At 64.9% G+C, this 115,343-nt stretch carries 99 protein-coding genes, 1 tRNA gene and 1 pseudogene (2 of these 101 cut by a window edge); 66 read left to right on the top strand and 35 right to left on the bottom strand.

Annotated features, from left to right (window positions below; all coding sequences use genetic code 11):
• The 8 genes from V9L17_RS02795 to V9L17_RS02760 form a co-directional block, all read left to right on the top strand.
• Positions 1-592: the 3' portion of an NlpC/P60 family protein gene (locus V9L17_RS02795; RefSeq protein WP_337350382.1), read on the top strand. 164 nt of this gene lie to the left of the window's left edge; only the last 592 of its 756 coding nucleotides appear in the window; the start codon falls outside the window, past its left edge; its stop codon occupies positions 590-592.
• A 237-nt stretch (positions 593-829) separates the two neighbouring features.
• Complete coding sequence (locus V9L17_RS02790) at positions 830-1,330, top strand: HNH endonuclease (protein ID WP_066286886.1); 501 nt, start codon at positions 830-832, stop codon at positions 1,328-1,330.
• 45 nt (positions 1,331-1,375) lie between these two features.
• Complete coding sequence (mobA, locus tag V9L17_RS02785) at positions 1,376-1,987, top strand: molybdenum cofactor guanylyltransferase (RefSeq protein ID WP_337350381.1); 612 nt, start codon at positions 1,376-1,378, stop codon at positions 1,985-1,987.
• 42 nt (positions 1,988-2,029) lie between these two features.
• Positions 2,030-2,323, top strand: coding sequence for a DUF6457 domain-containing protein (locus tag V9L17_RS02780; protein WP_337346343.1), 294 nt, complete (start codon positions 2,030-2,032; stop codon positions 2,321-2,323).
• Positions 2,320-3,711, top strand: coding sequence for a molybdopterin molybdotransferase MoeA (locus V9L17_RS02775; protein ID WP_337350380.1), 1,392 nt, complete (start codon positions 2,320-2,322; stop codon positions 3,709-3,711). Before V9L17_RS02780 ends, V9L17_RS02775 begins: the two co-directional genes overlap by 4 nt.
• Positions 3,712-3,835: 124 nt before the next feature.
• On the top strand, positions 3,836-4,726 hold the full coding sequence (fdhD, locus tag V9L17_RS02770; protein ID WP_337350379.1) for a formate dehydrogenase accessory sulfurtransferase FdhD: 891 nt from the start codon (positions 3,836-3,838) through the stop codon (positions 4,724-4,726).
• Positions 4,727-4,840: 114 nt separating this feature from the next.
• Positions 4,841-7,873, top strand: a complete 3,033-nt coding sequence (locus V9L17_RS02765; protein WP_337350378.1) for an alpha-mannosidase — start codon at positions 4,841-4,843, stop codon at positions 7,871-7,873.
• Positions 7,874-7,970: 97 nt separating this feature from the next.
• Positions 7,971-9,074, top strand: coding sequence for an LLM class flavin-dependent oxidoreductase (locus V9L17_RS02760; RefSeq protein ID WP_337350377.1), 1,104 nt, complete (start codon positions 7,971-7,973; stop codon positions 9,072-9,074).
• 174 nt (positions 9,075-9,248) lie between these two features.
• Here V9L17_RS02760 and V9L17_RS02755 read toward each other — a convergent pair whose 3' ends face one another.
• Together V9L17_RS02755 and V9L17_RS02750 are read right to left on the bottom strand one after the other, a co-directional pair.
• Positions 9,249-9,986: a hypothetical protein gene (locus V9L17_RS02755; protein WP_337350376.1), complete on the bottom strand. Its 738-nt coding sequence runs from the start codon at positions 9,984-9,986 to the stop codon at positions 9,249-9,251.
• On the bottom strand, positions 9,983-10,717 hold the full coding sequence (locus V9L17_RS02750) for a hypothetical protein (protein ID WP_337346349.1): 735 nt from the start codon (positions 10,715-10,717) through the stop codon (positions 9,983-9,985). The genes V9L17_RS02755 and V9L17_RS02750 overlap by 4 nt, the downstream gene beginning before the upstream one ends.
• Positions 10,718-11,002: 285 nt before the next feature.
• On the opposite strand from V9L17_RS02750, the gene V9L17_RS02745 reads away from it, so the two are divergent.
• Both V9L17_RS02745 and V9L17_RS02740 read left to right on the top strand, forming a co-directional pair.
• Positions 11,003-12,667 (top strand): ABC-F family ATP-binding cassette domain-containing protein, encoded by a 1,665-nt coding sequence (locus V9L17_RS02745; protein WP_337350375.1) that lies wholly within the window; start codon positions 11,003-11,005, stop codon positions 12,665-12,667.
• Positions 12,664-14,577, top strand: coding sequence for an ABC transporter ATP-binding protein (locus V9L17_RS02740; RefSeq protein ID WP_337350374.1), 1,914 nt, complete (start codon positions 12,664-12,666; stop codon positions 14,575-14,577). The genes V9L17_RS02745 and V9L17_RS02740 overlap by 4 nt, the downstream gene beginning before the upstream one ends.
• Before the next feature lie 61 nt (positions 14,578-14,638).
• Here the strand turns inward: V9L17_RS02740 and V9L17_RS02735 are convergent, their stop codons facing one another.
• The 3 genes from V9L17_RS02735 to V9L17_RS02725 form a co-directional block, all read right to left on the bottom strand.
• The gene (locus tag V9L17_RS02735; protein ID WP_337346352.1) at positions 14,639-15,070 is read right to left on the bottom strand and encodes an NUDIX hydrolase; all 432 of its coding nucleotides are present in this window, start codon (positions 15,068-15,070) and stop codon (positions 14,639-14,641) included.
• Positions 15,067-15,558: a DUF6314 family protein gene (locus V9L17_RS02730; protein ID WP_337350373.1), complete on the bottom strand. Its 492-nt coding sequence runs from the start codon at positions 15,556-15,558 to the stop codon at positions 15,067-15,069. Before V9L17_RS02730 ends, V9L17_RS02735 begins: the two co-directional genes overlap by 4 nt.
• Before the next feature lies 1 nt (position 15,559).
• Positions 15,560-15,632: transfer RNA gene (locus V9L17_RS02725), tRNA-Arg, on the bottom strand.
• Between the two features lie 83 nt (positions 15,633-15,715).
• Here V9L17_RS02725 and V9L17_RS02720 point away from each other — a divergent pair.
• A complete protein-coding gene (locus V9L17_RS02720) occupies positions 15,716-16,477 on the top strand; it encodes a DUF998 domain-containing protein (protein WP_337346354.1) in 762 nt (253 codons plus the stop codon).
• A 28-nt stretch (positions 16,478-16,505) separates the two neighbouring features.
• Here V9L17_RS02720 and V9L17_RS02715 read toward each other — a convergent pair whose 3' ends face one another.
• On the bottom strand, positions 16,506-17,153 hold the full coding sequence (locus V9L17_RS02715) for a hypothetical protein (protein ID WP_337350372.1): 648 nt from the start codon (positions 17,151-17,153) through the stop codon (positions 16,506-16,508).
• Positions 17,154-17,185: 32 nt separating this feature from the next.
• Between V9L17_RS02715 and V9L17_RS02710 the strand changes: the two genes are divergently transcribed.
• The 6 genes from V9L17_RS02710 to sucD all read left to right on the top strand — a co-directional run bounded on the left by V9L17_RS02710 (position 17,186) and on the right by sucD (position 25,056).
• Positions 17,186-18,016, top strand: coding sequence for an inositol monophosphatase family protein (locus tag V9L17_RS02710; RefSeq protein WP_337350371.1), 831 nt, complete (start codon positions 17,186-17,188; stop codon positions 18,014-18,016).
• 107 nt (positions 18,017-18,123) lie between these two features.
• Positions 18,124-20,616 (top strand): DNA helicase PcrA, encoded by a 2,493-nt coding sequence (gene pcrA / locus V9L17_RS02705; protein WP_376045526.1) that lies wholly within the window; start codon positions 18,124-18,126, stop codon positions 20,614-20,616.
• A 109-nt stretch (positions 20,617-20,725) separates the two neighbouring features.
• Positions 20,726-22,024 carry a glycosyltransferase gene (locus V9L17_RS02700; RefSeq protein WP_337350369.1) on the top strand — a complete coding sequence of 433 codons (1,299 nt, stop codon included), beginning with the start codon at positions 20,726-20,728 and terminating at the stop codon, positions 22,022-22,024.
• An 18-nt stretch (positions 22,025-22,042) separates the two neighbouring features.
• Entirely contained in the window at positions 22,043-22,750 is a 708-nt protein-coding gene (locus V9L17_RS02695; protein WP_337350368.1) for a hypothetical protein, read from the top strand.
• Between the two features lie 222 nt (positions 22,751-22,972).
• Positions 22,973-24,142 (top strand): ADP-forming succinate--CoA ligase subunit beta, encoded by a 1,170-nt coding sequence (sucC, locus tag V9L17_RS02690; RefSeq protein WP_337350367.1) that lies wholly within the window; start codon positions 22,973-22,975, stop codon positions 24,140-24,142.
• 11 nt (positions 24,143-24,153) lie between these two features.
• Entirely contained in the window at positions 24,154-25,056 is a 903-nt protein-coding gene (sucD, locus tag V9L17_RS02685; RefSeq protein WP_337346361.1) for a succinate--CoA ligase subunit alpha, read from the top strand.
• 149 nt (positions 25,057-25,205) lie between these two features.
• Here sucD and V9L17_RS02680 read toward each other — a convergent pair whose 3' ends face one another.
• The 3 genes from V9L17_RS02680 to V9L17_RS02670 all read right to left on the bottom strand — a co-directional run bounded on the left by V9L17_RS02680 (position 25,206) and on the right by V9L17_RS02670 (position 26,669).
• Positions 25,206-25,688, bottom strand: coding sequence for an SRPBCC family protein (locus V9L17_RS02680; RefSeq protein ID WP_337350366.1), 483 nt, complete (start codon positions 25,686-25,688; stop codon positions 25,206-25,208).
• On the bottom strand, positions 25,685-26,050 hold the full coding sequence (locus V9L17_RS02675; RefSeq protein ID WP_337350365.1) for an ArsR/SmtB family transcription factor: 366 nt from the start codon (positions 26,048-26,050) through the stop codon (positions 25,685-25,687). Before V9L17_RS02675 ends, V9L17_RS02680 begins: the two co-directional genes overlap by 4 nt.
• A gap of 169 nt (positions 26,051-26,219) precedes the next feature.
• On the bottom strand, positions 26,220-26,669 hold the full coding sequence (locus V9L17_RS02670; protein ID WP_337346364.1) for a MarR family winged helix-turn-helix transcriptional regulator: 450 nt from the start codon (positions 26,667-26,669) through the stop codon (positions 26,220-26,222).
• Between the two features lie 169 nt (positions 26,670-26,838).
• Between V9L17_RS02670 and V9L17_RS02665 the strand changes: the two genes are divergently transcribed.
• The 10 genes from V9L17_RS02665 to V9L17_RS02620 all read left to right on the top strand — a co-directional run bounded on the left by V9L17_RS02665 (position 26,839) and on the right by V9L17_RS02620 (position 38,929).
• Entirely contained in the window at positions 26,839-28,050 is a 1,212-nt protein-coding gene (locus V9L17_RS02665; RefSeq protein ID WP_337350364.1) for an MFS transporter, read from the top strand.
• A 371-nt stretch (positions 28,051-28,421) separates the two neighbouring features.
• A complete protein-coding gene (locus V9L17_RS02660; RefSeq protein ID WP_337350363.1) occupies positions 28,422-28,826 on the top strand; it encodes a tautomerase family protein in 405 nt (134 codons plus the stop codon).
• Between the two features lie 202 nt (positions 28,827-29,028).
• Positions 29,029-30,030, top strand: a complete 1,002-nt coding sequence (iolC, locus tag V9L17_RS02655; RefSeq protein ID WP_337350362.1) for a 5-dehydro-2-deoxygluconokinase — start codon at positions 29,029-29,031, stop codon at positions 30,028-30,030.
• Complete coding sequence (locus tag V9L17_RS02650) at positions 30,027-30,968, top strand: Cgl0159 family (beta/alpha)8-fold protein (RefSeq protein WP_337346368.1); 942 nt, start codon at positions 30,027-30,029, stop codon at positions 30,966-30,968. The genes iolC and V9L17_RS02650 overlap by 4 nt, the downstream gene beginning before the upstream one ends.
• Positions 30,969-31,007: 39 nt before the next feature.
• Complete coding sequence (iolD, locus tag V9L17_RS02645; RefSeq protein WP_337350361.1) at positions 31,008-32,936, top strand: 3D-(3,5/4)-trihydroxycyclohexane-1,2-dione acylhydrolase (decyclizing); 1,929 nt, start codon at positions 31,008-31,010, stop codon at positions 32,934-32,936.
• Positions 32,937-32,982: 46 nt separating this feature from the next.
• Entirely contained in the window at positions 32,983-34,494 is a 1,512-nt protein-coding gene (locus tag V9L17_RS02640; RefSeq protein WP_337350360.1) for a CoA-acylating methylmalonate-semialdehyde dehydrogenase, read from the top strand.
• Between the two features lie 98 nt (positions 34,495-34,592).
• Positions 34,593-35,504, top strand: a complete 912-nt coding sequence (locus tag V9L17_RS02635; protein WP_337350359.1) for a sugar phosphate isomerase/epimerase family protein — start codon at positions 34,593-34,595, stop codon at positions 35,502-35,504.
• 34 nt (positions 35,505-35,538) lie between these two features.
• A complete protein-coding gene (locus V9L17_RS02630) occupies positions 35,539-36,552 on the top strand; it encodes a Gfo/Idh/MocA family protein (RefSeq protein WP_337350358.1) in 1,014 nt (337 codons plus the stop codon).
• Positions 36,553-36,587: 35 nt separating this feature from the next.
• A complete protein-coding gene (locus V9L17_RS02625) occupies positions 36,588-37,460 on the top strand; it encodes a sugar phosphate isomerase/epimerase family protein (protein ID WP_337346373.1) in 873 nt (290 codons plus the stop codon).
• 29 nt (positions 37,461-37,489) lie between these two features.
• Positions 37,490-38,929, top strand: a complete 1,440-nt coding sequence (locus V9L17_RS02620) for a sugar porter family MFS transporter (RefSeq protein ID WP_337350357.1) — start codon at positions 37,490-37,492, stop codon at positions 38,927-38,929.
• A 99-nt stretch (positions 38,930-39,028) separates the two neighbouring features.
• Here V9L17_RS02620 and V9L17_RS02615 read toward each other — a convergent pair whose 3' ends face one another.
• From V9L17_RS02615 to V9L17_RS02605, 3 genes are all read right to left on the bottom strand, one after another.
• Positions 39,029-40,051 (bottom strand): Gfo/Idh/MocA family oxidoreductase, encoded by a 1,023-nt coding sequence (locus tag V9L17_RS02615; RefSeq protein ID WP_337350356.1) that lies wholly within the window; start codon positions 40,049-40,051, stop codon positions 39,029-39,031.
• Positions 40,052-40,201: 150 nt separating this feature from the next.
• The gene (locus V9L17_RS02610) at positions 40,202-41,221 is read right to left on the bottom strand and encodes a sugar phosphate isomerase/epimerase family protein (protein WP_337346376.1); all 1,020 of its coding nucleotides are present in this window, start codon (positions 41,219-41,221) and stop codon (positions 40,202-40,204) included.
• Complete coding sequence (locus tag V9L17_RS02605; RefSeq protein WP_337350355.1) at positions 41,218-42,396, bottom strand: Gfo/Idh/MocA family protein; 1,179 nt, start codon at positions 42,394-42,396, stop codon at positions 41,218-41,220. Before V9L17_RS02605 ends, V9L17_RS02610 begins: the two co-directional genes overlap by 4 nt.
• A gap of 152 nt (positions 42,397-42,548) precedes the next feature.
• Between V9L17_RS02605 and V9L17_RS02600 the strand changes: the two genes are divergently transcribed.
• The 9 genes from V9L17_RS02600 (at position 42,549) to V9L17_RS02560 (ending at position 51,887) form a co-directional block, all read left to right on the top strand.
• A complete protein-coding gene (locus tag V9L17_RS02600; RefSeq protein ID WP_337350354.1) occupies positions 42,549-43,568 on the top strand; it encodes a LacI family DNA-binding transcriptional regulator in 1,020 nt (339 codons plus the stop codon).
• Between the two features lie 140 nt (positions 43,569-43,708).
• Positions 43,709-44,704 carry a substrate-binding domain-containing protein gene (locus V9L17_RS02595; RefSeq protein ID WP_337350353.1) on the top strand — a complete coding sequence of 332 codons (996 nt, stop codon included), beginning with the start codon at positions 43,709-43,711 and terminating at the stop codon, positions 44,702-44,704.
• A 52-nt stretch (positions 44,705-44,756) separates the two neighbouring features.
• Entirely contained in the window at positions 44,757-45,812 is a 1,056-nt protein-coding gene (locus tag V9L17_RS02590) for an ABC transporter permease (RefSeq protein ID WP_337346380.1), read from the top strand.
• A gap of 11 nt (positions 45,813-45,823) precedes the next feature.
• Positions 45,824-46,750, top strand: a complete 927-nt coding sequence (locus V9L17_RS02585; protein WP_337346381.1) for an ATP-binding cassette domain-containing protein — start codon at positions 45,824-45,826, stop codon at positions 46,748-46,750.
• A gap of 107 nt (positions 46,751-46,857) precedes the next feature.
• Entirely contained in the window at positions 46,858-47,856 is a 999-nt protein-coding gene (locus V9L17_RS02580; RefSeq protein ID WP_337350352.1) for a Gfo/Idh/MocA family oxidoreductase, read from the top strand.
• Complete coding sequence (locus tag V9L17_RS02575; RefSeq protein ID WP_337350351.1) at positions 47,853-48,902, top strand: Gfo/Idh/MocA family protein; 1,050 nt, start codon at positions 47,853-47,855, stop codon at positions 48,900-48,902. The genes V9L17_RS02580 and V9L17_RS02575 overlap by 4 nt, the downstream gene beginning before the upstream one ends.
• 80 nt (positions 48,903-48,982) lie before the next feature.
• Positions 48,983-50,071 (top strand): Gfo/Idh/MocA family oxidoreductase, encoded by a 1,089-nt coding sequence (locus V9L17_RS02570; protein WP_337350350.1) that lies wholly within the window; start codon positions 48,983-48,985, stop codon positions 50,069-50,071.
• Positions 50,071-50,856, top strand: a complete 786-nt coding sequence (locus V9L17_RS02565) for a TIM barrel protein (RefSeq protein WP_337350349.1) — start codon at positions 50,071-50,073, stop codon at positions 50,854-50,856. Before V9L17_RS02570 ends, V9L17_RS02565 begins: the two co-directional genes overlap by 1 nt.
• A complete protein-coding gene (locus tag V9L17_RS02560) occupies positions 50,853-51,887 on the top strand; it encodes a Gfo/Idh/MocA family protein (protein ID WP_337350348.1) in 1,035 nt (344 codons plus the stop codon). Before V9L17_RS02565 ends, V9L17_RS02560 begins: the two co-directional genes overlap by 4 nt.
• A gap of 63 nt (positions 51,888-51,950) precedes the next feature.
• Here V9L17_RS02560 and iolB read toward each other — a convergent pair whose 3' ends face one another.
• Complete coding sequence (gene iolB / locus V9L17_RS02555; RefSeq protein ID WP_337346387.1) at positions 51,951-52,844, bottom strand: 5-deoxy-glucuronate isomerase; 894 nt, start codon at positions 52,842-52,844, stop codon at positions 51,951-51,953.
• Positions 52,845-52,862: 18 nt separating this feature from the next.
• Positions 52,863-53,603, bottom strand: coding sequence for a GntR family transcriptional regulator (locus V9L17_RS02550; protein ID WP_337346388.1), 741 nt, complete (start codon positions 53,601-53,603; stop codon positions 52,863-52,865).
• 218 nt (positions 53,604-53,821) lie between these two features.
• On the opposite strand from V9L17_RS02550, the gene V9L17_RS02545 reads away from it, so the two are divergent.
• A complete protein-coding gene (locus V9L17_RS02545) occupies positions 53,822-54,955 on the top strand; it encodes an LOG family protein (protein WP_337350347.1) in 1,134 nt (377 codons plus the stop codon).
• A gap of 39 nt (positions 54,956-54,994) precedes the next feature.
• Here V9L17_RS02545 and V9L17_RS02540 read toward each other — a convergent pair whose 3' ends face one another.
• A complete protein-coding gene (locus tag V9L17_RS02540; protein WP_337350346.1) occupies positions 54,995-55,891 on the bottom strand; it encodes a matrixin family metalloprotease in 897 nt (298 codons plus the stop codon).
• On the bottom strand, positions 55,891-57,150 hold the full coding sequence (locus V9L17_RS02535) for a VIT1/CCC1 transporter family protein (RefSeq protein ID WP_337350345.1): 1,260 nt from the start codon (positions 57,148-57,150) through the stop codon (positions 55,891-55,893). The genes V9L17_RS02540 and V9L17_RS02535 overlap by 1 nt, the downstream gene beginning before the upstream one ends.
• 257 nt (positions 57,151-57,407) lie before the next feature.
• Here V9L17_RS02535 and V9L17_RS02530 point away from each other — a divergent pair, with 257 nt between their 5' ends.
• Complete coding sequence (locus V9L17_RS02530; RefSeq protein ID WP_337350344.1) at positions 57,408-57,638, top strand: hypothetical protein; 231 nt, start codon at positions 57,408-57,410, stop codon at positions 57,636-57,638.
• Positions 57,639-57,749: 111 nt separating this feature from the next.
• Here V9L17_RS02530 and V9L17_RS02525 read toward each other — a convergent pair whose 3' ends face one another.
• The gene (locus V9L17_RS02525) at positions 57,750-59,264 is read right to left on the bottom strand and encodes a sodium:solute symporter (RefSeq protein ID WP_337346392.1); all 1,515 of its coding nucleotides are present in this window, start codon (positions 59,262-59,264) and stop codon (positions 57,750-57,752) included.
• 298 nt (positions 59,265-59,562) lie between these two features.
• Between V9L17_RS02525 and V9L17_RS02520 the strand changes: the two genes are divergently transcribed.
• Positions 59,563-60,138, top strand: coding sequence for a helix-turn-helix domain-containing protein (locus V9L17_RS02520; RefSeq protein WP_337346393.1), 576 nt, complete (start codon positions 59,563-59,565; stop codon positions 60,136-60,138).
• A 221-nt stretch (positions 60,139-60,359) separates the two neighbouring features.
• On the opposite strand, the pseudogene V9L17_RS02515 reads toward V9L17_RS02520, so the two are convergent.
• A pseudogene (locus V9L17_RS02515) lies at positions 60,360-60,494 on the bottom strand (hypothetical protein); the annotation flags it as partial.
• On the opposite strand from V9L17_RS02515, the gene V9L17_RS02510 reads away from it, so the two are divergent.
• The 11 genes from V9L17_RS02510 to V9L17_RS02460 all read left to right on the top strand — a co-directional run bounded on the left by V9L17_RS02510 (position 60,438) and on the right by V9L17_RS02460 (position 75,353).
• Positions 60,438-60,659 carry a hypothetical protein gene (locus V9L17_RS02510; RefSeq protein WP_337350431.1) on the top strand — a complete coding sequence of 74 codons (222 nt, stop codon included), beginning with the start codon at positions 60,438-60,440 and terminating at the stop codon, positions 60,657-60,659. The pseudogene V9L17_RS02515 and the gene V9L17_RS02510 overlap by 57 nt on opposite strands.
• Before the next feature lie 745 nt (positions 60,660-61,404).
• Positions 61,405-62,481 (top strand): agmatinase, encoded by a 1,077-nt coding sequence (gene speB / locus V9L17_RS02505; protein ID WP_337350343.1) that lies wholly within the window; start codon positions 61,405-61,407, stop codon positions 62,479-62,481.
• A 5-nt stretch (positions 62,482-62,486) separates the two neighbouring features.
• Positions 62,487-64,181 carry a thiamine pyrophosphate-binding protein gene (locus tag V9L17_RS02500; protein WP_337350342.1) on the top strand — a complete coding sequence of 565 codons (1,695 nt, stop codon included), beginning with the start codon at positions 62,487-62,489 and terminating at the stop codon, positions 64,179-64,181.
• 150 nt (positions 64,182-64,331) lie between these two features.
• Positions 64,332-64,805, top strand: a complete 474-nt coding sequence (locus V9L17_RS02495) for a MarR family winged helix-turn-helix transcriptional regulator (protein WP_337350341.1) — start codon at positions 64,332-64,334, stop codon at positions 64,803-64,805.
• A gap of 10 nt (positions 64,806-64,815) precedes the next feature.
• Complete coding sequence (locus V9L17_RS02490; RefSeq protein ID WP_443197997.1) at positions 64,816-66,852, top strand: MDR family MFS transporter; 2,037 nt, start codon at positions 64,816-64,818, stop codon at positions 66,850-66,852.
• 124 nt (positions 66,853-66,976) lie between these two features.
• Positions 66,977-68,710 carry an ABC transporter ATP-binding protein gene (locus V9L17_RS02485; RefSeq protein WP_337346397.1) on the top strand — a complete coding sequence of 578 codons (1,734 nt, stop codon included), beginning with the start codon at positions 66,977-66,979 and terminating at the stop codon, positions 68,708-68,710.
• Complete coding sequence (locus tag V9L17_RS02480; RefSeq protein WP_337350340.1) at positions 68,707-70,767, top strand: ABC transporter ATP-binding protein; 2,061 nt, start codon at positions 68,707-68,709, stop codon at positions 70,765-70,767. The genes V9L17_RS02485 and V9L17_RS02480 overlap by 4 nt, the downstream gene beginning before the upstream one ends.
• A 146-nt stretch (positions 70,768-70,913) precedes the next feature.
• The gene (locus V9L17_RS02475) at positions 70,914-71,330 is read left to right on the top strand and encodes an acyl-CoA thioesterase (RefSeq protein ID WP_337346399.1); all 417 of its coding nucleotides are present in this window, start codon (positions 70,914-70,916) and stop codon (positions 71,328-71,330) included.
• A gap of 76 nt (positions 71,331-71,406) precedes the next feature.
• The gene (locus V9L17_RS02470; RefSeq protein WP_337346400.1) at positions 71,407-71,646 is read left to right on the top strand and encodes a PLDc N-terminal domain-containing protein; all 240 of its coding nucleotides are present in this window, start codon (positions 71,407-71,409) and stop codon (positions 71,644-71,646) included.
• Positions 71,647-71,716: 70 nt separating this feature from the next.
• A complete protein-coding gene (locus V9L17_RS02465; RefSeq protein WP_337350339.1) occupies positions 71,717-73,942 on the top strand; it encodes an McrB family protein in 2,226 nt (741 codons plus the stop codon).
• 214 nt (positions 73,943-74,156) lie between these two features.
• A complete protein-coding gene (locus V9L17_RS02460; protein WP_337350428.1) occupies positions 74,157-75,353 on the top strand; it encodes an McrC family protein in 1,197 nt (398 codons plus the stop codon).
• 26 nt (positions 75,354-75,379) lie between these two features.
• Here V9L17_RS02460 and V9L17_RS02455 read toward each other — a convergent pair whose 3' ends face one another.
• Positions 75,380-77,035: a sensor histidine kinase gene (locus V9L17_RS02455; protein WP_337350338.1), complete on the bottom strand. Its 1,656-nt coding sequence runs from the start codon at positions 77,033-77,035 to the stop codon at positions 75,380-75,382.
• A gap of 102 nt (positions 77,036-77,137) precedes the next feature.
• Between V9L17_RS02455 and V9L17_RS02450 the strand changes: the two genes are divergently transcribed.
• Positions 77,138-77,911, top strand: a complete 774-nt coding sequence (locus tag V9L17_RS02450) for a response regulator transcription factor (protein WP_337346403.1) — start codon at positions 77,138-77,140, stop codon at positions 77,909-77,911.
• Here V9L17_RS02450 and V9L17_RS02445 read toward each other — a convergent pair.
• The 3 genes from V9L17_RS02445 to V9L17_RS02435 form a co-directional block, all read right to left on the bottom strand.
• Positions 77,884-78,294 carry an Hpt domain-containing protein gene (locus V9L17_RS02445; protein WP_337346404.1) on the bottom strand — a complete coding sequence of 137 codons (411 nt, stop codon included), beginning with the start codon at positions 78,292-78,294 and terminating at the stop codon, positions 77,884-77,886. The genes V9L17_RS02450 and V9L17_RS02445 overlap by 28 nt on opposite strands.
• Before the next feature lie 580 nt (positions 78,295-78,874).
• The gene (locus V9L17_RS02440) at positions 78,875-79,348 is read right to left on the bottom strand and encodes a very short patch repair endonuclease (RefSeq protein ID WP_337350337.1); all 474 of its coding nucleotides are present in this window, start codon (positions 79,346-79,348) and stop codon (positions 78,875-78,877) included.
• Between the two features lie 20 nt (positions 79,349-79,368).
• Positions 79,369-79,803, bottom strand: a complete 435-nt coding sequence (locus V9L17_RS02435; RefSeq protein ID WP_337346406.1) for a pyridoxamine 5'-phosphate oxidase family protein — start codon at positions 79,801-79,803, stop codon at positions 79,369-79,371.
• Positions 79,804-80,022: 219 nt separating this feature from the next.
• Between V9L17_RS02435 and V9L17_RS02430 the strand changes: the two genes are divergently transcribed.
• Together V9L17_RS02430 and V9L17_RS02425 are read left to right on the top strand one after the other, a co-directional pair.
• Positions 80,023-81,750, top strand: coding sequence for a purine-cytosine permease family protein (locus V9L17_RS02430; RefSeq protein WP_337346407.1), 1,728 nt, complete (start codon positions 80,023-80,025; stop codon positions 81,748-81,750).
• 137 nt (positions 81,751-81,887) lie between these two features.
• On the top strand, positions 81,888-82,958 hold the full coding sequence (locus V9L17_RS02425; protein ID WP_337346408.1) for an alkene reductase: 1,071 nt from the start codon (positions 81,888-81,890) through the stop codon (positions 82,956-82,958).
• 197 nt (positions 82,959-83,155) lie between these two features.
• Here the strand turns inward: V9L17_RS02425 and V9L17_RS02420 are convergent, their stop codons facing one another.
• Positions 83,156-83,473, bottom strand: coding sequence for a hypothetical protein (locus tag V9L17_RS02420; RefSeq protein ID WP_337350427.1), 318 nt, complete (start codon positions 83,471-83,473; stop codon positions 83,156-83,158).
• Positions 83,474-83,596: 123 nt separating this feature from the next.
• Here V9L17_RS02420 and V9L17_RS02415 point away from each other — a divergent pair, with 123 nt between their 5' ends.
• Positions 83,597-86,044: a Tex family protein gene (locus V9L17_RS02415; protein ID WP_337350336.1), complete on the top strand. Its 2,448-nt coding sequence runs from the start codon at positions 83,597-83,599 to the stop codon at positions 86,042-86,044.
• A 57-nt stretch (positions 86,045-86,101) separates the two neighbouring features.
• Here the strand turns inward: V9L17_RS02415 and V9L17_RS02410 are convergent, their stop codons facing one another.
• The gene (locus V9L17_RS02410; protein ID WP_337350335.1) at positions 86,102-86,893 is read right to left on the bottom strand and encodes a ZIP family metal transporter; all 792 of its coding nucleotides are present in this window, start codon (positions 86,891-86,893) and stop codon (positions 86,102-86,104) included.
• Between the two features lie 93 nt (positions 86,894-86,986).
• Between V9L17_RS02410 and V9L17_RS02405 the strand changes: the two genes are divergently transcribed.
• On the top strand, positions 86,987-87,307 hold the full coding sequence (locus tag V9L17_RS02405) for a hypothetical protein (RefSeq protein WP_337350334.1): 321 nt from the start codon (positions 86,987-86,989) through the stop codon (positions 87,305-87,307).
• A gap of 82 nt (positions 87,308-87,389) precedes the next feature.
• Here V9L17_RS02405 and V9L17_RS02400 read toward each other — a convergent pair whose 3' ends face one another.
• The 4 genes from V9L17_RS02400 to V9L17_RS02385 form a co-directional block, all read right to left on the bottom strand.
• A complete protein-coding gene (locus V9L17_RS02400) occupies positions 87,390-89,279 on the bottom strand; it encodes an HNH endonuclease signature motif containing protein (RefSeq protein ID WP_337350333.1) in 1,890 nt (629 codons plus the stop codon).
• 125 nt (positions 89,280-89,404) lie between these two features.
• Positions 89,405-89,800 carry a DUF1622 domain-containing protein gene (locus tag V9L17_RS02395; RefSeq protein WP_337350332.1) on the bottom strand — a complete coding sequence of 132 codons (396 nt, stop codon included), beginning with the start codon at positions 89,798-89,800 and terminating at the stop codon, positions 89,405-89,407.
• Positions 89,801-89,894: 94 nt separating this feature from the next.
• The gene (locus V9L17_RS02390) at positions 89,895-90,755 is read right to left on the bottom strand and encodes an SDR family oxidoreductase (protein ID WP_337350331.1); all 861 of its coding nucleotides are present in this window, start codon (positions 90,753-90,755) and stop codon (positions 89,895-89,897) included.
• A 4-nt stretch (positions 90,756-90,759) separates the two neighbouring features.
• Entirely contained in the window at positions 90,760-91,665 is a 906-nt protein-coding gene (locus tag V9L17_RS02385) for an MSMEG_6728 family protein (protein WP_337350330.1), read from the bottom strand.
• 219 nt (positions 91,666-91,884) lie between these two features.
• Between V9L17_RS02385 and V9L17_RS02380 the strand changes: the two genes are divergently transcribed.
• The gene (locus V9L17_RS02380; RefSeq protein WP_443197965.1) at positions 91,885-92,412 is read left to right on the top strand and encodes a hypothetical protein; all 528 of its coding nucleotides are present in this window, start codon (positions 91,885-91,887) and stop codon (positions 92,410-92,412) included.
• A 109-nt stretch (positions 92,413-92,521) separates the two neighbouring features.
• On the opposite strand, the gene V9L17_RS02375 is transcribed toward V9L17_RS02380, so the two are convergent.
• The gene (locus V9L17_RS02375) at positions 92,522-93,193 is read right to left on the bottom strand and encodes a transglycosylase family protein (protein ID WP_337350328.1); all 672 of its coding nucleotides are present in this window, start codon (positions 93,191-93,193) and stop codon (positions 92,522-92,524) included.
• Positions 93,194-93,384: 191 nt separating this feature from the next.
• Positions 93,385-96,036: an excinuclease ABC subunit UvrA gene (locus tag V9L17_RS02370; RefSeq protein WP_337350327.1), complete on the bottom strand. Its 2,652-nt coding sequence runs from the start codon at positions 96,034-96,036 to the stop codon at positions 93,385-93,387.
• A 48-nt stretch (positions 96,037-96,084) separates the two neighbouring features.
• Between V9L17_RS02370 and V9L17_RS02365 the strand changes: the two genes are divergently transcribed.
• The 4 genes from V9L17_RS02365 to V9L17_RS02350 all read left to right on the top strand — a co-directional run bounded on the left by V9L17_RS02365 (position 96,085) and on the right by V9L17_RS02350 (position 99,501).
• Positions 96,085-97,164: an adenosine deaminase gene (locus tag V9L17_RS02365; RefSeq protein WP_337350326.1), complete on the top strand. Its 1,080-nt coding sequence runs from the start codon at positions 96,085-96,087 to the stop codon at positions 97,162-97,164.
• Positions 97,165-97,420: 256 nt separating this feature from the next.
• On the top strand, positions 97,421-98,383 hold the full coding sequence (locus V9L17_RS02360) for a pullulanase X25 domain-containing protein (RefSeq protein WP_337350325.1): 963 nt from the start codon (positions 97,421-97,423) through the stop codon (positions 98,381-98,383).
• A gap of 211 nt (positions 98,384-98,594) precedes the next feature.
• A complete protein-coding gene (locus V9L17_RS02355) occupies positions 98,595-99,140 on the top strand; it encodes a YceI family protein (RefSeq protein ID WP_337350324.1) in 546 nt (181 codons plus the stop codon).
• Between the two features lie 4 nt (positions 99,141-99,144).
• Positions 99,145-99,501 (top strand): acylphosphatase, encoded by a 357-nt coding sequence (locus V9L17_RS02350; RefSeq protein ID WP_337350323.1) that lies wholly within the window; start codon positions 99,145-99,147, stop codon positions 99,499-99,501.
• Positions 99,502-99,528: 27 nt separating this feature from the next.
• Here V9L17_RS02350 and V9L17_RS02345 read toward each other — a convergent pair whose 3' ends face one another.
• The 3 genes from V9L17_RS02345 to V9L17_RS02335 all read right to left on the bottom strand — a co-directional run bounded on the left by V9L17_RS02345 (position 99,529) and on the right by V9L17_RS02335 (position 106,263).
• Positions 99,529-103,203 (bottom strand): TM0106 family RecB-like putative nuclease, encoded by a 3,675-nt coding sequence (locus tag V9L17_RS02345; RefSeq protein WP_337350322.1) that lies wholly within the window; start codon positions 103,201-103,203, stop codon positions 99,529-99,531.
• Positions 103,204-103,322: 119 nt separating this feature from the next.
• The gene (locus tag V9L17_RS02340) at positions 103,323-104,522 is read right to left on the bottom strand and encodes a TerC family protein (RefSeq protein ID WP_337346424.1); all 1,200 of its coding nucleotides are present in this window, start codon (positions 104,520-104,522) and stop codon (positions 103,323-103,325) included.
• 37 nt (positions 104,523-104,559) lie between these two features.
• Positions 104,560-106,263, bottom strand: coding sequence for a RecQ family ATP-dependent DNA helicase (locus V9L17_RS02335; RefSeq protein WP_337350321.1), 1,704 nt, complete (start codon positions 106,261-106,263; stop codon positions 104,560-104,562).
• 230 nt (positions 106,264-106,493) lie between these two features.
• Between V9L17_RS02335 and V9L17_RS02330 the strand changes: the two genes are divergently transcribed.
• Positions 106,494-108,821: an FdhF/YdeP family oxidoreductase gene (locus V9L17_RS02330; RefSeq protein WP_337350320.1), complete on the top strand. Its 2,328-nt coding sequence runs from the start codon at positions 106,494-106,496 to the stop codon at positions 108,819-108,821.
• 81 nt (positions 108,822-108,902) lie between these two features.
• Here the strand turns inward: V9L17_RS02330 and V9L17_RS02325 are convergent, their stop codons facing one another.
• Positions 108,903-109,232 carry a DUF6457 domain-containing protein gene (locus V9L17_RS02325; protein WP_337350319.1) on the bottom strand — a complete coding sequence of 110 codons (330 nt, stop codon included), beginning with the start codon at positions 109,230-109,232 and terminating at the stop codon, positions 108,903-108,905.
• Positions 109,233-109,450: 218 nt separating this feature from the next.
• Between V9L17_RS02325 and V9L17_RS02320 the strand changes: the two genes are divergently transcribed.
• Together V9L17_RS02320 and V9L17_RS02315 are read left to right on the top strand one after the other, a co-directional pair.
• On the top strand, positions 109,451-110,647 hold the full coding sequence (locus tag V9L17_RS02320) for a serine hydrolase domain-containing protein (RefSeq protein ID WP_337350318.1): 1,197 nt from the start codon (positions 109,451-109,453) through the stop codon (positions 110,645-110,647).
• A gap of 69 nt (positions 110,648-110,716) precedes the next feature.
• Positions 110,717-111,070, top strand: a complete 354-nt coding sequence (locus V9L17_RS02315; RefSeq protein WP_337350317.1) for a GNAT family N-acetyltransferase — start codon at positions 110,717-110,719, stop codon at positions 111,068-111,070.
• 105 nt (positions 111,071-111,175) lie between these two features.
• Here V9L17_RS02315 and V9L17_RS02310 read toward each other — a convergent pair whose 3' ends face one another.
• Entirely contained in the window at positions 111,176-112,324 is a 1,149-nt protein-coding gene (locus tag V9L17_RS02310) for an ROK family transcriptional regulator (RefSeq protein ID WP_337350316.1), read from the bottom strand.
• A 299-nt stretch (positions 112,325-112,623) separates the two neighbouring features.
• On the opposite strand from V9L17_RS02310, the gene V9L17_RS02305 reads away from it, so the two are divergent.
• The 3 genes in view from V9L17_RS02305 to V9L17_RS02295 are tightly spaced (each overlapping or abutting the next) and all read left to right on the top strand, a layout consistent with a single transcriptional unit that may run on beyond the window.
• Entirely contained in the window at positions 112,624-114,039 is a 1,416-nt protein-coding gene (locus tag V9L17_RS02305; protein ID WP_337350315.1) for an ABC transporter substrate-binding protein, read from the top strand.
• Positions 114,036-115,037 carry a carbohydrate ABC transporter permease gene (locus V9L17_RS02300; RefSeq protein ID WP_337346432.1) on the top strand — a complete coding sequence of 334 codons (1,002 nt, stop codon included), beginning with the start codon at positions 114,036-114,038 and terminating at the stop codon, positions 115,035-115,037. The genes V9L17_RS02305 and V9L17_RS02300 overlap by 4 nt, the downstream gene beginning before the upstream one ends.
• Positions 115,037-115,343, top strand: partial view of a carbohydrate ABC transporter permease gene (locus V9L17_RS02295; RefSeq protein WP_337346433.1) — the start only. It continues 623 nt past the right edge of the window; the window shows 307 of its 930 coding nt (coding positions 1-307); its start codon is at positions 115,037-115,039; the stop codon falls past the right edge of the window. Before V9L17_RS02300 ends, V9L17_RS02295 begins: the two co-directional genes overlap by 1 nt.

Here is a 115,343-nt window from a genome sequence, read left to right as displayed (position 1 = left end):
CAACGCTGCAGACACCAACGTTCAGCGCGAATCGGCTTCCGCTTCCAACGTTGAGGTTGAGGTTGCCGCTCCCGCGGTCATTTCGGCCGCTTCCACCATTGCCATTTCCTACGAGAAGCCCGCGGTGACCACCACGCCGGCTCCCGTGGTTGAAGCGCCGGAACCTGAGCCTGAGGTTGAGGTTGAGGCTCCCGCACCCGCCGCTCAGGCTGTTTCCACCGTCAAGGTAGCGGCTGCAGCTCCGAAGGCACCTGTGGCCGCCAGCAGCAAGGGCCAGGCCATCCTGTCGGCAGCCTACGCCCAGCTGGGCGTCAACCAGGACTGCACCATGCTGGTCACCAACTCCCTGGCCGCTGTGGGCATCAACTTCCACGACTGGCCTGCAGGTTACCTGTCCCTGGGCCAGACCGTAAGTGCCGCCGAGGCCCAGCCCGGCGACCTGATCTACTACGCCGATGGCGGTGCGGGCGTTGCCCACGTAGCTGTCTACGCCGGCAACGGCCAGGCCGTACACGGTGGCTACAACGGCAACCAGACCGTTGTTTTCAGCGCCAACGTTGGCTCCGGCCCGGTTTTCATCCGCGTCAGCTAATTTCCGTAGCAACGCTTGGCAAGGACCCCCGCCCTACGGCGGGGGTCCTTGCGCTTTAACGGCGCAGCCGGGCCCAGACCCGGTAAGAGGCGATCGACACGGGCGCACCCCGAAACCATGGATTAGTTGATCCCGGGTTTCTTTGTTTACTCTTGTGGTGTCGATCCATAGCCCGGACATGCCGAGGGCAGCCGGCCCTCGCGCCCCTGACGGGTGCGGCCGTGAAGAGGTACGTGCATGCGCACTCTCGTTCTGAATGCTGGATATGAACCGCTGGCGGTAATCACCTTCCGCCGGGCGCTGGTCCTTGTGCTCACGGGGAAGGCAAGCGTTGTAGCCGAAGGCGAGGACCCTGTAGTGGGGCCACAGGAGATTCTGGGCCGCCCGTCCGTGATCCTCCTGAACCGCTACATCCGCCCCCGGTACAACCAGACCACCGCCGTGAGCCGCCGTGGCGTGCTGCGCCGGGACGGACACCGGTGCGCCTACTGCGGAAAAGCAGCCCACACCATTGACCACGTCCAGCCCAAGTCCCGCGGCGGTGCAGATTCCTGGGAAAACCTCGTGGCCGCCTGCCTGCGCTGCAACAACGTCAAAGGCGACCACACGCCGGGGGAGATGGGGTGGAAGCTCCGGTTCACCCCGGAACCACCGCATGGGACCATCTGGCAAATCAAGGAGCTGGAGAAACCCACACCGGCGTGGGATCCGTTCCTGTTGCCTGAACGGGCTGCCTGACCCGGCTGAAAGCACGGACAACACCCGCCCCGCTAGGCTGGAGTGGTGGCTCCTGATGCATACGAATTTGACGCGGTAATCCTTGCGGGCGGCCGTTCGTCCCGTCTGGGTGGCGTCCCCAAGCAGTCATTGATTTACGACGGCGCCACCCTCCTGCAGCGGTCCCTCGCAGCAGCCGGGGGTGCCCGGAGGGTCGTGGTGGTCGGCCCGGACCCGGGCCCCCTGCCCGAGGGGGTCCTCAGGTGCCGGGAAGAACCGCCGTTTGCCGGTCCGGCGTCGGCCATTGCAGCAGGCTTGGCCGCGCTCGATGGAACCGCGGGGCCGCGTCCTCCCTTCACGCTCTTGCTGGCCTGCGACATGCCCAGGGTGGGCCAGGCCATTGATGCCCTTCGGCGGTCGCTTGGTCCTGGCGACGGCGCCATGGCCATCTCGCCGGATGGCCACCGCCAACCCCTGGTGGGCTTTTACAGCACTCCCGCACTCCACCGTTCAGTACAGGACCTTGACTCCCGCGGGGCCTTAATGAACGGTTCAGTATCCGCTCTCCTTGCTAGGCTGGACGTGCAGCTTGTCACCGTCCCGGCGGGCTCTACGGATGACGTAGACACCTGGGATGATGCCGCCGCGCTTGGAGTGGCCGGCCGGGAACCACGATGAGGTACCGGACCTGCATGGCCGCAGTTGAATGGGAGGCATACAGTGAAGAGCCAGGATGAGACGCTGGAAGAATGGTGCAGGGCGCTCCTTCAGGCCTACGAACTCGAAGACGTCCAGATAGACGTCAATGCCATCCTCTCGCTCGCCGGAGTGGCTGCACATTCGGTAGTGCGGCCCGCAGCGCCCCTGACCACCTTTATCGCAGGCTTCGCCGCCGGCCTGGCCTCAGGCTCGGGGAAGGCGCCGGACACCGCGTCAATGTCCGCTGCCATGGACGTGGCACGGTCCCTGGCCGTGGACTACGATTCTGAATCCGCCGGGACTCCGCGCGAATGACGGCTGCCCCCGGCGACAACGACGACGCACCCAGGCAGGACACTCACGACGAAAAAACCAGGCATCTGGCCCACACCTGGGAAGAGGCCCGACAGGCTGCGTTCGATTGCGCCGTGCCGATACCCCCGGGACGTGTTCCGTTGCAGCAGGCCCTTGGCCGGACGCTTGCCGAGGACATCACAGCCCTCCAGGAGATGCCGCACTACGCCTCGTCCGCCATGGATGGCTGGGCGGTCAACGGCAGCGGCCCCTGGATCCTGGCCGAGGCCGGGCAGCGGCTGGCGCCGCACCAGGCCAGCCCCATTGTCACAGGTGGCCTGATCCCGGCCGGTGCCAAGGCCGTGCTCCGCAGCGAAAGCGCAGTGCTGGGCACTGACGACGACGGCCTCCCGGTCCTGATGGTTGGCGGCGGCGCCCGCCCCGGCGAACCGAAGAACGGCCAGCACATCAGGAAAGCCGGGGAGGAAGCGGCCGTGGGTGACGTGCTTGTCAAGGCAGGAGTTACCCTCAATCCCGCCCACCTTGCCGTGGCGGCCCTTTCCGGCCATGACGACCTCCTGGTGCAAGGCAAGCCGGTGGTCAAACTCCTGCTGACCGGCTCCGAAGTGGTGACCCATGGACTGCCGGCGCCCGGGCAGGTCCGTGACACATTTGGCCCCCAGCTGGCTGCAGTCGTGGAAATGCTGGGGGGCATTCCCGCCGGGCAGGAAAAGATCGGCGACTCCTACGAAGACTGGCTCACTGCCTTGGAAGACGTCGCCGAGCCCGGCGGTGAGGTTCCCGCCGTCGTGCCTGCCGACGTCGTCATCACCACCGGCGGTACCGGCAGATCGGGAACCGACCACCTGCGCCAGGCCGTCGCCGAGCTGGGTGGACGGCTAGTCATCGACGGGATCGCCATGCGGCCCGGCCATCCCGCTGTCCTCGCGGAGCTGCCCGACGGACGGTTTGTCCTCGGGCTGCCCGGAAACCCCCTGGCCGCCATGATGGCATTGTCCACCGTAGGCGCGCCGTTGCTCGCGGCACTTGGTCACGGGTCCATGCCGGAAATACAGGAAGTCCCCTCCGGAACCACCATCGAGCCTGATCCCGGCCGTACCCGGCTGATGCCGTTCCGGCTGCTGTACGGCATGGCGTCGCCGGCCCAGCACACCGGCCCCGGCATGATGCGGGGGTTGGCGTCCGCCCACGGTGTTATGGTGGTGCCGCCCCACGGGGTGCAGCTCGGTGAAGCAGTCCCGGCGTTCGCGCTGCCGTGGGGGCCGCCGCTCGCCACCGGAGAAAAACCCGGAACCAAGGCCAAGACGCCTGCACGGGCTGCCCGGAAGGTCGGCTCCAAGCCCGCGGCACCGGCAGGCCCGGTGGACTGGAGCGCGCTGCTGGGCTGACCGTGGCGCCGCTGGCTTAGTGCCCTTGCCCTTGCAATGATGGAGTCATGAACAGGCACCCTGGCCATCGACGGCAGCAACGGGACATACTGCAGGGCCTCCGCCGGCAGGACGGGGCACAGCTATGGGCCGTGTGACGCAGCGCCGCAAGGTCCACCGGTACGTGCTGGACGGGTCCCCCCAGGCCCTCGAGTTCCCCATACGGCACAGGGAAGACACCCTGGCCGTCGAGGAACCCTTGGAGATCCGGTTGGGCTCCCTGTCCTTCTCGGTCACGATGCGCACTCCAGGCGACGACTTTGACCTCGTTGCCGGGTTCCTGGTGTCCGAGGGGATCATCTGGACTCCTGAGCAGCTGGTGTCGTTGCGGTTCTGTGCCGGGGAGGACGAAAACGGCGTGCAGACGTTCAATGTCGTGGAGGCACAGCTGCGTCCGGACGTGGACGTCCCGACGATCGGCCGTAACGTCTATACGTCCAGTTCGTGCGGCATCTGCGGCACCGATTCGATCGAAGCCGTGCGGAAGTCATCGCACTACAGCCCTGCCGCGGACCCGGTCTCGGTGCCCGCGGAAGTCCTCGCGTCGCTGCCGGACCGTCTCCGCGAGGCGCAGGCGGTGTTCGACGTCACCGGGGGAGTGCACGCCGCCGGGCTGTTCAGGGTAGAGGACGACGGCGGGGTGCAGCTTTTGTGCCTGCGCGAGGATGTTGGCCGGCACAACGCCGTGGATAAGGTGGTGGGCTGGGCGTTGCGGGAACGGATGCTTCCGCTGTCCGGACTGGTGCTCCAGGTCTCCGGGCGGGCGTCCTTCGAGCTCGTCCAGAAGGCGGCCCTGGCTGGCATCCCGGTGCTGGCTGCCGTGAGCGCCCCCTCCAGCCTGGCGGTAGAACTCGCCGAGGCGTCCGGAATGACGTTGGCGGGGTTCAGCCGGGGGACAAGCCTGAACGTTTACGCCGGGCAGCACAGGATCACCGTCCCTGTTCCGGCCGAGGATCCGGCGGAACTTCGAGGATAAGCAACTGGCACGCAGCGGGACCCGCGGAGGCTTGGTTATTAAGCTACGACGCAGTAGATTTTATCCATCGAATGGACACTTTGATCCAGTTTCAAGCGTTAAAGAGGGCTTACATTGCATGACGACCGCCGGATCACGGAAGTCCGCCTGGACCGTTTCGTGCGCGAACGGATCATCCCCGCTGTCTACACACGCACCGTCCCACTGAACCTCAGCACCTGGGACGTGCCGGACGAGCCCGTGACCGTGATGGAGGCGCTGCGGCACGACTTCGTGCCCCAGGAGCCGGGTGCCGCGTGGGGCAAACCTTGGGGGACGAAGTGGCTGAGGCTGCAGGGCGACGTCCCGCAATCCTGGGGAACCGATCCTGACACCACAGTGGAAATCGTGGTGGACCTTGGTTTCACCACCGAGGCGCCAGGCTTCCAGTGTGAGGGGATCGCTTGGCGCCCGGATGGCACCATCATCAAGGCCATCTCGCCGCGGAACCAGTACATCCCGCTCAAACTTCTTGGCAGCGGCATGGCCGTGGACTTCTACGTTGAGGCTGCGGCCAACCCCGACGTCGCGCAGGGCTGGACCTTCGCGGCCACTCCTTACGGAGACAAGGCGACAGCAGGCACTGCGCCGCAGTACCGCCTTGGCCACATCGCCATCGCGGAACTCAACCAGACGGTGTGGGAGCTCCAGCAGGACATCTGGACCCTTTCAGGGCTGATGCATGAGCTGCCCATGGAGCAGCCGAGGCGCCACGAAATCCTCCGTGCGCTCGAGCGGATGATGGATGCCATGGACCCGGACAACATTGCCGGAACGGCCGCAGCCGGGCGCCAGGTGCTCGTAGAGGTGCTTTCCAGGCCGGCCTATGCCTCGGCGCACCAGCTGGTGGCCACCGGACACGCCCACATCGACTCCGCCTGGCTCTGGCCCGTGCGGGAAACCATCCGCAAATGTGCCCGGACATTTTCCAACGTCGTGGCGCTGATGGACGAGGACCCGGACTTTGTGTTCTCCTGCTCCTCAGCCCAGCAGCTTGCCTGGATGAAAGAGTTTTACCCGGAGCTGTTTGGCCGCATCCGGGAGAAGGTCAAGGCCGGCCAGTTCGTGCCGGTGGGCGGAATGTGGGTGGAATCGGATACCAATATGCCCGGCGGCGAAGCCATGGCCCGGCAGTTCGTCGAAGGCAAGAGCTTCTTCCTCAACGAGTTCGGAATTGAATGCCGTGAGGCCTGGCTGCCCGATTCCTTCGGCTACTCAGCCGCGCTGCCGCAGATCGTCAAGTCGGCAGGCAGCCGTTGGTTCCTCACGCAAAAGATCTCCTGGAACCAGATCAACCGGATGCCGCACCACACGTTCAACTGGGAAGGGATCGACGGGACGCGGCTCTTTACGCACTTCCCGCCAGTGGACACCTACAACTCCGAGCTCAGCGCACGGGATTTGGCGCATGCCGAACGCAACTACCGCGACCACGGGCGCGGCACCACTTCCCTTGTTCCGTTCGGCTATGGCGACGGCGGCGGCGGACCTACGCGCGAGATGCTGGCCGCCGCCCACCGCACCGCTGACCTTGAAGGATCGCCCAAGGTCCGGGTGGGCTCCGCCGAAAGCTTCTTTGCCAAGGCCGAGGAGGAGTACAGCGCCCTTCCCGTGTGGGTGGGAGAAATGTACCTTGAACTCCACCGCGGCACGTACACCAGTCAGGCCCAGACCAAGCGCGGCAACCGCCGCAGCGAGCACCTGCTTCGCGAGGCCGAACTCTGGTGCGCTACCGCAACCGTCCGCACGGGCGGGTCATTCACCTACCCGGCAGCGGAACTCAAGCGGCTCTGGCGCCTGGTGCTGCTCCAGCAGTTCCACGACATCCTGCCCGGCAGCTCCATCGCCTGGGTCCACCAGGATGCCGAAAGGAACTATGCTGCCATCAGCGCCGGCCTCGAAGCCCTGATCGCGGAGGCAGCGGCCGCCTTGCTGGGCGAAGGCCCCCATGATTTCCTGCTCAACGCCGCCCCCCACGCCCGTGACGGCGTCCCCGCGCTGGGTGCCGCCGAGCGGCTGGCAGCCGGACAACCAGCGACGGTATCGGAGCAGGACGGCGGGTACGTGCTGGACAACGGCGTCATCCGCGCAGTCCTGGATGCTGACGGCCTGATCGCGTCCCTCTCGGATTATGCCAGCGGACGGGAAGCCATAGCGCCCGGCCAGCGCGGCAACTTGCTGGAACTGCACCGGGACACCCCCAACGAGTGGGACGCGTGGGACATCGACGCGTTCTACCGGCGTAACGTCACGCGGCTGGACCAGGCCCAGGCTGTTCGGGTGGAGACCCACGGCCAGTCCGCCGTCGTCGTGGTGGAGCGTGTCGCCGGGTCCTCGCCGGTCACCCAGCGGATTGTTCTGGCACCAGGCAGCGATTCACTGGAAATCACTACAGCCGTCGATTGGCAGGAGAGCGAGAAGCTCCTCAAGCTCGGATTCGCACTGGATATTCGGGCGGACCGCTCGGCCTCCGAAACGCAGTTCGGCCACGTCTTCCGGCCCACGCACGTGAATACCTCGTGGGAAGCTGCCAAGTTCGAGATCTGCGCCCACCGATGGATCCATGTGGCTGAGCCGGGCTACGGCGTGGCGGTGTCCAACTCGTCCACCTATGGGCATGACGTCACCAGGAACATCAGGGAGGACGACGGCGGGACCACCACTACCGTCCGGCTATCACTCCTGCGGGCCCCCAAGTTTCCCGATCCCGCTGCTGACCGCGGACGTCACGAACTGACGGTCACCATCCGCCCGGGTGCCGGTATCGCCGAGGCCGTGGAGGAAGGGTATCGAACTAACCTGGCACCGCGGATGGTGCGCGGCGCCAAACCGGCGGAACCGCTGTTCACCGTGGGCAACGCCGCGCTGGTTATCGAGGCCGTGAAGCTGGCCGAGGACGGCTCGGGGGATGTCATCGTCCGGCTTTACGAGTCCCTGGGCCAGCGTTCGGCCGGGCTACTTACGGCGAATTTCCCGGTCGCCAAGGCGTATGCCACTGACCTGCTGGAACGGCCCGTCGAAGCGCCAGGCGTGGCACCGGCCGGGGAGGGCGGCGTCACGCTGGCCCTGCGCCCCTTCCAACTGGTCACGTTGAGGTTCGTCCGTTGACGCCACCAGCCGGCTTTACGCCCGCTCCTGGCTGAGGATCCGTCCCCCTGATTCCGCCTGCGGGAATATGCAAATGCATCTATTGCTTGGATAAGGCATGGAACTAGGAATCTTCACCTTCGGCGATATCCACCGCGATCCCGTACGCGGCACTGTGGTCTCTCCTGAACAGAACACCCAGGATCTCCTGGAGAGGGCCCGCCTCGCCGACGAGGTAGGACTTCACTACTTTGGGGTCGGGGAGCACCACCGCGCCGACTACTCCGTCACGTCGCCGTCCACGGTGCTGGCGGCCGTTGCGGCGCAGACCCGGCAAATCAAAGTGGGAAGCGCAGTCACGGTCCTCAGTACCGAGGACCCGGTGCGGGTTTTTCAGCAGTTCGCCACGATCGACCTGATCAGCCAGGGCCGTGCGGAACTTACGGCGGGCCGCGGCAGCTTCATCGAGTCGTATCCACTGTTCGGGGCGCGCCTGGAGGACTATGACGCCCTCTACGAGGAGAAGTTGGAGTTGCTGCTCCGGCTCAATGCGCAGGAGCGGATTACCTGGAGCGGCAAGTTCCGTTCCGGCCTGCATGAGGCGCAGATCCTGCCGCGCCCCTTCCCGGCGGAGGACGGCCGCCGTGAGCTGGACATCTGGATCGCCACTGGTGGAACACCTCAGTCGACAGTGCGTGCCGCAGCCCTGGGCAAGAACGTGATGTACGCCTTGTTGGGTGGATCGGTACGGAACTTCGAGCGCCATGCGGCGCTCTACCGGCAGACCGCCGTCGAGCATGGACATGGAGCCGCCGGACTCAAGGTGGGCGTCGGTGCCCCCGGGCTGGTGCTGCGGGACACACCAGCTGCAACAGGCAGGGCCAAGGAGGCCTTCCGGCCGTACTGGATGGACACCATGCGCCGGATCTCGGCAGAACGGGGATTTCCCACCCCCAGCGGAGTCACCTACAACATGGAGACGGCGCCCGGCGGCGCATTGTTCGTAGGTAACCCGGAGCAGGTGGCCGAAAAAATCGTCAGGATGCACGGCCATCTGCAGCACGACCGGCAGATCTTCCAACTGGACCTGTCCTCAGTCCCGCAGGCAACCGTGCTCGAAGCGATCGAATTGCTGGGTACCGAGGTACTTCCACTGGTGCAGCGTGAACTGGGGCGGGCTGCCGGGACCGGAGGGCAGGCCGTGAGCCACGCCGCGCCTTAAATAGGCTGAGTGGGGGCGGTCCCCAACGGCCGCCACCACTCATCCCCCCAATGCGCGTGAAGACATCCGAGGCGCAACGTCTAAGAATTTATCCCCGTTCGTAAACGCCCTGCGCCTCGCCTTCACACATTCATGATTGTTTCATATTCTAATGATTTTGTGAATTTGTCGAGGTTACTTTTCAGTAAAAGTCCTCTGTTTTGCCGCGTTGCGACCATAACCGACCTTGGCCGCCCAGATGATCGCCAGTCCCACAACGAAGCACAGCACTGCCGTGTAGTTGATCATGAATTTGGCCGGCCCCCAGCCGGACGGCATAAGAGGGAAGAACAGCGTTAAGGCGATGGCCACTGCTCCGACGGCCAGCAGGAAGGCCGCGGTGCGGATGGGTAGCGGCAGCGAACCGCGGACTGCCCGCACCATTGCAGGCAACAGCACCAGGGACACGTACGTGGGGTACGCCCTGCCAGCCGCACCGTAGTATTCCACCAGCACGGCATCCGGACCGCCCTTGCGCGAGATTCCGGCCAACCCCGCGGACGAACCCTGTGAGTCGATCATGATGAACGAACCAATAACGGCCAGCGACACCAGGGCCAGCGCCATCATTCCGACAGGGCCGGTCAACAGCCGGTAGCCATCGGTGGCGCCGAAACCCCGGGTGACACGGATGCCCACGCAGAGGATGGCGGCGAAGATGACAAAGCGCAGGATGAGGTTTGCCACATTGAATCCGCCCAGCGCCTGGTCTATGGCCACGTAGGGCGCCTCGATGCTGAGGATGATGGCCAGGGTCATGAGCGCAAAGATCCAGAACAGCGTCCGGTTTTCACCTCTCAGCATGCTTGGAACTCTGGCGATGGCAACCAGGGCGCAGATGGCCAGGGTGGACCACTGAAGGATCTCGATCATCCGAGGTTCTCCCAGATCTTGTCGGTTTGTTGTTGGTCGTGTTCCTGGCGCTTCAAGGTTTTGCCCAAGGCCTGCAGCCGGTCGCCGGCCAACGTGGTCAGTTCGCCGTCGGGCAGGCTGTCCAAGGCGGCCTGGCGGGCGTCCGCCGACCAGCCAGCTTCTGCCTCGGTGATCAGGCCCGTGGCCACCAGCCCGCCTGCCGCGCCCACGCTTGCGGCGACGGAAGTTGCGATGGCCAGCTCGGGGGAGAGCCGGTTCGCGCTCAGTTGGGCCGAGTAGTTTTGGGGTGCGACGCCGGTGGCGGCCGAGACGCGGTGCCTCAGCTCGCCGTCGTCGATTGCCTCAACCCAGTTCTTGACGGAGGTGGCATGCGGTGCCGGGCTCAGCGGGGGCGGCTCGGCCGAGGTCTGGCCGGCTGGATCCACCGCCGAGCGGGCCAGCACTGCGCGCAGGAGGTCAGGCGTGGAGATCTGGCTGACCAGTTCACACCTCGTGGGTGGGACTGTCGCAGCCAGGTCGCGGTAGGCATCGAAGCCGGCGAGGGCCGAGACCGGATTGACGCCATAGGCGCGGCTGATGCTCACCACGGTGGCCTCGGCGACCTTGCCGCGGACCAACTGCTGGGCCAAAGTGGTCCGTTTGATCCCGGAGATCCGGCAGACATCGGCCGTGCTGGCGTTGGGCGCAATGCCTTGCAGCCAGCGCTGGAACGCCTTGGCGGGGAGGGGCATGAAGTGCTCTCTTCAGAACGGACGGATGCCTCAATTTTAGCCTGCAGAACCCTTGGCGATTTTACGCGGAGTGTCGATTCGACTATGCTCGATGGTCGAGCCCGTTGGTCCGTACACCCCCCAAGTCCGGACCAGCGGGTTCTTTTATGCCCCCGTCACGAGCAGGGCGGTAGCACCCGGATTTCCCGCGGTTTCCCGCGGTTTTCTGGCGGAGTCCCGGGCGTCATTCCGCGCCAGCGCCCCAGCGGGGTCCCGCCGTCCGGCAGCATCGAGAGGATCGACCCCATGACTGCAACCCTGGTTGCCAAAGACCTTTCCGGCGGCCACGACCACCGGACGCTCTTCTCCAAGCTTTCCCTGACCGTATCCCCTGGTGACGTTGTGGGGGTAGTGGGAGCCAACGGCGCCGGTAAGTCCACCCTGCTGCGGCTGCTGGCTGGAGTTGACCAGCCGCAGGGCGGATCCGTCAGCCTGGCCCCTGCCGATGCCTTCGTGGGATGGCTGCCGCAGGAGCACGAACGCCTGGCGGGCGAAACGGTTGCAGCCTACATCGCACGCCGGACCGGGTGCGCCCAGGCGACGGCGGAGATGGAATCCACCGCCGAGGCCCTGGGTTCCGGTGCCGTCGGGGCCGACGACGCCTACTCCCTGGCCTTTGACCGCTGGATGGCCTCCGGGGCAGCCGATCTGGACGAGCGCATCCCCCCAGTGCTTGCAGACCTTGGGCTGGAGACCGGCACTGACGCTCCCATGACAGGCCTCTCCGGCGGCCAGGCCGCCCGTGTTGCCCTTGCCGCCCTGCTGCTCAGCCGCTTCGACATTGTGCTGTTGGACGAGCCCACCAACGACCTTGACCTCGCGGGCCTGGCGAAACTCGAGGCTTTTGTGCAAGGACTGCGGGGCGGTGTGGTGCTGGTGTCCCACGACCGCGAATTCCTGGCCCGCTGCGTCACCACCATTGTGGAACTGGATCTGGCCCAGAACTCGGTGGCGGTCTACGACGGCGGTTACGAGGCCTTCCTGGAGGAACGGGCCGTGGCCCGCCGCCACGCACGGGAACGCTTCGAGGAATTCGCCTCCACGAAGGCGGATCTCGTCTCGCGCGCCCGGACACAGCGTGAGTGGAGTTCCCAGGGTGTGCGGAACGCCATGAAGAAAAGCCCCGACAACGACAAGATCCGCCGGGCCGCGAGCACCGAGTCCTCCGAGAAGCAGGCCCAGAAGGTCCGGCAGATGGAGTCCCGCATCGCCCGGCTGGACGTGGTGGAGGAACCGCGGAAGGAATGGCAGTTGCAATTCACCATCGGCCAGGCGCCCCGCTCCAGCGCTGTGGTGGCAACGCTGCGGGACGCAGTGGTCACGCAGGGCGACTTCACGCTGGGCCCGGTCAACCTCCAGCTCAACGCAGGGGAGCGGATCGGCATCACCGGACCCAATGGAGCGGGCAAGTCGACGTTGCTGCGGCTGCTCCTGGGCGTCCAGGCACCCGACTCCGGCAACGCAGCCATGGGTGCCTCGGTGGCCATCGGAGAAATTGACCAGGCCCGCGGACTTTTGGCTGGCCACCTCACCCTGGCAGACGCCGTCGAGGCCGTCCTCACGAACCTGACGGCGGCGGAGGTCCGCACACTGCTGGCCAAATTCGGGCTGAAGGCGGACCATACGGCCCGCCCCGTGAATTCCCTCTCACCCGGGGAACGGACGAGGGCCGCACTGGCCCTGCTGCAGGCCCGCGGCGTCAACCTGCTGGTACTGGACGAGCCCACCAACCACCTTGACCTCCCGGCCATCGAACAGTTGGAGGAGGCCCTGGGAAGTTATGAGGGCGCTTTGTTGTTGGTAACCCATGACCGGAGGCTGCTCGAAAACGTTCAGCTCGACGTCCGGTGGAATGTGGAAGATGGAATGGTAACTGAATTGATGACCGGCGCGACGGGGCAGCAGCTATGAGCATGGATGGCGCCGCCTGGCACACCTTGTACAGCATCACCCGCGCAAAGAGCGGCTCCAAGCCCTTCTCCAAGGAAACCCTGAAACGGGTTCTGGGCTTTGCCCGCCCGCACCGCGGAAAGCTGATCGCCTTCGTGACGCTTTCGGTTGTGATGGCCTTCCTGGCAGTAGCCACGCCTGTCCTGGCTGGCCAGGTGGTTGACGCCATCGTGGCCCAGGCAGGCACGGACCAAGTCATCCGGCTGGCCGTGCTGATCGCCGTCGTGGCCGTGGCCGAAGCCGGCCTGGGGCTGGTCAGCCGCTGGCTGTCCTCCACGATCGGCGAAGGCGTCATTGTTGACCTGCGCACCAAGGTCTTCGACCACGTGCAGAAGATGCCCATTGCGTTCTTCACCCGCACCCGGACCGGCGCCCTGGTCAGCCGCCTCAATAACGACGTCATCGGCGCGCAGTCCGCCTTCGCCGGGACCCTGTCCGGGGTGGTCAGCAACGTCGTGGCGCTGGTCCTGACGCTGATCGTTATGCTCGGCACGTCCTGGCAGGTCACCGTGCTGGCCATGGTCCTGCTGCCGATCTTCCTGATCCCCGCACGCCGCATGGGTTCCCGCCTTGCTGACCTCCGCCGCGAAGCCGCCGAACATAACGCCGCCATGGGCACCCAGATGACAGAGCGCTTCTCCGCCCCTGGCGCCACGCTGGTCAAGCTGTTCGGCCGGCCGGACGAGGAATCACATGAGTTCGCGGTCCGGGCCGGCCGGGTCCGTGACATCGGCGTCCGCACGGCCATGCTGCAGTTCACCTTCGTCACGGCGCTGACCCTGGTTTCGGCCCTCGCCCTTGCCCTCGTCTACGGACTGGGCGGTGTGCTGGCCATATCCGGCCAGCTTGCTCCGGGCGACGTGGTGGTGCTCGCGCTGCTGCTGACGCGCCTGTACGCACCGCTGACTGCGCTGTCCAATGCCCGGGTGGAAATCATGAGTGCCCTGGTCAGCTTCGAGCGGGTCTTCGAAATCCTGGACCTGAAGCCACTGATCCAGCAGAAGCCCGACGCCGTCGAGGTACCGAAGGGACCCGTCTCCGTGGAATTCCACGACGTCCGTTTCGCCTACCCTTCGGCGGACAAGGTGTCACTGGCCTCCCTCGAAGAAGTGTCCACCCTTGACACGCGCGGCGGCGAAGAGGTGTTGCACGGCGTCAGCTTCAGGGTGGAACCGGGGCAGACCGTGGCCCTAGTGGGCTCCTCCGGTGCTGGAAAGTCCACCATTGCCCAGCTGCTTTCAAGGCTGTACGACGTCGACTCCGGCGCCGTGCGGCTCGGCGGCACCATTCCGGGGACGGGGCTGGACGTCCGCGACGCCACCTTCGATTCCCTGCGTGACACCCTGGGCATGGTGACCCAGGACGGGCACCTCTTCCACGAGAGCATCGCCTCCAACCTCCGGCTCGCCAAGCCGGACGCCACCGACGACGACATGTGGGAAGCCATCCGGCAGGCCCGCCTCGAGACGATGATCCGGTCCCTTCCCGACGGCCTGGACACCGTGGTGGGGGAGCGGGGATACCGTCTTTCCGGCGGTGAACGCCAGCGGCTCACCATCGCCCGGCTGCTCATTTCCCAGCCCAGGGTGGTCATCCTCGATGAGGCGACTGCCGCACTCGATTCCACCAACGAAGCTGCCGTACAGGCGGCCTTGAGTGCGGCGCTCGAGGGGCGCACCGCCGTCGTGATTGCCCACAGGCTGTCCACCATCCGCGCTGCCGACGTGATCCTGGTAGTCGAGGACGGCCAGATCGTGGAGCGCGGAACGCACACGGAGCTGCTGGCGGCCGAGGGTCGCTATGCGGAGCTGTACCGGACGCAGTTCGCGGAGGCCACTGCGGTGGCCGCGGAAGCCGTTCCGGAGTTCTAGCGGCGTTGCCCAACTAGGTAGCAGCAGATGTCGTTTTGAGCCGTCAAAAAGACACTTACTGCTACCTACTTGGGCCGGGGCGCAGTGTGGCCAGTTCTGGCAGGATGTGGTCCGTCAGGAGCGGCGCGAGGTCCGTGGGCAGCCGGGCACCCTGATCCAAGGCAGCCAGGTCTAGCCAGCGGATCTCGTCGATCTCGGCCGAGGGGTGCGCCGTCCACGTCCCCGGAGCGGTGAACACGGTTGCCTCAATGTCGGTGGAGGCCTCGTTGGCGGCGTCCGCGATCCACACGCCCATCAGCTGTAGCTGGTCCGGATCCACGATGATCCCCACTTCCTCCTGGAGCTCCCGGGATGCAGCGTGGGCGGCGGTTTCGCCCGGTTCGGGCTTGCCGCCGGGGTGCATGAACATGCTGGTGCCGCGTTTGCGGACGGTCAGGAGCCGCCCGGCGGCGTCGAAGACACAGACGGCGGACACAACGATGCGGGCTTTCACGGTTTCGAGCCTAGCCGGTTCAACGTGGACGATAGCAGCAGGTCCTTGCTGGGCCCGCGGACGTCCCAGGTGTAGCTAAACCGGTCCGGGCCCTCCAGGGCATAGGCCACCCGGTAGGTGTCGGGATCGCACCAGTGGTTGTCCAGGTTCGCTTCCGGCGTGAAGCTCATCCGGTGGAAGGGCCGCCCGTCGGCGAAAAACACGTCCATCGCATCACGCTGTTCAGCGGGCTTGAGAAGGTACTCGCGGGAGGCCGGGCCCGTGAAGGTAGGCCAGCGCATGGTGCCCTCTTCGCGAAGGTGCAAACCGCCGTCGTCCGTGGAGGAAAAAAGTACGACGCCGGAAAAGGTTCCGCGGGTGCCTGCCGTCCGGTCCAGCAGCTGCCGTTCAACGGCCCAGCGTTCAGCCTGCGACGGACCGAGCAGGTAGGCGCGGAGGTCAAAATCCGCCCCCCTCTGCCCGGGAGCCTGGGGTTCAGGAAGGTTCAAGTGCCCTCGATTGGAATCGAACCAACGACACCGGCTTTAGGAGAGCCGTGCTCTATCCACTGAGCTACGAGGGCGCGCATCCGCTGTACCGGCAGGGCCGGTCCGTCCGGACACGGATATAAGCATACAAGGTGGGAGGCCGTACTACGCTCTTGGCATGAGATCAGGCCCGACGTCCGCTCCAGCCGCCGTTTACATCCCGGACACGGCCTCCACCCGCCAGTACGTCGGTGCCTGGTCCGTCCTGAGCGTCCTGCAGTATTTTGCCGCGGAAACAGCGGTGATCGGGGCGTGGGCCGGACCGCAGCCCTATGACCGACGGACTGGCTACATCAGTGACCTGGGCGCGGTTCATTGTGGGATCTACGACGGCCGGGACGTGTGCTCGCCGCTGCATTGGCTCATGAACGCCTCGTTCGTCGTCCAGGGGCTGGGCATGCTCCTCGGGGCGCTGCTGCTGAGCTCCGGGCTGTTGTGCATCGCCGCCCGGGCGGGTGTGCGCGTCCATCCGGGGCGCAGGAAACCCTGGTTGGCGGCCCTCTGGATGCGGGCACTGACCGGGATCGCGGGAGCAGGCACGGTCATCGTGGGGCTGGTTCCCGAGGACGTGGGCTCAGCCTGGCATTTTGCCGGTGCAGTGATGTATTTCATCGCCGGGGCCGCGGCACTGCTTGTGCTGGGCATACTGTGGCTGAACCAGACACCGTTGGGATGGTTCATCCTGGCGTGCGGCGTGGTGTCCGCCGCCGCGCTGGTTACTGGTGGACTGACAAGGATGGACGTTCCCGAACCCGGCACCCTGGAGCGGCTGATGGGCTATCCCGTCACCGTGGGAATGGCGGCCGCCGGGCTGGTGGTCGCGCAACGGGTGCACAGGCACCGGCAGGAGCGCCGCCTTCACCCATCCGTTGCTCCGTAAACGCCGTTTAGGGAGCTCAAAAGGGCTGTTACGGAGCAGTCGATGGGGAGTTGGCTTTCTGCCGCGGCCGCTTGCCCAGGAACACTGCCGCCGCCCCGGCCAGCAGGCTGAGGACGAACAGCACCCACCCCGCGACGGTGAGGCTGGAAGCCAAGGCGACCTGGCCGGCGTCGGGCGTTCCTGCGGCCAGCGCCGTGTCGATGGCGACGTTGCCCCACAACCGGACTACCACGAACAGCAGCGGGACTGCCCAGAGGGCCCACCGGAGGGCCTTCCTGGCCACGTTCGTGCCGATCAACAAGAGCCAGGTGAAACCAAAAATGAGCGGGAACAGGGTGCCCGCGGTTTTGTGCACGTAGTTGAGCTGGCCGCGGGCGTCGTCGTTCATGGCAGTATGCAGCTCGCCGACGTAAGCGGTGTCGAAGCCACCTACCAGCGAATCCGGCATAGCCAGCCCGCTGGCGAGCTGCCGCAGCTGGTCCAGGGTCAGCAGGTGGACGTACCAGAACAGGAACAGGCTGGCCACGACCCCGGCAATGACGATCAGGTTGCTGTTGTTCCGGGCTGTCTGCGGGGACCGGTCAGTGGTGGGATTGATCACCGGCGGGAGGTGGTGCTGCGGAACAGCCGCCTTGGAGCCGTGCTTCTTGATCCGCTGCGCAGGTGTCTTGGCCATGCCACCATTATCCCGCCCCATAAACTGGGTGCATGACCATAGGCCGGCATAGCGCTGTTGAACTTGACCCCTCACTGGACGACTACCAGCTGGCATCCGCGCTGGTCCGGGAGGCGGGGCAGTTGGCGCTGCTGATGCGTATGGCCGGCCTCCAGTCCCAGCAGAAAACCTCGGTTTCTGACGTGGTAACGGCCGCGGACCATGCGGCTGAGGCGTACGTCCTCGAACAGCTCCGCCGCTGCCGCCCCGAGGACGGCATCCTGGGTGAAGAAGGCGCCTCGGTGCGGGGAACCAGCGGGCGGACCTGGGTCATCGACCCCGTGGACGGCACGTACAACTTCCTGCACGGCTCCACCTACTGGTGCTCGGCCATCGCGCTTAAGGACTCATCGGACGTGCTGCTCGGAGCTATTTTCCAGCCGGAAGAGGACAAGCTCTGGCTGGGCGGCAGCACGCGGCAGGCGACCCTGAACGGCGAGAGCCTTGGGGTCTTCCGCGACAATAACGGATCCCGCAACGGCACCCCGGTGGCGGAGCTCGGCGCCGCAACGTATATCCACCCCACGTGGCTGATGGATCCGCTGTGCGCCATGCCCTGGCACGCCGCCGCAACCTCCGCAGCAGCTCTGCGCATGCTCGGCTCCGGGTCCTGCGACCTGGGGCGGGTGGCCGACGGCCAGCTGGGGTGCTGGTTCCAGCACAGCTGCCCCGAGTGGGACTGGCTCCCCGGCAAGGCGATCGTCCGCGCCGCCGGCGGTGCCACGGACACGGTCCGGATCAACGGCCTGGAATGGTTCATGGCTGGAGGCACGACGGCGGTACGCGAGTTGCGTGCGGCCCTTGAGTCCGGCTCGGTGGCCTGAGCCCCGCTGCCCTGGGAGATGTTGGTGTCGCGCGGGCTTGCTCGCAGTAATCCACAGGCCGGAAGTGAGTGTCGGCCCCACCGCCTAGACTTGTAGGCACCATGGATATGTTGTTTGACCCGTACTCTGACGGACCGTTCAAGGCCGCCCCGGCGGCCGCTGCCCGCACCAAGTCGCGCCCTGAGGGCTTGGCGACGGCCGCCGAAATGGGAGGCGGCGGGGGAGGCCGGAGCGCGGAAACCCACCAGGCCGCGCACCACCGGCCGGACGCCGCGGAGCTCCTGCAGGGACTCAACCCCCAGCAGGAAGAAGCCGTCAAACATGCCGGCAGCGCCCTGCTGATTGTGGCGGGCGCAGGTTCGGGCAAAACCCGTGTCCTCAGTAACAGGATCGCCTACCTGATCGCCACCCGCCGGGCACACCATGGCGAGATCCTGGCCATCACGTTCACCAACAAGGCGGCCGCGGAAATGCGGGAGCGCATCGAGGCGCTGGTGGGCGGCCGGGCGAAGATTATGTGGATCTCCACTTTCCACTCCTCCTGCGTACGCATCCTGCGGCAGGAAGCGGCCAATATCGGCCTGAAGTCCAACTTCTCCATCTACGACTCAGCGGACTCGCTCCGGCTGGTCACCCAGGTGTCCAAGAGCCTTGACCTTGATCCCAAGAAGTTCGCGCCCAAGGCCATCCAGCACAAGATCTCGGCGCTCAAGAATGAGCTCATCGATGCCGATTCCTACGCTTTGTCCGCCAACCACAACGACCCCTTCGAGTCCGCCGTGGCGGACGTCTTCAAGGGCTACACCCAGCGGCTGCGCCAGGCCAACGCCATGGACTTTGACGACCTCATCGCGGAGACCGTCTACATGTTCCGGGCATTTCCCGCGCTCGCGGATTCCTACCGGCGGCGGTTCCGGCACGTCCTGGTGGACGAGTACCAGGACACCAACCACGCCCAGTACGCGCTGGTGCGCGAAATCGTCGGCGAAGGGCCCGGCGCGTCCGAGCTCACTGTGGTGGGCGACTCCGACCAATCGATCTACGCCTTCCGCGGCGCCGACATCCGCAACATCGTGGAGTTCGAAAACGACTACCCCGAGGCGCGCACCATCAAGCTGGAGCAAAACTACCGCTCCACCCAGAACATCCTCAGCGCCGCCAACTCCGTCATCTCGCGGAACCCCAACCGCCCCGAGAAGCGGCTGTGGACGGCCGAGGGCGAGGGCCACAAGATCATCGGCTATGTGGGCGAAAACGAGCACGACGAAGCCCAGTTCATTGCCAAGGAAATCGACCGGCTCCAGGACGAGGACAACCTGCGCCCCGGCGACGTCGCCATTTTCTACCGCACTAACGCCCAGTCCCGCTCCATCGAGGATGTCCTGGTGCGCGTCGGCTTGCCGTACAAGGTGGTGGGCGGCACGCGATTCTACGAGCGCAAGGAAATCAAGGACGCCCTCGCGTACCTCCGCGTCCTGGTTAACCCGGACGACGACGTCAACCTGCGCCGCGTTCTGAACGAACCCAAGCGCGGAATCGGCGACCGCGCCGAGGGCGCCGTGGCTGCGCTGGCACAGCGGGAGCGGATGTCCTTCATGGCTGCGGCCCGCCGTGCCGAGGAAGCCCCGGGCATGGCCACCCGTTCCGTCAACGCGGTGCTGGGCTTCGTGAAACTTCTCGACGACCTCGCCGAGGTAGCGGCAGGCTCAGGCGCTGCCGCGGCCCTCGAGGCGGTATTGGAGCAGACCGGTTACCTCGCAGGCCTGCGTTCGAGCACCGACCCCCAGGACGAGTCCCGCGTGGAAAACCTGGCGGAACTGGTCGCCGTCGTCCGCGAGTACGAGCAGGAGAATCCGGAGGGGACGCTGGGCGCCTTCCTCGAACAGGTCTCGCTGGTGGCTGATGCTGACCAGATCCCGGACGCGCCGGGTGCTGATATCGATGCCGCGGTGGCGGAAGCGAAGCGGCTGGGAGTGGTCACCCTGATGACCCTCCACACAGCCAAAGGACTCGAATTCCCGGTGGTGTTCCTGACCGGGATGGAGCACGGGCTTTTCCCTCACCAGCGATCCGCCACGGATCCGAAGGAACTTGCCGAGGAGCGGCGGCTGGCCTATGTGGGCCTGACCCGCGCCCGCAAACGGCTATATGTCACCCGCTCCGAGGTCCGCAGCATGTGGGGCCAGAGCCAGTACAACCCCGCCAGCCAGTTCCTGGAGGAAATCCCGGCCGAGCTGATGGAGTGGAAGCGGGAAGGCACCAGCCGGCAGTCCAGCGGCGGCTGGGGCGGTGGATCCATTGGGTCCAACCGGTACAGCGGATCCTTCTGGGGTGCGGGCACGGCACGAGGGGCGGCGGCCGACTCTTCGGCCGGTTTCAACGCGGACGTTCCCGCGGCCATCGCGAAGAACCGCGTGCAGCCGCAGAAGGAAATTGTGGCAGTCAGCGTGGGGGATAAGGTCAACCACACGAGCTTCGGCAATGGGACGGTGCTGGCACTGGAAGGGGCCGGCGACAAGACCGTGGCAAAGGTCAAATTCGATGTGGGGGAGAAGCGGCTCCTCCTGCGGTACGCGCCGTTGACCAAGCTCGACGCCTAGGCTGCCTGCCCTTGTCCAAGGACTAGGTCTGTCATACAGTTCAGGAACGCGCGGGCAGCCACGGAACCGGGCTGGGGCGTCTCCATAACGGCAGATTCGGGGCACTACCGTGAAGATCCTGTTCGCAAGCCAGGCAATCGACGGCCACTTCAACCCGATGACAGGGGTGGCGATGCGGCTTAAGGACCGCGGCCACGAGGTTGCCTGGTACACGGGTCCCTCTTTCGCTGACCGGCTCCAGAGCCTGGGAATCCGGCATTTCCCCTTCCACCGGGCCATCGAGCACCGGGCTGACAACCTGAACGAGCTGTATCCGGAACGGGCTAAGCTCAAGGGCCCATTGGCGATCGGTTTCGACGGCGAAAAGATCTTTGCCAGCAACGTCAGCAATTTTTTCGAGGACATCCGGGAGTTGGAAGCGGACTTTCCCTTCGATGTTGCGGTGGTGGACAGTTCCATGTTCATTCACCGGCTGGTTTCCCACTTGATGGGCAAGCCCCTGGTGAATTTTGTAGCTATCCCGAACATGGAGAGCGACCCTTTGGTGCCGCCGCTGTTCTTTGGGTTCAAGCCGCCCCGCAATCCCGTGGAACGGGTGGTGCAGGCTGCGGCAGGCCTTCTTTCCGACAAGGTCATCCTGAGGCCTGCCAGTCAAAGCTACCGCAGGCAGCATGATGCCTACGGCCAAGTGGTACCCCGCCGCGGGCGGTTGACCGACGAGCCCTACCGGTGTTCTGAAGCCATCATCCAGACAGGCCCGGAGTCGTTCGACTTTCCGCGCAGGCACGTCAACCCGAAAGTCCACTACGTGGGAGCCCTCCTGCCCTATCGGCCCACAACTCCCGCCGGTCCGGAGGCCGGCGACGGCGAGGCATGGCCCGCCTATCCTGCCACTTTGGTGGTGACGCAAGGGACAGTGGACAACCTGGATCAGGACAAACTGATCATTCCCGCCCTCGAAGCCGTGAAGGACATGGACGCCCTGGTGATCGTTGCGACCGGCGGCCGTGGAACGGAGGCGCTCAAGGCCAAATACCCACAGCCCAACATCCTCGTCCGGGATTTTGTCGATTTCGCCCGCGTCTTCGAGTTCACCGATGTGTTCATCACCAACGGTGGCTTCGGAGGTGTGCAACTGAGCCTGTCGATGGGTGTTCCGTTGGTGGTTTCGGGCATCAACGAGGGAAAGAGCGACGTCAACGCCCGGGTGGAATATGCCGGTGTAGGCATAAACCTCCACTCGGACTCACCAAAGCCAGCGGCCATTGCCAAAGCCGTGGAGAATATTCTGGCCAATCCCAGCTGGAAAGAGCGCGCGCGGAAGATGCAGGAGCAGTTCGACCGGACGGATCCAGCTGAGGCTGCTGCCGCCGTCGTCGAGGGTGTGCGGAAGCCGACCGGCGGATAAGGTCACCGGACCGGCATAATGGAGCCCATGCGACGGACTGTCTTGGGGATCCTGACCGCCTTCTTCCTGCTGGCTGGCACGGCGTGCACCATCACCACTGAGGACCCCGGCTACGTGGCTCCGCCGCCGCTGCCCGCACTGGAACAACTGGAACAGGCGGCCCTGGTGGATACTGCCCCGTTCAGGGCCGGCGAAGACATCCTGTCCTTCGTGACCGAGGACCGCAGCGTCGTTTGTTCGCTGACCTCGGCCCGGGGTGAACACGTCAACCTCCCCTATGAGCAGAACAACTTCAGTGACGGCGCGAACAACAAACTGCCCACCGTTCCCGTGGCGCACTGCGAGCTCGCGAAGTTTCCCACGCCGGCAGCCGATGACGTGAAGGACGATTGCGCCGGCACGGGCCTGGGGTATCTCGGCGGAACCGCGCTTCTGACCCCGGAATCTGCCACGTATGGCGGGTGCCGTTCCGGCGTCACACAGATGGAGGCAGCTTATGGGCCGAAGGGAAACAAAACCGGCCCGATCACCCAGCTGCCGGTGCTTGCCGAGGGGCAGAACCTGGAGCGGAACGGGCTGCGTTGTTCGGCCTACAACGGCGGCGTGGCGTGCGGAAACGTGTCCGCCGGCGTCGGGTTTTTTGTTACCAGGGACCGCTACGAACTTATTTCCGAGGCTTCAAAAACTGCCTCCCCGGCCCCGTCAGAGGCCGCAAAAACCCCGTAATCTAGGGCTTTTTCTACGTCCCATAGAATAGTGTCCTTACTCACATAAGCGGTAGTCTGGGACGGGCCGGTCCCCACAAAGGACTAGAGTTCCCCATGGAGCATCACGCCGCGTGGCTCGTTTCCAACAGGCCGCCGGTGCGTGCAATTCCGCAGCCCGGTCACCGTCTTCGACGGTGTCCGACTGTACAGAAACTACTTCGACGTAGAAGGACACTAAACCGTGGACCTGTTTGAATACCAGGCGCGCGATATGTTCGAGGCGCACGGTGTACCCGTGCTTGCTGGCATCGTGGCGTACACCCCAGAAGAAGCAAAGGCAGCTGCCGAGAAGATCGGCGGCGTAACTGTCGTTAAGGCCCAGGTTAAGGCCGGTGGCCGCGGTAAGGCCGGCGGCGTCAAGGTTGCCAAGACCGCCGATGAGGCACTTGAGCACTCCACAAACATCCTGGGCATGGACATCAAGGGCCACACCGTCAACAAGGTGATGATCGCCCAGGGTGCGGACATCGCCGAGGAATACTACTTCTCCGTCCTGCTCGACCGGGCAAACCGCAACTACCTGGCCATGTGCTCGGTTGAGGGCGGCATGGAGATCGAGCAGCTGGCCGTCGAACGTCCGGAAGCGCTGGCCAAGATCGCCATCGACCCCGCCGTCGGCATCGACCAGGCCAAGGCTGACGAAATCGTTGCAGCTGCAGGCTTCGCTGAGGAACTGCGCGGCAAGGTCGCCGCCGTGATCCTCAAGCTCTGGGATGTCTTCAAGAAGGAAGACGCCACCCTCGTTGAGGTCAACCCGCTGGTCAAGACCGGCGCAGGTGACATCGTGGCACTGGACGGCAAGGTCTCGCTGGACGAGAACGCCGACTTCCGCCACGCCAAGCACGCCCTCCTTGAAGACAAGGACGCTGCCGATCCGCTCGAGGCCAAGGCCAAGGCGCAGGACCTGAACTACGTCAAGCTGGACGGCTCCGTAGGCATCATCGGTAACGGTGCGGGCCTGGTCATGTCCACCCTGGACGTGGTTGCCTACGCCGGCGAAAACCACGGCAACGTCAAGCCCGCCAACTTCCTGGACATCGGAGGTGGAGCTTCTGCCGAGGTCATGGCAGCCGGCCTTGACGTCATCCTCGGTGACGAGCAGGTCAAGTCCGTGTTCGTGAACGTCTTCGGTGGCATCACCGCGTGTGACGCCGTCGCCAAGGGCATCGTTGGTGCGCTGGCCGAGCTGGGCCACTCCGCGAACAAGCCGCTGGTAGTCCGCCTCGACGGCAACAACGTTGAGGAAGGCCGCCGCATCCTGGCCGAGGCCAACCACCCGCTGGTTACCCTGGCCGCCACCATGGACGAGGGCGCCGACAAGGCCGCCGAGCTCGCCAACGCAGCTAAGTAAAGGGACGCACCATGTCTATCTATCTGAACAAGGACTCCAAGGTCATCGTCCAGGGCATCACCGGCGGCGAAGGCACCAAGCACACCGCCCTGATGCTCAAGGCCGGCACCAACATTGTTGGCGGCGTCAACGCCCGTAAGGCCGGCACCACGGTCCTGCACGGCGAAACCGAAATCACCGTTTTCGGCACCGTCAAGGAAGCCATGGCCGAAACCGGCGCCGACGTCTCCATCGTCTTCGTGCCCCCGGCCTTCACCAAGAACGCCGTTGTTGAAGCCATCGAGGCAGGCATCGGCCTGGTCGTTGTCATCACCGAAGGCGTTCCGGTCCAGGATTCCGCCGAATTCTGGGCGCTGGCCCAGTCCAAGGTTGACGCAGACGGCAACCAGGTCACCCGCATCATCGGCCCGAACTGCCCCGGGATCATCACTCCGGGCGAGGCACTCGTGGGCATCACCCCGGCCAACATCACGGGCAAGGGCCCCATTGGCTTGGTTTCCAAGTCGGGCACCCTGACCTACCAGATGATGTACGAACTGCGCGACCTTGGCTTCTCCACCGCCATCGGCATCGGCGGCGACCCCGTCATCGGTACCACCCACATCGACGCCCTGGCCGCGTTCGAGGCCGACCCCGAGACCAAGGCGATCGTCATGATCGGCGAAATCGGTGGCGACGCTGAAGAGCGTGCGGCTGACTTCATCAAGGCCAACGTCACGAAGCCGGTTGTTGGCTACGTGGCCGGCTTCACCGCTCCCGAGGGCAAGACCATGGGCCACGCCGGCGCCATCGTCTCCGGTTCCGCCGGAACCGCCCAGGCCAAGAAGGAAGCCCTTGAGGCTGCAGGCGTCAAGGTTGGCAAGACGCCTTCCGAGACCGCCAAACTGCTTCGCGAAGTTTACGCGGCGCTCTAGGCTCCACAGCTCCACACAGCAGCGCGGGGTCACCCGCCGTCCCTCGGGACGGTGCGGTGACCCCGCGTTTCTTGCTTAACGCACGACGTCGGACGGTCACCTTCACGGGAAAGGTGACCGTCCGACGTCGTACTTTTGTGTTTTGGATTTCAGACTTTGGCGCCGCTGAGCAGTTCATCCAGCCGCTCGTAGCCTTCCGTCATTCCACCCTCCATGCCGGACTGCGCCATGCCGTCCCGTGCCTCCTGCGTGGGGTAGACCGAGTGGCCCTTCAGGCGGGTGCGGCCGTTGCCGAGGTCCTCGAAGGTCATGAACTCGAGGCTGACAATGTCCGGGTAGCCGCCGAATTCGAAGGTCTGGATGGCGAACTCGTTTTCACGGACGGTGTGAAAGATTCCCTTGAACTCGTAGGCGACGCCGTCCGGCCCCGTGTGTATGTAGCTGTAGCCGCCGCCGGTGCGGAAATCGTAGTGGTTGATTTCCATCTTGAGTCCCCGCGGACCGAGCCACTGGACGATCAGGTCCGGGTCCTTGTGGGCGCGGAACACGTCCGCGACCGGGAAGTCGAACTCCCGCTCGTAGTCGATAAAGGGGAGTCCCTCGGGGATGCTGAGTTTCAGTTCGTTGCTCATGATGGGTCCTTTGCCTGTGTGCCGCTCGCGGCGGCGCTGGATTGGTGCAGCACGGCATCGAGGCTGCGGAACTGCCCCTCGCGGACCAACCGGTACTGGTCAATCCATGCGGTGAGCGCCTCCAGCCGTGCGGGGTTCAGGTGGACGGGCCGGCGTTGCGCGTCGCGGGTCCTGGTGACCAGCTGTGCCTGCTCGAGTACCTGGATGTGCTTCGAGACCGCCTGCTTGGTGATCGCGAATGGTTCCGCCAATTCGTTTACCGTGGCCGGGCCCCGGCTGAGCCGGGCGATGATGAGGCGGCGCACGGGGTCGGCCAGGGCCATAAAAGCCGAGTCCAGTGAGGCGTCGTCGGTGGGCTTCATCGTGATGCGGGGCCTTCCTGAATCAAAATCAACCAAATCGTTGATCAACTAATTGGTTGATTACAAATCTATGCCTGATGTGGCCGCCGGTCAAGAAGTTTTTGTCCAGCTAATGCCGCGCGTGAGGTTCCGGGGGTTACCTCGATAAAAACGCGATGCGGCAGCGCGGCTAGACCGGGGCGTGGAGGCCGGGGAGGGCGTCCACCAGGGCGGCCAGTTCGGGAACCTCATGGGCCTCGGCCAGGGCGCGTTCCAGGGTGGCATCGTGTACCGGCCGGGCCTCCTCCAGCAGCTTGATCCCACCGGCCGTGAGCTCGGTGTAGATTCCGCGGCGGTCGTCCGCGCAGAGGATCCGGGTCAGGAGGCCCCTTTCCTCGAGCCGGTTTACCAGGCGGGTGGTGGCGCTGGCGCTGAGGGCGGTGGCGCGGGCCAGTTGCTGCATTCGCATGTGCCAGCCGTCCTGCCGGCTGAGCGCGTCCAGCACGGTGTACTCCACTACTGATAGCTGTGATTCGGCCTGGAGCGAGCGTTCCAGCTCACCTTCGATCATCCCGTGCAGCGCCGCCAGGGTGCGCCAACCCTGCGCCCGGACCTCCATGGCGTCGTCCTTGATGCCCATTTCTTTATCCTCTTCCGATGCTGTCCAGCGGCCCAATGGGATGCGTGCGGACACGACCAATAATAGTTGCTTGCGCGTTGTATTTGCGTGTGCAACAATAAATAACGCGTCTGCAACTACTAGCTTACGCGTCCTATCTCATTCCGTACAGTTTTTGAAGGAGCATCCCATGCCCATTGGCCTGATAGCCCTCGCCCTTGGCGGGTTCGGCATCGGACTCACCGAGTTCGTCATCATGGGCCTGCTGCCCGAGGTTGCCGCCGATTTCCAGGTCAGCGAGGCCACGGCAGGCTGGCTGATCTCCGGTTACGCCCTCGCCGTCGTTGTCGGCGCCCTGCTGCTCACCGCGGCCGTCACCCGGTTCGAACGCAAGCCCGTCCTGGCGGTGCTGCTGGTGCTGTTCATCGCCGGCAACCTGATCTCCGCGATCGCCCCCGGCTACGGGATGATGATGGTCGGACGCATCATCGCCGCCCTGGCCCACGGCGCCTTCTTTGGCATCGGTGCCGTGGTGGCCGCGGACATGGTGGCTCCCACCAAGAAGGCCGGGGCCATCGCCATCATGTTCACCGGGCTCACCGCGGCCAATGTCCTGGGCGTGCCCTTCGGCACAATGCTGGGACAGGCGGCAGGCTGGCGCTCCACCTTCTGGGCCATCACCGTCATTGGCGTCATCGCCCTGGCCGGGATTCTCACCCTGGTGCCCAAAACCGGTCACGGGGACACTACTCCGGGAACCCTGCGCAGCGAACTGCGTGCCTTCCGATCCGGCCAGGTGTGGCTCTCCATCCTGGTTACGATCCTCGGCTACGGCGGCATGTTCGGCGCCTTCACATATATCGCCTTCACGCTCACCGAGGTCTCCGGCTTCGCGGCGACCACTGTGCCGTGGCTGCTGATCGTCTTCGGCGTGGGGCTCTTCATCGGCAACACCCTGGGCGGCAAAGCGGCGGACCGGAACGTGGACCGCACCCTCATGGTGGTACTCGCCGTCCTGGTGGTTGTCCTCGTCGGCTTTGCCCTGACCGCCGGCAATCAGGTCCTTACGGTCGCCTCGATAATCCTGATGGGCGGCTTCGGATTCGCCACCGTCCCAGGCCTGCAGATGCGCGTCATGAAATATGCCAGCAGCGCCCCCACCCTGGCCTCGGGCGCCAACATTGGTGCCTTCAACGTAGGCAACGCCCTCGGAGCCTGGCTCGGCGGCGTGACCATCACCGCCGGGCTCGGCTACACCTCGCCCATCTGGGCCGGCGCCGCCATCACCCTCCTCGGACTCGGCGTGATGATCATCGCCGCCGCCCGGGCCAAGCGGACTGCCGCGCAGCAGGTACCCACCGGCGGCCCCGTTGCCGCCGAGCCTGTCACCGTCCTTTCCTAGGCTGTGCTTTCTTATCCCATCCAAGAGCAGGACCCAAAAGCCTGGATGTCTTCGGCTTCGAGCTGACCGCCGACGAGTTGTCAGTGATCGATGGCCTCGAAAAGGACGGCCGCACCGGCCCGCACCCCGCGGAGTTCAATGGCTAAGCATCTCCGGGACCCTGGTTCCGGCCGCGTGTCTGCGGAACCGCACAACTGCATAAGTACGACGACGGACGGTCACCATCGCTGCGACGGTGACCGTCCGTCGTTGTACTGGTTTCCTGTCTGTCCTCGGGGAGTGGGTGGCGCTTGGTCCACCAGCGTGGCCGGGACTCTTGCTTGCCGAGCGTAAAGTTTGTTAGTATGTCAGGACAAACTTGAGGAGAAAAAATGCCACTCGTTCGCATCGACGTCAACCAGGGACGCAGTGCCGAAGACCTGCGCCGTCTTAGCCAGGGGATCCATGACGCGATCCTCGCGGAATACAAGATCCCGGAGCGGGACTACTTCCATATCCTGACCGAGCACCCTGCCGGGCAGATTTTTGCCCAGGACGCGGGCCTCGGATTTGAGCGCACGAGCGAAGTGGTGATGATCCAGATCTTCACGCAGGGCGGACGCTCGCAGGAGGCAAAACAGCGACTCTTTGCAGCTGTAGCGGAAAAGCTTGCCGACGCAGGCGTTGCCGGCGAGGACGTGTTTATTGGATATGTGGAGAACACTGCGGGCGATTGGTCTTTTGGTTTCGGGCGGGCTCAATATGTCACGGGCGAGCTGGCTGTTCCTCGGAAGTAGCCCCTCCCTGGCATCGTCCGGCGTCGTGCGGCGAGCCTCGCTTCATGGTCGTAAACCCTGTTGTAAGTATGTCAGTACAAACCTTTGACAGGACATGTTTTCTAGGGCAAAGTAGTGGTTGTGGCCCCGCTCACGGGGGTCGGAACCGGAGCTCTAGCTGCTCAGAGGTACAGAGTTCAAACGAGAAAGGTCCGCGATTACCGTGACCCACGAACTGCTCACGATCGGGCGCATCAGCGTTGATATCTACCCGAACGACATTGGTGTGGACCTCGAGGACGTGACGTCCTTCGGGAAGTACCTCGGCGGATCGCCGTCGAACGTTGCCGTAGCAGCTGCCCGGCACGGCCGCCGGACCGGTGTGATCACCCGCACCGGTGATGACGCGTTCGGGACGTACCTGCACCGGGAACTGAAGAAGTTCAATGTGGATGATTCCTTTGTTACGCCGGTGAAGGAGTGGCCCACCGCCGTGACGTTCTGTGCGATCAAACCGCCGGAGGACTTCCCGCTCTACTTCTACGGCCGGTTCCCCACCGCCCCTGATCTTCAGATCAAGGCCGAAGAGCTGGACCTGGCCGCCATCCGGAACGCCGGGATCTTCTGGTCCACTGTCACCGGCCTGTGCCAGGAACCCAGCCGCGAAGCACACATCAAGGCGCACGAGGCCCGCCCGCAGTCCGGCTTGGAACAGGGCCAGTTCACTGTCCTGGACCTGGACTACCGGCCCATGTTCTGGGCATCGGAAGAGGAAGCCCGGGCCCAGGTCGCGAAGATCCTGCCGCACGTCACGGTGGCGATCGGCAATGACAAGGAATGCGCCGTCGCGGTAGGCGAGGGGACCCCTGATGAGCAGGCGGACCGGCTGCTGGCTGCGGGTGTGGAGATCGCCGTTGTCAAGCTCGGACCTGAAGGGGTCATGGCCAAGACCCGCACCGAACGGGTCGTCTCGGCCCCGGTCCCGGTGGAGACCGTGAATGGCCTGGGCGCCGGAGACTCCTTTGGCGGAGCGTTCTGCCACGGGCTGCTGTCCGGATGGCCGCTGGCGCAGGTCCTGGACTACGCGAATGCCGCCGGTGCGATTGTTGCCTCCCGTTTGTCCTGTGCCGATGCGATGCCGACGCCGGACGAGGTCACCTCGCTGCTGGCGGAACGCGGCCGCCTTGTCCCTGGACAGTTCGCTACTGAAGGAGCAGCGCTGTGACACTCACGCCCCTTGCCTCGAACAATGCCGTGGACGATGATCCCCGCCGCTATGCGCACCTGAGCACCATCCGGCTCGAGGATCCGGACGCCATTGCCCGGGCAGCCGGGGCGCGGCGCCGGCACCCTGGCCTGAAGTACGGCCGGCAGAATTTCATCGTTGCCGCCGACCACCCCGCCCGCGGTGCACTCGCCGTCGGGAATGATCCGGTGGCCATGGCCGACCGCCGCCAGTTGCTGGACCGGCTGCAGATTGCGCTGGCCAATCCGGACGTGGACGGCGTGCTCGCCTCGCCGGACATCATGGACGACCTGCTCCTGCTGGGGGCGTTGGAAGGAAAGCTGGTCTTCGGGTCCATGAACCGCGGCGGCCTCGCCGGCCTGGTCAACGAGTTCGACGACCGCTTCACCGGCCACACGGCCGCTGCACTGGAGGCGCTGGGGGCCGACGGAGGCAAGATGCTGACCCGTATCTGCCTCGGCGACCCGGACACTGTGTCCATGCTGGAAGCGACCGCGAAGGCCATCGACTCCCTCGCTGAGCGGAAGCTGATCGCCATGGTGGAACCGTTCCTGTCCGTCCGCGAACACGGCAAGGTCCGTAACGACCTGTCCACCAACGCCGTTATCAAGTCGATCGCGATTGCCGAGGGCCTGGGTTCAACGAGTGCGTACACGTGGATGAAGCTGCCCGTCGTGGCGGAGATGGAGCGTGTCATGGCTGCGACCACCATGCCCACGGTTTTGTTGGGCGGGGATCCGGACGGTACGCAGGACGAAGTCTTCGCCAGTTGGGAAGCCGCCCTGGCGCTTCCCGGCGTGCAGGGCCTCACTGTCGGGCGGACGTTGTTGTATCCGGCCGACGGCGATGTTGCCGGCGCCGTGGCCACCGCAGCTTCCCTCCTTAACCACACCGCATCAGCAGAAGTATCGGAGTAACTTCCCATGGGGACGAGAACAGCATCAGGGACCCGTCGAATGACCGTGGCCCAGGCCGTCGTCGAGTATCTTTCCAAGCAGTACACCGTCGATTCCGTCGGCGGAGTGGACTTCCGGGAACGCCTGATTCCGGGCACGTTCGGGATCTTCGGGCACGGCAACGTCGCCGGTGTCGGACAGGCTTTGAAGCAATACCAGCAGCTTGACCCACAGATCATGCCCTACTACCAGGGACGGAATGAGCAGGCGCAGGCGCACCAAGCTGTCGGGTACGCCCGGCACACCCGTCGGCGCCAGACGTTCGCGATCAGCACTTCGATCGGGCCGGGTTCCTCGAACCTGCTCACCGGTGCGGCCTTGGCGACGACGAACCGGCTCCCGGTACTGCTGCTGCCGTCAGATACGTTCGCCACCCGCGCCGCGGACCCGGTCCTGCAGCAGCTCGAACAGCCCTATGCCTACGACATCACAGTCAACGACGCGTTCAGGCCGTTGTCTAAATTCTTTGACCGGGTTTCCCGGCCGGAGCAGCTGTTCTCGGCGTTCCACCATGGCCTGCGGGTCCTGACGGATCCGGCGGAGACCGGTGCTGTGACGATTTCGCTGCCGCAGGATGTCCAGGCCGAGGCTTTTGATGTGCCGGAGGAGTTCCTGGCCGAGCGGGAGTGGCGGATCCGCCGCCCCGACGCCGACGACGACGACATCGCCCGAGCCGCCGAGGCGATCCGTGCCGCGAAGCGGCCGCTGATCATCGCCGGCGGCGGTGTCCTCTACGCCTACGCCAACGACGAACTCGCCAGGTTCGCGGAGCTGACCGGCATCCCGGTGGGGAACACGCAGGCCGGTGTGGGCGTCCTGCCCTGGGACCACGCCCAGTCCCTCGGCGCGATTGGTTCGACGGGTACGACGGCGGCGAACGCCATTGCTGCCGAAGCGGACCTGATCATCGGGATCGGCACCCGCTACGAGGACTTCACCACCGCGTCCCGCACGGCGTTCCAGAACCCGGACGTGCGCTTCATCAACATCAACGTCGCCGCGATTGATGCGTACAAGCACGGCAGTACGCTGCCGATTGTGGCCGACGCGCGCAAGGCCCTGGTCAAGCTCAATGCAGCCCTGGGCGGGTACCGCGTCGGTGCGGACCTCGAAGCGGCCATCGCGGCGCAGAAGCAGCGCTGGGACGCCACCGTGGACGAGGCGTTCGATACCCGGTTCACGCCGCTGCCGGCACAGAACGAGATCATCGGCGCCACGTCCCGGGCCATGGACGCGCCCGATGTCGTCATCTGCGCGGCCGGTTCCCTTCCAGGTGACCTGCACAAGATGTGGCGCGTCCGTGACCCGTTCGGCTACCACGTCGAATACGCCTACTCCTGCATGGGCTACGAAATCCCCGGCGGCCTGGGCGTCAAGCGCGCAGCCCTCGCCGAGGCCGCCCGCGGCGGAACCCAGCGCGACGTCGTGGTGATGGTGGGGGACGGCTCCTACCTGATGATGCACACCGAACTGGTCACCGCCGTCGCCGAACGGATCAAACTTATCGTGGTCCTGATCCAGAACCACGGCTACGCCTCCATCGGCTCCCTCTCCGAAATGCTGGGTTCGCAGCGGTTCGGCACCCAATACCGGGCCCTGGACGAAGAACAGCACAGCTTCGACGAGGGCGAAACCCTGCCGGTGGACCTGGCCCTGAACGCCGAATCCCTGGGCGTGAAGGTGGTCCGGATCGAGCCCGGCGAGAAGGTCATCGCTGAACTCGAACAGGCCATCCGCGACGCCAAAGCAGCCCCGGAACGCGGCGGGCCCATCCTGATCCACGTCGAATCCGACCCGCTGCTGGATGCCCCATCCTCCGAGTCCTGGTGGGACGTTCCGGTCTCCCAGGTCTCCGAGCTCGACTCCACAAAGCAGGCCTTCCAGACCTACACCGACCACAAGTCCCGCCAGCGCAAACTGCTCGGCTAGAAACCCCTGAACTTCATCCCCCTTCGACTACTCAAGGAAGAGTCCCATGACTGTCACCACTGAGACCACCACCATCAGCCACTTCATCAACGGTGCCGAGACTGTCGGCGAGGGCGATCGCACGCAGCCGGTTTATAACCCGGCCACCGGTGCCGTGTCCGGGGAGTTGCGGCTGGCTAGCCGGGCGGACCTGGACGCCGCCGTCGCTGCAGCCCGCGCCGCCGCCGATACTTGGGGTGACATTTCGTTGGCGAAGCGGACCGCGGTGTTGTTTAAGTTCCGTGAACTGGTCGCGGCGCACGTGGATGAGTTGGCTGAGCTGATTACGGCCGAGCACGGGAAGGTCCTTTCGGATGCGAAGGGTGAGATCGGCCGCGGCCTGGAAGTCATTGAATACGCTTGCGGGATCCCGACCCTGGTTAAGGGCGATTACTCGGACCAGGTTTCCACGGGCATCGATGTGTTCTCTTTCCGTGAGCCGCTCGGTGTGGTCGCGGGGATCACGCCGTTCAACTTCCCGGTGATGGTGCCGTTGTGGATGGCGCCGATGGCGATCGCTACGGGTAACGCGTTCATCCTCAAGCCCTCCGAGCGTGACCCGTCTGCCTCGATGCTGCTGGCCAGGTTGTGGAAGGACGCCGGGCTGCCCGACGGGGTGTTCCAGGTCCTGCACGGTGGCAAGGAGACCGTGGACGGGCTCCTGACCCACCCGGACGTGGACGGGATCTCCTTCGTCGGGTCCACCCCGATCGCCCAATACGTCCATGAGACCGCCACCAAGCATGGCAAGCGGGTCCAGGCCCTGGGCGGGGCGAAGAACCACGCGATCGTGCTGCCCGACGCAGATTTGGACAACGCGGCGGACCACCTGGCGGCCGCCGCGTTCGGCTCCGCGGGGGAGCGGTGCATGGCGATTTCCGTGGCCGTCGCGGTCGGGGACGCCGCGGACCTGCTCGTCAAGAAGGTCGAAGAGCGTGCCTTGGCCGTGAAGGTGGATAACGGCACCGCGCCCGGCGCGGAAATGGGCCCGGTCATCACCCCGGCCTCCAAGGAGAGGATTGTCCGGATCGTCACCGAGGCAGAAGCCGCCGGAGCTGCGATGGTGGTGGACGGCCGCGACCTGGTGGTCCCCGGACATGAGGACGGCTTCTGGGTCGGCCCCACGGTCATTGACCACGTGAAGACCGGGATGAGCGCGTACACCGAGGAAATCTTCGGACCTGTCCTCGTGGTGGTCCGCGTGGACACCCTGGAGGACGGCATCGCGCTGATCAACGCCAACCCGTACGGGAACGGCACCGCGATCTTTACCTCCTCCGGCGCGGCCGCCCGCAAGTTCCAGCGCTCCGTGACCGTGGGCATGATCGGTATCAACGTGCCCCTGCCCGTGCCGGTGGCGTACCACTCCTTCGGCGGCTGGAAAGCCTCCCTGTTCGGCGACAAACACATCTACGGCCCCGAAGGCGTCTCCTTCTACACCCGCGGCAAGGTCATCACGTCCCGCTGGCCCGAACCCACCCACGCCTCCGGCGCCTCCTACAACTTCCCCTCCAACTGACGCCCCCACCCGCCACCGATCGATTGCTCCCCGGCACCCTCGCAGTTTTGAACCTCCAAAAGGGCCCTTGCAGAGCAACCGATGAGAAGGATTGAGAAATGACTGAGAACAAGCTGATCATCGGCACAGCGCCGGACTCCTGGGGCGTCTGGTTCGCGGATGACCCCAAGCAGACCCCCTGGGAGCGGTTCCTCGACGAAGTGGCCGAATCCGGCTACAAGTGGATCGAACTCGGACCCTACGGCTACCTCCCGAACGACCCCGCCCGGCTCGCCGAAGAGCTTAAGCAGCGTGACCTGAAAGTCACCGCGGGAACTGTCTTCACGGCGTTCCACCGCGGACTGGACCAGTGGGAGACCGCCTGGGAGCCGGCCCGAAAGGTCGCAGAACTCACCGCAGCCATGGGCGGCGAGCACATGGTGGTCATCCCCGCGATGTGGCGCGATGACGTCACCGGCGAGGCCGTGGAAAGCGGCCAACTCACCGAAAAGGCCTGGAGTGACCTGTTCGTCGGCCACAACCGCCTGGGCAAGACCCTGCTCGAAGACTTTGGCCTGAAGCAGCAGTTCCACTCGCACGCAGACTCACACGTGGGCGCCCAGGAAGACATCGAACACCTCCTCGCTGCCACGGATCCGAAGTACCTGAATCTGTGCCTGGACACCGGCCACGCCGAATACTGCGGAGCTTCCAGCCTTGAGCTCATCAAGAACTACCCGGACCGGATCGGCTACCTACACCTGAAGCAGATCAACCCGGACATCCTGAAAAAGGTCAACGAGGAAAACATGACCTGGGCCGCGGCCAACCTGGCCGGCGTCATGACCGAGCCACCGAACGGGCTGCCGGACCTGCGTGCAGTCATCGAAGCCGTCGAGGCACTGAACCGCCCCATCTTCGGAATTGTGGAGCAGGACATGTACCCGGTAGCGTTCGACGTCCCCATGCCGATCGCCAAGCGCACCCGCAACTACCTGCTGTCCTGCGGTTCCCGTACCGCCGTCAACTGACGCCGCCCAGGCACACCAAACGTAAGGAAGAACCATGACTGAAACCCTTCGCGTCGCCGTCATCGGCGCCGGCCGCATGGGCGCGGACCACATCCAGCGCCTCAACAGCCGCATTCACGGCGCTGAAGTAGCCGCCGTCGTCGACGTTGACCTGTCCCGTGCCCAGGCAGCCATCGAAGGCATTCCCGGCGCCGTCGCCTTGGCCGATGCCAACGAGGCGCTGAACAACGGCGACGTTAACGCCGTCCTCATTGCCACCCCGGGTTTCCTGCACGAGGACATCCTGCTCAAGGCGATCGCCAAAGACATCCCCATCCTCTGCGAAAAGCCGCTGACTCCGGGCGCCGAGTCTTCCTGGAAGATTGTCCAGGCCGAAGTGAAGCTGGGCCGCAAGCGCATTCAGGTGGGCTTCATGCGCAGGTTCGACGCCGAATACGCCGCCTTGGGCGGCATCATCCGCAGTGGTGAACTTGGCGAGCTGCTGATGCTCCACCACCAGCACCGCAACCCCACCACCCCGCCCGGTTTCACCAACGAGATGCTGATCAACGACTCCGTGGTGCACGAATTCGACGCCATCCGCTTCTTCACCGGCGAGGAAATCACTTCCGTGCAGGTCCGCCTGGGCAAGGCAACAAAGAATGCGCCCGCCGGCCAGCACGACCCCCAACACGTCCTGATCGAAACCGAATCAGGCGTCCTGGCCGACGTTGAAATCTACGTCAACGCCAAGTTTGGCTACGAAGTGGCCACACAGGCCACCTTCGAGGACGGCATCGTCAACATCGGCGGCGACGGCGGCCCGTACATCCGCACCTCGGGCCGTTGGGGCGGCAAGATCACCCACGGATTCGAGGACCGCTTTGGTGCCGCGTACGACGTCGAAGTCCAGGCCTGGGCAGACGCCGCCCGCCGCGGCGAGATCGGTGGCCCCACCGCCTGGGACGGCTACGCCACCGCGGCGTGCTGCGAGGCCGGCGTCGAGGCCCAGAAATCCGGCGAAAAGGTAGAGGTCCGGCTCAACACCAAGCCTGACCTCTACAGCTAGCCCCCTCCCGACTGAACCACAACGGAGTGTCCCACGTGAAAATTGCCCTCGACCCCACCCCGTACCATCACAGCCACAGCCTGCTGGAATTTCCGCGCGTGGCAGCTGATCTCGGTTACAAGTACCTGCAACTGACGCCGCATGCAGACATGATCCCTTTCTACAACCACCCCAAGGCCGACGACGAGCTCGTGGCTCAGATGAACAAGGCCTGCAAGGACGCCGGCGTCGAAATCGCCTCAGTGCTTCCCGTGCTGCGTTGGTCCGGCCCCGATGAGGATGCCCGCGAGGCGGCCGTTCGCTACTGGAAACGCGCTATCCGCATCGCCGTGGACCTCGGCGTCAGCACCATGAACACCGAATTCAGCGGCCGCCCGGAAAAAGCCGAGGAATCCGAACGCGCCTTCTACCGGTCCATGGAGGAACTGCTGCCGATCATCGAACGCGAGGGACTGGATGTGCTGATCGACCCGCACCCGGACGACTTCGTCGAAGACGGCCTGGCCGCCATCCGCGTCATCCGCGGTGTTAATTCGCCCAACATCGGCATGGTCTACGTGGCCTCACACACCTTCCACATGGGCAACAAACCCCTTGACATCATGCGCGCAGCGGGGGACAAGCTGCGCTTGGTCCACGTCTCGGACACGATGGACCACCACGCCTCCCACGGCCTGCGGTACATCACCAACCCACCCGGAAACGCCGTGCGCGTGCACCAGCACCTGAAGATCGGCGACGGCGACGTCAACTGGGACGAGTTCTTCGGCGGGCTCAAGGAAATCGGCTTCCTGGCCAAGGACAACACCGTGATGGTGTCCAGCGTCTTCGCCGAGGATGAAAACGCCGACGACGTGTCCCGCTACCAACTGGAGACCATGCGCAACTACGTCGCGAAGGCCAACTGATGGCAGGGACGGAACTAGACAAAGGAACCATGACAAAATCCGCGACAGTCCAGGCCGCTGCCACCGACGCCGCCCGGGCCGTCGGTGCGACCAACCCGAACCCGAAGAAGTTCATGCGGAAGGTAGCGTTGTTCTCCACCTTCGGCGGGTTGCTGTTCGGCTACGACACCGGCGTCATCAACGGCGCCCTTCCGTTTATGCAGAGGGACCTGGGGCTGACCCCGCTGACGGAAGGGCTTGTCACCTCCACCCTCCTGTTCGGTGCGGCCTTCGGCGCCATCAGCGCGGGACGGCTCTCGGACCGCTTCGGCCGCCGAAAGACCATCATGGGGCTGGCCTTGATCTTCGTGGTGGCCACCATCGCCTGCACCCTCTCACCCAGCACTGAACTGCTCATTGCGGCGCGGACCCTGCTGGGCCTGGCCGTGGGCGGTGCCTCCGTGATTGTCCCGGTGTACCTCGCCGAGATGTCGCCGGCAGCCCAACGCGGCCGCATCGTCACGCAAAACGAACTGATGATCGTTACCGGCCAGTTCCTGGCCTTCACGTTCAACGCCGTCCTCGGCAACGCCTTCCCCGAAGAAACGCATGTGTGGCGCTGGATGCTGGTTATCGCCACGCTCCCGGCCGTGGTCCTGTGGTTTGGGATGCTGGTCCTGCCGGAGAGCCCTCGCTGGCTGGCGTCCGCCGGCCGTTTTGGGGCCGTCCTTGACGTGCTGCGGTCCACCCGGGCCGCCGGCGACGTTTCGGCGGAGTTCGACGAGGTCCGGCAAGCGGCCAGGGAGGACTACAAGGCCAACCTCGGGACCTTCAGGGACCTCACCGTGCCCTGGATCCGCAGGATCTTCGTGGTGGGCCTGGGAATGGCCATCATCAACCAGATCAGCGGCGTCAACGCCATTATGTACTACGGGACGTCCATCCTGTCCTCGTCCGGATTCGGCGATCAGGGCGCTTTGATCGCCAACGTCCTGAACGGCGTGACGTCCGTTGTGGCCGTGATCATCGGCATGTACCTGATGGCGCGCGTACCCCGCAAACCCATGCTGATCGTGGGACTGTGCGGCACCGCTTCTTCCCTGACGGCCATTGCGCTCGTCTCCATGCTCCTGCCGGAGAGCACGTTACGCGGCTATCTTGTGCTGCTGTTTATGGTGACGTTCCTGGCTTCCATGCAGGGCTGCATCGGTACCGTCACATGGTTGACCATGTCCGAGATCTTCCCCATGCACGTCCGCGGCATCGCGATGGGCATCTGCGTCTTTGTGCTGTGGATGATCAACTTCCTGATCGGGTTCTCGTTTCCGCAGATGGTCTCGTGGATCGGTGTTTCGGCGACGTTCTTCATCTTCGTGGCACTGCAGCTGTCCGCCATTGTCTGGGTCAAGCGCGTCGTTCCGGAGACAAAGGATAAATCGCTGGAGGAGCTGGAGCACCTGTTCAAGCAACGCTCGGGCGTGCCCGTCTAGGGCGCCAAAAATGAGGCAGCAACAAACGCCCGACGCCGGCCGGCGTCGGGCGTTTATTCCTGCACCTCGCGGTGCGGGCCGGCGGGTGCGTTGTGGGTGCTAGAGCGCGATCACCACTTTCTCCTTCGCGCTGCGGCGGGCCGCGTCCAGGACCTCCAATGTCTGAATCCCCTCGGCTGCGGGAACGGGTTCCGGCCCGTCGCCGCGGACCGCGAGGGCGAACTCGGCATAAAAGCCGGCATAATTTCCCTGCGCAGAGGCAATGACCCTGCGGGCCTCCCTTGTGGCCAGGGTTCCCCAATTTTTGGCCGCATCGATGCCCCACGTTGCGGGTTCGTTCGCAGGCCTGCGCCCGGCAAACACGGCGTCCGCCTGGACGTCGGCACCTGAGGCCACGTAACTGCCCTTGCTGCCGTATGCGCGCAACTCCCGGGTGGCGGAATGGTTCAGTTTGCTGGCGGACACTGTGGAGACGACACCGGATGCATGCGTCAAGGTGACAACAAAGCCGCAGTCAGTCCGCTCCCCGAAGCGGTCCGTCCAGTCCAGTGTTGCGTGCACGTGGGTCGCCGGTCCCAGGAGCCACAGCATCTGGTCAACCAAATGGCTGCCGAGATCCCGAAGGAGGCCGCCGCTGGCCCCAAGTTCAAGGCTGTCCGCGTTGTCCTGGTCCATGGTCGAATGGACCCGCCACAACTCACCAAGTTCCCCGGCTGCCAAGACGTTCGCCAGCGTGAGGATGTCCGCGTCGCGGCGCCGGTTGTGGTAGACGTTCAGGACAACACCTGCATGGTCCGCGGCCACGGCCAGTTCCCGCGCAGCGTCCGCATTGGCGGCGAAGGGCTTGTCTGCCACAACGTGCACACCCGCTTTGATGGCTTCCAGGACAAGCTCCTGGCGGGTGTGTGGTGGCGTGGTGATGGTCACCGCATCCACGCCGGCGTCCAGCAGCTCGGCGAGGCTCGCGTAGACCGGCAGTCCGGGGAAGTCTGCTTCGACCTGGGCTCTTTTCGTGCCTGAACGCGCTACGACGCCAACGAGTTCCACTCCGGCGGCGGCTTCAATGAACGGTGCATGGAAGTATCTGCCGCCTGCTCCGTAGCCGACTATGCCAATGCGCATCTGCAGTGGTCCTATTCTCCGAAGGCTGTTCGGGGGTACTAGGGGTGTTCCGGGCGTGCCCCGATGCCGAGTTCGCCGGAAGCGCGCCAGCTCGCCCGGAAATCTCCGGCGAGCTGGCGGTGTTCCGGCGACCTCGTGGGTGCCAGGAGGCTAGGCCGTCAGGTTCAGCGATGCGGAGAGCGCCGCGTCAGCGTCCCGCAGGACCTTGGCCGCGACCTCGAGGCCCTCGATCCGGCCCAAGGACACATCCTCATGCTCGATGTTGACCAGCATGTCCGGGTCCACCTCGTGCAACGCCCGCAGGAATTCGGTCCAGAAGGCGGTGTCGTGCCCGCGGCCCAGAGCCACGAAGTCCCAGGCCGAGTTCTTGGGCCACTCGTTTGCCCACTCGTCGCCGCCGAGGTTGGTGCGGTTTTCGTCCGGGGCAAGCCTGCGGAAGCTGTTGTCCAGGACGCCGTATAGCGCGGCGTTTTCAGTGTTGACCCTGACATCCTTCGCGGCTGCCTGGAAGATCAGGGGGCCGAGTTCGCGGACAACGGCCACAGGGTCCATCTGCTGCCAGAAGAGGTGGGAAGCATCGAGTTCGACGCCGACATGCGTTGCGCCGGTGAGCTCGATGAGTTTACGGACATCGGCGGTGTTGAAGACGATGTTCTGCGGGTGCAGCTCGAGGGCGACTTTGACGCCATGGTCGGCGGCGAGGCGATCGGTTTCCTTCCAGAACCGGGCAGCTACGTCCCACTGGTAGTCCAGCACGTCCAGTGCCGCTGAATTCCAGGCGTTGACCACCCAGTTGACCGTGGTGGCGCCGGGTTCTCCGCCGGGCAGGCCGGACATGGTCACTACCCGGTTCTGGCCGAGGCGGTGCGCCAGCCTGATGGAGCGGCGGATGTCCTCGGCATGCTTCTCGCCGATCTCACGTTTCGGGTGCAACGGATTGCCGTTGCAGTTCAGTCCGGCGATGGAGACACCGGTGCCTTCGAAAATCGCGAGGTAGTCGTCCCGGGCGGCGTCGCTTTCGAGGATCTGATCCATGGTGGGTACATGGACGGCGGGCAGGAAACCGCCGGTGTTGATCTCGATGCCGGTAAGGCCAAGGTCTGCGATGACCTTCAGTGCCTCGGGAAGCGGCCGGTCGTGCAGGATCGCGTTGTACACGCCGAGCTTCATAGCGTGATCTTCTTTCCGTTGTTGAGGGCGGATTCGGTTACTGCGCCGAGCAGTTCCATGTTGCGCACACCTTCGTCGAAGCTGGCGCAGCGGGGCAGGGATTCCTCTTCATTGATGCCGGCAACTTCCTCGAGGAATGCCCGGGCCTGGTAGCCGAAGGCGTCGTTCTGGCCGAAACCGACCTCGGGAGCATCCATGGCGAGGCCGCCGGCGATGTAGGGGTGGCCCGGGCCGAGGATGACCTGGCGGTAGCCGTTCTGATTGCCTGAGCCGTCGTTGAGGAACAGCTGGATTTCAGCGGGGCGGCGCTGGTCGAACTTTGCGGCACCGTTTTCGCAGAACACCTCGAACTGCAGGCTGTTCGCGTGCCCGGCTGCGACGCGGGAGACTTCAAAGCTGCCGGCGCCGTTTTCAAACTCCGCGTTGAACGCGGCGAAGTCGTCATTCTCGACGGCTTCGAAGGTATCGCTGACGGCAACATGGTCGTGGCCCATCACGGCGGCGAGCGGCAGCGGGCGCTTCCCTATGACGGTGCTCAATTGCCCGCCCGTGACGGACTTGATGTCGCCGCACAGGAATTCCGAGATGTACGTCAGGTGGCTTCCTACGTCGGCGAGGGCACCGGAGCCGGGGCCGCCCTTGTAGCGCCAGCTCATGGGGGCGGCGGGGCTGAAGCCGTAGTCGGTCCAGTAGCGGCCGCTGAAGTGCAGGACGTTGCCGAGGACACCGTTGCGGATGAGGTCCCGAATGTAGGCGATGCCGGGGGTACGGCGGAACGTGAAACCGATCCGGGCAATGCTGCCGGCGTTCCGGGCCGCATCTGCCATGGCGCGGGCATCTGCCAAGGAGTCGCTCAGCGGCTTCTCGCACAGGACATGCTTGCCCGCGGCCAGCAGGCCTTCGACAACCTCGCGGTGGAGGGAGTTGGCGATGACGACGCTGACAACGTCGATGTCGTCGGCTTCGGCGATTGCCTGCCAGGACGTGTCGTTGCGCTCGTAGCCGAAGCGGCGGGCGGCCAACGAACCGAACTCGGCGTTGACGTCGCCGATTGAGACCAGCCGCACCGGCGGCAGCACAGGGCTGTACAGGGCAGATGCTGTGCGGTAAGCGGCAGCGTGGGCCTTGCCGGCCATGCCTGCACCGATGACGGCGACGCCTAGGCTTTCAGCCATTGATTTCTCCTTCGAAATTTCGCCGCGGCGGGACACTCTACGGCATTTTGTAGCGCTACAATTTGTAAGCTGGATTCGAGCGTAACTATGTTCATATGTCCTGTCAATCCTTCGGCGGATATCCTCGAAGCCAGAGAAGAGAGGCACTTCCGATGACATTGAATCGCCCCAAGACGCGACGCCCCACGATCTACGACGTAGCCAGGCAGGCCGGCGTCTCACCGTCTTTGGTTTCGCTGGTGCTGCAGAATCCCGTGCGCGTGAGCGAGAAGCGGCGCGAAGCCGTCCAAGCGGCCATATCGGACCTTGGGTACCGCCCCAGCCGGGCCGCGACGACGCTTGCCAGCAGCCGGACCAAAAGCATTGGACTGGTCATTGACGATTACCGGAACCTCTGGTTCGTCGACCTGCTCCGGGGTATGGAATCCGCGCTCACCGAGCATGGCTATCAGGTCATGCTGGCGGACTCCCGGCCGGGGGAGAATCGCATCAAGGAAGCCGTTGACGGGCTGCTTGCCATGCACGTTGACGGGCTGGTGATCGCTGCGGAGCCCAGCCCGTCCATGCTGGGCGGGGTGGGGGTGCCCACGGTGGTGGCCGGCTGGCGCGACGGCGTGCCGGCCGGCGCCGATCTCATAACCAATGACGACGACGGCGGCGGCGCGATGGCGGCGGATCACCTTCTGGGGCTCGGTCATAGGCGGATCGGCCACCTCACCGGGTCGGGCGGCGCCGCTGCCCATCGGCGGGAAGGCTTCCGCGCGCGGCTGCAGGAGTCCGGCGCTGAACAACGGATCGTGGGGGATTCGGGTGGCACGTCCGAGGAGGACGGCTACGCCTCGGCGTGTTGGCTGCTGGACAACCATCCGGACACCACCGCCATCTTTGCCGCCAACGACACGATGGCACTGGGGGCCTTCGGCGCGATCAAGGCGCGCGGCCTGGCTGTCCCGGCCGACATCTCCGTGATCGGCTACGACAACTCAACCTTGGCAAAGTCGCGATATCTGGATCTGACGTCGGTGGACAACCGTAGCGACCTCGTGGGAGTGGATGTGGCGAACGCGCTGCTGGCGCGCATTCGGGAGCCCGCCATTGGCCCGCAACGCAGGCTGATCGAGCCCGCCCTGGTGGTTCGGGGTACTACGGCGCGGCGTGTGCACCAGGCGTAGGAGGACGTCTCACGTTAAAACATCCTAATGTCAGGACAAACTATTGACATTGGTGAGCCGGGTCACCATGATCGAGGTAGACAGTGCTCCGAGGGCTGCAGAGTGGCGGCCCGGAGCCTGAGAGATCAAAGGAGATTTAGGTGGCTAATTTTTCTTGGCGCAAGGCTGCACTGGTGGCGGCAGTAGTACCGATGATGGCGTTGAGCGCATGTTCGAGCACTGGCGGACGGACCCCAGAAACTGCGAACGGCGGTGGTGGCGGCCAGGTTGCCACGACGGAGCGGATGAAGATCGCTTTGATCGCCCATGCTCCCGCGGGCGACACATTCTGGGACACGGTTCGCAAGGGTGCCGAGGAGGCAGCCGCGAAGGACAACGTTGAACTGCTTTACACCTCCGATCCGGAGGCCGGACGGCAGGCACAGCTGATCGAGCAGGCCATTGACCAGAAGGTGGACGGCATTGCGGTTACCCTGGCCACGCCCGACGCCTTAAAGGAGGCGCTGAAGAAAGCCACTGATGCAGGCATTCCGATTGTCAGCTTCAACGCCGGCGAATCGGCCTCCGCGCAGTTGGGAGCGTTCACCCACTTCGGCTCCAACGAGCAGCTTGCCGGCCAGGCAGTGGGCACAAGGCTTGCAGAGGGTGGCTACAAGCACCCGGTATGTGTCATTCAGGCGCAGGGCCACGTGGGCCTCGAAGCCCGGTGCGCCGGCGTGAAGGCCAAAGTGCCCGGCACGGAAATCCTTTACGTCAACGGAGCGGACATGACGTCCGTTGAATCGACGGCAACCGCGAAGCTGCAGGCATCCAAGGATGCTGATGTCATCATCGGCCTGGGTGCTCCCATTACCCTGACGCTCCTGAAGTCTGTGGCTACCGCCGGAAGCTCGGCCAAGGTTGCCAGCTTCGACCTGAACAAGGAACTGGCCCAAAAAGTTTCCGACGGCAGCGTGCTGTTCACGGTGGACCAGCAGCCATGGCTGCAGGGCTACGGTGCAGTAGACGCGCTGTGGCAGAACAAGCGGGGCGGGTTCAAGCTCGGCGGCGGACAGTCGGTCCTGACCGGCCCGGCCATCGTCGACCAGTCCAACGCCGCTGATGTCCTGAAGTTCGCCGAACAGGGTATCCGCTAACAGCCCGCTGGCCGGGCCGGTGAACGCCGGCCCGGCAGCAAGGAGAGTTCTCATGACCATTACCCAGACAAAAACAACCACAAAGTCGGCAGTGTCCGACGAACGTGTGGCCACGCGCAGTGCGTTCCAGAAGCTGTTGGGCCGGCCTGAGGTCGGTGCCCTCGTGGGTGCGATCGTCCTCTTTATCTTTTTTGCGTTGGTGTCCTCTACCTTTACGCAGCCCAATGCGCTGGCGACCATTCTTTATGGCAGTTCCACGATCGGGATCATGGCGGTGGGGGTGTCGCTGCTGATGATCGGCGGGGAGTTTGACCTTTCCACCGGCGTGGCGGTGATCTCCTCGGCGCTGACGGCGTCGATGTTCAGCTGGTACTTCAGCACCAACGTGTGGGTCGGTGTTGGCTTGGCCCTGGTGGTCTCGGTGGGCATCGGTTACATCAACGGCTGGATCCTGATGAAGACCAAACTGCCCAGCTTCATCGTGACCCTTGCGACGTTCCTGATGCTGACGGGCCTGAACCTGGGCCTCACCCGTTTGATCGGCGGGTCCGTGTCCTCACCCTCGATCTCCACGATGGATGGTTTCGCCTCTGCCCGGGCCGTGTTCGCGTCCTCCGTGACCATCGCCGGGGTTGATGTGAAGATCACGGTGTTCATCTGGATCGCGTTGGTCGCGGTCGCTACGTGGGTGCTGATGCGGACCCGCGTGGGGAACTGGATCTTCGCCGTTGGCGGGGATGAGAACGCGGCCCGCGCCGTGGGTGTCCCGGTCAAGGCGACCAAGATCGGTTTGTTCATGGGCGTGGGGTTCTGCGGCTGGGTGCTGGGAATGCACAACCTATTCGCGTTCGATACCGTGCAGTCCGGTGAGGGCGTGGGCAACGAATTCCTCTACATCATCGCCGCGGTGATCGGCGGGTGCCTGCTGACCGGCGGCTACGGCTCGGCTGTGGGCGGGGCGATCGGCGCGTTCATCTTTGGCATGGCCAACAAGGGCATCGTTTATGCCCAGTGGAATCCGGACTGGTTCAAGTTCTTCCTGGGCCTGATGTTGCTGCTGGCCACCATCGTCAACCTCATCGTCAAACGCCGCGCGGAACTCAAGTAAAGGGGCCGGGAATGAATGCCAACCAGATTGACCAGCAAACCCTGCTCCAGAATGAACGGGACCCGCTCACGCACACCCCGGTGCACCTGCTCTCCCTGGACGGGGTGGGCAAGCACTACGGCAACATCATCGCCTTGTCCGATGTGACGATGGCCGTGGACAACGGCCGCGTCACCTGTGTCCTGGGTGACAACGGCGCGGGCAAGTCCACCCTGATCAAGATCATCGCCGGCCTGCACCAGCACGACGCCGGGGTCCTGAACATCATGGGCGAGGAACGCAAATTCAGTTCCCCCAGGGACGCCTTGGACGCCGGCATCGCTACCGTCTACCAGGACCTCGCGGTGGTGCCGCTGATGCCGATCTGGCGGAACTTCTTCCTCGGCTCGGAACTGACCTCGGGCTGGGGGCCGTTCAAGAGCATGGACGTCGAGAAGATGAAAGCGATCACGCTCAAGGAACTCGCCGAAATGGGCATCGACCTGCGCGACGTCGAGCAGCCCATCGGCCAGCTCTCCGGCGGTGAACGCCAGTGCGTCGCGATCGCCCGCGCCGTGTACTTCGGTGCCAAGGTCCTGATCCTGGACGAACCGACGGCGGCCCTGGGCGTGAAGCAGTCCGGCGTGGTCCTGCGCTACATCCTGCAGGCCCGCGACCGCGGACTCGGGGTCATCTTCATCACCCACAACCCGCACCACGCCTTCCCCGTCGGGGACCGGTTCCTGCTGCTCAAGCGTGGCAAATCGATCGGCTACTACGACAAAAAAGACATCACCCTCGACGAACTCACTGCCCAGATGGCCGGAGGCGCCGAACTCGCCGAACTCGCCCACGAACTCGAACAACTCGGCGGGCACGGAGACGTCGTCAAGGAGGTACAGGCCGAAGTCGCCGAAGTCACGGACACAGCCAAGGCCGGCGCCCCAAAGCACGCCTAGCGGCAGCACCCGGCGGGGTGCTCCGGATATCCCTCCGGAGGACCCCGCCATGCCTGTGCGCACCGGCCCGGGACCACGCACACACGAACACACACGAAGGGAACACCATGCCGATCCGGGTAGGCGTCATCGGCGCCGGAATCATGGGCGCGGACCACATCAGGAACCTCTCTACCACCATCGGGGGTGCCGAAGTCACCTTTGTGGCAGATCTCGACGCCGACCGAGCCGCCGCGGCAGCGCCGCCGTCCGCACGCATCACCACTGACCCTGCCGAGCTGATCAACTCCAGCGACGTGGACGCCGTCGTGGTTGCCTCGCACGATGCCACGCACGCCGGACTGGTCCTGCAGTGCTTCGAAGCGATGACGCCGGTCCTGTGCGAAAAGCCGCTGGCCCCTACTGTCCTGGAAAGCCTGGAGGTGGTGGCCGCCGATGCCGACATGGTTGCTGCAACGGGAGCGTCCCTGCTCTCGCTGGGCTTCATGCGGCGCTTCGACCCGGGCTACGTCGCACTGCGGCAGGCCGTGCAGGACCGGGTGCAGGGCGAGCCCCTGATGGTCCATTGCATCAGCCGTAATGCCTCTGCGGCTCCCGGTGCAACCTCAGAATCGGCCATCACCAATTCAGCCATCCACGAGCTGGACATCATCCCCTGGCTGCTGGACTCTCCCATCACGGAAGTGTCGTGGCAGGCCGGAAAAAGTACTCGAAACGCCGCGGCCGGACTGCGGGATCCCGCGTTCATGACGCTCCGCACCGCTGATGGGACCCTCACCACCCTGGAGCTGTACCTGAATGCGCAGTACGGCTACGCCACCCGCTGCGAGGTCGTTTCCGAGCGTGGCACCACTGCCCTGCAGAATTCGGCGCTGCTGGGCTTTGAGCAGCAGGGAACCAGGCAGGCGCAGATCCCAGCGGACTGGCGCCCCAGGTTCGCCGACGCGTACCGGCTGCAGCTGCAGGCCTGGATTTCCGCGCTCGCCGCAGGAGAGAAGCCCACCCTCGCCGGCGCGCAGGACGGACTCAACGCCTCTGTTGTTGCCCAAGCCATGATCCAGTCGCTGCAAAGCGACGGCGCATCTACGAAAGTGAGCTATGCATGAGCGCTGCAACCCTCCCGCAGTCCCGGGTGCCCGGATCCCGGGATGCCCCCGTACTGCGGTGGGGCATCATGGGCCCGGGCTGGATTGCCGAACGCTTCACCGAATCCATCCAGACGAACACCGGGCAGGTGATCGCGGCCGTCGGATCCCGTTCGCTGAGCCGCGCCAAGGCCTTCGCGGAAACGTACGACGTGGCTGCGGCATACGGCAGCTATGAGGAACTGGCCGCCGCCCCGGACATCGACATCGTTTACGTCTGCACACCGCACACGGGCCACCACGCGGCCGCTGCGCTGGCTATCGACGCCGGCAAGCACGTCCTGATCGAAAAGCCGATCGGGCTCAACGCAGACCAGGCGCGGGACATCGCCGCCCGGGCAGAGGCGGCCGGAGTATTCGCCGCCGAGGCGATGTGGACCTTCTTCCTGCCGAAGTTCGATGTGATCAGGCAGATTCTCGACGCCGGGACGCTGGGTACCATCACCACGGTCGTCGCGGAGTACGGCGAGCACTTCGACCGCACGCACCGCATCTTCAGTCCGGAACTGGCCGGCGGCCCGCTGCTTGACCTGGGCACCTACCCGCTGGCGCTTGTCACGGAGGTGCTTGGCAGCCCACAGCGGCTGCTCGCCGTCGGGCAACCCCACGAATCCGGGGTTAATGCCCAGCTGTCTGCCGTCATGGAATTCGACGGCGGCGCCCAAGCCGTGGTGAACACACACGTGCACAATTTCACGCCCACGGCCGCCATTGTGGTCGGTTCCGAGGCCACCCTGACCATCGAGGGGCCGTTCAATATGCCCGGCGGCTTTGAGGTCCGTTTCCCTGACGGAACACGCTTGCGCCACGACGAACCCTCCGGCGGCCACTTCGAAGGCCTGCACTATGAGGCGGCGGCGGTGGCGCGCGCCATTGCCGCAGGCAGCACGCAATCCGGCCAGCGGACCCTCGCAGCCTCTATCCGCACCCTGGAAGTGGCCGACGAGATCCGCCGGCAGCTTGGCGTGGTGTTCCCCGGCGAAGCTGGCATTGCGGCGTCGCCGTGATCCCCGGCGAGACCACTCACTCCGGAAACACCCTCCGGCACTGATCCACCCCCACGTTATGACCAGCGAAAGGACCAGCCATGGCCTATCTCACCCACAACCCCGCTCCAGTCCAGGCACCCGTACGGATCGGACTCATCGGTTCCGGCTGGATGGGGGCATTCCATGCCGAAAGCATCGCCCGCCGCGTCCCCGGCGCCGTCCTGGCGGCCATTGCGGACCCTAATCTGGAATCCGCGCAGACCCTCGCCCGCGCGCTGGGCACCACACAGGTGACGGCCAACGCAGCAGACATCCTGGCGGACCCGGAGATCCATGCTGTGGTGATCGCCAGTCCCGCACGCTTCCACTCGTCACTGATCGCCCAGGCCGCTGCCGCCGGAAAGCACGTCTTCTGCGAGAAACCGGCCGGTCAGGGGCTCGATGAGCTCGACGCCGCCCTCGCAGCCGTGGAAGAAGCCGGCGTGCACTTCCAGGTGGGCTTCAACCGGCGGTACGCGGATGACTTTCGGGCCGCCAAGAAGGATCTGGTCGCCGGCATCGCCGGAACACCGCAGCTCCTGCGCTCACTTACCCGCGATCCAGGGAACGGAAGCATCCCCAACGCTGCCAAGGTCCCGGCCTGGACCATCTTCCTGGAAACACTCATCCACGACTTCGACACCCTCAACTGGTTCAACGAAGGTGCCGAGCCCGTGGAGGTCTACGCCGTGGCGGACGCGCTCGTAGAGCCTGACCTGCGCGACGCGGGTTTCCTGGACACAGCAGTGGTGACCATCCGCTACAGCAACGGTGCGGTGGCCGTCGCCGAGGCAAACTTCAGCGCGCTGTATGGGTACGACATCCGCGGCGAGGTCTTCGGCTCCAAGGGCATGGTCCAGGCCGGCCGCGTCACGGAAACAGCGGCCCGGCGCTACACGGCGGAGGGACTCTCCGCGGACACTCCGAGGCTCAATGTTGAGCTTTTCCGCCAGGCCTACACGGACGAACTCGCCGACTTCGCCGATGCGGTGCGTGCCCGGCTCGACGGCATGCCGCCCTCGTCGTCCGGCTCTACGGTCACCCCGGGTGGCGCAGATGCCCGCCGTGCGCTGGCCATGGCACTGGCGTGCATCGAATCGGTCAAGAGCGGCGCCCCGGTCTCGGTCGACCAGACGGCGGCCGTCTGATGCGCCTTGCAGTCTGCGCTGAGATGGTCTTTACGGACCTTCCGTTTGTGGAACGCGTCCGCCGGATCCACGAGTCCGGCTTCGATGTGGAGCTGTGGGATTCGCGGACCAAGGACATCAGCGCGCTCAAGGCCACCGGCGCCGTGTTTTCCTCCATGACGGGGTACACCTCCGGCAGCGTGGTGGACCCCGACACTGCCGATGACGTGGTGCGGACGGCGGAATCGCTGATCCCCACCGCCCTGGAACTCGGCGTCGGCCGCATGGTGGTGCACCCGGCAGAACTCATCGACGGCCACGCGGCCCGCCCTGCATACCGTTCCACCGGCCGGATGTGGAGCACCGGTGCCCGGACCCTGGAACGCCTCGGCAAGCTGGGCGAAAAATACGGCGTGACGTTCTGCCTAGAGAACCTCAACACCATCCTTGACCACCCCGGCATCCCGCTGGCACGCGCCAAGGACACGCTGGCACTCGTTGAGGCCGCCGGGCACCCCCACGCCAAGCTGATGCTGGACCTTTACCACGCGCAACTCGGGGAGGGGAACCTCATTGAGCTCGTGCGGACGGCCCTGCCCTTCATCGGCGAGATCCAGGTGGCCGACGTCCCGGGGCGCTGCGAACCCGGGACAGGGGAAATCAACTACGCGGCCGTCGCCAGGGCGCTCGCCGAGGTCGGTTATGACGGCACGGTGGGCATGGAAGCCTGGGCGCAGAGCGACAGCGACGCGGCCCTGGACGCGTTCCGGGCCGCCTTCAACGTTTATTCGGAGGAAAAACTATGAAAGACGTCGTTCTGGGCCTTGTGGGAGTGGGCCGGATCGGTGTGATGCACGCGAACAACATCGCCGCACTGAACGGGGTGCTCAATCCGGAGGGCATCAACGTCCGGCTGCGGCTGACCGACGTCGCCGCAGAGCACGCCAGGAACGTCGCGGGCGGTCTGGGCGCGGAGTTCTTCCCGTCAGTGGAAGCGCTGCTTGCCTCCGGGCTGGACGGCCTGGTGGTGGCCACCGGGACGGGTACCCACCCCGAGCTGATCAAGGCGGGGGTAGACGCCGGAATCCCGGTCTTCTGCGAAAAACCGGTGGCCATGAACGTGGCGGATGCGCTCCCGGTACTGGACTACATCAAGGACCGGCACGGCGTGGTCCAGATCGGCCACCAGCGCCGCTTCGATGCCGGCTATCTTGAGGCCCGGCGCGCCTACCAGGCCGGCGAGCTGGGCTGGATCCACTCGCTGCGGGCAGTCACGTGCGACATGGCGCCGCCACCGGTGGAATTCCTGGCCAGCTCCGGTGGCCTGTTCCGGGACTGCTCGGTCCACGATTTTGATATCCTCCGGTGGCTCACGGGCCGCGAAATCGTTGAGGTATATGCGAAGGGCTCCAACAACGGAGACCCGGCCATCGGCGCCGTGGGGGATGTGGACACCGCGCTCGCGCTGTTGACGTTCGACGACGGGACTGTGGGTACAGTCTCCGCCACCCGCTACAACGGGGCGGGCCATGATGTCCGCCTGGAAATCCAAGGGTCCCTGCGGTCGCTGATGGTGGGGCTGGATGACAAAACCGCGTTGGCCTCGGCGGAACCCGGCATTGGATTTCCTGCAGGTGAGCCGCACCGGACCTTTGCCGAGAGGTTCGATGCAGCCTACCGCGACGAAATGGCGGCCTTTGTGGAACTCACCCTGGGCCGGCGGGACAACCCCTGCACACCGGAGGACGCGGTGGCGGCGTCCCGGGTGGCGGACGCTGCCCAGGAGTCCCTCGCCACTGGCGTTGCGGTGAAAGTGGCTATCAGCGTAGCCAGGTGAGCGTGCAGCTGCGATGCAAAATGCCCCTCCGGAATCCGTTCCGGAGGGGCATTTTGTTGATCCCTAAGCTGTGAAAGGCAGCCGTGGATCGATGTCCACGCCGTCCCAGCTCTGGCGCACCCAGCCATGATGCGGGTCGTCACTGATGAGCCATTCACGGACGGGGCCGGGGCCGGCCATCACGTTCAGGTAGTACAGGTCGTAGCCGGGGGCCGCCATCGCGGGGCCGTGCCAGCCGTAGGGCACCAGCACAACGTCGCCCGTGCGGACCTCCGCCGAGACATCGATGGGCCGCTCGTCCGAGGCATAAACCCGCTGATAACCGATGGCATCAGCGTCGGCAGGCGCCGCGGAACCGGCGGCCACCTGCGTTTCGAAGTAGTAGATCTCCTCGAGGTTCGTCTCGCCGTCCTTTTCCTCATCGTGTTTGTGGGGCGGGTAGGAAGACCAGTTTCCGGCCGGGGTGAGCACCTCGCACACTATAAACCGGTCGGCCTCAAGGGCTGCCGGCGTGCCGAAGTTGTGAACCTGGCGGGAGCAGTTGCCCGCTCCGCGCAGCTCGACGGGTGTCTCCGCCCCGGTGACCAGGCGGGTGGGATAGGAGGCTTTGGCCGGGGCCGTTGCAACGGCGAACCTGCCGCCGTTGTCGGAGCTGACGGTGACGGCGCGGCCAGTTCCCGAATACAGGACATCGCTGGGGCCGTGGAACACGGAAGCGCGCCCCTGCAGCACATAGTCTTCACCGTCGACCGTGACCGTGAAGGAACCGTTGAGCGGAACCACTATCCGCTCCTCTCCGGCAGCCGGGAGTTTGAGGGCGGCACCGGCCGCGAGGGTCGCGACTTTCAGCCCTGTGTGGGCCCAGCCCTCCACTGCCAGGGGTGAATCAGAAGTTCCGAGCGAGACGTCCCAACCGCCGTCGGCGGCGCTGCCAAGAGGGTAGACCCAGTTAGTCATAGATAAGTATTCCTTGCGCTATCGCTGTACGAGTGTCATTTCAAAGCTGTACGAATCCGCCCGGTACACGTGGTGTCCGGTCTCCACATTGCGGCCTGTATCGTCCACGGCGGTCCGCTCCATGGTGACCAGGGCCGAGCCTGGAGCCGCGTCGAGCTGCGTGGCCTGGTACTCGTTGGCCACCACGGCGCCGATTCGCTGCGTGGCGAGCCGGAAATTCACTCCGCCGTTCCGCAGGACGGAGTACAGGCCCTGGCTGGCCAGGAGTTCCTCGGTCAGGGGGGTGATGTCGTCGCGGACCCAGTTTTCCATCAGAGCCAGCGGTTTCCCGGCCACTTTCCGCAACCGGGTGAAGTGGTACACCGTGGCGCCTGGGGGGAGATGGAGCGCCTCGCGCGTAGCGTCGTCGGCCTCGTCATGGCTGAAGGTCAGTACGTCGGTGGTGGGTTTGGCGCCGTTGTTGCTTAGATCGTCAAAGAGGCTGGAGAGTTCCAGTGGCCTCCGTACCTGGCTGGAAACCACTTGGGTACCTACGCCGCGCTTACGCACCAGCAGGCCGGAGCGCACCAGCTCATCCATGGCTTTGCGCATGGTTGGCCGGGAGAGGTTGAGCTGCGCTGCAAGGTCGATCTCGTTGTCCAGCCGGCTGCCGGGCGGAAGCAGGCCCGTATGGATGGCGGCCTCGATGCCCTGCACCACTTGGTGGTAGAGGGGCACCGGCGAAGAGCGGTCGATGCTGAGGTTTAGTTGATTCGCCATTGAGATGCATCCTTCGCGCCGCTAGGGTTGCTGCGAAGCAACTCCCCTTTGTCCTGCCTATGTCCGCTTGATAGGACATACTGCCTTTATTGTTGATAATAACAGGGCGTTGGCAGGCGGCAAAGAAGCCGTCCCGGCCCGCCGTGGAGGCCTGACTAGGCTGGGGAGATGAACAACCGATACCGGGCACAGCCGGGGTCTCGAACCAGGCCGCCGGCATGAACCCCTCCGGCAGCGTGCACCCCAGCCCGCGGACCCTCGAAGTCGAGAGTCTTGCCAGCTTCGACCGGCTGGTGGCGGCCGGAGCTGTGGCCATGCACGGCTGGCACGCCCAGTCTTTGGACCTGCGCGGCCGGAGGGCAGCGCTGGAGACCCTTGATGTGGAAGGCGCTATCTTCCTTGGGTGCACGTTTGACGAGGGTGTTGAGGACGGCCTGCGGCGCCGTGGCGCGCTGATTTTCCCCAAGCTTGTTGGTGTGCCCTTCGACCCCTACCGGGCGAGGCTCTACACCCCCCAGGAGCTTTATGCCGGGCTGGACCACGCCCCCTATGAAGAACTGCCCGACGCCCTCGTCTACCAGTGGAGCATCCGGCCCGGGCAGCGGCACCGCCTGGACGCCACCCTGGCTTCGGCCCTGCACGACCACGCCATCGGTGACGCCCTGGACGAGATGATTCGCTCCGATGCCGTAGCCGGGCTGACCGTGGTGGGCGTGATGGGAGGCCATAATGTCCAGCGAGGTACTCCGGAGTTCGCGCAGGCTGCCTCGTTGGGCCGGCTGTTGGCTGGAAGCGGGAAGCTCGTAGCCACCGGAGGCGGTCCAGGGGCCATGGAGGCCGCCAACCTGGGCGCCTACCTCAGCGGGATCCCCGTAGATGAGTTCGAGGCGGCCCTGGTGTCACTGGGGGCCGTCCCTGGCTTCCGTCCCTCGGTGTCAGCGTGGGTGCGCGCGGCGGCCGCCGTCGTCGCACGTTTTCCGGCGGGAACGCCGTCGCTGGGTATCCCCACCTGGTTCTACGGGCATGAGCCGCCGAACTACTTTGCCACGCACATTGCCAAATACTTCGCCAACGCCGTACGCGAGGCGATCCTGCTCGAAGTCTGCAACGGCGGCATTATCTTCCTGCCGGGAGCAGCCGGAACTGTCCAGGAAATGTTCCAGGACGCGTGCGAGAACTATTACAGCGCCCGTGAGGCCGTGACGCCGATGGTCCTGGTGGGCAGCCGTTACTGGCAGCACGAATACCCTGCCTGGCCGATGCTCCAGAGGCTGGCAGCCGGGCGGGCCATGGCGGACCGGATCTTCCTGGTCGACACAGTTGACGAGGCGCTCGCCGTGATCGGCGGGTAGCTTCGGCGCCAGGTCCGGGGATGGCGGAGATTGCCGGGTCTAGAGATCCTTACGGCACAGGGCGCCGGCCAGTTTGTACAGGCCGTTGAGATCGCCCGCGGCAAGGCCTTCCGGGGTGCCGATTTCCGGAAACATCAGCTGCCGGTGGTCATCCACGTGTTCGAGTCCCATCACATGGCTGAGCTCGTGCAGGATGACGGCCGTGGCGTACAGCGCCCCGTCGGGCTGTTCCAGCTCTTCGGCAATCTGCGGGGCGTCCAGCTCCAGGCTGCCAGTGACGAAGGTCTTGGGACCGTTCTCGTAGCTGAAGTGGGTGCTTCCCCCGGTGCCGATCACTTTACCCTTGAGCTGGGGAGCCACCTCGGGAGTGGTCCAGGAAACCAGCAGCGGCGCCCAGCGGTCACCGTACGAATCCGGCTGGTACGGAGCGCGCTTGGCAGAAGGCTCTTCGGTGGTGGCGCCGTCGTAAATGAACCGGATCCCGGTGGCCCGCGACATGGTGTCGATTGCTTCCGGGATAAGGGCCTGCGCGCCGGCCGGGACCAGGTCCGCGTTCACCACGTAGTGCAGCGGCCGGCACGGCGAATATCCCACCGGTGTGCCGTCGTCGTTGGTGGCCAGGAATTGGTAGGAACTGCTCGCGTACGGGGGCGGTTCGGGCCTTCCCAGCGGCGCGTCCTCCTCCTCAAGCCCGGGCGGGGGAGCCTCGGGCCGACCCTCGGCAGCGGGCCGGACGCCACCCGATTCGCCCGGCTGAACGGCTCCGGGCCCGAGCCGAACATCCAGTAGTTCACCAACACGTGGGCCGCCGTAAAAGACTCCGCCGACCACCAGTGCCGTGGTGCCGGCGGTAATACCCAGCAGGGCGTTCCGCATGGAACGCCCCGCAGAACGCCTCCCGCTGCTGTGCGGGCGGTCCGGGGGAACGCTGTCCATCAACCCACCACGGTGCCGAAGGCCAAGCCAAGCACATACGTGACGGCTGCGGCGCCCAGGCCGATGGCCAGCTGCCGCAGCCCGCGAGTCAGCGGCGACGTGCCTGAGAGCAGGCCAACGACGCCGCCAGTCATCAGCAGTGCCACACCCACCAGGACTCCGGCTACCACCAGCGCGGCCACGCCTGTCATGCCGAACAGGAAGGGAAGGATGGGCACGATGGCACCGGAGGCAAAGAAGCAGAAGCTGGATAGTGATGCGCCCCAGGCGGTGCCTACGGCTTCGTGCTGGTCTTCAGTTTCGGGGAGTTCGGGCTGGAGGGACAGGCTGGGATCGCAGTCGCAGGAGAGCAGCCCCATGCGTTCGGCCACGCGGTGTTCGGCTGCTTCGTGGGACATGCCGCGTGCCAGATACACGAGCAGCAGCTCGTTATGTTCGATGTCCAGCTTGGGGGCCGCCGCCAGGGTGACCTGGGTGGGCCGTGTGGCCGCGAGGAGTTCACGCTGCGAGCGGACGGAGACGAATTCGCCGGCGCCCATCGACAGTGCGCCGGCCAAGAGCCCGGCAATACCACTCAGGAGTACTACGCTGCTTGCCACGCCGGACGCTGCCATGCCCATAACCAAGGATAGATTGCTGACCAGGCCGTCGTTGGCTCCGAACACGGCGGCGCGGAATGTTCCGGCGAGCCGGTTGCGGCCCCGTGTTGCCAGGCCGCGCACTACTTCCTCATGGATCTGTTCGTCGGCGGCCATGGCGGGCGTGGCGGACGGGTCCTTGGCGTACGGGGAGCGACCTTCGGCGCGCTGGGCCAGCGCGAGGACAAAGACCGAGCCGAAGTGGCGGGCCAGGAAGCCCAGCAGCTGGCTGCGCAGCGACGCTTGGCGGGACTTCCCGGCGTGATCGCCCAGGAGCCGGAGCCAGTGGGCCTCGTGCCGGCCTTCGGCTTCTGCAAGGGCGAGAAGGATGTCTCGCTCCTCGCCCAGCCGGTTCTGCGCGAGGTCCCGGTAGACAGCGGCCTCGGCGCGTTCATCGGCCAGGTATTGGCGCCAGCGCCGGATGTCCGCAGGAGTGGGCTCGGCATTTGTCGGCTGGCCTGCCGGGCGGCGTTCAGTCGGAGCAGAATTCGACGGAACAGAATCGGAGGACGCGGGAATGGCTTGGGCAGAATCCGACGGAACAGAATCCGAGGGCGCGGGAACGGGCTGGGCAGAATCCCGGGCGGCGCGGTGTTGGCCGGGATTGGCGTGCTGAGACACAGAAGCTCCTGAGCTTGATGGGGCATGGTTCGGCCCCATTGCAAGGCCCAGCTTACCGCGGAATTTCGCGGATTTTCGGCTGGCCAACCTCACTTCGGGGTTTCGGGTACCCTCAAAATCCCCGGCTCCGGATGGCTTTTGCACTCCTGTCTGCGGACCCTTGACCGGGGCCACCGGCGGTGCTGTGATGAAAGTGTGGCGCCCGCCAGCGCCCAGCCGAAAGAGCACGTCAGTGGCGAACAAACGGAGGTTGCACAATGAACACCACCGGACAGCACCCGGACATGCCGCACCTTGATGCCGTAGAAGCAGATCCCGCTTATGACTACGCCGAGGATGCGCCGGTTGACGCGAACGACTGGGATGCAGAGGACGAGTTCCTGGACGCTGAAGACGTAGTCATTCCGACCCCTCCGGTCGAAATTGACGCCGAGGAGCGCGTGGTTCCGCTGGACCCCGAGGAGTTCCGCGAACCAGAACCTGAGTAGGACGGACGACGGCGGCGCCTCCCGTTCGCTGATGAGCGAAAGGAGGCGCCGCCGTCGTGCTTTGTACTGCTCGAGTCTGTCCCTGGGGTGATTCGAGCCCTGTCGAAATCCTTACGGCGCAGTCACGGTGACAGGAACTTCGTTTTCCTTGCCGGCTACGCGCCGCGCCCAATTCCGCATGACCTGCGGGTCCGTGGGCTTGGTGAGCAGCGAGACCGCCACGTAAACCACGGCTGAGCTGATGAGGCCGAAGTAGATCGGTTCGTTGGCGAAGACGCCGTCCAGCGGGGCCTTGGCGTTGACCTCCAGCACGATCATGGTGCCGAGCGTGACAACCGAACCCACCGCCATGGAGGCCGCGGCAGCCAGGCCGGTTCCGCGCTTCCACACCAGGCCGCCCAGGATGGCGACCAGGAGCCCGCCCACGAGGATGTCGTAGGCGATTGTCAGCGCGGCCACGACGTCCTTGGTGATGATGGCGATCAGGATGGCCACGATGCCGAGCGAGAGGACCCACATGCGGTTAGCCTTGACGTCGTGCTCCGGGTTGTCGGTGTCGTCGGTGTTGATGTCCTTGCCGAACCAGCTGGCAACGAACGGCAGGACGTCGGCGCGGGCAACCGTGGCAGCGGCGATCAGGGCGCCGGAAGCGGTGGACATCATGGCGGCCACAGCTGCGGCAAGTACCAGTCCGCCGATACCAACAGGGAGGATTGTCTGGGCAACCTCGGCGTAGACGTCGTCCTTCGCCGCAATGTCGATCCCGGACAGGGCCACGCTGGCAGCCATGCCGATCAGGGCGCCGGCAACACCGTAGAGGATGCAGTAGATGCCGGCGGTGGCGCCGCCCCAGCGAGCTACGCCCGGGGTCTTGGCGGTGAACACGCGCTGCCAGATATCCTGGCCGATCAGCAGGCCCAGGGTGTAGACGACGAAGTAGGTGATGATGGTCTGCACGCCGATGCCATCCATCTGGAAGAAGCTTTCATCCACACGGCTGCGGATGCCGTCGAGGCCGCCCGCTGCATTGAGGGTGAAGGGAAGCATCAGGGCGAAGATGCCCACGGTTTTGATGACGAACTGCACCTGGTCCGCCAGAGTGATGGACCACATGCCGCCGATGGTTGAGTAGACCAGCACGATCGCTCCGCCGATGGCGATGGCGAGCCAGCGGTCCCAGCCGAAGAGGACCACGAAGATGGTGGCGTAAGCGCTGGTGGAGGTGGCGCACAGCATCAGTGTGTACGCCAGCATGACGATGCCCGAGGTCTGCGTTGCCTTGCTTCCATAGCGAAGGGTGAGCATCTGGGAGACCGTGTAGATCTTGAGCTTCTGGATAGTACCGGCGAAGAGGAGGCTCAGCAGCAGCACGCCGGCGCCGATGGCCACCACCAGCCACATGCCGGAGATGCCGAACTTGTAGCCGAGGCCAACGCCGCCGACGGTGGAGGCGCCGCCCAGGACAACGGCGGCCATAGTGCCTGTGTAGAGGAACGGGCCGAGCCGGCGGCCGGCCACGAGGAAGTCGCTGTTGTTCTTGGTGCGGGACTTACCCCACCAGCCGAAGGCAAGCATTGCGATGAGGTACACCACCACAATGGCGATGTTGACGAAGTTAGCGTCCATGTTGGGGCTCCTTGGAGCTGATCTGCAGCGTGGCTCGAACCCGGCGGCGCTGCTGGGGAGGCCGGTGTTCCGCTGCTCTTACGAGGTGGGGATGAGGGGAATCCTCGGATGTTGCCTGTCTGCAATATTGCATAGGAGACAACACTTGTTGCCTAAAAGAGTAGGCTGTGACCGTGGTAACAGTCAAGGGCCCGCCGTAACGTCCCCTGGCTGTGGCGTAGCGGCGTCACATGGGTACGTGGCCATTAGGATTGCTCCAGAGATGGGGCCGGGGTTGCCGGCCATGAAAGGTCTGCACATGAAGGCACTGCCAGTAGAACCGAGCAACGTTCCGGTTGCCATCGGGTCCCGTATCCGGGCTGCCCGGCAGTCCCAGCGACTCACCATCGAGCAGGTTGCCGACGCCACCGGGCTGACCAAGGGCTTCCTGAGCCGTGTGGAGCGGGACCTCACATCACCCTCTGTCGCTTCGCTGGTGACCCTCTGCCAGGTGTTGTCCATTTCCATTGGGGACCTGTTCGCCGCTCCCGAAACCCACCTGACCAAGCGCAACGACGGGCCCCGAATTTCACTGGGCGGCGAAGGGATCGTGGAGCGGCTGCTGACGGCCCGCTCGGAGCGGCGGATCCAGATTATCCAGGCTGTTATCGAGCCCCATGGCCGCGGTGAGTCCGAGCTCTACGCCGTGGACTGCGACGTAGATGTGCTGCACGTGATCAAGGGCAGCATCAAGCTGATCCTCACCAACGAAGAATACGAGCTCAGCACCGGGGACACCGTCACGTTCCCCGGACGCGAACCCCACACCTGGATCAACCCCACCGGCGAGGCCGTTGAGGTCCTCTGGGTGCTGGTCCCCGCCGCCAGTCGGTAGCGCGCGCTTTTCGGCTGGAGTTGTGCGTTCCTGCCCGGTTTGTGGCCGGGCTTCCGCGGGCGTGCCCTGTGCGGGCGCGGGCTGCCGCCCAGGCAAAGCGATCTGGGCCGGAGTAACTGGGAAGGAGCGCTCGCCTTACCTGGCCGAGCGTTCCTGGCATCGAGCACCGCCCTGATTTCCGCTACCACCTGCTCCGGGTTGAACCAGATGTGTTCGGGCATGTAGCGGAGGACGGCGAAGCCCTTGACCGTTGAGGTGTTGTTCCTGTGGCGGTCCCTGAGCATGTCCGCGCGCTTTGAATGAAAGGCGAATCCGTCGATTTCCACGATCAGGAAACCGTCCAGCAGGAAATCCACCCGCCCGATGCCGGGCAGCGGCACCTGGGCCTCGAAATCGATCCCATTGCTCCGAAAGAGATGCTGTGCGTCGACTTCCACTATCGATTCTGCCCGCAGGTCAAGCTCCTGCATCGCGCGTCGAATGGGCCCCGAGCGGTCACCGTGTACCTCGGCCCTGAGTAGCTCCAGTGGTACGCCGTGCAGCCGGACCGCCGACGTCGCGATGGCAGTGGACGACGGCGGCGCCAGGCACCCAAGTGCGTGCAGGACCACGTCTTCCACCGCCGCCACCGGCAGTTCCGGGTGGCCCTCGAATCGCACCGTCCGGTGCCGGACGAATCCTTTGCCATGGCCGTGGTTGCAGGCCAGGTGCAGCCGGGACGGAGGGTTCCGGAGCCATAACCCGTGGCGTGCGGCTGCGCTGGCGCAGGTCAGCCGGCCGTTGTGGTGGATTGCGGCGGCGAGGTCCGCGTCGCAGTTAGGTGCGAGGAAAACTCCCCGCCTGGGTTGCGTGGCACCCAGCCCGGTCAGGCGCCCTAAGTCCCGTCTGGAGAATCCGGCGCTGAGGAGTTGGGCGGTGCGGGCAACCCCGCCGGCCTGTACAAGGTATTCGAAGATATCCATGGAGCCCATTGCAGGCTGCTGGAGCGGGATCTGACAGAGGAAGCAGGCCCTATGTGGGCAACGCACGCCCCTTGCTGTGCGTTCCTGCCCAGTTGCTTCCGCCGACGTCGCCTCCTGGCAGGAGATGTTCCCGGGATTCCGCGGCGCGAGATGGGCGCCGGCCGTGGACCGGGACAGTAACTGGGCAGGAGCGCCCGGGACACCTGCGCCCACGAACGCTTGTAAACACTTGATGCGCATAAGGAAACTTCAAGGTATGATGGCTGTCACACCCGCCGACCAATCCTCGAAGGAGAGGCTCACTGTGAAAGAGCTGCGCATCGAAGCCAACGGCAACCTTGGCCCGATCGATTCATCCCGCATCCCGCGTTATGCGGGCGCTGCCACCTACGCCCGACTGCCGCGCCTGGACCAGGTGGCGAAGGCTGACGTGACGGTGGTGGGCGTGCCCTTCGACTCCGGCGTGTCCTACCGCCCGGGTGCCCGTTTCGGCTCCAACCACATCCGTGAGGCCAGCCGCCTGCTCCGTCCGTACAACCCCGCGTGGGACGTCAGCCCGTTCGAAAACATCCAGGTGGCTGACGCCGGCGACATGGCGGTCAACCCGTTCAACATCAATGAAGCCATCGAAACCATCCAGCAGAACGCCCTGGACCTCACCTCGGCCGGCAGCAAACTGGTAACCCTCGGCGGTGACCACACCATCGCCCTTCCGCTGCTCCGGGCAGCGGCCGAGCGCGCCGGCGGACCCATCGCCATGCTGCACTTTGACGCCCACCTCGACACCTGGGACACCTATTTCGGCGCCGAATACACGCACGGAACCCCGTTCCGCCGGGCCGTTGAAGAAGGCATCCTGGATACCGAAGCCATCAGCCACATCGGCACACGCGGCCCCCTCTACGGCAAGAAGGACCTCGACGACGACCACCGCTTCGGGTTTGGCATTGTCACCTCCGCCGACGTCTACTACCAGGGCGTCCTGGAAACTGTGGCCAAGGTCCGTGACCGGATCGGGAACCGCCCGCTCTACATCTCGGTGGACATCGACGTCTTGGACCCCGCCCACGCCCCGGGCACCGGAACGCCCGAGGCCGGCGGCATCACCAGCCGCGAACTCCTGGAGATCATCCGCGGCTTCCGCGGCATGAACCTGGTGGGTGCCGACGTCGTGGAGGTCGCCCCTGCCTATGACCACGCCGAAATCACTGGCGTGGCCGCCAGCCACGTGGCCTATGAACTCATCACCCTGATGGCGGACAATGCTGTTGAAGGTGACCGCTTCGGGGCAGCCAACGGTTACGCCGCCCAAGCCCTTGGCCAGGAAGTCCGCCAGCCTGCCGGGTTCGCGGCCAGCATCCCCGCCGGAATCAAGGAGTAGCCAATATGATCGATTTCGATCCCGGCACAGCAGCCCCCACGAAGGGTACCGATGTGCGCAACGGCGGGGATCTCGTCGTCGAAACCCTAGAAGCCCTGGGCGCCAAAACAGTCTTTGGGATTCCCGGCCAGCATGCACTGGGCTTGTTCGACGCCATGGGCCGCGGCAACCTGCACTTTGTCTCCTCGCGCGTGGAGAACAACTCAGCCTTCGCCGCGGACGGCTACTCCCGCGCCACGGGCGAAGTGGGCGTGCTGTTCCTTTCCACCGGACCCGGCGCGCTGACCTCGCTCGCCGGGCTGCAGGAGGCTTACGCCACTGGTGTGCCAATGGTGGTGGTGGCCAGCCAGATCCCGCTCGAAGGACTCGGTGCCCGCCGCAAGGGCATGCTCCACCAGCTCGATGACCAGAAGGCCTCGGCCGCGAACGTCACCAAGAGCCAGCGGCTGATCCAGCATGCCTCCGGGATCCCGTCGGCCATCCAGGATGCCTGGACCGAGGCCATCTCCTCCCCGCAGGGGCCGGTCTGGCTGGAAATCCCGCAGAACGTCCTGCTGGATCCCATCATGGTCCCGCCGGTGGAGGACGCCCTCGCGGAGGCTGCGGACAACCCGCCGCGCGTGGAACTGGTCCGCGAAGCCGTGAAGTGGTTGTCGACGGCGGAACGTCCTGCCATCATCGCAGGCGGCGGGACGCGTCGGGGCCGGGCCGAGAAGTCCCTGCTCTCGATTGCCGAAAAGCTGCGGGCACCGGTGATCTGCACTCCCGGCGGTAACGGGGCATTCCCGTGGAACCACGAACTGTCGCTGCAGTCCTGGATCGAGGACCGCCACATGACCGACGTCCTGGAGGACGCGGACGTCCTGATCGTGATCGGCTCCTCCTTGGGCGAGGTCACCTCCAATTACTTCACTTTCGAACCCCGCGGGCGGATCATCCAGATCGATGCCGAACCCCGCGTGCTCGAGTCCAATCGTCCCGGCCTGGGCATCCGCGCCGACGCCGGCCAGGCGCTCGCCGCCCTCGATGAAGCCCTGGTTGTTCCGGTCGACGCCACGCGCAACTGGCACGGCGTCAGGCCCGAGGACCTGGTGAAGGAGTCCCTTGCCAAGGTCAAGGCCCGGCTGGAGTCCCAGGACCTGGCCAAGGAACTGAAGTTCATGGCGGACATCCGCGAAGCCGTTCCGGCCGATATGCAGACCTTCTGGGACATGACCATCTCCGCATACTGGGGCTGGAGCTGCTGGGATGCCCGGCAAGGCCAGTTCCACTCCGCCCAGGGCGCCGGCGGCCTCGGCTATGGTTTCCCTGCTGCGATCGGCGGCGCTGTCGGTCTGGAAACGGTGGGCAAGCCAAGTCGCGTCCTGGCTGTATCCGGTGACGGTTCGTCCATGTACTCCATCTCGGAACTGGCCACGGCCAAGCAGCACAACATCCCGGTCACGTGGCTGATCGTGGACGACGGCGGCTATGGCATCCTGCGCGAATACATGGTGGGTGCCTTCGGCAAGGCCACCGCCACCGAGCTGGCGCGCCCGGACTTCGTCAAACTGGCCGAAGCCTTCGGTGTGCCGGCCACCCGGGTGGCCCCGGAGGACGTGGGGGACGCGCTCAAAGCTGGTTTCGCCGCTGATGGCCCCAACGTCGTCGTCGTTGAGACCCTGCTCAAAATGTTCGGCCCCACCCACCTGGACTACTGAGCACCTCTTCCACAGCCGCGCGAGCTGGCAGCTATTAGCTGCCAGCTCGCGCTTTGTGGTTAAAAGGACCGTCCGGCGCGATTAGTTTCCTAAAGCAACCTTTTGGGTATATAGTTGCCTGAGGCAAACAATCGAGGAGCGTCCAGACCCATGTCAGTTGCGCCGGATACCGCGGCAGACCTCGTCTACCAAATATTTGACCTCCAGCGTGCGGTGCGATGCGTCGCCACGGCCAGCCTTCGCGGACAGGAAACCGGTGTGGCGCTACAGGGCGTACTCCGGTTTGTGGGGGAGGGGGAGACCCGCGCCACGCGGCTGGCCGAGCGGCTTGGCGTCAGCGCCCCGGTCCTCAGCCGCCATATCGCCGAGCTGGAGGAACAGGGCTATGTCACCCGCCGGCAGGATCCCGACGACGGACGGGCCCAGCTGGTTGCCCTGACCTCCGAAGGTGCGGGCAAGCTGCGCCATATCGAGGAGCAGCGCACGGCGGCGCTGCAGGACTACCTCCGCGAATGGAGCCAGGAGGACGCCGAAGACACGGCAAAGATCCTTCGGAAACTCACCGAATCCCTCAAACATTCAGCCCGGGCAAAGGCGGCCGGACCCAGTACAACTAACCACTAGGAGCAGATTTATGGCCAGCCACGCCGCCGCCCCCGCATCATCGTCCACCCTGTCCCAACAGCCGCCGGCCCCGCTGGCACCCGCACCGGGTCCGGAAGCGCAACCGGCGATGTCGCACCGCCAGATCATGGAAGCCCTGACCGGGCTCCTGGCCGCCTTCTTCACCGCCATCCTGAGCAGCACCATCGTGGCGAATGCCCTGCCCACCATCATGTCCGAACTCAAAGGCACCCAGACCGACTTCGCCTGGGTCATCACAGCAGCCCTGCTGGCCAACGCTGCCACCACCCCCATCTGGGGCAAACTCGCTGACCTGTTCGACAAGAAGCTGTTGGTCCAGCTCAGCATCGTGGTGTTCGTGGCCGGCTCCGTGATGGCCGGGCTGTCCGAGACCATCCCGCTGCTGCTGACCGCCCGCGTGATCCAGGGAGTGGCGATGGGCGGGCTGACAGCGCTGGCCCAGGCCATCATCGGATCCATGATCCCGCCCCGGGACCGCGGCAAGTACTCCGGCTACATGGGCGGCGTCATGGCCGTGGGCACGGCCGGCGGGCCGCTCCTGGGCGGATTCATCGTGGACAGCCCGCTCGGCTGGCGCTGGACGTTCTTCGTCTGCGTGCCGCTCGCCGTCGTCGCCCTCATCCTGCTGCAGGTCACGCTCAAAATCCCGCACGTCAAGCGCCCGGCCAAGATCGACTGGCTCGGCTCCATCCTCCTCACGTCAGGGGTCAGCCTGCTCCTGATCTGGGTATCCTTCGCCGGCAACCCGGACTACTACGACTGGTGGTCCTGGCAGTCAGGGCTGATGGTGGGTGGCGGAGTCCTGCTGCTCGCGCTGCTGGTGCTGGTGGAGTCCAAGGTGGAGCAGCCCATCATTCCGCTCAAGATCATCTCCGAGCGGACCACCGCCCTGGCCATCCTCGCCTCGGTGGCAGTGGGCGTGGCCATGTTCGGCTCGTCAACCTTCCTGGGCCAGTACTTCCAGGTGGCCCGCGGCGCCACCCCCACCGAAGCGGGCCTGCTGACCCTGCCCATGATCGCCGGTAACCTCATCGGTTCCGTGGTGTCGGGCCAGCTGATCAGCCGCACCGGCAAATGGAAGCGCTACCTCGTGGGTGGGTCCATCCTGCTGATCGCCGGCCTCGGCCTGGCCGGCACCGTGGACCACACCACCGAGCTGTGGCTGACCGGCGTCTACACTGCCATCCTGGGCCTAGGGCTGGGCATGGTGATGCAGAACCTGGTCCTTGCCGTGCAGAACACGGTCAAGGCCACGGATATCGGCACCGCCAGCGCTTCGGTTGCCTTTTTCCGCTCCGTTGGCGGCGCAATCGGCGTATCGGTCCTGGGCGCGGTACTGGGCACCCGCGTCACCCAACTCGCCAACGAAGGGCTTGCCGCCGCCAACATCCCCGTGCAGGGCGACGGTGCCGGCGCCAGCATGGATCTTGTGGACCTTCCCGAACCCGTCCGCGAAATCATGCGTGCCGCTTACGGTGACGCCACGGCACAAATCTTCCTGATCTCCGCCGTTATCGGCGTGATCGCCTTGGTGGCGGTCCTCTTCATCAAGGAGAAGCCGCTCCGCCGCACGGTAGACGTCCGTCCGGAGGGTGATGGTGCGGAAGCCGTGGCGGCTTGGCTTCCGGCTGCACCTTCGGCCGCGGCGGGCACGACGGCGGCACCCGGGCCGGGTGCGGACGTGGACGATATAGACCGTGAGTTCGTCGAGGTGCTGAGGCGGCAGCGCAGCAGCGAAAGCGGCACCGGACGCGGAACGGAGGCAGCTGCCGTGAAGATGGTGCCGTTGATCCTGGAAACGCAGCAACTGCTCGCAGAACAGCAGCTGCAGCTTTCCGCAGCCATGTCTTCGGTGCAGCGGCAGGCGGCCCTCCAGCAGGGAATTGCCGCCGAACAGGCGAAGACGGCGTCCATGCTGAAGGCCGTGGCCAAGGAACTCGGCAAGGAACGGAAACTGCAGAAGGCGGCCGCGCATTACCTGGCCTCCGGCGGCAATCAAAAGGACCAGGGTACGCCGATTGGATGATCTTTGGGTGCAGATGTTTCGCACGGGCAACAGATTTCGTAGAGTGGGAAGGCTAAGAATGTCAGCCCCGGCTGCTAGTACTTATCCACACCATTTCGCGCTCTCTCCCTAAGGATCCGTGGGCATGCTCCTCACCCTCATACGGCGCTATTCCAAGCCGTATTTGCCGTACATCGTTGCCGTCATCGTGTTCCAACTGGCGTCCACCATCGCGGCGCTCTACCTTCCCAGCCTCAACGCCCAGATCATCGATGAAGGCGTCTCCCGCGGGGACACGGATTTCATCTGGCGTACCGGCGGCGTGATGCTGCTGGTCGCCTTTATCCAGGTCGGAACCGCGATTGCCGGTGTGTACTTCGGCTCCAAGGCGGCCATGGCCATGGGACGCGACCTGCGCCGTGGGGTCTTCCGAAAGGTCACCAGCTTCTCCGCCAAGGATGTGAACACCTTCGGCGCGCCCACCCTCATCACCCGCGGCACGAACGACGTCCAGCAGGTCCAGATGCTGGTGCTGATGGGGCTGAACTTCATGGTGGCCACGCCCATTATGTGCATCGGCGGCATCATCATGGCGCTTCGCGAGGACATCAGCCTGTCCTGGCTTGTCTGGGTCTCCGTACCCGTGCTGATCGTCGTGGTGGGCTACCTGGTAGTCCGGCTGATGCCGCTCTTCCGCTCCATGCAGAAGAAGATCGACCGCATCAACGCTGTCCTGCGTGAACAGATCATCGGCATCAGGGTGGTACGCGCCTTTGTCCGCGAACCCTATGAAACTGAACGCTTTGGCGAGGCCAACAAGGAACTGACCGACGTGTCGCTGAAGATCGGCTCACTGTTTGTCCTGATGTTCCCTGCCATCGGCATGATCCTGCACCTGTCCACCGCCGCCGTACTGTGGTTCGGCGGTCAGCGCGTTGATTCCGGTGAGATGCAGGTGGGCGCCCTGACAGCGTTCCTGCAGTACCTGCTCCAGATCCTTATCGCGGTCATGATGGGCACGTTCATGGCCATGATGATCCCGCGCGCCTCGGTGTGCGCGGACCGCATTGGTGAGGTGCTCGACGTCGAACCCTCCATCCACGACCCCCAACGGCCGGAAACTCCCGCCACCCTGGCCGGCGTGGTTGAATACCGGAACGTCACCTTCGCCTACCCCGGTGCTGAGTCGCCGGTGCTGAGTAATATCAGCTTCACCGCGAAGCCGGGGGAGACCGTGGCGATCATCGGGTCTACCGGTGCAGGAAAAACCTCGCTGCTGTCCCTGTTGCCGCGCCTCTACGACATCGCTGAGGGCGAGGTACTGCTGGACGGTGTGTCCGTGGCCAACCTGGACCGGGCCGAGATCACCAAGCGCGTGGCCCTCGTGCCGCAGCGCCCCTACCTTTTCTCCGGCACCATCGAGCACAACCTGCGCTTCGGCAAGACTGAGGCCACCGACCAGGAACTCTGGGACGCGCTGCACGTGGCCCAGGGTGAGGACTTTGTCCGCGAGAAGAAGAACGGGCTCAACGCCCGCATCGCCCAGGGCGGCACCAACGTCTCCGGCGGCCAACGGCAGCGGCTCTGTATTGCGCGGGCCCTGGTCACGAAGCCCAGGGTGTACCTCTTTGACGACTCTTTCTCGGCGCTGGACGTAGCCACCGACGCCAGGCTCCGTGCGGCCTTGAAGCGGACTACCGCCGACGCCACCGTGATCATCGTGGCCCAGCGCATCTCCACCATTACTGAGGCGGACCAGATCCTGGTCCTGGACAACGGTCGGATCGTGGACCGGGGCACCCACGAGGAACTCTTGGAAACCTCGCCCACTTACCAGGAAATTGTTGAATCCCAGCTGAGCGTGGAGGAAATGGCATGAGCGCCCCTAAGAAAGACTCCGCAGGCTCGTCCACCGAAACGCCGGATTCCGTGGCATCGCCCGAGGTCCTGGAAGACGACGAATTCTTCGAGGAGGAGTACAAACCCTCGGAGGCCGACGGCGACATGTTTGGCGGGGTGCCCGCCAAGAAAGCGGAACACTTCTGGCCCTCCGCCAAGCGCCTGATGGGGCTGTTGAAGCCCGAAGCTGCTGGCATCTACGCCGTGGTTGCCCTGGTGGTGGTCGCGGTGGTCCTGAACGTTATCGCCCCCAAGATCCTGGGCCAGGCCATGGACGTGATCTTCGGTGGAGTAGTGGGCAAGCAGCTCCCCGCCGGCGCGAGCAAGGAAGAGTTCGTGGAAGGGCTCCGCCAGCAGGGGCAGGACAACTTTGCGGACATGATCTCGAAGATGGAGCTGGTGCCCGGAAGCGGCATCGACTTCCAGAAGCTGTCCTTCCTCATTGCCATCGTGCTGCTGATGTACTTTGTGGCCAATATCTTCCTGTGGCTGCAGGGCTACGTCCTGAACCGCATTGTCATGAAGGTCATCCGTCAGCTTCGCGACGACACCGAAAAGAAGCTGAACCGGCTGCCGCTAAACTACTTCGACACCCGGCAGCGCGGCGACGTCCTGTCCCGGGTGACGAACGACGTCGACAATATCCAGCAGGCACTGCAGCAGGCCTTCGCGCAGCTGATCAACTCCCTGCTGACGGTCATCGGCATTGTGGTCATGATGTTCATCGTTTCCTGGCAGCTGGCGCTGATTGCCCTGATCGCCCTGCCGCTGTCAGGTGTCGCCGCCGGCATCATCGGATCACGCAGCCAGAAGCTCTTCGCTGCGCAGTGGAAGAACACCGGCGCTCTGAACGGTCAGATCGAAGAGTCCTTCTCCGGCCACGACCTGGTGCGTGTCTTCGGCCGCGACGCCGACATGCTGGAGCGTTTCGAGGAACGTAACGAGGCCCTGTACAAGGCAAGCTTCGGCGCCCAGTTCGTCTCCGGCATCATTTTCCCGGTGATGCAGTTCGTCTCCTACCTCAGCTACGTGGGCATCGCCGTGGTGGGCGGCCTCCGCGTAGCCTCCGGATCCATGTCCCTAGGCGATGCCACGGCGTTCATCCAGTACTCGCGTGAGTTCACCCAGCCGCTGGGTCAGATGGCCGGAATGGCCAACATGCTCCAGTCCGGCGTGGCTTCCTCGGAGCGGGTCTTTGAATTCCTGGACGCCGACGAGCAGGATGCGGAAACCGCCACCGACCACCTTCCGGCCAAGACCGACGGGCATGTGGAGTTCCAGGACGTCACGTTCAGCTACACCGAGGACAAGCCTTTGATCGAGAACCTGTCCTTTACCGCTGAGCCCGGGCACACGGTGGCCATCGTCGGGCCCACCGGCGCCGGCAAGACAACACTGGTGAACCTGGTGATGCGCTTCTACGAGCTCAACTCCGGGTCCATCACGCTGGACGGCGTGGACATCACCACCCTGAGCCGTTCCGAGCTTCGCTCGAAGGTGGGCATGGTGCTGCAGGATGCCTGGCTCTTTGGCGGTTCCATCTACGACAACATCCGGTACGGCAACCTCGACGCCACCGAGGAGCAGGTCATGGCAGCAGCCAAGGCCACCTTTGTGGACCGCTTCGTCCGCGCGCTGCCGGAGGGCTACAACACGGTGATCGACGAGGAAGGCAACAACGTCAGCGCCGGCGAAAAGCAGCTCATCACCATCGCCCGCGCGTTTGTGGCCAACCCGTCGCTGCTCATCCTCGATGAAGCCACCAGCTCTGTGGACACCCGCACGGAACTGCTGGTCCAGAAGGCCATGGCCGCGCTGCGGACTGACCGGACCAGCTTCGTGATTGCGCACCGCCTCTCCACGATTCGCGACGCCGACACCATCCTGGTGATGGAGAACGGGAAGATTGTGGAGCAGGGCAACCACAAGACGTTGCTCGCGGCCGAGGGCGCCTACTACAGGCTCTACATGTCCCAGTTCGCCGGAGCGAATGCTGAGGAATCGCCCGTGGATGACTCGACGGCGGTGCACAGCTGACCGCGCAGGAGGCCGGTACGCGGGCGACTGGTGCGCAGGCGGCCGGAGACACTGCCGCAGGAACACCGGCGGCCGGCGCGGCCGACACCGGAACGGCCGCGGCCGACAACAAGGCAGCACCCAGGCGCATCGAGGTGCTGGTCCCCATGCGCTGGGGCGACATGGACGCCTATGGGCACATCAACAACGTCCAGATAGTGCGGATGCTGGAGGAGGCGCGGATTGGTGCCTTCGGGCCGCCGCGCGGTGCCGGGCTGCCGGGCATAGAGCCTGAGGTGTCCCTCTTCAACGACGTTCCGGAAGGCGTCATGGCGCTGGTGGTGGATCACCGGATCCGCTATGTCAGGACCCTGGAATACCGCAATGTCCCGGCCGTGGTCCAGGTGTGGGTCGGAGCGATTAAGGGCGCCAGCTTCGATATCCACTACCTTGTCCAGGACCCCGTCACCGGTGAGGACTGCGTCCGTGCCAGCAGCCACCTGGCATTTGTTGACGAGGCCACTGGGCGCGTGGTCAGGCTGACGCAGGAGCAAAAAGACCGGATGGCACCGTTCGCCGCCTAAGCCGTTGCGTTGGTCCTGTCCACACCGGAAACTGAAGACCTGGGCCACTGATGGCCCGGACTAAGGAGCTTTAACCATGGCTAAGCTGAAAAAGAAGACCTGGAAAGAAATGCCCCCGGCGGCGCGGGCAGGAACTGTGCTGATCGGGATCGTCCAGATGGCGCTGATGGTGGCTGCGCAGCGGGATATCTCGAAGCGCCCGGCGGAGCTCATTAATGGGCCCAAGGCAGCCTGGCGGATGGCCGCCCTGATCAACTTCATCGGTCCCATGGGGTACTTTATCTTCGGCCGGAAGCGGACGGTGACGGGAAAGTAGGCACGTCCGGGTGCGCCGGGGTCAGGGTCCTTGGAGCGGGCGTTCAGCTTAAGCCTGTAAATTTGAACCCATGACCCCGACCGCTAAAACTGCCATGTCCCGCGCCCTCGGTATCTCCCAGGAGATTGAGGACGCGGCGTGGTTTGTGCTCGGGCCGGGCCTGCAGGGCAAGCCGTCCGCCTTGGACGGCCTGACCCTGACCTGGACATCGGAAGCAGCCACTGAACTGCACGACCGCCTGGACCGGGGCGTCCCGGATCCCAAGGCGCCCATGATGACCAACCTGCGCCAGAACCTCCAGGACTCGTCCCGTGCTGCCAAGCAACTGGCCGTTGAACTCCTGTTCCTCCAGTCCCTGCCGCTGGCACACGAGGTCAAGTCGCTCAAGGTCAAGCGTGCCCGGGTGGCGGAGGCTGCGTCCTGGCTGGAACCGCCGTTGGAACTGCCCGAGGAGCTGTACAAGGGCATGACGGACCACGGCGTCATCAGGGACCGCACAGCAGAATTCAACTGGACAATCTGGGACCACCTCAAGTGGCTCTGCCGTTTTGTGCAGCATGTGGACCAGCAAATTCCGGCCGCCATCAGCAAGGCACTCAAGGATCCGCTGAAGTTCCACGAGCTTGCGGCCGGCACCCCCGGGGACCAGCCCGCCATCCGGCGCAGCATCGAATACCTTGCGTGGCCCAGCTACTTCGAGCCGGTAGTTGCGGATGTGGAGCGGCAGGAAATCCGGGACGCCTTCGCCTCCCTGGTGGGCGGGGCGAAAGGCGACGCCGACGAGGACATCACGGCGGACATCCACCGCATCAGGCTGCACCTTGACGAGCAGGCGGGGCAGCGCATCGACTGGTATGCCCGCCAGCTGGTGAGCCAGTGGCGCAAGGTAGGCGATCCCGGCCGCCGGGCGTGGCTGCTGCGGACCCACAGCGATAACGCCGAGCTGCTTGCCGCCTGGCAGGGCGAGGAGAAGGTAACGCTCGACGTCGAACATCTCCGGCTCCTTGACGCCGGGGTGACTGCCGGGCTGGTTCAGCACGCTGTGGACGAGGACTACAAGCACCTCGGCTACGTCGAACGCGAGGACACCAAAACCGCGGTCTTTGCGATCCTCACAGTCATGAAACCGGGCGACCTTGTCCTGTACCAGAGCTCTGGAAAGGTGCGGCTTGGCGTCGTGCTGGGGGAGCCCGAGTACAACGACGACAATCGCCGGATCCGCCGCAAGGTGCGCTGGTTCGACGAAGCCCACACCACCACCGACCTTCCCCGCCATGTGCAGCGTCAGCTCGCCACACCGGGGATCGTCGTGGACGTCACCAAGGTTGTACAGGCCCTGCAGGCGCTGCTGCCGGCCGAGGCGGAACCGGAAGACGACGACGCCGGTACTGCCGCCGTCGTTCCCCACCAGGAGGGTTTCCGTCCGCTGACGCGCGAATTCGCCGATTCGCTGCACATGGACCTGGAACCGCTGCAGGAGATCGCGGAACTGCTGGAGGAGAACCGCCAGCTGGTGCTCTACGGCCCGCCCGGCACCGGCAAGACGTACTTGGCCAAGCATCTCGCCGCGGAACTCGCTGATGATAGTACGGATGAGCGCGTGAAGCTCGTGCAGTTCCACCCCTCGTACGCCTACGAGGACTTCTTCGAGGGCTACCGGCCGGACAAGACCGACGAAGGCCAGGTGTCCTTCAAACTCGTCGCTGGACCGCTGCGCCGGCTGGCCGAGGAGGCCGCCAAACCTGGGAACGAAAAGAAGCCCTACTTCCTGATTATCGACGAGATGAACCGGGCCAACCTCGCCAAGGTGTTCGGCGAGTTGTACTTCCTGCTGGAATACCGCGACGACCGGATCTACCTGCAGTACAGCCCCAACGAGCCGTTCACCCTGCCGGACAACCTCTACATCATCGGCACCATGAACACGGCCGACCGCTCCATCGCCATGATGGACGCGGCCATCCGCCGCCGCTTCGCTTTTATCGAACTGCACCCGCAGACCGAACCCGTACGGGGTTCGCTGCTGCGCTTCCTGCAGGCCCGGCAGCTGGACGCCACGCCCGCGCTGCTGCTGGACGCCCTGAACGCCGCGATCGATGAATGGGACCGGGACCTGATGATCGGGCCGTCGTACTTCATGAAGCCTGCCGCCCAGACCCCCGCCGGGCTGCGCCGGATCTGGAAGTACGAGCTGATGCCGCTCCTCGAGGAGCACTACCACGGCCAGTTGACCCGGGCGCAGCTTGAGGAGCGCTTCGGGCTGGACCAGTTGCTGGGACGCCTTGCTGCCAGCTAGGCCGGCCCAGGCCCCCTCGCTGGCGACGGGACGGGCAGCCGGAAATGCGGCCGGAGAGCCCGCAGGAGGGCCAGCCGGAAAAGCTGCCGGGCCGGCAGCCGGAGAGCCCGCCGGAGGCCCGGCCGGAAAAGCTGCCGGCCAGGCGCTCAGAACAGCAACCGTCCAGCAAGGCGCTGGACGCCGGGGACCCGGAAACCCTCCGAGGCACCTGGTCCTGGACGAACTGTCCAATGGCATAGTGGACCGGCTCGATGCTGCCAGTGCGGCTTTCCTGAATTCCAGCGGCCTCGTGAAGGCCTCGCCGATGGGCATGGGCCTCTACCGGATCGAACCGGTGGGGAAGGTAGGCTCAGTCCGCACCTCCACGGTCCAGCTGGACGTCCGTCCCAAGGACCGGCTGGGCCTTAGCCGTCTCCTGTTCCTGCTCAGCTACGCCGGCAACCAGGGCTTCCGGAACGATTCTGTCGCCGCAGCGGAGGACCGCGATCTATGGAGCGCGCTGGCCGAATCCCTGGCCCAGCTCGCCGAACGCGCACTGGGGCGCGGAGTGCTCCAGGGCTACCTCAACGTCGACGAGTCGCTCCGGACCGTGAAGGGCAGGATCCGGATTTCGGACCAGATCTCCCGCCGCCCCGGCATGCTGGTTCCGCTGGAGGTGTCCTACGACGAGTTCACGGAGGATATCGCCGAAAACCGAATACTCCGGGCCGCGCTGGAGCGCATGGGCAAGGTCCCTGGTGTCCGTCCCGAGGTCCTGAGCCGGTTGCGGCAGCTCAAGGGCAAGCTCGACGCCGTGACGCACCTTCCCTCCGGCGCGCCGCTGCCCCCGTGGTCCCCCAGCAGGATGAACGTCCGCTACCAGGCCGTGCTTCGGCTCGCCGAGCTGATCCTGCGGAACGCGTCCGCGGAGGCAGGGGAGGGGAAGCAGCAGACGGCGTCGTTCGTGGTGGACATGGCCCAGGTGTTTGAGGACTTCGTGGGAGCAGCCCTCCGTGGAGCCATGGCGGCATACCCCGGGGAGCTGCGGCTGCAGTACAACGCCCTCCTCAGCGAGGCAGTGGACGACGCCGACCGGCTCTCCGTGCGGCCGGACGCGGTGCATCTTTTGGGCGGGCGTCCCGTGGTGGTCTATGACGCCAAGTACAAAGCTGCCTCAGACCTTGGCGCGTCCCTGTCCGCTGACCACTACCAGATGCTCGCCTACTGCACGGCTCTGAGGGTGCCTACGGCCTGGCTGGTCTACGCCGGCTCGGGCGAGGTGAAGCTTCGGCGGATCCTCAACACTGACATCGACGTCGTTGAGTTTCCGCTGGACCTTTCCCGGCCGCCGTCGGAGATCCTGGCAGCGGTGGCGGACCTGGCACGGCAGTCCTGGGGCGAGGTGGTCCGGGCCTCCAGGGCGGGAGGCTAGGCACCCGTCGAGAATTGGCGGGCGTTTTAGACCGGCAGGCGGAACGTGAAAGTGGTTCCCTTTCCCAGCGAGGAATCGACCTCAATGGTCCCGCCGTGGGCTTCCACGATGGCTTTGCTGATGGGCAAGCCCAGGCCCACGCCCGGAATGGCAGTCCTGCGCACGTTGCTGGTGCGGAAGAACTTCGCGAAGACTTCGCCCTGATCGTCAGGGCTCATGCCCATCCCGGTGTCGCTGACCCGACACGTCAGGTGGCCGGCTTCCTGTTCCAGTGAGACCACTACGTTGCCGCCGTCTGGGGAGTACTTGATGGCGTTCGATACGAGGTTGTCCAGCACCTGGGAGATGCGGGGGCCGTCCACATGGGCATCGAGCCGCGCGGGCGTATCGGCTTTAAGCACTACGCGGGATGCATCAGCCTTGGGGAGGGCGGCGGACACCGTTGCGCGTACCAGCTCCGCAACGTCCACAGCGTGCGGCGACACGATCAGCTGGCCCTGCCTGCTGACCAGGAGGTCGGACACCAGGGTGAGCAGGCGTTCAGAATTGCGCCTGATGATTTCCAAGGGCCCAAGTTGGTCATCGCCGGGATCGTCCTCCAGCAGGATTTCGACGTACCCCATGATGGACGTCAAGGGCGTCCTGAATTCGTGGGACACGCTGGAGACGAACTCGTCTTTGGCGGCCAGCGCGTTCACAAGGTCGGTCACGTCGCCGAAGACAATGACGGATCCGGCAAACTGCCCGTCGGCGTCCTTCATGGCACGGGCGCTGGTGGTGATCGCGCGCTGTTCCTTGCCTGAACCCAGCCAGACCAGGTAGTCCGTGAAGGTCTCGCCCAGGACGGCCCGGCGCACCGGCCGGTCCTCCACCGGGACCGGTGTGATGCGGTCTGCCGCAAAGACCAGCAGCTGGGATTCGTTCGGGTCCTCGATGTCCTTTGGCCGGGCCAGCTCGTGGTTGGCACGCTGTTTCCGGTTCATCAGGATGTCATGGCCGTCGGCGTCCACCGCTAGGACGCCCAGATGCACGGTGTCGAGAACGGTGTTGAGCAGGGCTTCCTGCTGCTTTGTACTGCGCAGGCTCGCCTGGAGCTGCTCGTCCTTCTCCTCCAGGGTGCGCTGCTGGCGCATCATGCTCAGGGTCAGGACGCTCACTGATACGCCGATTCCCAGCATCATGACGGGCAGGAGCAGGGACCTGGACAAGCTGGGGCCTGACACGTCCCCTCGGAGCAGCAGCGGTACCCAGATGATCGCCAACGGGGCGAAGAAAGAGAGCCACAGTGAGGCCCTCGGATAATATCCTGAGGCGCAGAGCCAGATCACCGGGAATACCGCCAGGAGGCTGATGCCGGTCAGGCTCTCCTGGCCGCCCTCCCTGCCTACCGCGATGGAGACGAAATCCAGGAGCGGAATGAACAGGAAGCTGGTGTACGGCAGGCGTTCCCACGGCACCAGGTAGCACAGCGCCATGAGTACCAGTTGGGAAACCAGGAACGCCACAAAAAGCGGGTTGTCCATGGTCTCAGGGAAAAACGCCCATGTCAGGAACGCTGTGAAAAGCGTGGTGACAAACAGAGGCATCTGGCTCAGGGCAACGCGGTCCGTTAGCCGGTATTCGTGGAAGGGACGCCGGAAGAATTTCAGGCGGCCCGTGGCCCATGCAACGGGCTCACTCATGGTCAGTTGCCGGAGGCTCGATTAAGTCAAGACGCATGACAGCAGGATATCGGCAGCCAGCTATATACTTCAGACGGTGTCAAGCATGCTGAGGGGGCTGTAATGAGTGATCCACGTGTGGGCCTGGTTATTGAAGACGACCAGGACATCCGGGAACTGGTGCGCACAGTGTTGACGCAGGCAGGCTTTGACGTGACCGTAGCCGGAAGCGGAGCTGAAGGTGTCCTGGCGGCAAAGACCCTGAATCCGGACGTCATCACGCTGGACTTGGGGCTGCCGGACATTGACGGTTTTGAAGTGTCGCGCCAAATCCGGGAGTTCTCCGATGCGTACATTGTGATGCTTACGGCCCGCACCGATGAACTGGACACCCTGATCGGCCTGGAATCCGGCGCCGACGATTACCTGACCAAACCCTTCCGCCCCCGGGAGTTGCGGGCCCGTGTGGCTGCGATGATGCGCCGCCCGCGCGCCGCCGCCGAGCCGGCAGATGCCGCAAGCGCCGCCGACGCGGCCACCCGTGCCGAGCCTAATCCCAGCGGCCGGGGCAACTACACCCACAACGGGCTGGACCTGAGCTACGCGTCGCGCTCCGTGACGGTGGATGGGCAGGAGCTGAACCTGACCCGCACCGAGTTCGAACTCCTGTACGCCCTCCTGGAGGCGGGCCGGACTGTCCGGACCAAATCAGATTTGGTGAGGCGCCTCAGGGACGAGGACTACGACGTCGGCAGTTACATTAGCGAGGCCGACGAACGGTCAGTGGAAGTCCACATGGGAAACCTGCGGAAAAAACTGGGCGATTCGCCGCAGCGTCCGCGTTGGCTTCAGACGGTACGGGGTGTTGGTTACCGGCTGGCGCCAGTCGAGCGCTGAGCCTGGAGGCGGTGCAGGGTCTGCCGGCTGCACTGATTGATGGTTTTGAGGTATGCCGCCGCGAGCCGGGGAAGGACAACTGCGACGTCGCTGTGGGCTGAGTCGCTGCGGATGGCGCTCTCCAAATCCAGTGCCAGTCCGGCCAATCGCTCCGCTCCCACCATCTGGCTTGAAGTCTTGAGGCTAAGGATGGCGTCCACTGCACCGTTCAAGTCGCCCGTGGTCAAGGCCAGGCGGAGTCGGCCGATCCGATACGGGAGGTAGTCGATGAAGTTCCCGACAAAGACCGTGCAGTAGCCCTCGTCCTCGTCCAGTTCTTCCCGCAGCCTGTCCAGGACAGACTGGTCCACCAGCGGCCGCCCTGCATCATCAGACTGCGTCATGACGGTCCTTTCCGCTGGGGCCTCCCGCTCCGGAAATGCGGAGGTGGGTTGAGCCATCTTTCCTCCTTCAGATTAGGTCTGTTCCCCCGCCCTGTAAGGGTTTTGGAAAAGAATTGTGGCTTTCTTGATGAGACTGCGGATTTTCCATCTAGGATCACGCCGGTGCCGCCAGCACTGCCTGTTCGTGGCCCGGGCCACGGCTCGATTGTGGGGAATTGATCGCCTTGTTTCGAGTGTTGAAAACCGTGGCTCTCTCGCTTGGCGTGGGTGCCGCTTTGGTCGGCCTATGTGGATATCGTGGCTTTGGACGGCTACAACTGGGGACGTCCGCCGCCTGGAGCAGCTGGAGAAGGAAGCTGACTGGCGCATCAACAGCAGCGTTTCTTCCGCAGGGGCCTTCAGCTCCGCCTTGCTGGCCAGGCGCAGTTAGCCGGCTCTTCGTAGCTGGCCGGGATTTCGTAGCACGCATGGGCGGGAAAGGCACACGTTCCTTCCCCCTAGTTGATCCCTTGGCCGCACGATTGCGGCAACAGGGATTCCATCCTTGCTGCCGGTACTCAATATGGGCGGCGGCAAAGGATCAAGATCGCCTCAAGTTCCCTTCAGGCGGCTTACGGGACCGTTGGCTTATGGCATCGCCCAGGAACTGGACGAGCTGGGCCTCGAGGGCGGACCCGTCCTTCAGCTCGCATTCCCACACGGTCAATACCTCCCACCCGGCGTCTTCAAGCTGCCTGCGCTGATCGGCGTCGCGGTCCCTGGTGCGTGTGCGTTTGGCTTCCCAGAAGGTGGCGTTCGCCTTGGGGGCATGCTGGCCCACCCTGCAGTCATGGAAATGCCAAAAACAGCCGTTGACGAAGATGACCTTGCGGCGGCCCGCGAAGACCATATCGGGGTTGCCCGGCAGGCGGACCTTGCCCGCTCCGCCATGCAGGCGGTATCGGTAGCCTTTGGCATGCAGGAGGCGGCGGACCAGCAATTCGGGCTTGGTGTTCTTGCCCCTGATCCGGGACATGTTCCAGCTCCGCTGCTCGGGGGTCAGCCTGTCCGCCATACCTCCAGTCTAGGCAGCCCCTAGATGACGCGCTCCGGCTGCTCGCCAAGCTGGAAATGCCGGCCGCTCAGGGACGTGGGCACGATCTCCACGTAGAAATCCTTGAGTGTGGGGACCCAGCTCTTGAGCCCCAGTTCCTCCACTGCGGCGAGCTCCGAGGAGTTGGTCAGGACCCGGGCGGTTCCCCGCAGGACGACGGACCACGCTTCGTCGGACAGGACTCCATCCGTTTCGAACAGGACCCTGGAGTTGATGGTGAGCTGCGCCAGCTTATTTCCGGGCGCCGTCCGCAGATAGATCTTCCGGTCCGAGGTCAGGTAGTTGACCGGGAATATGTCGGGCTCGCCCGCTACTGAAACCACCAGCCGGCCGTGCTTGGTGGCGTCAAGGAGCTGCCAGGACTGCTCGTCGTCGAGTTCCAGGACGGGGTTGCCGTCGGTGTGGTTAAACATCATGGTTCCTATTCTTCTACGTTGCGTAGAAAATGGCTAGGGCTTTGGAGAATTCGCATCCTTGCCCTAACCCGGGTGACACCTTCATTCATAACTTCACAACGCAGTCAAAAGGTGTAACTGAGTGGAAACAATATCGTGACGAATCCGTCGTACTTGCTGGCTACGGTCGCAGGAGACGTTCCACCAACGTTGTCCCCGCACGGAAAGTGACGCACTCACATGAGTAATGACCTGGAGAGCACGCGACTGCTGGACCCAACCGCGCCCGGAAGTGCCGCCGTCGTCCGCGGTCCGGGGCAAACCCCGACGGCGGGCAACACGGCCGCCCTCAGCGCCACCAAAGAGAGCCTGGAGGATTACACGCTCCGGTTCGCGCCGCGTTCATACCGGAAATGGAGCGCGGGCGTAGTTGCCACGAGCGCCCTGGGCGGCATTGCGTATCTGGCCGATTTCTCGATCGGGGCGAACATCGGCATTGCATACGGCACCACGAATGCGGTCTTTGGCATCCTGGTTGCGGCGCTCATCATCTTTGCAACAGGGTTTCCGCTCGCCTACTACGCAGCCCGGTACAACATCGATCTGGACCTCATCACACGCGGTTCCGGCTTTGGCTATTACGGATCCGTGGTCACCAATGTCATTTTTGCCACATTTACGTTCATCTTCTTTGCGCTGGAGGGTTCCATCATGGCGCAGGGTCTGGAACTGGGGCTCGGCATCCCACAGTGGCTTGGGTATGCGGCTTCGACAGTGATCATCATTCCGCTGGTCATTTACGGGATGAACACCCTGGCCAAGCTGCAGGTGTGGACCACTCCGCTGTGGCTCCTGCTGATGGTGGTTCCGGTGGGATATCTGGTCATCTCCCACCCGGAAAGCGTCGACAGCTTCTTCGCCTACACCGGCGAATCCGGGGCAGAAGGACCCAGCGTTGCTTCAGTGATGCTGGCGGCAGGGGTCTGCCTGTCGCTGATGGCGCAGATCGCCGAGCAGATCGACTACCTGCGGTTCATGCCGCCGCGGACCGAGGCCAACAAAGGCGCGTGGTGGCGGGCAGTGATCCTGGCCGGGCCGGGCTGGGTGATCTTCGGGGCCATCAAACAGATTGTTGGCATGTTCATCGCCATCTACCTCATTGCCACGCTCGATCCCGCAGCATCAGTGCACGCAAACGAGCCCGTCCACCAGTTCCTGGGCGTCTACCAGGAGATGATGCCGGCGTGGCTTGCCATGACGCTGGCAGTGGTGCTGGTGGTCATCTCGCAGATCAAGATCAACGTTACGAATGCCTATTCGGGGTCCTTGGCCTGGACCAACAGCTTCACACGCATCACCAAGACCTACCCGGGCCGAATGGTCTTTGTGGTGGTCAACCTGGTCATCGCGCTGGTGCTGATGGAAGCCAATATGTTCGACTTCCTGAACACGATCCTGGGCTTTTACGCCAACTGCGCCATGGCCTGGGTGGTTACCGTGGCGTCCGATATCGCCATCAATAAGTACCTGCTCAAGATCTCTCCGAAGACGGCCGAGTTTCGGCGCGGCATGCTGTACGCGGTGAACCCGGTGGGGTTCGTCTCCATGCTGGTCTCTGCGGGGATCTCCATCGCGGTTTTCTTCGGGGCGTTCGGTGGCGCTATCCAACCTTTCTCGCCGATCTTCGCCGTGGGGCTGGCGCTGGTCCTGCCTCCGGTCCTGGCGCTGGCGACCCATGGAAAGTACTACCTCCGGCGCACGGACGACGGCATTGACCTGCCAATGTTTGACGCCGACGGGAACCCGAGCGAGGACAAGCTGCCCTGCCACGTGACCGGGCTGGAGTTTGAGCGTCCGGACATGATCCGCTCGGCCCAAGACGGGCCCGACGGCGAGCCCCAATATGTGTCCTCCCTTGCCCTTTCGACCGACAAGACAGGGAAGTTGGTTTTGCCGGCCCAGACGTAGTTTTTGACGTTTCCACGGTGGGCGGCCCGTGCTTACTGCAAAGGCCGCCCACCGTGTTCCCGATCACAACCGGAATAGTTGCAGACGCCAGTCAGTTGGGCAGGGCAGTACCACTTCATTTCTGAAAGGAACTGCGCATGCTGTTTTCCCCGTTGACCCTCGGCGAGCTCGAACTCCCCAACCGCCTGGTGATGGCACCGCTTACCCGCCTCCGCTCCGGCGCGGAAGGTGTGCCCGGCCCCCTCGTCGTCGAGCATTACCGCCAGCGCGCGTCCCTGGGCCTTATCGTCAGCGAAGGTATTTACCCGAGCCCTGCCGGCCGTTCCTACCCGGGCCAGCCCGGGCTGGTCACCGAGGAGCAGGTCGCCGCGTGGAAGCATGTCACAGACGCAGTTCACGCCGAAGGTGGCAGGATCTTTGCCCAGGTCATGCACGGCGGGCGCGTGTCCCACCAGGACATCACCGGAGGCCATCCGATCGTTGGCCCCAGCGCCGTCGCCATTGAAGGTGAAGTCCGCACCCCGTCGGGCAAGGAGCCCTACCCGGTACCGCACGCGCTCACCTCCGACGAACTGCCCGTCGTGATGGACGAGATCGTCACCGCATCCCGCAACGCCATCGAGGCCGGCTTCGACGGCGTGGAACTGCACTCAGCCAACGGCTACTTGCTGCACGAATTCCTTGCGCCGAACTCCAACGTCCGCGATGACAGCTATGGCGGATCGCCGGAGAACCGGGCGCGCTTTGTCATTGAGACCGTCAATGCCGTAGTCGCAGCACTCGGCGCCAACCGTGTGGGCATCCGCATCTCACCGGAGCACAATGTCCAGGGGATCGCCGAAACGGACCTGGCGGATGTCCGCGCAACCTACGAAGTTCTCCTGGACAGCATTTCGCCGCTCAACCTCGCGTACCTGAGCATCCTGCACCACGAGCCCACCGGCGAGTTGGTCCAGGACCTCCGCGCACGCTTTGATGGGACCTTCCTGGTGAACACCGGCTTCGGTGTTGTCACTACCCGTGACGAAGCCGTGGCCCTGGTGGCCGACGGCCACGCCGATGCCGTGGTGGTGGGCCGGCCTGCCATTGCCAACCCTGATTTGGCCCGCCGCTGGAAGGAAAGCCTCCCGCTGAACGAGCCGGATGCTTCCACTTTCTATGGCGAGGGTGCCAAGGGCTACACCGACTACCCCGCGTACCAAGGCTGACAGCCACATAACGACGACGGCGGCACCCGCTTGGGTGCCGCCGTCGCTGGCTGCACGGTGTGCTGTCCCGGCAGCGCGCGCCAAGAAGCCATCCGACGGCTTTTTGGCTCATTTTATGATTGGCCCGCCTGGATCCCTTGGGGTCCGGGCGGTGCTTACATGATATTCCACCGAATGGATTATCGCTAGGGTTTTCGCTAGAGGAATGCCTCGCGGCCCGTCCCCTCACGCATCACCAGCTTGCCGTCCTCAATGGAAACGAGCAGGCTTTTGGGTTTCCCGCTGACCTTGAGGATGCCTTTCAGGCCCCTGTTGGTGATCTCCACGCCCACCTGTGCCCCTTTCGCGGGCAACTCCACTGATGCTTCAAACGCTTCCCCGAGAAGGGGATTGGTGGAAACTCCGACGTCTCGACGGACCTCTTTGCCGTTGACCATGACGGTGATGTTGGCCTCGTCGAATCCTTCCTGAAAGACGATGAGCAGTTCCCGCATGGTGGCCTCTTCCTCGAGAATGATTACCTGTGACGGCAACTCCACTACAGCACTTCACGGCCCGTAGCGGAATACCCGGCCTGGCGCGGCCCTTGGTTGAGACTGTCGCTGGAGACCGTCAGACCCGTAGGGCAAAATGTTCTGGTGACCCAACTCCCGCACGCCCCGTCCGCCCCCGCATCCGCCCCAACACTGGACAGCGCCATCCACGCCCAGATCGCCGCCGAACTTGGTGTGAAAACCTGGCAGGTCAAGGCTGCTGTGGAACTGCTCGACGGCGGGTCCACCGTCCCGTTCATCGCCCGGTACCGCAAGGAAGCCACCGGGACGCTGGATGACACGCAGCTCCGTGACCTCGACGAACGCCTGCGCTACCTCCGGGACCTGGAAGACCGCCGTCGTACGGTCCTTGAGGCGATTGCCGCGCAGGGACAGCTGACGCCGGAACTGCAGGCGGCCATCCTTGCCGCGGACACGAAATCACGGCTGGAAGACATCTACCTTCCCTTCAAATCCAAGCGGCGCACCAAAGCGCAGATCGCGCGGGAAGCCGGATTGGAGCCGCTCGCCGACGTGCTGCTGAAGCGGCCGGAGCTGGACCCCGAACGCGAGGCCGCCAAGTACTTGAACCTAGAGCACTCCATAGACGACGCCGCTGCCGCGCTCGCCGGAGCCCGCTCCATTCTGGTTGAGCGTGTCGCCCAGGACCCGGACCTTGCCGCCACCCTGCGGGACCGGCTCTGGACTCAGGGCCGGATGGTGTCGCGGGTCAAGAAGGGCAAAGAGGCGGAGGGGCAGAAGTTCGCCGACTACTTTGAGTTCGCGCAGGCGCCTTCCGGGATGCCCTCGCACCGCGTCCTAGCCTTGCTGCGTGGCGAGAAGGACGGTGTCCTGGAACTGGATCTTGTTGAGGCAGATCCGACTAACGACGACGCGCTCGTTGCCGCCCGTGCCCGCTACGAGAATGCGGTGGCCAGGTGCCTTGGTGTCGCCGAACGGGGTCGGCCCGCCGACGCCTGGCTGATGCAGACTGCCCAGCTAGCGTGGCGCTCACGTGTACTTGCCCGGTTGACGGCCGACCTTCGCGGACGGTTGTTTACCGCCGCCGAGGACGAGGCCGTCCGGGTATTCGCCGCAAACCTGCGCGACGTTCTACTCGCGGCACCCGCCGGCAACCGCGCCACCCTTGGGCTGGACCCGGGCCTGCGGACCGGCGTGAAGGTGGCCGTGGTGGATGGCACAGGCAAAGTAGTAGCCACCGACACCGTGTATCCGCACGCACCGGCCCGGAAGTGGGACGAGGCCCTGGCCACGCTGGTCAGGCTGGCGCAGGAGCACAACGTTGAACTGGTGGCCATCGGCAATGGCACGGCGTCCCGCGAGACTGACAAGCTGGCCGCGGAACTGATCAAACTGCTGCCAGCCGCGGAGAAGAAACCGCAGAAACTGGTGGTCTCCGAGGCGGGGGCGTCCGTGTATTCGGCGTCGGCGCTGGCAGCCGCTGAACTGCCCGGGATGGATGTGTCCCTGCGGGGAGCCGTCTCCATCGCCCGGCGCCTGCAGGACCCCCTTGCCGAACTGGTCAAGATCGATCCGAAGTCCATCGGGGTAGGGCAGTACCAGCACGACGTGACGGCGTCGAAACTGGACCGCAGCCTGGACGCAGTGGTGGAGGACTGCGTGAACGCGGTGGGTGTTGACGTCAATACGGCGTCGCCCGCGCTGCTGAGCCGCGTGGCCGGCGTCGGGCCTTTGCTGAGCGAAAACATTGTGGCGTACCGGAACGAACACGGCCCGTTCGCCAAGCGCACCGACCTGAAGAAGGTGCCCCGGCTCGGCGCCAAGGCGTTCGAGCAATGCGCGGGCTTCCTGCGGATCACCGGGGGAGCGGAGCCGCTGGATGCCTCCAGCGTGCACCCGGAGGCCTACGCAGTGGCGCGGAAAATCCTGGTGGCTGCCGGTTCGGCGCCGGCGTCGTCCCTTGATCCCCGGGAGTTCGTGGACGGGACCTTCGGGTTGCCCACGGTCCAGGACATCCTGGCTGAACTGGACAAGCCCGGCAGGGACCCGCGGCCCGCGTTTGCCGCCGCAACGTTCTCCGAAGGGATCGAAAAGATTTCGGACCTCAAGCCCGGCATGGTGCTTGAGGGGACCGTCACCAATGTGGCCGCTTTCGGCGCATTCGTCGACGTCGGAGTGCACCAGGACGGGCTGGTCCATGTCTCGGCGCTGGCCAACCGCTTTGTGTCCGATCCGCGCGAAGTGGTGAAGTCCGGCCAGGTGGTGCGGGTCAAGGTCCTGGAAGCCGATCCCGAGCGGAAGCGTATCTCCCTGACACTGAGGCTCGACGACGAACCCTCACCATCCGGCGGGCGTGGGGTTGGTGGGCGTTCGGAAGCCGGTCGTGGGGCTGGTGGGCGTTCGGAAGCTGGCCGTGGGGCTGGCGGGCGGCCTGAGGCAGGCCGTCAGGATCGTGGGAAGGCCCCGCAGCCGGCAGGCGGCCGGACTGCTGCCCCAAAGTCGGCGCCGAAGCCTGCGCCGGTGAACACTGCCATGGCGGAGGCCCTTCGTAAGGCGGGACTCGGCAAGTAGCTGGTTCCGTTTCCGCTAAGGCGCTCAAGCGAGAACGGGCGGTTCAGGCGAGCGGGTTCAGGCGAGCGACAGTACAAACGCGAGGACGAAACCCGCCGCAGTGCTGATGGCCACGGCGGGCCCGCCGTGTTCGTAAGCCTCAGGCATGAGTGTGTCGGCGAGTGAAGCAATGACCGCGCCGGCGGCGAACGCCAGGGGTAGGGAGATTGCTTCGGGATCGGTACCGGATAGCGGGCCGGCTCCGATCACCACGGCGACTACCAGGAGGATTGCGCAGGCAAGCCACAGTCCAATGACGCTCAACGAGGAACGGCCTTGGCTGCGCATCGAGGCCGCACCCACCAGGGCCTCGGGCAGGTTGGAGACGAAGATGGCGGCGAGCAGGGCCAGTCCTCCCGTACCTTCTCCCAGGGAAACACCGAGGGCGACGTTTTCCGGCACGCCATCCAGGGTGACGGCTGCTAAGAGAGCCATCCCGGCCGCGCCGCGGGTGGAAACCTTGGCGGCCGGCTTGTCCTCCGCGGCAGCATCTGTGTCCAGCTTGGCGCTGCCTTGGAATTCATCGGCAGGTATCGCCTGGTCGCCGGGCTGGGCCCAGCGGTCCAGCAGTGCACTGAGGATTGTGAAGACGATGGCACCGCCCAGCAAGCCAAGTGCGGCCCGGATGATGCCACCGCGCTCATAGGCGTCCTCGAAGAGTTCAAACGTCAGGGCGGTAATCAAAGAGCCCGCTGCGAAGGCCAGAAGGATGGCCAGGAGCCGTTTGGGCAGCTCGAACCGAACACCGATGAAGGCACCCAGAACCAGTGCACTGGATGCTATGACGCCGAACAACAGCGACATCATCATCCCGTCAGTATAGGAGTGGCGGGCGGGCACGGGAACCTGTGAGTTTCTCAGCAGGAACTTTCGGCGCCGAGACGTATCTGCAAGGGTGGAACCATGACTTACTTCTTGGAGTACACGGTCCCAGCCGCTTCCGACGAGGAAGGATTCGCCTTTCCCCACGATGAAATCAGTCCCGGCACTACCGTCCCTTTGGTGCAGACAGATGCGGACATCGTTCATACCCCCGACCTTCCGGCTCGGACGGGCATCATCGGAGCGACTGTCGCAGAAGCCAAGCTCGAGGCCGAGCAGCTCATCACGCATAGCCGCGCCACCGAAGCCACGCTGTATGAGGATCCGTCGAACTCGCTCCGGGCTGGCGTCGGAACCCGGGTGGCCACCTTCAAAGAGGGGCGCGGCTGGCAGGACGCCTAGCCAGACTGAGGCGGTTGGCTCCCTTTGGTCGAGGCTCAGGGAGAGTCGAGAACGCCCAATCCGTGAAAGTGTGCAGGTCGTCTTAGGGCGCGGCAGGGCCAAAGACAGGCTCAAGTTGCTGGCCGAACGGCTGGTCTTCCGCCATGGCGGGGCTGTGTCCTTGGTCCTGGTCCGGGATCGGGCCGAGGATCTGGGGTGGCCATTGGGGTGGTTCCCAGTCCTGGTGTTCGCTTTGGTAGTGGCGGCCGGTGGGTGAGGTCCAGCCGGGTGGTTTGTCGATGCTGGCTTCGGTGGGTGTCCAGGCGGTGGTGTGTTTCAGCCGGTGATGTTTGGGGCAGGGCTGGCCGAGGTTGCTGATGCCGGTGGTGCCGCCGTCGGCCCAGGCCAGGAGGTGGTCGGCTTCGTTGTCCAGTGACTGGTTGTTGCAGCCGGGGAAGGGGCATTTGCCGTCCCGGAGCCGGAGCCATTGGCGCATCGCGGCGGGGATCCGGTAGCTTTGGCGGCCGATCTCCAGCGGCGCCCCGTTGCGGGGGTCGGTCAATACGCGGTGGAACGAGCCGGCGCCGTCGGCCACCAGGCTCCTGGCCATCGACGCCGGGATCGGCCCGTACCCGTCGAGGGTGGCTGGTTCGTCGGTGAGTCCCATCAGCGCGAACACCGGCACCGTCACCAGGACCTGCGCCGCCGGCGACGGGACCCGGCCCGTCATCAAGTCGTTGCCCGGCAGGACGTCGCTGCCCGCCACGGCTTCGTTGCCCGCCGCGGTCCCGTTGGTTTCGACATGGCCCGGCAGGACGTCGTTGCCCGCCGCGGTCCCGGTGGTTTCGACACGGCCCGCCACGGATTCGTTGCCCGCCGCGGTCCCGGTGGCCAGGACGCTTCCAGCGTCGCCATGGCTGTCGGGGGAACTACCAGCGGTAAGGTCGGGGCCCGCGGGGCAGCCTGCCGAGACGTCGCGGTCCGGGGCACGGCTGCCTGCGGCGGTCCGACGGTCCACGGCGCTGCCTGCCGTGCTGGAGGAGCCGCTGTTGCCGGCCCCGACATCATTGGTGCTGGGGCTGCCGGCTGCTGTGTCTGTGCTGCCCTCGGCCGGGCTGGCCGTGGTGCCGGTGAAGCCGGCGCTGAGGAGCAGTTTGGCGGCGATGTCGGCGCGGAGCTGGGTCATGGTGCGGGTCTCGGCCGGGCCCTGGAGGGTTCGGGCGGTGGCGGTGATGCCGTTCCAGATCCCGGCCGCCCGGTCCGCGGGCAGGTAGGCCGAAAGCCAGGCCATGCCGTCCCGGTCCGGGACGTACTCCAGCCGCCGGTCCAGCACGCTCCTGGCGTGGCGCTTTTCGATACTGACCGGATGATGCCGTTCGCGCCAGGTCCTGGCCTTGTGCCGGAACCGGGACGGGACCAGCTCCCCGGCCGGGCACTCCCGGGCCCGGTCCGGCACGTCAGGGCCCAGGAAACGGGCCTCCAACGCCGCCGCGCCGGCCGCATCCAGGCCGGTGGTTTCATCGACCATGACCTTCGCGTGCTGCCACGACAGGTCCCCGGACTGCAGGGCGGCCAGCGTCAGCGGCAGGGTAGTGGTCAGTTCATGGGCCTGCGCCAGCAGCGCCGAGGCCGAGCGTTCAGTCACCGTCAGGGCGCAGGCGACCTCGGACACGACGGCCATCTCCTGGGCCGTGTGTTCCCCAGGGCTCCTGACCGGGCCGTCCAGGGCCGCAGCCTTTCCCGCATACCCGGCGGCCAGGCGCACCCTGAACGCCGCCACCATCGCGTCCACCCGGACCGAACCGCCCAGCCCGTCCAAGCAAGCATCCGCCTGCCCCCGCAAAGGATCACCACCCCCGGAACCCATCCCGGAACCCGTCCCGGAATCCGTCTGGGAACCCCGGCCATCCAGCCCCCGGCGCACAAAGGCAGCAAACTCCGCAGCAGCAGCCTCGAAAGCCTCCACCGCCTCGTCAACACCCGGGATCCCCATAACCCCATCATCCAGCGACCCGCCAACAAAAACAGCCCAGCACATTGCCTATGTGGATAACCTCCGACCACCTGGACCGCCTTAGGTGATTGGGCTAGTCAGGGGGCAAGCTGGTGGCCGCGTGCTTAGGTGTCGGCGCGGGCCCGCTCGGAGGGCGTCTCGGAAGGTTCCTTCTGCCATGGCCAGCGTCCGGTGATCTCCAGTTCCAGCGAGAAGCTCAGGAAGGTTCGGATCAGGACGATGATCGCGAGCACGCCCACGCTTTCATATGTGGGTGTCACGGCTACCGTGCGAATGATATCGGCGGCCACCAGAAGTTCCAGGCCCAGCAGGATGGACCTCCCCAACAGTTGCCGGTAAGAACGGTACACGGTCAACTTTTCGGATCCAGCAGGGCGCTTTCGAGGCTGGTAGCCGCGCAAGGCCATGGGAATCGATACAACAGCGCCGATGACCATAACGGCCACCCCGGCGAAGTCCATGTATCTGCCCACGGCTTCGATGATGTGCTGGAAGTCCACGATGCTCCTCGGTTACGACGGGTTCTCACAGCTCAGTACGCAGCGGTGCGGCTAACGGCGGTCCGGCCCCAAGTGTACGTTCGCGCACAGGAAGCTAGGGGTGACGGGCGCCTTTACCGGCAAGGATGTCGCGGTAGCCCTCGCGGAATGACGGGTAGGCGAACTCGAATCCGGTGCTCCGGAGCAACGCATTGCTGCACCGCTTGTTGCCACCGCGGGCCTCCCCAGCAGGGCCGATCGGCGGTTCGGCATAGCCCATCTCGGAGGCCAGGAAGCCCAGCACGTCGCCGAGGTCGGCCGGCTCATTGTCCACGCCAACATATACCGGAGCAGGCATGGACTCCATGGTGCATAGATGGACGATGGCCGCCGCTGCGTCGTCCCGATGAATCCTGTTGGTGTACCGCGGCTCATCTGGAGCGACCGCCGCTCCGTTACGGACCTGGTCGATAAGCCGGGTCCGCCCGGGCCCGTAGATTCCACCGAGCCGCAGGACCACCGGTACGCATCCGGTGCCGCGCAACCGCGAAAGCAGGAGTTCCTCAGCCTCGCGGATGATGCGCCCGGAGAAACCACCAGGTGCCGCCGTCGTACTTTCATCAACCCAGCCACCGCCCGCGTCCCCATAGACGGCAGTGGAGGAAACAAAGAGGACGCGACGTGGTGTCACGCCGTCGCGGTCCAAGGCGTCCAAAACGTGGGAAAGCCCGTCCACGTACGCTGCCCGGTAGGCCGCTTCCGTGGGTGAATCGGCTGCCACTGCAATCACGACGGCGGCAATTCCGGCCGGGAAAGCGGGAAGGGCCGCGGCTGACAGGTCCGCTGCGACGCCTTCGATTTCTGCGGGAAGTTTTTCCGGCGAGCGTCGCCAACCCACTACGCGGTGTCCTGCCGCAGCGAAGCGCAGGCCCGCTTCCGTGCCCAGATCGCCGCAGCCGGCCAGGAGGATGGTCATGCGGTCAGGGAGCGGGGACCGGGAAGAAGACCCGGGGATCCTGCAGGAGTGCCGGGTAGTCGAAGGCGGAGCGGTCGATCACCTCGGTGACGCTGAAGTTCCGGCCAAAGCGGCCGTCGTCGAGCGTGATGGGCCGGCCCAGGACCTGGCCTACAGCGAACTTGGCGCCGTCCTCGAACGAGACCGCCACAACGGTTTTGCCAGGGAGGGTGGCAAACGCTTCCTCCTGGGCCTGGCGCTTCCTCGTGGGCTTCTTGATCTTCGCCTTGGGCGGAAGCTTCCGGGGCTGCTTGGAGGGACGGCGCGACCCGTCGTCCGCATAAACGGGGGAGTAATCGTCCTGCTCGGCGGCAGCAATGGCGCGGCGGACCGGCGGCAGGGCCACGGTGTTTAGTGTCTCCGGGCTGAATTCTGCATGCGGTGAGCGCAGGATCCACAGGATGTCGCCTTCGGGGTCCTCGGGCAGGAACTCATGCTTGGGCTCGGGCCAGATGTAGTCAATGTCCGGTATGGCGTCAGGGAACACAGACTTGTAGAACTTGGGTTCCTTGCGGAGGAGCTTTGACCGGTGGCTCAGGTGGAAATCCGAATTTCCCAGCCATGGCGGCATGGGGATTTTGGCGGCGTAGTCGGGGTGGGCTGCCTGCGGAGCGAACTCGGTGATGTTGGCGCGGGTGTTGTCCGGGTGGCCACGTTCAGTCCACTCGTCAACCATGGCCAAGCCGTACATGGTCAGTGCTGGAACGTAGCCCATCCACATCCGGACGGCCGGGTGGGTCTGCCAGCCGTACTCAGGGATGACCAGCGCCCGAAGGGTCTGCAGCGCTTCGACGCGCTGCTTGCCGAGCCTGGCAGTGTCCAGTGCTGCGGCGCTCTGCCGGAAATCGGGGTACGGAAGGAAGGTTTGCATCCCTTCAGTCTGACGGCATGCGGCCCAAGTGCCAATTGCAGTGCCGGCCGCCACAGGGGAAAGCCGGAGAATGTTCACATAGTGGACCGATGCATACAGCAGGTAGGCCTTACCACTAAGATCACCGAAACACCCCAGCGTCCCGGAAGCCTTTACATGACAACTACACCTGAAATAACCCCCGGAACTGCACAGCCTTTCACGCCTAAGTTCGGGCAGATGCTGAGTCCGGAGGCCAATGGCATCCTGGTCCTTGATGAGTTCATAATCGACCCCGCCACGGCCCGCAAGGACCAGCACGGCTTCCGCGCCGCCTTGGCGTCCGTGGCCCTGACCCTCCGTAAGATCGCCGCCCTTCGCGTCATCATCGCGATTGTGGCCATCGGAAACCTGCCGCTGTTCCTCCTGACCAGCGGCTGGTGGATCTACGGTGTCTCCCTTGCCCTCGTCATCGGCGTCCACGCGGCTGTGTCCTGGCTCAACAAGCACGAACCCAAAGTCCGCCAGCGCCAGAGCCTCGAACTGCACCTGCACCGCGAACGGAGCGCGAATTACCGCAAAGTCCGTGACGCTGTGAAGTACATGATCGACACGCCCAGCCGTATGAACGAGCACCTTTACCTCGAACTGCTCGCAGCCAAGCGTGTGGCACTGAACGTGGCCCACGGCACGGTGGCCCTCCTGGATACCAGCGATGACGCCGCCTGGAAAGTGCGCATCATCCGCGAAATCCCGGCCGTAGCGTAACCGCAGCAGCCGGTCCACAAGCTCAAGACACACAACGACGCCGGAGTTCCCCGCTGGGGGGAGCTCCGGCGTCGTTATTCCCGGATAGAAAGCCGGGGTTCCTGGCAGCCTAGGCTGGAAGCTGCAGGACCTGGCCCTCAAACACGAGGTCAGGATCAGCGACGGTGTCCGTGTTGGCGTCGGCCAGGCTCTGCCAACCGCCATCGATGCCCAGCTTTTCGGCTGCGATGCTGAGGGTATCGCCCGCCTCTAGTGTGTAGGTTTCGCCGCTCAACGCCACGGGCGCGACGTGCTGGGCTGCCTGCACCGTGTCAGTCGGCGCTGCCAGTGGCGCGGTCTGAACGGGGACGTTTTGGGGCGGTGCCGTCTCGACCGGCACGCTCTCGACCGGCACGCTCTGGACCGGCACGCTCTGGGGAGCAGTGGCGCCGCCTCCACCGCTCAGGCCAAGCTGGGAGGCGCAGGACGGCCACGCACCCCAGCCCTGGGATGCTTGCACTTGTTCGGCCACGGCGATCTGCTGCTCACGGCTGGCGTCTGCAGCCGAGCCTGTGCCGCCGTAGGCTGCCCACGTGCTGGCGCTGAACTGCAGGCCGCCTGTGTAGCCGTTGCCGGTGTTGGTGGACCAGTTGCCGCCGCTCTCACACTGCGCCAGGGCGTCCCATGTTGATGTGCTGGTGGCCGCGTTAGCGGCTGTTGCGGAGAGTGCAAGCCCTGCTGCTGAGACGGCGGCAAGGGTGACTCCACGGCGTGCGGCAGTACGGAAGGTGGTGTTTTTCATGTGGTGATGCTCCTGAAGGCCACCTGCGCTCGATCCGTCCCCGGAGGTCGTTGCGCCACTGCCCGCCCCTGACGAATAGAGGTCATTTTCGGTGTCTGCCGGCCGGGCAGTTCTGGTGGAGGCAGCACCGGGCATTCCTGTCGCCCGTTTGGCGGGCTTGTCTTTCACGCTAGGACATCACGGTGCCGTTATCAAACCGAGATGCCTTCTGGGAGTTGGCTGGTGGTCGGTTGGGGAAGTGCCGCGGCCAGGTAAGCGGCAGTACGGCTGTGCGGGGAACGCGCGACGTCGGCAACGGTTCCGGCGGCGACGATCCTGCCGCCGGCGTCCCCGCCGGATGGGCCCAGGTCGATGACCCAGTCCGCCCCAGCTACGACAGCCATCTCGTGTTCCACTACCACCACGGTGTTGCCGCTGTCCACCAGCCCGTGGAGTTGGGCCATGAGCAGTTGGACATCGGCGGGGTGGAGCCCGGTAGTGGGCTCGTCCAGAAGGTAGAGGGTGTGGCCCTTCTTTGCGCGCTGGAGCTCGGTGGCCAGCTTGATGCGCTGGGCCTCGCCGCCGGAGAGTTCAGTGGCCGGCTGGCCCAGGCGGAGGTAGCCCAGGCCGACGTCCCTAAGGCTCTTCAAGCTGCGGGCCGCGGCGGGAACATCGGCCAGGAACGCTGCAGCAGCGTCCACCGTCAGGCGGAGCACCTCGGCCACGTTCTTCCCCCGGTACGTCACCTCCAGGGTTTCCGGGTTGTAGCGGGAACCGCCGCACTCCGGGCACGGGCCGTAGCTGCCCGGGAGGAAGAGCAGTTCCACTGCAACAAAGCCCTCGCCCTGGCAGGTTTCGCAGCGGCCGCCGGCCACATTGAAGGAGAACCTCCCGGCGCCGAAACCGCGGGCCCGGGCCTGCTCCGTGGCGGCGAACTCTTTACGCACGGCGTCGAACAGCCCGGTATACGTGGCGAGGTTGGAGCGGGGTGTGCGCCCGATGGGCTTCTGGTCCACAGTGACCAGCCTGTCGATCCGGTCGGTGCCGCTGACAAGGCCCACCGACAACGGCGTAGCAGGTCCCTCATCGTCCGGGCCTTCCGTCTGCGTAGCTTTTGCCGGTTGTCCCGCCTGATGGGTCCTCAGTCCAGATCCCACCACCTCCCCAAGGACGTGGCTCACCAAGGTGGACTTGCCTGAACCGGATACTCCTGTGACTGCCGTCAAGACGCCCAACGGGAACCGCGCATCGAGATCCTTGAGGTTGTGCCGACTGATGCCGGCCAGCTCCAGCCAGCCATCGGGCTTCCGGCCATCGCCCGTCCGTGGCGCGCCGCCGCCGTCGGACTTGCTGCGTCCAAAAGTGCCGCCGTCGGGCGAACCGCCGCCGGACCCGCTGCGGGCCCCGCCGCCGTCGAACAGGAACGGCCGGGTAACCGATTCTTCGATGGCCGCGAGCCCGGCAACGGGACCGCTGTAAAGCACCTCGCCGCCGCCTTCCCCCGCGCGGGGTCCAACGTCCACGAGCCAGTCTGCCCGGCGGACCACGTCCATGTTGTGCTCCACCACGAAAACCGAGTTCCCGGACGCCTTGAGCTGGTCCAATACCGCCAGGAGCGGCTCCGCGTCTGCCGGATGGAGGCCGGCCGACGGCTCGTCCAGCACGTAGATCACGCCGAACAGTCCGGAACGCAGCTGCGTAGCGATCCTCAGCCGCTGCATCTCGCCGGGCGAGAGGGTGGGAGTGCCGCGGCCCAGGGCCAGGTATCCCAAGCCCAGCTCCAGCAGCACGGTGATGCGCTGCAGGAGGTCAGCGGTGATGGCTACCGCCACCTCGTTTTCCTCGCCGGAGGATTGCCGGCGGGAGGCAGTTCCGGCGTCCTTCAAAACGGCGGTCGGACGGAGGATCTCGGCCAACTCGGCCATCGGCGTTGCGTTGAATTCTGCGATGTTTCGGCCCGCGAAGGATACGGCGAGGGCTTCAGTCCGGAGCCCGGTGCCGCCGCAACGCGGACACGGCCCGGACTCCATAAACGCCAGGACGCGCTCGCGCATAGCGGTGCTCTGGGAGTCCGCCAAGGTGTGCAGGACGTAGCTTTTGGCGCTCCAGAAGCGCCCCTTGTAGGGCTTGGCCACCCGGTCCCGCTCGGGGGTGACTTCCACGACGGGCTGTTCATCGGTGAACAGTATCCAGTCGCGTTGCTTCCTGGGCATCTTCCGCCAGGGCACGTCCACGTCGTAGCCGAGATGGCTGAGGATATCGCGGAGGTTTTTTCCCTGCCACGCTCCCGGCCAAGCCGCGATGGCACCTTCCCGGATGGTCAAGGTGGAGTCCGGGACCAGGGATTCCTCGGTCACCGTATGGGCGACGCCCAGTCCGTGGCATTCGGGGCAAGCTCCGGCGGCGGTGTTCGGCGAAAAGGCGTCGGAGTCCAATGGCTCGGCGCCCGCCGGATAGGTCCCGGCCCGTGAAAAAAGCATACGGAGCGAGTTGGAGAGCGTGGTCACCGTGCCCACCGTGGAGCGGCTGCTGGGCGCGCCGCGCCGCTGTTGAAGCGCGACGGCGGGCGGCAGCCCGGAGATCATCTCCACCTTGGGATTGTGGCCCTGCTGGATAAGGCGGCGTGCGTACGGTGCCACTGATTCGAAGTAGCGCCGCTGGGCTTCGGCATATATGGTGCCAAAAGCCAGTGACGACTTACCCGAACCGGAGACCCCCGTGAACGCCACGATGGAGTCCCGCGGCACATCCACGTCCACGTTCTGCAGGTTGTTCTCGCGCGCGCCCCGGACCCGCACAAAGCCGTCCGAAAGATGGTCAGGAGTGGGAAGGGAAATATCGTCAGCCTGCTGAGGGTTCCGCATTGATCCGACTCTAGCCGCGAACCGGCCGGTGGGCGATATCCTGACCCGATGGACAATTACCGGGACACAGCCGCCACTCCTTTCGCCGAACCGGAAGTTCCGGCGTCGGACCTTCCAGACACCGAGCTGGCCGGGACCGAAGCGGTTGTGAGGATCCTGCCTGTCGCGGAACTGCACCTGCACATCGAGGGAACCCTGCAGCCGGAGCTGATCTTTGAGTTGGCGGAGCGCAACGGCATCTCCCTCCCATATTCGGGGCTTGACGAGCTTCGTGGACTGTACGAGTTCACCGACCTTCAGTCTTTCCTGGACCTGTACTACGCCAACATGGCGGTGCTGCAGACGGAACAGGACTTCGCCGATATGACCCGCGAATACCTGGCCCGGGCTGCGGCCGCCGGTGTCCGGCACGCCGAGATCATGATGGACCCGCAGGCCCACCTGTCCCGCGGCATCAGCCTGGAAACCTGTGTCAACGGAGTGGCCTCCGCCTTGGCGACCTCGGTGAAGGACTTCGGCATCTCCACCATGCTGATCGCCGCGTTCCTTCGCGACCTCTCCGAGGAATCCGCGCTTGAAGTCCTGGATGGATTGTTGGCCATGAACGCCCCGATCGGCGCGATCGGCCTGGACTCGGCCGAGGTGGGCAATCCGCCGTCGAAATTTGAACGCCTCTTCGCCAAAGCCCGGGAAGCGGGCCTGCGGCTGACCGCCCACGCGGGCGAGGAGGGACCGGCGTCGTACATCATCGAGGCGCTGGACATCCTTGGCGTGGAGCGGATCGACCATGGGATCCGGTGCATGGAGGATCCCGACCTGGTGGAGCGCCTTGTAGCAGACCGGATTCCGCTGACAGTCTGCCCACTGTCCAACGTCCGGTTGCGCGCAGTGGATACGCTGGCGGACCACCCGCTGCCCGCCATGCTGGCAGCCGGGCTCAACGTCTCAGTGAATTCGGATGATCCGGCGTATTTCGGCGGCTACGTGGACGACAACTTCGCCCAGCTCGAAACTGCCTTAGGGCTTTCCGACTTTGACCGTTCCCGGCTGGCCGCCAACTCCATCCACTCGTCCTTTGCCTCGGAGGAGCGCAAAGCGGAGCTGCTGGACGAACTGAACCGGGCGTAGCCCAAAGCCCTGAACGCAACCGGGGGTACCAGCAGCTAAACTAGTGCCGCAAAGCGTGTCTGGGCGGGGACCGGCGGAAGCCATTTCAGCGCCCCGGGGTTGAGTAAACAGCCCCAAACCCGAGACTCCCGCCTCACTTCCGGTGTTACACGCGTCATAGTCGGTCACGACACGCAGAGTTAACCAATTCAAGTCGTGCGATTTAACAGGCTATTGGCAAGATGCCTATTGACCGATCGCTTTACAAAGGGGAACCATGGCCAAGTCCACTACAGAAAACACCAACCTTCGACTCAAGTCCGTGCTGGATGTCCTGACGGAAGGCACGTGGACCGGCGATGCTCTGAACGCAGGAGGCGTGCTCGCAGAAGCCACCGCCCGCGTACCGTTCAGCCCGCACGAGGCCGAGCTTCTCAGCGGCGGGATCCCCCGCGGACACAAGACCCTCACGTCCGCTACCGCCAAGCTGGTCAAAGCCGGCTGGCTGGTCAAGGGCCGCTCCGGTTGGACCATCACCGAGGACGGGATGCGGGCCACAGTGGCTTTCCCTGACGCAGACTCGTTTGCCTCGGCGCTCGACGCCGGAACTCCCGTCCCCGCCGACACCCCGGTTCCGGTTGCGCCTGTTGCCGCCCCCGCCAAGGTTGCCGCGGCCAGGACTACCCGCAAGAGCGCCGTGGTCAAGGACTCCGCAGCCGGCGATGAGGTCGCCAAGAAGGCTCCCGCCAAGAAGGCCCCTGCCAAGAAGGCGCCGGCGAAGAAGGCTGCCGAGGCTGTCGGCAAGGCCGCCAAGATTATCGAAGAGGCCGTGGAGCCGGTGGTCAAGGCTGTCCGTACGCGGAAGGCTGCTCCCAGGACGAAGACGAAGTCGGAAGCGGCTGTGGCGGAATCGCTTGAAGGACCGGATGTGGAAACCTTCCCGCAGCCCGAGGCCGTGGCAGTGGCGGGTGACTTCAACACGCTCCTGGGCGCTCCCGAGGACTGGGCGCCGCAGTACGACGAAGCCCAGATGACGTTCGATTTCGTCGCCCAGCAGTGGGTTATCAGTGCCGAACTGCCTGCTGGCTACTACACCTTCAAGATCGCGTTGAACCGTTCCTGGGAAGAGAACTACGGCGCGTTCGGCACCTTCGATGGCCCCAACCACGAACTGCACCACAACGGCGGCACTGTCACCATCCGCTACGATCACCGCACCAGGGATATCGTCATCAACTGACTGCGCCGGGGAGTTTTTGTCCAGTAGGGGGGCGGCCTGCGGATCCTCCGTGGGCGCCCCAACTAAGTAGCAGTAAGTGTCGTTATGAGGCGCCAAAACGACATCTGCTGCTACCTAGTTGGGGTGACTCTCTCTGGACAAAAACTGCGTAGTGACGCACTGTGGGTTTTGGTCGCTGTGACCGGTTTCCACCCACCTAGGAGATGCGGAAATGACTCTTCCCTCAGGAATCACGCCGGGCGTCTGGACATTGGACATGTCCCACAGCGAGATCGGCTTTACGGTCCGCCACGCGGGCATCAGCAAAGTCCGTGGCCGCTTCACGGACGCCAGCGCCGAGGCCAGGATCGGCCAGTCCCTGGCCGACGCCTCGCTCCACGCCACCGTTAAGACAGCGAGCTTCGATTCCGGCGACCCCAATCGGGACGGCCACGTGAAGGGCCCGGATTTTTTCGACGTGGAGAACTTCCCCGAGATGACTTTCCGGGCCACCTCAGCAGAAGGCGACGGCGAGGACTACACGCTCACCGGCGACCTCACCATCCGCGGCATCACCAAACCCATCGAACTCGAAGTTGAATTTACCGGCGTGGCCGTTGATCCCTTTGGAGCCACCCGCGCCGGCTTCTCCGCAGAGGCCGAGATCAGCCGCAAGGAGTTCGGCCTGACGTGGAACGCGGTCCTGGAAACGGGCGGTCTCCTGGTGAGCGACAAAGTCAGGATCAACGTCGAAGCGGCGCTGGTCAAGCAGTCCTGACGCCATGGCAGCTTCCGAAGGGCGGCATTCCGGGAGGCACTCCGCTGGGCGGGATCCATCAGGACCGGACTGGGCAGGGCCGGAAGACGGCGACATCCGGCTTTCCGCTCGCGTCTTCGGCGCGGTGCAGGGCGTCGGATTCCGCTTTTGGACGATGGGGAAGGCGGAGGAGTTGGGCCTGACGGGGTTGGTGAAAAACCTCGACGACGGCTCGGTCTCGGTGATTGCCGAGGGACCACCAGCCCGGGTGGAGGAGTTGCTCGACTGGCTGAAGTCGGACAACACCCCCGGCAGGGTGGAAAGGGTTGAAGATACCCTGTCCGCGGCCGAGGGTGCCTTCCGGGGTTTCAAGGCCCGCTGACCGGGGCGTTTTGTTGACCGGCGCGTTTTACTTTTCGCCCGGCCGGACGACACTGGTCCTGGGGCTTAGGCCGATGAACGCTCCGAGTTGCTCCAGCACCTCTGGTTTCCGGGGCATGTAGTTGGTGAGTTCGGGGGAACGGACAATCACTGCCCGCCACTGGCCGCGGGAAACTGCCACGTTGATCCTGTTCCGGTTCAACAGGAATTCGGCGCCGCGAGGGGCTTCGGCAACAGCGGAGCAGGCCATGGACACCAGGACAACGGGAGCCTCCTGCCCTTGGAACTTGTCCACGGTTCCCACCCGAACGCCTTCCAGGCCCGCCTGTTGGAGCGTGTGGCGGATCAGCTGGACCTGGGCGTTGTAGGCGGCTACCACGAGGATGTCTTCGGCTGCCAGCGGCCGGGCAGGCTGGTCGCCGCCGGAAATCCACTTCAGCCCGATGTGCCGCCGCGCCTGCCTGGCCACTTCGGCGGCCTCTTCGGCGGACGAGGTGGTGTTGCCGCTGTGATCTACGAACACCGTTTCCACTCCGGGAGCCACCTCGGCCAGGCTCCGGAGTGTGGCCGCCGGTGCGGATTCGAGCTTGGCGTCGTAGCTCAGTACTGACACTGCGCGGCACAGTTCGGGGTGCATTCGCCAACTGTCCGCCAGGAAATAGCCCAGCTCCGCGGGGAGCGTGGCGTGCCCGGCAGCCAGCCAGCCGAGCGCAGACTCGTCCACGGGTTCCGGGTGCGAGCCCTGGGTAACCTGCGGGAGCTGTTGCGGGTCCCCCAGGAGCAGCAGGCGTTGAGCGGAACGTGCCACAGCCAAGGTGTTGGCCAGCGAGAACTGCCCTGCTTCGTCAATGACCAGCAGGTCCAGGGACCCGGCCGGAACTGTCTTGCCGGTCATGGTCCACGCGGTACCGCCCACCAGGCATCCGCCGTGCGAAGCAAGCAGGGCGGCGACATCGGCTTCCTTAGTGTGGTGCCAGGGCACGTCGTGATCCGAGGCGAGTTTCTTGGCCACCCGGTCAGGGGCAACTCCGGCGGTTTTGATGGCTGTGCAGAGCATGTTCTCCACAACAGCGTGGGACTGGGCGACAACGCCGATTTTCCAGCCCTCCTGCACCAGCCGGGCGATGACATGGGAGCCGACGTAGGTCTTGCCGGTTCCCGGAGGACCCTGGACGGCGAGGTAAGAGCGGTCAAGGTCCTGCAGCGAGGCGGTAATGGCCGTGGCATAGTCCGCCGCGCCGGAGCTGTCCTTCCCGACGGCGGCGGGGGAGGAGAGCGAGCGGAACCGCGGCGGTGCCTTGCGCAGGATGTCCACACCCGGATGCTCCGGCAACCGTGGCACCGAGGCCCCCACGGACTGGGCCAGCTCCGCCAAGGCGGCCTCTATGTTCAGTGTGGGGACGGGCTTATCCTCCGTCAGGGCCACCGGGAAGTGCGGGTACGCAGGGACCTTGCCGGTCTCCTTTTCCTCGATGGTGATGAGGGTTTTGCCCGGAATGTCCGGGTGGTCCGCTACGGCGGTGACCAGGGTGCCGAAGCTAAAGCCACGCGCCAGCAGGTTTCCCTGCGGATCCTCCAGTCCGTCTGGCACTGGTGAATCGTAGAGCCGGCACCACGTGCTGCCGGGTTTGAAGTCCGAGCCCTCACTCATGGTTCCGCAGAGCCTCAGGACACGGGTGCGCATCCGCACTGTGGGCTTGGCAAGGACCCAGTCCGCCACCACTTCGGCGGAGTCCACCACAAACACGTTGCGGTGCTCGGACCAGTGGTCGATTTCGGATTCCGTGCGGTCGAAGTGCTCCCACCAGAACTGCTTCCGTTCACGCCTGTGGTAGCCGGTGGCGGCGGCCACCATGGCGATGGCACGCTCATCGTCGGTCCAGGGCCTGGTATCGGGGAGTCCGGCCAGATACTCCCGGAGCCGGAGCTCCTCGGGCGTTGGTTCCACTTCCGGCACGTCCTCCGGAAGCTCCCGCAGCAGCGGCAGCTGCCCCCCGGAGTCGAGCGTTGCTGCCGCCGCGGGCTCCCCTGATGGGGCCCCGGAAGCCGAACTCCGCAGCTGCAGCAGCCAATCGCGGAGGCGGAGGGTGGAGAGGCAGTCGTATTCGTTGTAGTCAGAAATTGAGGCCAGGACTTCCTGGGCGCCGGCGGCATCGCCGTCGTCCCGCGCCGCGCAGTAGGCGGCGTAGGCCACCACGGAGGCACCTGCATCCTTCACGTCGCCTGAGCGAAGGTTGTCGCCCATATAGAGCGGCTCAAGTTTCTTGATGGAGTAAGAGGGCTCGGAGATCCGGAGGGAGTGCCGGGCCGTGGCGTAGAGGTCCACCAATACACCTTCCCGGAGCCAGTCGTCTACGATCTCCTCGCCCGCCAGGTGGGTCACGGACAGGTTCCGGAGCGCAGACTTTTCATACGCGGCGTAGTGGTAGACATGCATGTCCGGGTACCGGGAACGACGTTCCTCCACGTAGGCCAGGAAGTCCAGGAAAGCCTGCCGTTCTTCAGAGCGGGAATGCGCCCAGAACGGACGGAATACCGGCTTATCAGCGGTATCAGCGGCGGCATCCGGGGACTCAATCACGCCGAACAGGTACTCGAGTCCCCACTGGCTGGTGGCCGGGTCCTGCCAGAGCGGATCACCCTCGAAGTCAAAGAAGATGTCGCCAGGGCTGGGCGCGGGGATGGTGTCCAGTGCGTTCTCCGGCAGCACCTTGAACGTGACCGTGTGGTCCTCGCCGTCCTTGATGAACGTCCGCGAGCCGTGCGGAACGTCCCGGCCCAACTGCATCCTGGCTTGGTCGCGGAGCCGCGCCAGTGAACCGGTTGCCTGCTCCGGCGGAAGGTCCGCCAGGGCATCAATGGTGGTGATTCCCTCGGCACGAAGCTTCTTCCGGCGGAGGGTGGACATCCCGCCCACCATCAAGAGGTCCCGGTGAGCCTTGACCTGCTCGGCGCAATAGTTGCACCGCCCGCAACAGGTGATGCCGGGCTGCAGCCACTCCACGGGGCCGTCGCCTCCGCGGTGGGAAGCGGTCAGGGAACGGAAGCGATCGCGGCGCTCGCGGAAGACCGGCAGCAGGTCTGGCAGGGAATGGACGCTGCGCACGTAGTCGCCGTCCACCACGGCGCCCAGCACCAGGGTGACCTTGGGGGAGGGGTCCAGCCCCATCCCGATCAGCTGGTCGCCATAGGCAGCCAGTTGCAGGAGGGCGCCCACCTTGGCGTGCCGGGCCAGCTTGGTGTCCCAGACCTCGTACCGTCCCGGACTTCCGGTGCCGGCGGCCTCGTTGACGATGAAGTCCGCGTAGCCGAGGAATTCGCCGTCGAAGAAAGTTGCCTGGAAGACCACGTCCGCCCCTGCCCGCAGCGCCAGCTCGGTTTCCGCCTGCTTGGCTACGAGGTCTGCACGGGCGTTTTCGCCACGCTCGATCGAATACACACCGGCACCGCGGCTGGCATCCCACTGGCCGTACTGCGCGATCAGGCCCGCCAACACCTTCGCCTCGTGCTTGTCGCCCAGGGCGCCGGCGCGGCGTTGCATCTCGTCGTCGGGAAATTCGGCCTTGGGGGAGCGGCCCAGTTTCTCGTCCAGGACCCGGAGCGTCCGGTACTCACACTCGCTGGCGGCCACGAGGTCGCTGGCGGAAAACACCAGGTCAGGCGCCGCGCCGGGATCAAGGGTGGCAGGATCGAGCAGGAACATGGGGCCTCCCCATTGACTGGCCTGGCCTGAGGACGGTTCCCCTGGCCTTTATTTGAATCTAGCAAGAGGGACTGACAATTTGGTCCGGACGGCAAGGAAGGGGGTGGCGGGGTCTCCGGTCAGCCCTCGGCGTCCGCCCGGACCTGGGCCTTGTCGTGCTCGGTGTGGGCGTTGCGCAACAGCGTTAGGAACTCGGTCTCGTTGCGGATGAGCCGCTTGTACTTCTCGGGAAGCTTGCGGATCTGGTCTTCCTCGCGGACCATCCGGGCGAAGATCTTGTCCCGCTCCGCCATGTCCGTTTCGTAGGTGAGGTCCAGGTATTCGGTGGCGTGCCGCTTGGCGCCGGACACCGCGTTCTTGGCTTTGCCCTTGGGACTGAAGATGGACGCGAGGATGGTGACCACCAGGACGCCCAGGATCACCGTGAGGGAAACTGCCGTGCTGACTTCCACCACATTGACGTGCTGGCCGTCGTTGACGAAGGGCAGGGTGTTCTCATGCAAGGCGTGCAGGATCAGTTTCACGCCGATGAAGCCCAGGATGGCTGCCAACCCGTAGGAGAGGAAAATCAGGCGGTCCAGCAGGCCGTCAATAAGGAAGAACAGCTGGCGCAGGCCCATCAGTGAGAACGCAGTGGCAGTAAAGACGATGTACACATTCTGGGTCAGGCCGAAAATTGCGGGGATGGAGTCCAGGGCGAACAGGATGTCGGTGCCGCCAATGGCCACCATCACCAGGAGCATCGGTGTCAGGACGCGTTTGCCGTCCTCCATGGTGAACAGTTTGTCGCCGTCGTAATGTGCCGACGCCGGGAGGTACTTCTTGGCGAGCCTGACCACCAGGCCTTCGGATTCTTCGTCGTGGACATTGGGCCTGAGCAGGTTGCCGGCGGTGATCAGGAGGATGAGCCCGAAGATGTAGAACACCCACGCGAAGCTGTTGATCAGGGCGGCGCCGAGGAAGATGAAGGCCGTGCGGGCAATGAGCGAAAAGACGATGCCGAACAACAGCACCTTTTGCTGGTCCGCCCGGGGCACCCGGAAGCTGGCCATGATGATGAGGAACACAAAGAGGTTGTCCACGGACAGCGCCTTCTCCGTGACATAGCCCGCGAAGTATTCGGTGCCCATGGTGGTGCCGCCAAACATCAGCACGCCAAGGCCAAAGAGGAGCGCGATTCCCACGTAGATGGAGGACCAGATGGCCGATTCCTTCAACGACGGGGTGTGGGCCTTTCGGACATGGAAGAAGAAATCGAAGGCCAGAAGGCCAACAATTCCTGCGATGGTCAGGGTCCAGACAATGGAGGGAACTTCCACGTGGCGGGCCTTTCGTCGGAGTCTCCCTCCAGCCTACCTAAGCAGGCTTCAGCAGTTTCCGCTTCAGGACAGCCTTCCGTGAAAGCGTCTTGTAGCCCTCCCGCTCAAACAGGACCGTGATCACATCGTCCTCATAGCGCATCACCAGGCCAGGCCCCCAGGACTTGTGGGTGACTGTGGACTGGAGCGGGAACGGAACAGCCTGCTCTTGGCCGGCAGGGCCGCCGTCGTGGTCCACGCCCGGGTGCTCCTGCCCAGCCGGGGCGGACTGCCGTGCTGCCTCCGCACAGGCATCGCAGTTGCCGCACGGCTGCGGAAGGTGCTCGCCGAAGTAGCCCAGCAGGAATTGCCGGCGGCAGCCGTCCGTTTCGGCGTAGGCGCGCATCATGTTGAGCCGTGACTGGTCCACGCGTTGGCGGGCTTCGGCGAGCCCGACGGCGTCCCGCACCAGCGCGGACAGCTTGGCTTTCGAGGTGAGGCGCACACCCCGTTTGCCTGAAGTCACCGCCCCGGCCTCGTGCAGCAGGTTCAGCAGGCCCCTCACGCGCCGGGGCAACAGGTCCGTGAGTTCTGCCAGGGACGACGCAAAAACAGGGCCGTCCGCCGACCGGAGCACCTTGAGCAGGGCCAACAGCGAATCCGGGTCCGGGGAGTGCGTGCCGAAGAACTTCCGCAGGCCCAGGTCCTCGGCCCGGTAGTGCAGGACAGCAACCGCAGGCTCGCCGTCCCGCCCGGAACGCCCCACCTCCTGGTAGTAGGCATCGAGCGATTCGGGAATGTCGGCGTGGATGACGAACCGGACGTTGGGCTTATCAATCCCCATCCCGAACGCGGTAGTGGCCACCACAGTGTCCAGCCGGTCGTCCATGAACAGCCCAAGGATACGCTCGCGGTCGGCGGCGGAGCGGCCGGCATGATAGGCCTCGGCGCGGAGTCCGCGCGAAGTCAGCTCGGCCGCATACTTCTCTGTGTCCTTGCGTTTGGCGGCGTACAGCAGCCCCCTCCGGACGGCACCGCCGTTTCCCTCGGCCAGCGCGCAGACCTGCTCCACTACAGCGCGGCGCTTTTCCTTTGCCTCATGGTGCCGGACCACTTCCAGGCTGATGTTGGGCCGGTCAAAGCCGTGGACCAGGACCAGCGGATCCTTCATCCCCAGCCGCTCCACAACTTCCTCCCGCACCGGCGGCGAAGCCGTGGCTGTCAGTGCGGCAACCGGCGGGTTGCCCAGCTGCTCCCTGACCGTGCCCAGGGTGAGGTAATCGGGACGGAAATCGTGGCCCCAGGAGGAGACACAATGTGCCTCGTCCACCACCAGCAGAGTGGGGTGCAGGGCGGCGAGCCGCTCCACCGTTTCCTTTTTTGCCAGCTGCTCCGGGGCCAGGAACAGGAAGATTGCAGTGCCTGCCTCCACTTTTTGCCAGGCATCTTCCAGTTCCGCCCCGGAATGGGCGGAATTGATGGCGACGGCGGCGTCCGGTCCCAGCACCTCGGCGAGACCATCGATCTGGTCCTCCTGGAGGGCTATCAGGGGTGAAACCACGACGGCGGGGCGTCCCGTCCGGCGGTGCAAGTGGACGGCTCCAACCTGGTAAATGGCGGACTTGCCATAGCCGGTGGGCATCACGGCGAGGACATCACGGCCGTCAGCCAGTGCGGCCATACCCGCGAGTTGGCCGTCGCGCAGTTGGGGCAGTGAAAAAACAGAGGAGGCGAGCGCACGCAGCGCAGGATTCTCGGACATGTTGCAGCTCCGGAAGGTGGGTCCTGCGGCCGGTTGCTTCAGCCGTGGTGACCAGCCTACGCGAGGTGGGCGCCGCCGTCGTCCGTGCTTGTACTTGAGCCGGTTGCCGCCCGGCCCTGAACCGGCCACCGTCCTTGACTTCCGGGGGCCCCTGAACAACTGTGGAAAGTGACCGTTCCGCTGATGCAGCCGGCGCGTTTCGGTCTCCGCAGGAACAAGGAGAGTGCAGCGTGACGCGCAAGAACCCCAAGGTGGAAGAGGCCGACGAGTCCGAGATCGAGGTCAGCGGGCATCCTAAGACGTGGGCGGCGGGCGTTCCAGGCGTGTACCACTCCATGCAGCCGGCCTTGAAGCACATGGGCGCGGGCCGGGCAGCAAAGACGCTGCTGGCGCTGAACCAGAAAGACGGCTTCGACTGCATGAGCTGCGCCTGGCCGGACCCCGGGCACCGCAAGACCTTTGAGTTCTGCGAGAACGGCGCCAAGGCCGTCACCTGGGAAGCGACGCCCGTGGTGATCGGTTCCGATTTCTGGGCGGAGCACCCCGTCAGCGAGCTCCGCGAACGCTCCGAATACTGGTTGGGGATGCAGGGGCGCCTCACGGAACCCGTCTACAAGCCCGCGGGGGAGGACCACTACCGCCCCGTCAGCTGGGAACAGGCGTTCAGCATCGTCTCGGACAAGCTCAAGGGCCTCACTTCCCCGGACCAGGCCACGTTTTACACCAGCGGCAGGACCTCCAACGAGGCCGCATTCCTCTACCAGCTGTTCGTCCGCGCCTACGGCACCAACAACCTGCCGGACTGTTCCAACATGTGCCATGAATCCTCAGGCTGGGCGATGGGCCAGACCATCGGCATCGGCAAAGCCACCATCTCCTACGATGACTTCGCCAAGGCGGACCTGATTGTCATCATGGGCCAGAATCCGGGGACCAACCACCCGCGGATGCTCACCGCGCTGGAGGAAGCCAAAGAGGCCGGGGCCAGCATCGTCGCGGTGAACCCGCTGCCGGAGGCCGGCCTGATGCGCTACAAGAACCCGCAGACGGTCAAGGGCATCGTGGGACGCGGCACAGATTTGGCGGACCAGTTTATGCAGGTCCGGATCGGCGGCGACATGGCACTCCTGCAAGCCGTTTCGAAGCGGGTGCTGGACGCCGAGGCCACAGCCCCAGGCACCATCCTCGACCATCAGTTTCTCCAGAAGCACTGCGAGGGGCTGGAGGAACTGCGGACCCATCTCGCCCACCTGGACGAAGCCGCGGTCCTTGAGGCCACCGGGCTGCGGACCGAGGAGATCGACGAGCTTGCGGACCGCTACCTGAGGGCGGACAAGGTGATCATCACCTGGGCCATGGGCATCACGCAGCACAAAAAGGGCGTGGCCACCATCAAGGAGATCATCAACCTGCTGCTGCTCCGCGGCAACATCGGCAAGCCGGGCGCCGGCGCCTCGCCCATCCGAGGCCACAGCAATGTCCAAGGCGACCGGACCATGGGCATCTGGGAGCAGATGCCGCCGGCCTTCCTGGACTCGCTGGGCAAGGAATTCAACTTCGATCCGCCCCGCGAGCACGGCGTGGACGCCGTCGAAACCATCCGGCAAATGCGCGACGGCGGCATCCGGGTTTTTGTGGGGCTCGGCGGCAACTTCGTAGGGGCCATTTCGGACACACACGCCGCGTTTGCGGCGATGGAAAACACCGAGCTTTCGGTGCAGATTTCCACCAAGCTCAACCGCTCACACACCGTTACCGGCGCCGAAGCGCTGATCCTGCCCACCTTGGGCCGCACGGAAATCGACCTCCAGGAATCCGGGCCACAGTTCGTTTCGGTGGAGGACACTGTTTGCGCCGTGCACGCCTCACACGGAACGGTGGACCCCGTAGCGCCCGGCCTGCTGTCCGAGGTGGCTATCGTCAGCAGGCTTGCCCGGCACGTAGTGGGAGATTCGGTCCACGCCGACTGGGGCGGTTTCGAAAGAAACTATGACCTCATCCGTGACCACATCTCCCACGTGGTGGTGGGCTGCGATGACTACAACCGGAAGATCCGGCAGAAAGGCGGCTTTGTGCTGCCCAACGGGCCCCGGGACTCTCGGACGTTCAACACCCCCACCGGCAAGGCGGTGCTGACGGTCAACGAACTTGAGCATGTGGAGCGGCCCGCCGGGACGCTGATCCTGCAGAGCATGCGCTCACACGACCAGTTCAACACCACCATCTATGGCCACAACGACCGCTACCGTGGCATCCGGAAGGGCCGCGAAGTGGTGTTCGTCAGCCCCGAGGACCTGGCCGAGTTGGGCCTCAGTGACGGGCAGCATGTGGATATCCACGGCGTTTACCGCGACAACGTGGAGCGAGTGCTGCGAAACTTCCGGGTGGTGTCGTACCCCACGGCCCTCGGCTGCGCTGCCGCCTACTATCCCGAAGCCAATGTCCTGGTGCCGCTGGAGAGTGTGGCGGAGGGCAGCCAGACGCCTGTGTCCAAGGCGGTCATCGTCCGGCTGGAGCCGGTGCCCGTGCTGGTTGAGGAACCCACGGCGGCGGGATAGCGGGAGCCGGTAGCCGCATAAGCGGTGCCGGCCAGCACCGGCTCATGCGGGCCACGGCAGTTGACGGGAACCCTGCTGCGGCTATTGCGCGGTGTCCGCCCAGCCCGTGGCTGCCGGGCCGCCGTCGTGCCCGTCCTCGCACAGCCGGAACGCGACGTCGGCCGCCTGCGAAACTGCCGCGGAGGACGCCTCCTTGGAACCGGCGCTGCCGTTGCCGGCTGCGAGCCCTGCCGCGTAGCCCACCAGGAACGTGGTGACCGGAGCCGCGGCGTGGATCACGGAACCGGCAGACTTCCGAGCCAGGTCAAGGAGAAGCTCCTGGTCCACGTCCAGGTCCAGGATCTGCAGCGCCTGGGCCAGCCGCTGGGTCCACTGGTCCAGAACCACTGCTTCGTCGTCGTTGACCGCCATGCTCTCTCCTAAGTCCGTGGGTCAGTTCCTTGTTCGCTTGGGCGCGATGCCCTCGACACTGCGATGCCCTCGACACTACAAGGCCGAGCGGGCTGAGTCACTGGGTACCGCACCGTCCTTGACAGTCTTTGGCGCCCTGAGGAATATCGGAGGTGCCGGTGCTGCTGGCGGTCTCTTGGGAGTCCAGCTGTTGACCGGCCCCCTTGAAGGGACATGGGATGCAGGCTGCCGTTCATGCTTTCGGGTCCTCCCGGCTTGCGTCAGCCCTGGCCGCGGCCGTGCTGGTGGCCTCCCTCGCAGGCTGCACCGGCGCCCCGGATCCCCCTGACCAGCCTTCGCCGACCGCCGCATCCCCGACAGCGACGACGACGGCCCCAGCGGAGCCAGCCTTCGCCGCCGTGCTGAAAGATTACAGCGAGAACGTGCGCGCCGGGGGAGCCACCGCCGTCATCGTCCAGCTCAAGTCGAGGGTTGGGGAGTGGTCCTCGGCCGTCGGCGTCCGAAACCTGGAAACCCGGGAACCCGTACAGTTGACCGACCAGATCCACGTTGGCGATATCACCATGACCATGGTGGCGGTGTCGGTCATGAAGCTGGTGGAGGAGGGGGAAATCGAGCTGGATGACGCCATCCAGGAGTACCTGCCGGACTTCGAAAGCATCATCAAGCCGCCCGGACCCATCACGATTCGCAGCCTCCTCAGCCACCGGTCCGGGATGCCCGACTACTGGTATGCCTTGTTTCAGATGGGTAAGGCAGGGGACCAGCCCATGAGCCTTGAAGAGCGGCTCGGTGCCGCTGCGACCGCCCGCTGGACCGGAGGGTCAGGCAGCCTCTACAGCTACTCCGGCACCAACTACTCGGCCCTTGCCCTCCTGGTGGAGAAGCTGCGGGGCCAGGACATTGGAACGGTCATCCGCGCAGACAACGTAGAGCCGCTGGGGCTGCAGGACACCCTCATGACCGGTGATGAGCCTGGCCCGCGGCAGCTGGTCCACGGCTATACACAATCGGAAAGCGGAGAGCTGGTGGACAACGCGCTCAGTCCGTTCCACCGCGGTTCCCCCGACGCCGGTTTGATTTCCACCGTCCCTGAACTCAACACGTATTTCGCTGCCCTGCAGAAAGGGACCCTGGTGACGCGGCAAACCTTGGAAGAGATGCACCATCCCAAATATCAAGAGTTCGGCCTTGGCCTGGTCAGGCGGTACGACTCCTGCTCCAATAACGACTACTTCGGCCACATAGGGGTAGTGCGGGGATATGCAGCGCTGGCACTCATCAGCGCCGACGGATCCCGCCAGGTGGCCATGGCCGTGGCACGCGCTCCCAAGCCGGACCTGATTGGCTTCGACGACCCGCAGGCCGTCGAGATGGCCAAAGCCGCCGTGGACGCGCTGAACCTGGCCTGTTAGGCGGCTAGTGAAATAACGGCGCGCGTGCCGAGGTTAGGCTGTATCAGAAACCGAACCGAGGAGACCTCCGTGAATGACGCCACCATCCGCCACAACCCTGAACGCGAGCGCTTCGAAGTGCTGGTGGCCGGAAACGTCATCGGCAAGGCGGCCTACAAGGATTACGACGGCGGCAGCTCACCGCAGAGGATTTTCTACCACACGGTGATCAATGAGGAATACGGCGGGCAGGGGCTAGCGGGCAAGCTCGCCACCGCGGCGCTGGATGAGACTGTCAGCGCCGGCTTCCGGGTCGTGCCGGTTTGCCCATTTATCAAAAAATTCATCACCAAGAACCCTGAGTATGCCAGTGACACCGCACCAATCGCTCCGGCGCACCTGGAATTCTTGAACGACGTCCTGGCTCCGCGGGCCCGCGCGTAAAGCCGGCCGTCCGGGGCTGTTCCAGTCTGTCAGGCGAGGCGGGCGTTGTCTGGCCAGGTGGGCGTTGTCTGGCCAGGTGGGCGTTGTCTGGCCAGGTGGGCGTTGTCAGGCCAGGCGGGCGTTGACCGCAGCGGGCGAGAAGACCTGGTTCACCAGCAGCGATGACATCCCCCGGATTGCTGCGTCTTCGCCCAGCGCCGCCAACCGGACGTCCAGGTGGCGTGTGGCTCGCGGGAGCGACATGGGATAAAGCGTCTCGCGGATGCCCCCGATCAACGAGGACGACGCGAGATCGCCCGCGATCAGCAGGACTGCCGGATTGAGCAGGCACACCACGGTGGCCATCACTTCACCAAGCCTCCGGCCGGCGTCGTGCGTCAGGCGCATCGTGTCCACGTTGCCGGCCAACAGTTGCTGGCGCACATCACGTCCGGACGATGCATCGATGCCCATCTCCGCGAGCTTGCGCGCGATCGCGCCTCCGCTGGCCCCTGCGGCCAGGCAGCCAAACGAGCCGCACTGGCACTGCAGTCCCGCGAAGGCAGGGTGGCGGACGTGGCCGATGTCGCCGGCGCCACCGTCGACGCCCTGATAGACCTGGCCATCGATGACCAGGCCTGTGCCGATGCCGGTGGACACCTTCACCAGGCACAGGGAAGGGACCCCGGCAAAGCCCGTGCTGTATTCGCCAACTGCCATCGCATCGGCGTCGTTCTCCACCAGGACCGGCACGGGGAAGGTGTCCTGGATGAACTCGACAATGGGGTAGGCGTCCCAGCCGGGCATGATGGGCGGCTGGCTTGGCCGCAGCGTGTGGGGATCCACCGGGCCGGGGATGGAGATGCCCATTCCTGAAACTTTTGCCATGGGCGTGCTGGACCGCTGGAGAAGCAGCAGTCCGGCTTCCGTAATGGCGTGCAAAACTTTCTCGGGGCCGTCATCGACGGCGATGTCCAAGTGCTCGTCGGCGATGATCGCTCCGCTGAGGTCCGTGAGCGCTACCCGGCTGGACGTGGTCTCCACCGAGGCGGAGATGGTGCAGGAGTGCTGGAGGTTGAAGGCCAGATCCGTTGGCCGCCGGCCTCCGGAAGGCCGTGCAGTGCCGGCTTCGCGGATCAGTTCAGCTTTGAGCAGGGCATCCACGCGCTGGGCCACCGTCATGCGGGACATGCCCGTTTCTTCCTGGATGTCCCCGCGGGTTCGGGCCTTGCCTGACCTGATCAGGTGAAGGACATCCCCTGGTCCGACGTACATCTGCGGCTCCTACGGTTGAAAAGGCACTTTTGTCATCCTAGGCGCTCGGGGAGCGCATAGGGCAGAACCTGCATCCACTCGTGTCGATTGACTCTGCAGCTAATGCTAGACAACTAGGCAACATTTGGATAGCCTTTAGGCACAAGTCCCGGGATTGTGACTGCGCTCACGGCCGGGGAGTTTTCCAGCACCTCTTCCGCTGGCCCGGCCAAAGTGGTCCAGTGCCGGTGGAACGGGGGAGCAAAGCGCGAATCCGCGGGGCCGCTCAAGGCACCGCCGAAGACAGGAGCATCGAAGTGATGAGAACCAGAAGCCGGTCCAGCATGGCCGTCTTGGCAGCTGCATCGTTGACCGTGGCAATGCTGGCGGCCTGCACGCCCAACGAAGGCACGGATGACGGCTCAAGCCCCGACGCCAGTGCCCAAGCCATCACAGTCTGGACGGCGGATACCCTCCCGGACCGGGTGGCCAAGACAGAGGCAATCATCGATAAGTTCACGGCAGCCACCGGCGTCGAAGTTGAGCTCGTGGGCGTGCCGGAAGACCAGTTCAACCAGGTCCTGACGTCCTCGGCGGCCGCCGGCGACCTCCCGGACGTGATCGGTTCCATCTCGCTGGCCCAGGTCCGGACCCTGGCTGCCAACGACCTGGTGGATGCCGACAGCAACAAGGCAATCGTTGAAAGCCTCGACGAAAGCACGTTCTCCGAACGGGCCTTGGAACTTACCCGCGATGGCGACCAGCAGCTCTCAGTGCCTGATTCCTCCTGGCAGCAGCTCCTGTACTACCGCAAGGACCTCTTCGAAAAGGCCGGCATAGCGGCGCCGAAGACCTATGACGACATCAAGGCCGCGGCGCAGAAGCTCGATACCCCCCAGCTGGCCGGGATCGCGGCTGCCAACAAGCCCGGCGAGGCCTTTACGCAGCAGACCTTCGAGCACATTGCCCAGGGCAACGGCTGCGAAATGGTCAACGACCAGGGCGACATCACCTTCGACAGCCCTGAATGCATCGGTGCCCTGGAGTTCTACCGCGACATGCTGAAGGACTACTCTGTTCCGGGCGCCCAGGACGTGGACACGGTCCGTGCTTCTTACTTCGCCGGCCAGGCCGCCATGTCCATTTGGTCAACGTTCCTCCTGGACGAGATGGCGGGCCTTCGCAACGATGCCAAGCCCACGTGCGCCGAGTGCGTGGCCGACCCGTCCTTCCTGGCCAAGAACACCGGCGTTGTAACCGGCATCCAGGGACCGGACGGCGACCAGCCGGCACAGTTCGGTGAAGTTGTCTCCTGGACAGTCACCAAGGACTCCGCCTCGGATTCTGCCCGCAAGTTCGTGGAGTACTTCATGACCGAGGGCTACGTTGACTGGCTCTCCATCGCTCCTGAAGGCCGGCTCCCGGTCAGGGCAGGCACGGTGGACAACCCCACCGAGTACGCGGACAAGTGGAAGACCATGCCTGCCGGCGTGGACAAGAAGGAACCCCTGGGCAACTTCTACTCCCAGGATGTGCTGTCCGTCCTGGAACAGGGCCCGGATGAGCTCAAGCGCTGGGGCATCACCCAGGGCCAGGGCGACCTCGTGGGCGCGGCTTTGGGCGAACTGCCTATCGCCAAGGCTGTCAGTGACGTCACCTCCGGCGGAGTGGATCCCGAAACCGCAGCCAAGCAGGCCGCTGAATCCCTTCGCTCGATTCAGGGCTCGCTGAAGTGAGTTCTGTCAAAAAGGACGTTCCTGCAGGACCGGCGGCATCGGCCGCCGGCCTGCGGGGGCGCCGCAAGCTTTCCCCCATGGCAAAGGAGGAGCAGCGGGCTGGCCTGACCTTGCTCTCGCCCACCCTGGTCCTGGTTTTAGTCATGGTGGTCCTGCCGATCCTGTGGACGTTGGTGCTTGCCTTCCAGCGGGTCCGGATCCTGAATATCCGGACGGCCGGAATCTTCGGCCCGTACACCCTTGCCAACTTCGACAACGTGTTCTCGAGCAGCTTCTTCACCTCGCTGGGGACGACGCTGGCCTACTCCATCTTCGGCACCGCCGGCGCGATCATCCTCGGGCTGATCGCGGCCCTGGCACTCCGCAAGCCCTTCAAAGGCAGGACCCTGATCCGGGCTTCCATGCTGATCCCGTACGTGTCACCCATCGTTGCCGTGACGTTTACCTGGACCACCATGCTGGATCCGCAGTTTGGGCTCATCAACTATTGGGGCAAGCGGCTGCTCGGCTGGGAGGAATCCATCCCCTTCCTCAGCGAGCGGGCCAGGGAAGTGTCCTTCCTGGGCCTGAACTTTGAGATCCCCACGGCTCTGATCGCCGTCATCGTGTTCGAAATGTGGCGGTCCTTCCCGTTCGCCTTCCTGTTCCTGACCGCCCGGATCAACGCCATTCCGGACAGCCTGGAGGAAGCGGCCAGGGTGGACGGGGCTACCCCCATCCAGCGCTTCTTCCACATCATCCTGCCGCAACTGCTCCCCACCATCGCCATGCTGTCCGTGCTGCGCTTCATCTGGACGTTCAACAGCTTCGATGACATCTACCTGCTCACCGGCGGTGGCGGCGGCACCGAAGTCGTGGCCGTGACCGTGTTCAACTTCCTGACCGCCCGCGGTGACATCGGAGCGGCATCCGCCCAGGCGCTGGTGCTGGCAGTCATCCTCGGCCTGATGGTGGGCATCTACATTAAATTCTTCGGCAAGAAAGAGGAGGTCTCCTGATGGCGATTCCCGTCGAAACGAGACGCCCGGCCTCCCCGTCCCGGCCCCCGGAGGGTTCGCGCTGGACGCGGGACGTGATCGAAACCAAAGTTTTCGGTGTGCTGCGCTGGGTGGTGATCGTCGGCCTGGTGCTGGTGACGCTGTTCCCGTTCTATTACATGTTCGTCCTGTCCATCCGGCCGCTGGATGCGCTGCTGCGTGATCCGGGTTCATTGGTCATTCCATTCGGCGAACTGGACTGGGGCTCCTACCGGAGCATCCTGACCCCTCAGGAGGACGGCGGGCAGGGCTTCCTGAAGTTCATGG

The organism is Pseudarthrobacter sp. CCNWLW207 (genome assembly GCF_037203945.1).
Lineage (GTDB): Bacteria > Actinomycetota > Actinomycetes > Actinomycetales > Micrococcaceae > Arthrobacter.
This window is presented reverse-complemented; position numbering and strand designations above follow the sequence as displayed.

Excerpts from the sequence above, each read along its gene's own strand:
- V9L17_RS02790 (WP_066286886.1), top strand. The coding sequence starts at position 830 with ATGCGCACTCTCGTTCTGAATGCTGGATATGAACCGCTGGCGGTAATC.
- V9L17_RS02775 (WP_337350380.1), top strand. The coding sequence starts at position 2,320 with ATGACGGCTGCCCCCGGCGACAACGACGACGCACCCAGGCAGGACACT.
- fdhD (WP_337350379.1), top strand. The coding sequence starts at position 3,836 with ATGGGCCGTGTGACGCAGCGCCGCAAGGTCCACCGGTACGTGCTGGAC.
- V9L17_RS02760 (WP_337350377.1), top strand. The coding sequence starts at position 7,971 with ATGGAACTAGGAATCTTCACCTTCGGCGATATCCACCGCGATCCCGTA.
- V9L17_RS02755 (WP_337350376.1), bottom strand. The coding sequence starts at position 9,986 with ATGATCGAGATCCTTCAGTGGTCCACCCTGGCCATCTGCGCCCTGGTT.
- V9L17_RS02750 (WP_337346349.1), bottom strand. The coding sequence starts at position 10,717 with ATGCCCCTCCCCGCCAAGGCGTTCCAGCGCTGGCTGCAAGGCATTGCG.
- V9L17_RS02745 (WP_337350375.1), top strand. The coding sequence starts at position 11,003 with ATGACTGCAACCCTGGTTGCCAAAGACCTTTCCGGCGGCCACGACCAC.
- V9L17_RS02740 (WP_337350374.1), top strand. The coding sequence starts at position 12,664 with ATGAGCATGGATGGCGCCGCCTGGCACACCTTGTACAGCATCACCCGC.
- V9L17_RS02720 (WP_337346354.1), top strand. The coding sequence starts at position 15,716 with ATGAGATCAGGCCCGACGTCCGCTCCAGCCGCCGTTTACATCCCGGAC.
- V9L17_RS02715 (WP_337350372.1), bottom strand. The coding sequence starts at position 17,153 with ATGGCCAAGACACCTGCGCAGCGGATCAAGAAGCACGGCTCCAAGGCG.
- V9L17_RS02710 (WP_337350371.1), top strand. The coding sequence starts at position 17,186 with ATGACCATAGGCCGGCATAGCGCTGTTGAACTTGACCCCTCACTGGAC.
- pcrA (WP_376045526.1), top strand. The coding sequence starts at position 18,124 with ATGTTGTTTGACCCGTACTCTGACGGACCGTTCAAGGCCGCCCCGGCG.
- V9L17_RS02695 (WP_337350368.1), top strand. The coding sequence starts at position 22,043 with ATGGAGCCCATGCGACGGACTGTCTTGGGGATCCTGACCGCCTTCTTC.
- sucD (WP_337346361.1), top strand. The coding sequence starts at position 24,154 with ATGTCTATCTATCTGAACAAGGACTCCAAGGTCATCGTCCAGGGCATC.
- V9L17_RS02680 (WP_337350366.1), bottom strand. The coding sequence starts at position 25,688 with ATGAGCAACGAACTGAAACTCAGCATCCCCGAGGGACTCCCCTTTATC.
- V9L17_RS02675 (WP_337350365.1), bottom strand. The coding sequence starts at position 26,050 with ATGAAGCCCACCGACGACGCCTCACTGGACTCGGCTTTTATGGCCCTG.
- V9L17_RS02670 (WP_337346364.1), bottom strand. The coding sequence starts at position 26,669 with ATGGGCATCAAGGACGACGCCATGGAGGTCCGGGCGCAGGGTTGGCGC.
- V9L17_RS02665 (WP_337350364.1), top strand. The coding sequence starts at position 26,839 with ATGCCCATTGGCCTGATAGCCCTCGCCCTTGGCGGGTTCGGCATCGGA.
- V9L17_RS02660 (WP_337350363.1), top strand. The coding sequence starts at position 28,422 with ATGCCACTCGTTCGCATCGACGTCAACCAGGGACGCAGTGCCGAAGAC.
- iolD (WP_337350361.1), top strand. The coding sequence starts at position 31,008 with ATGACCGTGGCCCAGGCCGTCGTCGAGTATCTTTCCAAGCAGTACACC.
- V9L17_RS02640 (WP_337350360.1), top strand. The coding sequence starts at position 32,983 with ATGACTGTCACCACTGAGACCACCACCATCAGCCACTTCATCAACGGT.
- V9L17_RS02635 (WP_337350359.1), top strand. The coding sequence starts at position 34,593 with ATGACTGAGAACAAGCTGATCATCGGCACAGCGCCGGACTCCTGGGGC.
- V9L17_RS02630 (WP_337350358.1), top strand. The coding sequence starts at position 35,539 with ATGACTGAAACCCTTCGCGTCGCCGTCATCGGCGCCGGCCGCATGGGC.
- V9L17_RS02620 (WP_337350357.1), top strand. The coding sequence starts at position 37,490 with ATGACAAAATCCGCGACAGTCCAGGCCGCTGCCACCGACGCCGCCCGG.
- V9L17_RS02615 (WP_337350356.1), bottom strand. The coding sequence starts at position 40,051 with ATGCGCATTGGCATAGTCGGCTACGGAGCAGGCGGCAGATACTTCCAT.
- V9L17_RS02610 (WP_337346376.1), bottom strand. The coding sequence starts at position 41,221 with ATGAAGCTCGGCGTGTACAACGCGATCCTGCACGACCGGCCGCTTCCC.
- V9L17_RS02605 (WP_337350355.1), bottom strand. The coding sequence starts at position 42,396 with ATGGCTGAAAGCCTAGGCGTCGCCGTCATCGGTGCAGGCATGGCCGGC.
- V9L17_RS02600 (WP_337350354.1), top strand. The coding sequence starts at position 42,549 with ATGACATTGAATCGCCCCAAGACGCGACGCCCCACGATCTACGACGTA.
- V9L17_RS02590 (WP_337346380.1), top strand. The coding sequence starts at position 44,757 with ATGACCATTACCCAGACAAAAACAACCACAAAGTCGGCAGTGTCCGAC.
- V9L17_RS02585 (WP_337346381.1), top strand. The coding sequence starts at position 45,824 with ATGAATGCCAACCAGATTGACCAGCAAACCCTGCTCCAGAATGAACGG.
- V9L17_RS02580 (WP_337350352.1), top strand. The coding sequence starts at position 46,858 with ATGCCGATCCGGGTAGGCGTCATCGGCGCCGGAATCATGGGCGCGGAC.
- V9L17_RS02575 (WP_337350351.1), top strand. The coding sequence starts at position 47,853 with ATGAGCGCTGCAACCCTCCCGCAGTCCCGGGTGCCCGGATCCCGGGAT.
- V9L17_RS02570 (WP_337350350.1), top strand. The coding sequence starts at position 48,983 with ATGGCCTATCTCACCCACAACCCCGCTCCAGTCCAGGCACCCGTACGG.
- V9L17_RS02565 (WP_337350349.1), top strand. The coding sequence starts at position 50,071 with ATGCGCCTTGCAGTCTGCGCTGAGATGGTCTTTACGGACCTTCCGTTT.
- V9L17_RS02560 (WP_337350348.1), top strand. The coding sequence starts at position 50,853 with ATGAAAGACGTCGTTCTGGGCCTTGTGGGAGTGGGCCGGATCGGTGTG.
- iolB (WP_337346387.1), bottom strand. The coding sequence starts at position 52,844 with ATGACTAACTGGGTCTACCCTCTTGGCAGCGCCGCCGACGGCGGTTGG.
- V9L17_RS02550 (WP_337346388.1), bottom strand. The coding sequence starts at position 53,603 with ATGGCGAATCAACTAAACCTCAGCATCGACCGCTCTTCGCCGGTGCCC.
- V9L17_RS02545 (WP_337350347.1), top strand. The coding sequence starts at position 53,822 with ATGAACCCCTCCGGCAGCGTGCACCCCAGCCCGCGGACCCTCGAAGTC.
- V9L17_RS02540 (WP_337350346.1), bottom strand. The coding sequence starts at position 55,891 with ATGGACAGCGTTCCCCCGGACCGCCCGCACAGCAGCGGGAGGCGTTCT.
- V9L17_RS02530 (WP_337350344.1), top strand. The coding sequence starts at position 57,408 with ATGAACACCACCGGACAGCACCCGGACATGCCGCACCTTGATGCCGTA.
- V9L17_RS02525 (WP_337346392.1), bottom strand. The coding sequence starts at position 59,264 with ATGGACGCTAACTTCGTCAACATCGCCATTGTGGTGGTGTACCTCATC.
- V9L17_RS02520 (WP_337346393.1), top strand. The coding sequence starts at position 59,563 with ATGAAGGCACTGCCAGTAGAACCGAGCAACGTTCCGGTTGCCATCGGG.
- V9L17_RS02510 (WP_337350431.1), top strand. The coding sequence starts at position 60,438 with ATGAAAGGCGAATCCGTCGATTTCCACGATCAGGAAACCGTCCAGCAG.
- V9L17_RS02500 (WP_337350342.1), top strand. The coding sequence starts at position 62,487 with ATGATCGATTTCGATCCCGGCACAGCAGCCCCCACGAAGGGTACCGAT.
- V9L17_RS02495 (WP_337350341.1), top strand. The coding sequence starts at position 64,332 with ATGTCAGTTGCGCCGGATACCGCGGCAGACCTCGTCTACCAAATATTT.
- V9L17_RS02490 (WP_443197997.1), top strand. The coding sequence starts at position 64,816 with ATGGCCAGCCACGCCGCCGCCCCCGCATCATCGTCCACCCTGTCCCAA.
- V9L17_RS02485 (WP_337346397.1), top strand. The coding sequence starts at position 66,977 with ATGCTCCTCACCCTCATACGGCGCTATTCCAAGCCGTATTTGCCGTAC.
- V9L17_RS02480 (WP_337350340.1), top strand. The coding sequence starts at position 68,707 with ATGAGCGCCCCTAAGAAAGACTCCGCAGGCTCGTCCACCGAAACGCCG.
- V9L17_RS02475 (WP_337346399.1), top strand. The coding sequence starts at position 70,914 with ATGCGCTGGGGCGACATGGACGCCTATGGGCACATCAACAACGTCCAG.
- V9L17_RS02470 (WP_337346400.1), top strand. The coding sequence starts at position 71,407 with ATGGCTAAGCTGAAAAAGAAGACCTGGAAAGAAATGCCCCCGGCGGCG.
- V9L17_RS02465 (WP_337350339.1), top strand. The coding sequence starts at position 71,717 with ATGACCCCGACCGCTAAAACTGCCATGTCCCGCGCCCTCGGTATCTCC.
- V9L17_RS02455 (WP_337350338.1), bottom strand. The coding sequence starts at position 77,035 with ATGAGTGAGCCCGTTGCATGGGCCACGGGCCGCCTGAAATTCTTCCGG.
- V9L17_RS02450 (WP_337346403.1), top strand. The coding sequence starts at position 77,138 with ATGAGTGATCCACGTGTGGGCCTGGTTATTGAAGACGACCAGGACATC.
- V9L17_RS02445 (WP_337346404.1), bottom strand. The coding sequence starts at position 78,294 with ATGACGCAGTCTGATGATGCAGGGCGGCCGCTGGTGGACCAGTCTGTC.
- V9L17_RS02440 (WP_337350337.1), bottom strand. The coding sequence starts at position 79,348 with ATGGCGGACAGGCTGACCCCCGAGCAGCGGAGCTGGAACATGTCCCGG.
- V9L17_RS02435 (WP_337346406.1), bottom strand. The coding sequence starts at position 79,803 with ATGATGTTTAACCACACCGACGGCAACCCCGTCCTGGAACTCGACGAC.
- V9L17_RS02430 (WP_337346407.1), top strand. The coding sequence starts at position 80,023 with ATGAGTAATGACCTGGAGAGCACGCGACTGCTGGACCCAACCGCGCCC.
- V9L17_RS02425 (WP_337346408.1), top strand. The coding sequence starts at position 81,888 with ATGCTGTTTTCCCCGTTGACCCTCGGCGAGCTCGAACTCCCCAACCGC.
- V9L17_RS02410 (WP_337350335.1), bottom strand. The coding sequence starts at position 86,893 with ATGATGATGTCGCTGTTGTTCGGCGTCATAGCATCCAGTGCACTGGTT.
- V9L17_RS02405 (WP_337350334.1), top strand. The coding sequence starts at position 86,987 with ATGACTTACTTCTTGGAGTACACGGTCCCAGCCGCTTCCGACGAGGAA.
- V9L17_RS02400 (WP_337350333.1), bottom strand. The coding sequence starts at position 89,279 with ATGGGGATCCCGGGTGTTGACGAGGCGGTGGAGGCTTTCGAGGCTGCT.
- V9L17_RS02390 (WP_337350331.1), bottom strand. The coding sequence starts at position 90,755 with ATGACCATCCTCCTGGCCGGCTGCGGCGATCTGGGCACGGAAGCGGGC.
- V9L17_RS02385 (WP_337350330.1), bottom strand. The coding sequence starts at position 91,665 with ATGCAAACCTTCCTTCCGTACCCCGATTTCCGGCAGAGCGCCGCAGCA.
- V9L17_RS02380 (WP_443197965.1), top strand. The coding sequence starts at position 91,885 with ATGCTGAGTCCGGAGGCCAATGGCATCCTGGTCCTTGATGAGTTCATA.
- V9L17_RS02375 (WP_337350328.1), bottom strand. The coding sequence starts at position 93,193 with ATGAAAAACACCACCTTCCGTACTGCCGCACGCCGTGGAGTCACCCTT.
- V9L17_RS02370 (WP_337350327.1), bottom strand. The coding sequence starts at position 96,036 with ATGCGGAACCCTCAGCAGGCTGACGATATTTCCCTTCCCACTCCTGAC.
- V9L17_RS02365 (WP_337350326.1), top strand. The coding sequence starts at position 96,085 with ATGGACAATTACCGGGACACAGCCGCCACTCCTTTCGCCGAACCGGAA.
- V9L17_RS02360 (WP_337350325.1), top strand. The coding sequence starts at position 97,421 with ATGGCCAAGTCCACTACAGAAAACACCAACCTTCGACTCAAGTCCGTG.
- V9L17_RS02355 (WP_337350324.1), top strand. The coding sequence starts at position 98,595 with ATGACTCTTCCCTCAGGAATCACGCCGGGCGTCTGGACATTGGACATG.
- V9L17_RS02350 (WP_337350323.1), top strand. The coding sequence starts at position 99,145 with ATGGCAGCTTCCGAAGGGCGGCATTCCGGGAGGCACTCCGCTGGGCGG.
- V9L17_RS02345 (WP_337350322.1), bottom strand. The coding sequence starts at position 103,203 with ATGTTCCTGCTCGATCCTGCCACCCTTGATCCCGGCGCGGCGCCTGAC.
- V9L17_RS02335 (WP_337350321.1), bottom strand. The coding sequence starts at position 106,263 with ATGTCCGAGAATCCTGCGCTGCGTGCGCTCGCCTCCTCTGTTTTTTCA.
- V9L17_RS02325 (WP_337350319.1), bottom strand. The coding sequence starts at position 109,232 with ATGGCGGTCAACGACGACGAAGCAGTGGTTCTGGACCAGTGGACCCAG.
- V9L17_RS02320 (WP_337350318.1), top strand. The coding sequence starts at position 109,451 with ATGCAGGCTGCCGTTCATGCTTTCGGGTCCTCCCGGCTTGCGTCAGCC.
- V9L17_RS02310 (WP_337350316.1), bottom strand. The coding sequence starts at position 112,324 with ATGTACGTCGGACCAGGGGATGTCCTTCACCTGATCAGGTCAGGCAAG.
- V9L17_RS02305 (WP_337350315.1), top strand. The coding sequence starts at position 112,624 with ATGAGAACCAGAAGCCGGTCCAGCATGGCCGTCTTGGCAGCTGCATCG.